Origin of the sequence: Streptomyces sp. NPDC059852, from assembly GCF_042731455.1 — a bacterium.
Lineage (GTDB): Bacteria > Actinomycetota > Actinomycetes > Streptomycetales > Streptomycetaceae > Streptomyces.
This window is the reverse complement of sequence record NZ_JBHWJK010000015.1, coordinates 1-114,554: the sequence shown is the minus strand read 5'-3', so window position 1 is coordinate 114,554 and position 114,554 is coordinate 1. Positions and strand designations below refer to the sequence as shown.

97 protein-coding genes, 3 tRNA genes and 1 pseudogene (1 of these 101 running past the window's edge) are annotated in these 114,554 nt (G+C 70.6%); 39 read left to right on the top strand and 62 right to left on the bottom strand.

Features of this window, described 5'->3' with window-relative positions; translation table 11 throughout:
- On the bottom strand, positions 1-1,258 hold the 5' portion of the coding sequence (aspS, locus tag ACFV46_RS20480; RefSeq protein WP_361929342.1) for an aspartate--tRNA ligase. It extends 506 nt beyond the left edge of the window; only the first 1,258 of its 1,764 coding nucleotides appear in the window; the start codon lies at positions 1,256-1,258; its stop codon lies off the left edge, out of view.
- Positions 1,259-1,460: 202 nt separating this feature from the next.
- Between aspS and ACFV46_RS20475 the strand changes: the two genes are divergently transcribed.
- Positions 1,461-3,644 carry a SpoIIE family protein phosphatase gene (locus ACFV46_RS20475; RefSeq protein ID WP_361929345.1) on the top strand — a complete coding sequence of 728 codons (2,184 nt, stop codon included), beginning with the start codon at positions 1,461-1,463 and terminating at the stop codon, positions 3,642-3,644.
- On the opposite strand, the gene ACFV46_RS20470 is transcribed toward ACFV46_RS20475, so the two are convergent.
- From ACFV46_RS20470 to ACFV46_RS20460, 3 genes are all read right to left on the bottom strand, one after another.
- Complete coding sequence (locus ACFV46_RS20470; protein WP_361929348.1) at positions 3,578-4,672, bottom strand: AI-2E family transporter; 1,095 nt, start codon at positions 4,670-4,672, stop codon at positions 3,578-3,580. The two genes, ACFV46_RS20475 and ACFV46_RS20470, sit on opposite strands and share 67 nt — an antisense overlap.
- A gap of 121 nt (positions 4,673-4,793) precedes the next feature.
- Entirely contained in the window at positions 4,794-5,774 is a 981-nt protein-coding gene (locus ACFV46_RS20465) for a pirin family protein (protein WP_361929351.1), read from the bottom strand.
- Between the two features lie 225 nt (positions 5,775-5,999).
- Complete coding sequence (locus ACFV46_RS20460) at positions 6,000-6,482, bottom strand: SseB family protein (RefSeq protein ID WP_361929353.1); 483 nt, start codon at positions 6,480-6,482, stop codon at positions 6,000-6,002.
- A 194-nt stretch (positions 6,483-6,676) separates the two neighbouring features.
- Between ACFV46_RS20460 and ACFV46_RS20455 the strand changes: the two genes are divergently transcribed.
- The 3 genes from ACFV46_RS20455 (at position 6,677) to ACFV46_RS20445 (ending at position 10,262) form a co-directional block, all read left to right on the top strand.
- Positions 6,677-8,503 carry an acyl-CoA dehydrogenase gene (locus ACFV46_RS20455; RefSeq protein ID WP_361929356.1) on the top strand — a complete coding sequence of 609 codons (1,827 nt, stop codon included), beginning with the start codon at positions 6,677-6,679 and terminating at the stop codon, positions 8,501-8,503.
- Between the two features lie 131 nt (positions 8,504-8,634).
- Positions 8,635-9,930 carry a M18 family aminopeptidase gene (locus ACFV46_RS20450; protein WP_361929358.1) on the top strand — a complete coding sequence of 432 codons (1,296 nt, stop codon included), beginning with the start codon at positions 8,635-8,637 and terminating at the stop codon, positions 9,928-9,930.
- An 86-nt stretch (positions 9,931-10,016) separates the two neighbouring features.
- Positions 10,017-10,262 (top strand): DUF6458 family protein, encoded by a 246-nt coding sequence (locus tag ACFV46_RS20445; RefSeq protein WP_361929361.1) that lies wholly within the window; start codon positions 10,017-10,019, stop codon positions 10,260-10,262.
- Here the strand turns inward: ACFV46_RS20445 and ACFV46_RS20440 are convergent.
- Positions 10,250-12,076, bottom strand: a complete 1,827-nt coding sequence (locus ACFV46_RS20440) for an NHL domain-containing thioredoxin family protein (RefSeq protein ID WP_385499077.1) — start codon at positions 12,074-12,076, stop codon at positions 10,250-10,252. The genes ACFV46_RS20445 and ACFV46_RS20440 overlap by 13 nt on opposite strands.
- A gap of 92 nt (positions 12,077-12,168) precedes the next feature.
- Between ACFV46_RS20440 and ACFV46_RS20435 the strand changes: the two genes are divergently transcribed.
- Complete coding sequence (locus ACFV46_RS20435; RefSeq protein WP_361929366.1) at positions 12,169-12,666, top strand: LURP-one-related family protein; 498 nt, start codon at positions 12,169-12,171, stop codon at positions 12,664-12,666.
- Positions 12,667-12,711: 45 nt separating this feature from the next.
- Here ACFV46_RS20435 and ACFV46_RS20430 read toward each other — a convergent pair whose 3' ends face one another.
- Positions 12,712-13,506: a carbon-nitrogen family hydrolase gene (locus ACFV46_RS20430; protein ID WP_361929368.1), complete on the bottom strand. Its 795-nt coding sequence runs from the start codon at positions 13,504-13,506 to the stop codon at positions 12,712-12,714.
- 229 nt (positions 13,507-13,735) lie between these two features.
- Between ACFV46_RS20430 and ACFV46_RS20425 the strand changes: the two genes are divergently transcribed.
- Positions 13,736-14,560, top strand: coding sequence for a maleylpyruvate isomerase family mycothiol-dependent enzyme (locus ACFV46_RS20425; protein WP_361929371.1), 825 nt, complete (start codon positions 13,736-13,738; stop codon positions 14,558-14,560).
- A gap of 71 nt (positions 14,561-14,631) precedes the next feature.
- Positions 14,632-15,417, top strand: a complete 786-nt coding sequence (locus ACFV46_RS20420; RefSeq protein WP_385499075.1) for an SAM-dependent methyltransferase — start codon at positions 14,632-14,634, stop codon at positions 15,415-15,417.
- A 1-nt stretch (position 15,418) separates the two neighbouring features.
- On the opposite strand, the gene ACFV46_RS20415 is transcribed toward ACFV46_RS20420, so the two are convergent.
- Both ACFV46_RS20415 and ACFV46_RS20410 read right to left on the bottom strand, forming a co-directional pair.
- A complete protein-coding gene (locus ACFV46_RS20415) occupies positions 15,419-16,717 on the bottom strand; it encodes a nitrate/nitrite transporter (RefSeq protein ID WP_376727593.1) in 1,299 nt (432 codons plus the stop codon).
- On the bottom strand, positions 16,714-17,376 hold the full coding sequence (locus ACFV46_RS20410; protein ID WP_361929378.1) for a GntR family transcriptional regulator: 663 nt from the start codon (positions 17,374-17,376) through the stop codon (positions 16,714-16,716). Before ACFV46_RS20410 ends, ACFV46_RS20415 begins: the two co-directional genes overlap by 4 nt.
- A 232-nt stretch (positions 17,377-17,608) precedes the next feature.
- Between ACFV46_RS20410 and ACFV46_RS20405 the strand changes: the two genes are divergently transcribed.
- Entirely contained in the window at positions 17,609-18,487 is an 879-nt protein-coding gene (locus ACFV46_RS20405; RefSeq protein ID WP_283287698.1) for a D-alanyl-D-alanine carboxypeptidase family protein, read from the top strand.
- A gap of 82 nt (positions 18,488-18,569) precedes the next feature.
- On the opposite strand, the gene ACFV46_RS20400 is transcribed toward ACFV46_RS20405, so the two are convergent.
- From ACFV46_RS20400 to ACFV46_RS20385, 4 genes are all read right to left on the bottom strand, one after another.
- A complete protein-coding gene (locus ACFV46_RS20400) occupies positions 18,570-19,982 on the bottom strand; it encodes a dihydrolipoamide acetyltransferase family protein (protein WP_385499074.1) in 1,413 nt (470 codons plus the stop codon).
- Between the two features lie 10 nt (positions 19,983-19,992).
- Complete coding sequence (locus ACFV46_RS20395) at positions 19,993-20,973, bottom strand: alpha-ketoacid dehydrogenase subunit beta (protein ID WP_361929383.1); 981 nt, start codon at positions 20,971-20,973, stop codon at positions 19,993-19,995.
- A 1-nt stretch (position 20,974) separates the two neighbouring features.
- Positions 20,975-22,153 carry a pyruvate dehydrogenase (acetyl-transferring) E1 component subunit alpha gene (gene pdhA / locus ACFV46_RS20390; protein WP_385499073.1) on the bottom strand — a complete coding sequence of 393 codons (1,179 nt, stop codon included), beginning with the start codon at positions 22,151-22,153 and terminating at the stop codon, positions 20,975-20,977.
- 457 nt (positions 22,154-22,610) lie between these two features.
- Positions 22,611-24,167 (bottom strand): protein kinase, encoded by a 1,557-nt coding sequence (locus ACFV46_RS20385; protein WP_376727590.1) that lies wholly within the window; start codon positions 24,165-24,167, stop codon positions 22,611-22,613.
- A gap of 351 nt (positions 24,168-24,518) precedes the next feature.
- Between ACFV46_RS20385 and ACFV46_RS20380 the strand changes: the two genes are divergently transcribed.
- A complete protein-coding gene (locus tag ACFV46_RS20380) occupies positions 24,519-26,150 on the top strand; it encodes a protein kinase (RefSeq protein ID WP_361929389.1) in 1,632 nt (543 codons plus the stop codon).
- Positions 26,151-26,241: 91 nt separating this feature from the next.
- Here ACFV46_RS20380 and ACFV46_RS20375 read toward each other — a convergent pair whose 3' ends face one another.
- Positions 26,242-26,781, bottom strand: coding sequence for a bacterial proteasome activator family protein (locus ACFV46_RS20375; protein ID WP_361929392.1), 540 nt, complete (start codon positions 26,779-26,781; stop codon positions 26,242-26,244).
- 230 nt (positions 26,782-27,011) lie between these two features.
- On the opposite strand from ACFV46_RS20375, the gene ACFV46_RS20370 reads away from it, so the two are divergent.
- The gene (locus ACFV46_RS20370) at positions 27,012-27,749 is read left to right on the top strand and encodes a hypothetical protein (RefSeq protein WP_385499072.1); all 738 of its coding nucleotides are present in this window, start codon (positions 27,012-27,014) and stop codon (positions 27,747-27,749) included.
- A 20-nt stretch (positions 27,750-27,769) separates the two neighbouring features.
- Here ACFV46_RS20370 and ACFV46_RS20365 read toward each other — a convergent pair whose 3' ends face one another.
- Entirely contained in the window at positions 27,770-28,750 is a 981-nt protein-coding gene (locus ACFV46_RS20365; RefSeq protein ID WP_385499070.1) for an NAD(P)H-quinone oxidoreductase, read from the bottom strand.
- A 170-nt stretch (positions 28,751-28,920) separates the two neighbouring features.
- Between ACFV46_RS20365 and ACFV46_RS20360 the strand changes: the two genes are divergently transcribed.
- Together ACFV46_RS20360 and ACFV46_RS20355 are read left to right on the top strand one after the other, a co-directional pair.
- Positions 28,921-29,928: an ATP-binding cassette domain-containing protein gene (locus ACFV46_RS20360; protein ID WP_361929400.1), complete on the top strand. Its 1,008-nt coding sequence runs from the start codon at positions 28,921-28,923 to the stop codon at positions 29,926-29,928.
- Positions 29,925-30,773, top strand: a complete 849-nt coding sequence (locus ACFV46_RS20355) for an ABC transporter permease (protein WP_361929402.1) — start codon at positions 29,925-29,927, stop codon at positions 30,771-30,773. Before ACFV46_RS20360 ends, ACFV46_RS20355 begins: the two co-directional genes overlap by 4 nt.
- 14 nt (positions 30,774-30,787) lie before the next feature.
- Here the strand turns inward: ACFV46_RS20355 and ACFV46_RS20350 are convergent, their stop codons facing one another.
- The 6 genes from ACFV46_RS20350 to pdhA (ACFV46_RS20325) form a co-directional block, all read right to left on the bottom strand.
- Positions 30,788-31,894: a potassium channel family protein gene (locus ACFV46_RS20350; protein WP_385499067.1), complete on the bottom strand. Its 1,107-nt coding sequence runs from the start codon at positions 31,892-31,894 to the stop codon at positions 30,788-30,790.
- A complete protein-coding gene (locus ACFV46_RS20345) occupies positions 31,882-33,267 on the bottom strand; it encodes a molybdopterin molybdotransferase MoeA (protein ID WP_385499066.1) in 1,386 nt (461 codons plus the stop codon). Before ACFV46_RS20345 ends, ACFV46_RS20350 begins: the two co-directional genes overlap by 13 nt.
- Entirely contained in the window at positions 33,264-34,193 is a 930-nt protein-coding gene (locus tag ACFV46_RS20340) for an NTP transferase domain-containing protein (protein ID WP_385499065.1), read from the bottom strand. The genes ACFV46_RS20345 and ACFV46_RS20340 overlap by 4 nt, the downstream gene beginning before the upstream one ends.
- A 67-nt stretch (positions 34,194-34,260) precedes the next feature.
- Positions 34,261-35,664, bottom strand: a complete 1,404-nt coding sequence (locus ACFV46_RS20335; protein WP_385499063.1) for a dihydrolipoamide acetyltransferase family protein — start codon at positions 35,662-35,664, stop codon at positions 34,261-34,263.
- Entirely contained in the window at positions 35,664-36,668 is a 1,005-nt protein-coding gene (locus tag ACFV46_RS20330) for an alpha-ketoacid dehydrogenase subunit beta (RefSeq protein WP_283287725.1), read from the bottom strand. The genes ACFV46_RS20335 and ACFV46_RS20330 overlap by 1 nt, the downstream gene beginning before the upstream one ends.
- Positions 36,665-37,810: a pyruvate dehydrogenase (acetyl-transferring) E1 component subunit alpha gene (gene pdhA / locus ACFV46_RS20325; protein WP_385499061.1), complete on the bottom strand. Its 1,146-nt coding sequence runs from the start codon at positions 37,808-37,810 to the stop codon at positions 36,665-36,667. The genes ACFV46_RS20330 and pdhA (ACFV46_RS20325) overlap by 4 nt, the downstream gene beginning before the upstream one ends.
- Positions 37,811-38,000: 190 nt before the next feature.
- Between pdhA (ACFV46_RS20325) and ACFV46_RS20320 the strand changes: the two genes are divergently transcribed.
- Positions 38,001-38,486, top strand: coding sequence for an Lrp/AsnC family transcriptional regulator (locus ACFV46_RS20320; protein ID WP_086866169.1), 486 nt, complete (start codon positions 38,001-38,003; stop codon positions 38,484-38,486).
- Positions 38,487-38,516: 30 nt separating this feature from the next.
- On the opposite strand, the gene ACFV46_RS20315 is transcribed toward ACFV46_RS20320, so the two are convergent.
- Together ACFV46_RS20315 and ACFV46_RS20310 are read right to left on the bottom strand one after the other, a co-directional pair.
- Entirely contained in the window at positions 38,517-39,107 is a 591-nt protein-coding gene (locus ACFV46_RS20315) for a TetR/AcrR family transcriptional regulator (protein ID WP_283287728.1), read from the bottom strand.
- Positions 39,108-39,123: 16 nt separating this feature from the next.
- Entirely contained in the window at positions 39,124-40,650 is a 1,527-nt protein-coding gene (locus ACFV46_RS20310) for a 3-hydroxyacyl-CoA dehydrogenase (RefSeq protein ID WP_361929420.1), read from the bottom strand.
- 160 nt (positions 40,651-40,810) lie between these two features.
- Here ACFV46_RS20310 and paaN point away from each other — a divergent pair, with 160 nt between their 5' ends.
- Positions 40,811-42,517, top strand: coding sequence for a phenylacetic acid degradation protein PaaN (gene paaN / locus ACFV46_RS20305; protein ID WP_361929423.1), 1,707 nt, complete (start codon positions 40,811-40,813; stop codon positions 42,515-42,517).
- Here the strand turns inward: paaN and ACFV46_RS20300 are convergent.
- The 3 genes from ACFV46_RS20300 to ACFV46_RS20290 are packed head-to-tail and all read right to left on the bottom strand — an operon-like array spanning position 42,502 to position 45,256.
- Positions 42,502-43,278, bottom strand: a complete 777-nt coding sequence (locus ACFV46_RS20300; RefSeq protein ID WP_385499060.1) for a TrmH family RNA methyltransferase — start codon at positions 43,276-43,278, stop codon at positions 42,502-42,504. The two genes, paaN and ACFV46_RS20300, sit on opposite strands and share 16 nt — an antisense overlap.
- Positions 43,275-44,501, bottom strand: a complete 1,227-nt coding sequence (locus ACFV46_RS20295) for an HTTM domain-containing protein (RefSeq protein ID WP_385499059.1) — start codon at positions 44,499-44,501, stop codon at positions 43,275-43,277. Before ACFV46_RS20295 ends, ACFV46_RS20300 begins: the two co-directional genes overlap by 4 nt.
- Positions 44,498-45,256 carry a DUF5819 family protein gene (locus ACFV46_RS20290; RefSeq protein ID WP_361929432.1) on the bottom strand — a complete coding sequence of 253 codons (759 nt, stop codon included), beginning with the start codon at positions 45,254-45,256 and terminating at the stop codon, positions 44,498-44,500. Before ACFV46_RS20290 ends, ACFV46_RS20295 begins: the two co-directional genes overlap by 4 nt.
- Before the next feature lie 158 nt (positions 45,257-45,414).
- Between ACFV46_RS20290 and ACFV46_RS20285 the strand changes: the two are divergent.
- A pseudogene (locus ACFV46_RS20285) lies at positions 45,415-45,865 on the top strand (acyl-CoA dehydrogenase); the annotation flags it as partial.
- A 13-nt stretch (positions 45,866-45,878) separates the two neighbouring features.
- Here ACFV46_RS20285 and ACFV46_RS20280 read toward each other — a convergent pair.
- The 4 genes from ACFV46_RS20280 to ACFV46_RS20265 all read right to left on the bottom strand — a co-directional run bounded on the left by ACFV46_RS20280 (position 45,879) and on the right by ACFV46_RS20265 (position 49,363).
- A complete protein-coding gene (locus tag ACFV46_RS20280; protein WP_361929435.1) occupies positions 45,879-46,226 on the bottom strand; it encodes a rhodanese-like domain-containing protein in 348 nt (115 codons plus the stop codon).
- Positions 46,227-46,324: 98 nt separating this feature from the next.
- Entirely contained in the window at positions 46,325-47,224 is a 900-nt protein-coding gene (locus ACFV46_RS20275; protein WP_376727578.1) for a hypothetical protein, read from the bottom strand.
- A gap of 67 nt (positions 47,225-47,291) precedes the next feature.
- Positions 47,292-48,761, bottom strand: coding sequence for a DUF2252 domain-containing protein (locus ACFV46_RS20270; protein WP_385499058.1), 1,470 nt, complete (start codon positions 48,759-48,761; stop codon positions 47,292-47,294).
- 239 nt (positions 48,762-49,000) lie between these two features.
- Positions 49,001-49,363 (bottom strand): helix-turn-helix domain-containing protein, encoded by a 363-nt coding sequence (locus ACFV46_RS20265; RefSeq protein WP_361929441.1) that lies wholly within the window; start codon positions 49,361-49,363, stop codon positions 49,001-49,003.
- A gap of 157 nt (positions 49,364-49,520) precedes the next feature.
- Here ACFV46_RS20265 and ACFV46_RS20260 point away from each other — a divergent pair, with 157 nt between their 5' ends.
- Entirely contained in the window at positions 49,521-50,171 is a 651-nt protein-coding gene (locus ACFV46_RS20260) for an NAD(P)H-dependent oxidoreductase (protein WP_361929443.1), read from the top strand.
- A 138-nt stretch (positions 50,172-50,309) separates the two neighbouring features.
- Here ACFV46_RS20260 and ACFV46_RS20255 read toward each other — a convergent pair.
- Positions 50,310-50,393 (bottom strand) — tRNA-Leu (locus ACFV46_RS20255).
- A gap of 569 nt (positions 50,394-50,962) precedes the next feature.
- On the opposite strand from ACFV46_RS20255, the gene ACFV46_RS20250 reads away from it, so the two are divergent.
- From ACFV46_RS20250 to pknB, 6 genes are all read left to right on the top strand, one after another.
- A complete protein-coding gene (locus ACFV46_RS20250) occupies positions 50,963-51,814 on the top strand; it encodes an FhaA domain-containing protein (RefSeq protein WP_385499057.1) in 852 nt (283 codons plus the stop codon).
- A gap of 10 nt (positions 51,815-51,824) precedes the next feature.
- A complete protein-coding gene (locus tag ACFV46_RS20245; RefSeq protein WP_361929447.1) occupies positions 51,825-52,340 on the top strand; it encodes an FHA domain-containing protein in 516 nt (171 codons plus the stop codon).
- A gap of 90 nt (positions 52,341-52,430) precedes the next feature.
- Entirely contained in the window at positions 52,431-54,002 is a 1,572-nt protein-coding gene (locus ACFV46_RS20240; RefSeq protein WP_385499137.1) for a Stp1/IreP family PP2C-type Ser/Thr phosphatase, read from the top strand.
- Positions 54,003-54,029: 27 nt separating this feature from the next.
- Positions 54,030-55,472, top strand: a complete 1,443-nt coding sequence (locus ACFV46_RS20235) for an FtsW/RodA/SpoVE family cell cycle protein (protein ID WP_361929450.1) — start codon at positions 54,030-54,032, stop codon at positions 55,470-55,472.
- Complete coding sequence (locus ACFV46_RS20230) at positions 55,469-56,944, top strand: peptidoglycan D,D-transpeptidase FtsI family protein (RefSeq protein WP_385499055.1); 1,476 nt, start codon at positions 55,469-55,471, stop codon at positions 56,942-56,944. The genes ACFV46_RS20235 and ACFV46_RS20230 overlap by 4 nt, the downstream gene beginning before the upstream one ends.
- A 169-nt stretch (positions 56,945-57,113) precedes the next feature.
- Positions 57,114-59,102 (top strand): Stk1 family PASTA domain-containing Ser/Thr kinase, encoded by a 1,989-nt coding sequence (gene pknB / locus ACFV46_RS20225; RefSeq protein WP_385499053.1) that lies wholly within the window; start codon positions 57,114-57,116, stop codon positions 59,100-59,102.
- 101 nt (positions 59,103-59,203) lie between these two features.
- On the opposite strand, the gene ACFV46_RS20220 is transcribed toward pknB, so the two are convergent.
- Genes ACFV46_RS20220 through ACFV46_RS20195 form a run of 6 tightly spaced genes read right to left on the bottom strand, consistent with a single transcriptional unit; the run spans position 59,204 to position 63,586 of the window.
- A complete protein-coding gene (locus ACFV46_RS20220; RefSeq protein ID WP_361929457.1) occupies positions 59,204-59,977 on the bottom strand; it encodes a class E sortase in 774 nt (257 codons plus the stop codon).
- A gap of 6 nt (positions 59,978-59,983) precedes the next feature.
- Positions 59,984-61,228 carry a class E sortase gene (locus ACFV46_RS20215; RefSeq protein WP_385499052.1) on the bottom strand — a complete coding sequence of 415 codons (1,245 nt, stop codon included), beginning with the start codon at positions 61,226-61,228 and terminating at the stop codon, positions 59,984-59,986.
- Positions 61,225-61,863, bottom strand: coding sequence for an aminodeoxychorismate/anthranilate synthase component II (locus tag ACFV46_RS20210; RefSeq protein WP_385499051.1), 639 nt, complete (start codon positions 61,861-61,863; stop codon positions 61,225-61,227). Before ACFV46_RS20210 ends, ACFV46_RS20215 begins: the two co-directional genes overlap by 4 nt.
- Entirely contained in the window at positions 61,860-62,021 is a 162-nt protein-coding gene (locus tag ACFV46_RS20205; protein WP_086866155.1) for a hypothetical protein, read from the bottom strand. Before ACFV46_RS20205 ends, ACFV46_RS20210 begins: the two co-directional genes overlap by 4 nt.
- 53 nt (positions 62,022-62,074) lie before the next feature.
- On the bottom strand, positions 62,075-62,791 hold the full coding sequence (locus ACFV46_RS20200; protein ID WP_385499050.1) for a class E sortase: 717 nt from the start codon (positions 62,789-62,791) through the stop codon (positions 62,075-62,077).
- 18 nt (positions 62,792-62,809) lie between these two features.
- Complete coding sequence (locus ACFV46_RS20195) at positions 62,810-63,586, bottom strand: DUF881 domain-containing protein (protein ID WP_361929468.1); 777 nt, start codon at positions 63,584-63,586, stop codon at positions 62,810-62,812.
- Positions 63,587-63,727: 141 nt separating this feature from the next.
- Between ACFV46_RS20195 and crgA the strand changes: the two genes are divergently transcribed.
- Entirely contained in the window at positions 63,728-63,982 is a 255-nt protein-coding gene (crgA, locus tag ACFV46_RS20190; protein WP_062665968.1) for a cell division protein CrgA, read from the top strand.
- A 280-nt stretch (positions 63,983-64,262) separates the two neighbouring features.
- Here crgA and ACFV46_RS20185 read toward each other — a convergent pair whose 3' ends face one another.
- The gene (locus ACFV46_RS20185) at positions 64,263-65,147 is read right to left on the bottom strand and encodes a rhomboid family intramembrane serine protease (RefSeq protein WP_361929470.1); all 885 of its coding nucleotides are present in this window, start codon (positions 65,145-65,147) and stop codon (positions 64,263-64,265) included.
- Between the two features lie 125 nt (positions 65,148-65,272).
- Positions 65,273-65,806: a peptidylprolyl isomerase gene (locus tag ACFV46_RS20180; protein WP_361929472.1), complete on the bottom strand. Its 534-nt coding sequence runs from the start codon at positions 65,804-65,806 to the stop codon at positions 65,273-65,275.
- A 326-nt stretch (positions 65,807-66,132) separates the two neighbouring features.
- On the opposite strand from ACFV46_RS20180, the gene ACFV46_RS20175 reads away from it, so the two are divergent.
- Entirely contained in the window at positions 66,133-66,831 is a 699-nt protein-coding gene (locus tag ACFV46_RS20175) for a DUF5324 family protein (RefSeq protein ID WP_361929474.1), read from the top strand.
- A gap of 504 nt (positions 66,832-67,335) precedes the next feature.
- Here ACFV46_RS20175 and ACFV46_RS20170 read toward each other — a convergent pair.
- Positions 67,336-67,408 (bottom strand) — tRNA-Ala (locus ACFV46_RS20170).
- Positions 67,409-67,590: 182 nt separating this feature from the next.
- On the opposite strand from ACFV46_RS20170, the gene ACFV46_RS20165 reads away from it, so the two are divergent.
- Positions 67,591-68,139, top strand: a complete 549-nt coding sequence (locus ACFV46_RS20165; RefSeq protein WP_361929477.1) for a DNA-binding protein — start codon at positions 67,591-67,593, stop codon at positions 68,137-68,139.
- 179 nt (positions 68,140-68,318) lie between these two features.
- Positions 68,319-69,899, top strand: coding sequence for a serine/threonine-protein kinase (locus ACFV46_RS20160; RefSeq protein WP_385499049.1), 1,581 nt, complete (start codon positions 68,319-68,321; stop codon positions 69,897-69,899).
- 40 nt (positions 69,900-69,939) lie between these two features.
- On the opposite strand, the gene ACFV46_RS20155 is transcribed toward ACFV46_RS20160, so the two are convergent.
- Positions 69,940-71,250, bottom strand: a complete 1,311-nt coding sequence (locus ACFV46_RS20155) for a hypothetical protein (protein WP_385499048.1) — start codon at positions 71,248-71,250, stop codon at positions 69,940-69,942.
- A 257-nt stretch (positions 71,251-71,507) separates the two neighbouring features.
- On the bottom strand, positions 71,508-71,636 hold the full coding sequence (locus ACFV46_RS20150) for a DLW-39 family protein (protein WP_003999697.1): 129 nt from the start codon (positions 71,634-71,636) through the stop codon (positions 71,508-71,510).
- A gap of 336 nt (positions 71,637-71,972) precedes the next feature.
- Between ACFV46_RS20150 and ACFV46_RS20145 the strand changes: the two genes are divergently transcribed.
- The gene (locus tag ACFV46_RS20145; protein WP_361929484.1) at positions 71,973-72,353 is read left to right on the top strand and encodes a DUF6344 domain-containing protein; all 381 of its coding nucleotides are present in this window, start codon (positions 71,973-71,975) and stop codon (positions 72,351-72,353) included.
- 140 nt (positions 72,354-72,493) lie between these two features.
- Here ACFV46_RS20145 and ACFV46_RS20140 read toward each other — a convergent pair whose 3' ends face one another.
- Positions 72,494-73,234 carry an AAA family ATPase gene (locus ACFV46_RS20140; RefSeq protein ID WP_376727567.1) on the bottom strand — a complete coding sequence of 247 codons (741 nt, stop codon included), beginning with the start codon at positions 73,232-73,234 and terminating at the stop codon, positions 72,494-72,496.
- A 217-nt stretch (positions 73,235-73,451) separates the two neighbouring features.
- Between ACFV46_RS20140 and ACFV46_RS20135 the strand changes: the two genes are divergently transcribed.
- Positions 73,452-75,443, top strand: a complete 1,992-nt coding sequence (locus ACFV46_RS20135; protein WP_376727566.1) for a hypothetical protein — start codon at positions 73,452-73,454, stop codon at positions 75,441-75,443.
- Positions 75,444-75,523: 80 nt separating this feature from the next.
- Here ACFV46_RS20135 and ACFV46_RS20130 read toward each other — a convergent pair.
- From ACFV46_RS20130 to dnaA, 9 genes are all read right to left on the bottom strand, one after another.
- Positions 75,524-75,600: transfer RNA gene (locus ACFV46_RS20130), tRNA-Ile, on the bottom strand.
- A gap of 112 nt (positions 75,601-75,712) precedes the next feature.
- Positions 75,713-76,474: a DUF3566 domain-containing protein gene (locus ACFV46_RS20125; protein ID WP_361929493.1), complete on the bottom strand. Its 762-nt coding sequence runs from the start codon at positions 76,472-76,474 to the stop codon at positions 75,713-75,715.
- 18 nt (positions 76,475-76,492) lie between these two features.
- A complete protein-coding gene (gene gyrA / locus ACFV46_RS20120) occupies positions 76,493-79,087 on the bottom strand; it encodes a DNA gyrase subunit A (protein WP_361929496.1) in 2,595 nt (864 codons plus the stop codon).
- A 42-nt stretch (positions 79,088-79,129) separates the two neighbouring features.
- Positions 79,130-81,190, bottom strand: coding sequence for a DNA topoisomerase (ATP-hydrolyzing) subunit B (gene gyrB, locus ACFV46_RS20115; protein WP_361929499.1), 2,061 nt, complete (start codon positions 81,188-81,190; stop codon positions 79,130-79,132).
- Positions 81,191-81,710: 520 nt separating this feature from the next.
- Complete coding sequence (locus tag ACFV46_RS20110; protein ID WP_376727565.1) at positions 81,711-82,274, bottom strand: DUF721 domain-containing protein; 564 nt, start codon at positions 82,272-82,274, stop codon at positions 81,711-81,713.
- The gene (recF, locus tag ACFV46_RS20105; protein ID WP_385499046.1) at positions 82,271-83,392 is read right to left on the bottom strand and encodes a DNA replication/repair protein RecF; all 1,122 of its coding nucleotides are present in this window, start codon (positions 83,390-83,392) and stop codon (positions 82,271-82,273) included. Before recF ends, ACFV46_RS20110 begins: the two co-directional genes overlap by 4 nt.
- 132 nt (positions 83,393-83,524) lie before the next feature.
- Positions 83,525-84,400, bottom strand: coding sequence for a phosphogluconate dehydrogenase (NAD(+)-dependent, decarboxylating) (gene gnd / locus ACFV46_RS20100; protein WP_376727563.1), 876 nt, complete (start codon positions 84,398-84,400; stop codon positions 83,525-83,527).
- A gap of 187 nt (positions 84,401-84,587) precedes the next feature.
- On the bottom strand, positions 84,588-85,718 hold the full coding sequence (gene dnaN, locus ACFV46_RS20095) for a DNA polymerase III subunit beta (RefSeq protein ID WP_062665940.1): 1,131 nt from the start codon (positions 85,716-85,718) through the stop codon (positions 84,588-84,590).
- A 947-nt stretch (positions 85,719-86,665) separates the two neighbouring features.
- Entirely contained in the window at positions 86,666-88,591 is a 1,926-nt protein-coding gene (gene dnaA, locus ACFV46_RS20090; protein ID WP_385499044.1) for a chromosomal replication initiator protein DnaA, read from the bottom strand.
- Positions 88,592-88,974: 383 nt separating this feature from the next.
- Between dnaA and rpmH the strand changes: the two genes are divergently transcribed.
- The 9 genes from rpmH to ACFV46_RS20045 all read left to right on the top strand — a co-directional run bounded on the left by rpmH (position 88,975) and on the right by ACFV46_RS20045 (position 95,929).
- Positions 88,975-89,112, top strand: coding sequence for a 50S ribosomal protein L34 (rpmH, locus tag ACFV46_RS20085; RefSeq protein ID WP_003956500.1), 138 nt, complete (start codon positions 88,975-88,977; stop codon positions 89,110-89,112).
- A gap of 21 nt (positions 89,113-89,133) precedes the next feature.
- Positions 89,134-89,505, top strand: a complete 372-nt coding sequence (rnpA, locus tag ACFV46_RS20080; protein ID WP_079033564.1) for a ribonuclease P protein component — start codon at positions 89,134-89,136, stop codon at positions 89,503-89,505.
- Positions 89,502-89,855 (top strand): membrane protein insertion efficiency factor YidD, encoded by a 354-nt coding sequence (gene yidD / locus ACFV46_RS20075; protein WP_055621059.1) that lies wholly within the window; start codon positions 89,502-89,504, stop codon positions 89,853-89,855. The genes rnpA and yidD overlap by 4 nt, the downstream gene beginning before the upstream one ends.
- Before the next feature lie 3 nt (positions 89,856-89,858).
- Entirely contained in the window at positions 89,859-91,124 is a 1,266-nt protein-coding gene (gene yidC / locus ACFV46_RS20070; RefSeq protein WP_361929515.1) for a membrane protein insertase YidC, read from the top strand.
- 15 nt (positions 91,125-91,139) lie between these two features.
- On the top strand, positions 91,140-91,652 hold the full coding sequence (locus ACFV46_RS20065) for a R3H domain-containing nucleic acid-binding protein (protein ID WP_283287794.1): 513 nt from the start codon (positions 91,140-91,142) through the stop codon (positions 91,650-91,652).
- A 121-nt stretch (positions 91,653-91,773) separates the two neighbouring features.
- A complete protein-coding gene (gene rsmG, locus ACFV46_RS20060) occupies positions 91,774-92,490 on the top strand; it encodes a 16S rRNA (guanine(527)-N(7))-methyltransferase RsmG (protein WP_055621056.1) in 717 nt (238 codons plus the stop codon).
- 298 nt (positions 92,491-92,788) lie between these two features.
- Positions 92,789-93,862 (top strand): ParA family protein, encoded by a 1,074-nt coding sequence (locus tag ACFV46_RS20055; RefSeq protein WP_361929586.1) that lies wholly within the window; start codon positions 92,789-92,791, stop codon positions 93,860-93,862.
- Positions 93,859-94,956, top strand: a complete 1,098-nt coding sequence (locus ACFV46_RS20050; RefSeq protein ID WP_361929519.1) for a ParB/RepB/Spo0J family partition protein — start codon at positions 93,859-93,861, stop codon at positions 94,954-94,956. Before ACFV46_RS20055 ends, ACFV46_RS20050 begins: the two co-directional genes overlap by 4 nt.
- 355 nt (positions 94,957-95,311) lie before the next feature.
- Complete coding sequence (locus ACFV46_RS20045; RefSeq protein WP_361929522.1) at positions 95,312-95,929, top strand: GNAT family N-acetyltransferase; 618 nt, start codon at positions 95,312-95,314, stop codon at positions 95,927-95,929.
- Positions 95,930-96,022: 93 nt separating this feature from the next.
- Here the strand turns inward: ACFV46_RS20045 and trxA are convergent, their stop codons facing one another.
- The 7 genes from trxA to ACFV46_RS20010 form a co-directional block, all read right to left on the bottom strand.
- Entirely contained in the window at positions 96,023-96,355 is a 333-nt protein-coding gene (gene trxA, locus ACFV46_RS20040; RefSeq protein ID WP_062665925.1) for a thioredoxin, read from the bottom strand.
- Positions 96,356-96,394: 39 nt separating this feature from the next.
- Positions 96,395-97,363 carry a thioredoxin-disulfide reductase gene (gene trxB / locus ACFV46_RS20035; protein ID WP_361929525.1) on the bottom strand — a complete coding sequence of 323 codons (969 nt, stop codon included), beginning with the start codon at positions 97,361-97,363 and terminating at the stop codon, positions 96,395-96,397.
- A gap of 170 nt (positions 97,364-97,533) precedes the next feature.
- Positions 97,534-98,445 carry an anti-sigma factor family protein gene (locus tag ACFV46_RS20030; protein ID WP_385499043.1) on the bottom strand — a complete coding sequence of 304 codons (912 nt, stop codon included), beginning with the start codon at positions 98,443-98,445 and terminating at the stop codon, positions 97,534-97,536.
- Positions 98,442-99,173, bottom strand: a complete 732-nt coding sequence (sigM, locus tag ACFV46_RS20025) for an RNA polymerase sigma factor SigM (RefSeq protein ID WP_385499042.1) — start codon at positions 99,171-99,173, stop codon at positions 98,442-98,444. The genes ACFV46_RS20030 and sigM overlap by 4 nt, the downstream gene beginning before the upstream one ends.
- A gap of 25 nt (positions 99,174-99,198) precedes the next feature.
- Complete coding sequence (locus ACFV46_RS20020; RefSeq protein ID WP_385499040.1) at positions 99,199-100,923, bottom strand: protein kinase family protein; 1,725 nt, start codon at positions 100,921-100,923, stop codon at positions 99,199-99,201.
- Between the two features lie 136 nt (positions 100,924-101,059).
- Positions 101,060-103,300, bottom strand: a complete 2,241-nt coding sequence (gene murJ / locus ACFV46_RS20015; RefSeq protein WP_385499039.1) for a murein biosynthesis integral membrane protein MurJ — start codon at positions 103,298-103,300, stop codon at positions 101,060-101,062.
- A gap of 45 nt (positions 103,301-103,345) precedes the next feature.
- Positions 103,346-105,754: a DUF6049 family protein gene (locus ACFV46_RS20010; protein WP_385499038.1), complete on the bottom strand. Its 2,409-nt coding sequence runs from the start codon at positions 105,752-105,754 to the stop codon at positions 103,346-103,348.
- Positions 105,755-106,022: 268 nt separating this feature from the next.
- On the opposite strand from ACFV46_RS20010, the gene ACFV46_RS20005 reads away from it, so the two are divergent.
- A complete protein-coding gene (locus ACFV46_RS20005; protein ID WP_385499036.1) occupies positions 106,023-107,465 on the top strand; it encodes a CCA tRNA nucleotidyltransferase in 1,443 nt (480 codons plus the stop codon).
- Between the two features lie 112 nt (positions 107,466-107,577).
- Here the strand turns inward: ACFV46_RS20005 and ACFV46_RS20000 are convergent, their stop codons facing one another.
- The 4 genes from ACFV46_RS20000 to ACFV46_RS19985 all read right to left on the bottom strand — a co-directional run bounded on the left by ACFV46_RS20000 (position 107,578) and on the right by ACFV46_RS19985 (position 111,429).
- Positions 107,578-107,925, bottom strand: a complete 348-nt coding sequence (locus ACFV46_RS20000) for a hypothetical protein (RefSeq protein WP_376727554.1) — start codon at positions 107,923-107,925, stop codon at positions 107,578-107,580.
- 250 nt (positions 107,926-108,175) lie between these two features.
- The gene (locus ACFV46_RS19995) at positions 108,176-109,453 is read right to left on the bottom strand and encodes an MFS transporter (RefSeq protein ID WP_385499035.1); all 1,278 of its coding nucleotides are present in this window, start codon (positions 109,451-109,453) and stop codon (positions 108,176-108,178) included.
- 166 nt (positions 109,454-109,619) lie between these two features.
- Positions 109,620-110,702 (bottom strand): inositol-3-phosphate synthase, encoded by a 1,083-nt coding sequence (locus ACFV46_RS19990; RefSeq protein ID WP_283287812.1) that lies wholly within the window; start codon positions 110,700-110,702, stop codon positions 109,620-109,622.
- A 43-nt stretch (positions 110,703-110,745) separates the two neighbouring features.
- On the bottom strand, positions 110,746-111,429 hold the full coding sequence (locus ACFV46_RS19985) for a PadR family transcriptional regulator (protein WP_361929549.1): 684 nt from the start codon (positions 111,427-111,429) through the stop codon (positions 110,746-110,748).
- 352 nt (positions 111,430-111,781) lie between these two features.
- Between ACFV46_RS19985 and ACFV46_RS19980 the strand changes: the two genes are divergently transcribed.
- Positions 111,782-114,394 carry a transglycosylase domain-containing protein gene (locus tag ACFV46_RS19980; protein WP_385499034.1) on the top strand — a complete coding sequence of 871 codons (2,613 nt, stop codon included), beginning with the start codon at positions 111,782-111,784 and terminating at the stop codon, positions 114,392-114,394.
- Positions 114,395-114,554 lie beyond the last annotated feature (160 nt).

The window sequence follows — 114,554 nt, the reverse complement described above, 5'->3', positions numbered from 1 at the left end:
CCTCCTCGAAGTGGCCGGCGCGCTTGGCGGCCTCGACGCGGACCGCGCCCATGATCTTCGAGACCTCGTCGAACTCGCCCGCGCCGAAGAACACCGCGTGGCCGGGGGCCAGCGCGAGGCGCTTGGTCAGCTCGGCGACGTTCTCCTCGGTGAGGAACTTCGCGATCGGGCCGGTCAGCGAGCCGTCCTCGCCGACGCGCACCCAGGCCAGGCCCTTGGCGCCCTGCGAGACCGCGTAGTCACCGAGCTGGTCGAAGAACTTGCGGGGCTGGCCGGAGACGTCCGGCACCGGCAGCGCGCGTACGTGCTTGCCGGCGAACGCCTTGAACTCCGAGCCCTCGAAGATGTCGGTGATGTCGACGAGCTCCAGCTGGGCGCGCAGGTCCGGCTTGTCGGAGCCGTACTTCAGCATCGCCTCGCGGAACGGGATGCGCGGGAACGGCGACGTCACGTGGCGGCCGTTGCCGAACTCCTCGAACAGCTCGGTCATGAGCTTCTCGATCGGCTGGAAGACGTCCTCCTGCTCGACGAAGCTCATCTCGACGTCGAGCTGGTAGAACTCGCCCGGCGAGCGGTCGGCGCGGGCGTCCTCGTCGCGGAAGCAGGGCGCGATCTGGAAGTAGCGGTCGAAGCCCGAGATCATCAGCAGCTGCTTGAACTGCTGCGGCGCCTGCGGCAGGGCGTAGAACTTGCCCGGGTTCAGCCGGGACGGGACGACGAAGTCACGGGCGCCCTCGGGGGAGGTCGCGGACAGGATCGGCGTCGCCATCTCGTTGAAGCCGAGGGCGACCATCTTCGAGCGGATCGAGGCGATGACCGACGACCGCAGCATGATGTTCTTGTGCATGCGCTCGCGGCGCAGGTCGAGGAAGCGGTACTCCAGACGCCGCTCCTCGTTGACCCCGTCCTCGGCGTTGATCGTGAACGGCAGCGGGGCGGCGGCGCCGAGCAGCTCGACCTCACCGACCTCGACCTCGATCTCACCGGTGGGCAGGTCGGGGTTGACGTTCTCGGCGCCGCGGGAGACGACCTTGCCGTCGACGCGGACCGTGGACTCCTTGGAGACCTTGTCCAGGGCCTCGTAGGCGGGGGTGCCGGGGCGGGCCACGAGCTGCGTGATGCCGTAGTGGTCGCGCAGATCGATGAAGAGGATGCCGCCCAGGTCTCGCCGATTGTGCAGCCAGCCACTCAGCCGGACGTCGGTGCCGACGTCAGAGGAGCGGAGCTCGCCGCAGGTGTGGGACCTGTACCGATGCATCGTCGTTCATCCAGTCTTCGCGGATCGGGGGCGTGGTTCCCGTGAAGGAGAGGCTTTGTTTCACGTGAAACTCCCCCCAAGCCTACCGGGCAGCCCATGATCGCCTCCCCACCGTTTTCCCGCGCCCCGGGCCCCGGCCGGCGGACGGGAGCCCGCACGGCTTCGGTGGCACGGTCCGATCGGCTCTTCTTACAGTGGGGCCATGCATACGGGTGAGGCCCTGCCCGCCGTGGAGGAGGTCCTCACCGTCCTCGCGACGGGGCTGTGGCACTGGGACACGGACACCGGGCTGGTCACGGTCGACGCGGAGGCGGCACGCCTGCTCGCGCTGCCCGCCGAGACCCGCACGCTCAGCCAGGCCCAGGTCCGGGCACGTCTGCATCCGGTGGACTGGAACGAGATCACGTCCGTGATCCAGCTGGCGGTGGCCGAGGGCACGCTCGGCGAGGTGCGCGTACGGATCATGGACGACCGGGGACGGGTCGTCCGGGTCGCGCGCAGCCGCTTCCACGCCGCCTTCGACCGGGAGAAGCACGCCTACGAGGTGACCGGCTCCCTCCAGGAGGTCACCGAACCGGCGCCGGGCACCTCCTCGCAGCGCACCGCCGTCACCGGTGACTGGCGGCGCTCCCGGGAGGCGTTCCTGCTGGACGCGGGCCGGGCGCTGGCGGAGGCACGCTCGACGTCGGAGGTGCTGCGGGTCGCGGCGGGCCTGGCCATGCCGGGCTTCTCCCCGGACGGGCTCGCGGTGTTCGGCGTCACGGGCGACCGGCTGACGGTCATCGGCCACCACGGCCACGAGCCCGGCGACGAGGACCCCTTCAAGGGGCTGACGCTGGACTCCGACTACCCCGCCGCCGATGTCGTCCGCACCGGCCGCGCCGTCTATCTGTCCTCCCCCGAGCAGTACAAGGAGCGCTATCCGGCGACCTGGCCGCTGGCCGCGCACTTCGACCGCCGGTCCTGGGCGTTCCTGCCGTTGATCGTGGCCGGCCGCACGATGGGCGCCTGGATGGCCGCCTTCACCTATCCGGTCGCCTTCACCCCGGACGAGCGCTCGGTGCTCACGACGGTCGCCCGTATGCTCGCCCAGGCCCTGTCCCGGGCCGAGGCCGCCGAGTCCGCGCGCGAGCTGACGGACGGTCTCCAGCGGTCGATGCTGCCCCGGCTGGGCCCCGAGATACCGGGCATGGCCGTCGCCGCGCGCTATGTCCCGACCGGCGGCGGGCTCCAGGTCGGCGGCGACTGGTACGACATGATCCCGCTGCCTGGCGGGCCGGCGACCGGCGGTGGCCGCTTCGCCCTGGTCATCGGTGATGTGCAGGGCCACGACGTCCGGGCGGCCGGGCTGATGGGCCAGCTGCGGATCGCCCTGCGCGCCTACGCCTCCGAGGGCCACCGCCCCGACGCGGTGCTGTCCCGCGCCTCCCGCTTCCTGCACGGCATGACGTTCGGCTCCCCCGGTGAGGACCCCGCCGCACTGCGCTTCGCGACCTGCCTGTACGTGGAGGTCGATCCGGCGACCGGGCTGCTGGAGATCGCGCGGGCCGGGCACCCCGACCCGGCCATCCGGATGGCCGACGGCACGGTGCTGCACCGCCCGACGGCCGGCGGTCTGCCGCTCGGCATCGACCCGGACGCCGACTACCCGACCACCACGATCGCCCTGGGCCACGGCGAGACCATGCTGATCTGCACGGACGGCCTGATCGAGACCGGCGGCCACGACCTGGACACCGGCTGGAGCCGTATCCGTACGGTCCTGGAGGGCCACGACGGCGATCTGGAGGGACTCGCCGACGCGCTCGTGCAGGCCGTGCACGGCCCGTCCTCGCACCACACGACCGGGCCGCTCGCCGACCGGCGCGAGGACGACATCGCGGTGCTGCTGCTGCGCCGGACGTGCCAGGGGACGGCCGGCACCCGGGCCGCCGCACGGGACGCGGTCCGCCGCACGATGATGTCGGTGGCCCAGGCGGAGCCGGAGCGTGTGGCGGTGGCGCGCCAGCAGTTGCGGGAGCTGCTGCACGACTGGCCGGTCCCCGACCACGTCGACTCGGCGGTGCTGCTGCTGTCGGAGACGCTGACCAACGTCCTCGTGCACACGGACGCGGACGCCCTGTTCCTGGCCGAGGTGGGGGACGGGCCGGAGGGCCGCCGGCTGCGGGTGGAGGTGTCCGACACCAGTGACGACCTGCCGCACATGCGCCGGCCCGGGGAACTGGCGTCGTCCGGGCGGGGCCTGGTCCTGATCGAGCTGCTGGCGCACGCCTGGGGGGTGGACCCCCGGGGCGAGGGCAAGAGCATCTGGTTCGAGCTCTACGAGTCCGGCGGCGGCGACGGCTCCGGTACGGCGGTGGCGCCGGGCGGGTCGGGGCGGGCGTAACGCTCCCTCAGCTCGTGGGCGACGCCGGTGGCGGCGGCCGTCAGGGGCACGGCGAGCAGCATGCCGAGGATGCCGGCCACGGAGGCGCCCGCGGTGATCGTCACCATGACGACGGCCGGGTGCATCTGGACCGTACGGCTCTGGATCATCGGGGTCAGCACATGCCCCTCCAGTTGCTGCACGGCGAGCACGATGCCGAGGACCCACAGCGCGATGACGAACCCCCGGTCGGCGAGCGCGACGAGGACGGCGACGGCCCCGGAGATGAAGGCCCCCAGATAGGGGATGTACGCCCCGATGAAGACGAGCGCGCCCAGCCCGACCGCGCCCGGCACATCGAGGATCAGCAGTCCGACGGTGATGCACACGGCGTCGATGAGGGCGATGAAGGTGGTCCCGCGCATGAATCCCTCGACGGCCCGGAAGGCCCGCCGGGCCATGGCCTCGGTGAGGTCGCCGCTGTGCCGGGGCACCAGGGAGCGCAGCGCGCCGGCGGCCCGGTCGGAGTCGCGCAGGAAGAAGAACACGAGCAGCAGCGCGAGCACGCCGATCGCGATGCTCTCGCCGACCACGCTGACCCCGCTGATGACACCGGAGGCGGCGGTCTCGCCGAACCGGGACAGCAGTTGGCGGGAGTTGCCGGCGAGGTCGTCGAGCGAGGTCCCGGCCGGTCCGAAGCGCCCGGTGAGGTCGCGCCCGGCCTGCTTGAGCGAGGCGACGATCTCGTCGCCGCTCTCCACGATGGCGGCGGCGACGATGTAGACGGCCCCGCCGACCACGGCCACCACGGCGACACAGGTGAGCCCGGCGGCCAGGGACCGGTTCACGCCCGCCTTGACCAGCCGCCGGTGCAGCGGGCCGAGCAGGGCCGTCCCGAGCAGGGCGAGCAGCACCGGCACGACCGCGGTGCTCAGCTCCACCGTCAACCGGATGCCGACGTAGACGACTCCGGCGACGAGCAGGACGACGGCGCACCAGGCGGCGAGCCGCCGGACGGGCTCGGGCAGCAACGGGGTGGGAGCCTGCACGCCTCCAGCGGACCATGCCCGGGGCCGGGTGTCGTGCGCGGGCGATCCGGGCGGGTGACGGACGGCGAAAGGCCCGCGGCCGCACCCTGTCGGTGCGGCCGCGGGCCTCGTGACGTGCCGGTCAGTCCTGCGCGGGACCGGCGGCGCTCATGCCGTGCACCGCGGGGACGGTGCCCAGGCGGCCCTTCTGGAAGTCCTCGAAGGCCTGCATCAGCTCGTCCTTCGTGTTCATCACGAACGGGCCGTAGTGGGCCATCGGCTCCCGGATGGGCTGTCCGCCGAGGAGGACGACCTCCAGGTCCGGCGTGTGGGAGTCCTGCTTCTCGTCGGCGCGGACGGTCAGCGAGCCACCGGCGCCGAAGACCGCGGTCTGGCCCAGGTGGATCGGACGGCGCTCGGCACCGACCGAGCCCTTGCCCGCGAGCACGTACGCCAGCCCGTTGAAGTCCTCGCGCCAGGGCAGGGTCACCTCGGCGCCCGGCGCCACCGTCGCGTGGATCATCGTGATCGGCGTGTGCGTGATGCCGGGTCCGGCGTGCCCGTCCAGCTCACCGGCGATCACGCGCAGCAGCGCGCCGCCGTCGGGGGTGCTGAGCAGCTGGACGCTGCCGCCGCGGATGTCCTGGTAGCGCGGGGCCATCATCTTGTCCTTGGCCGGGAGGTTCACCCACAGCTGCAGGCCGTGGAAGAGGCCGCCGGACATGACGAGGGACTCCGGCGGGGCCTCGATGTGCAGGAGGCCCGAGCCCGCGGTCATCCACTGGGTGTCGCCGTTGGTGATCGTGCCACCGCCGCCGTTGCTGTCCTGGTGGTCGAAGATCCCGTCGATGATGTAGGTGACGGTCTCGAAGCCGCGGTGCGGATGCCAGGGGGTGCCCTTCGGCTCGCCCGGCGCGTACTCCACCTCACCCATCTGGTCCATCATGATGAACGGGTCCAGATGGCGGTAGTTGATCCCGGCGAACGCGCGGCGCACCGGGAAGCCCTCACCCTCGAAACCGCTCGGCGCGGTCGTGACGGCGAGCACGGGACGGGCCACGGCCTCCGCGGGCGCGGCGACACGGGGCAGCGTCAGCGGGTTCTCGACGGTCACTGCAGGCATGTCGGTACCTCCTTGTGCGGCCAGTTTAGTTGAGCGTTGAACTTTCTGCCACCCCGAACGCACAAAGCCCGGAGGGCATTCCCTCCGGGCGCTTGATCCGGGAAAGCGGCTCAGTGTGACAGCACGGGCCGGGTGGCCGCTCCCGGGCCCCCGGCTACGGACCACCTGGTCCGGTGCGTTCGAGACACGGCCCGGCCGCACACGCGACCAGGCCGTACACGCGGCCTAGCCGTACATGCGGCGCATGGCGAACTCGACCATCTGCTCCACGGCCTTCGCGTCGAAGACCATGCGGTGCTCGCCCTCCATGTCCAGGACGAAGCCGTAGCCGGTCGGCAGCAGGTCGATCACCTCGGCGCCGGTGATGACGAAGTACTTGGACTCCTTGCCCGCGTACCGGCGCAGCTCCTTGAGCGAGGTGAACATCGGGATCACCGGCTGCTGGGTGTTGTGCAGGGCGAGGAAGCCGGGGTTGTCGCCGCGCGGGCAGTAGACCTTCGAGGTCGCGAAGACCTGCTGGAAGTCCTCGGCCGTCAGCTGACCCGTGGTGAAGGCGCGCACCGCGTCCGCGAGCGAGGGCGGGGACGGCTCGGGGTAGAGCGGCGGCTGCTGGCCGTACCCGCCGGCGCCACCGGCCATGGGCTGCTGCGGCGGCGCGTACTGCTGCTGTGCGGCCCCACCGTCCATGGGCTGGCCGTATCCATACATGCGCGCAAGCGTACCCAGCCCCGCCGGACCCGTGGACCGGTACGGCCGTCAAGGTCGATCCGGTGGGACCTGTCACAGATCGGGGGTCGGGGTTGCGTCTTATTACTGGCGGGTAGCATCATCGTAGCTACTTGTCGGTACGTGAACCAGCGCGAGGATCCAGTGCCTCGCCGACCCGCTACGGAGCCGTAACCATGGGGCACTACAAGTCGAACCTCCGCGACATCGAGTTCAACCTCTTCGAAGTACTCGGACGCGACAAGCTGTACGGCACGGGTCCGTTCGAGGAGATGGACGTCGAGACCGCGAAGAGCATCCTGGAGGAGCTGACCCGCCTCTCCGAGAACGAGCTCGCGGAGTCCTTCGCCGACGCCGACCGCAACCCGCCGGTCTTCGACCCGGAGACCAACACCGCGCCCGTCCCGGCGTCCTTCAAGAAGAGCTACCAGGCGTTCATGGACTCCGAGTACTGGCGTCTCGGCCTGCCCGAGGAGATCGGCGGCACCACGGCGCCCCGCTCCCTCATCTGGGCCTACGCCGAGCTGATCCTGGGCGCCAACCCGGCCGTGTGGATGTACTCCTCGGGCCCCGCGTTCGCGGGCATCCTCTTCGAGGAGGGCAACGAGGTCCAGAAGCACATCGCGAAGATCGCCACCGAGAAGCAGTGGGGTTCGACGATGGTGCTCACCGAGCCGGACGCCGGCTCGGACGTCGGCGCCGGCCGCACCAAGGCCGTGCAGCAGGAGGACGGCTCCTGGCACATCGAGGGCGTCAAGCGCTTCATCACGTCCGGCGAGCACGACATGTCGGAGAACATCATCCACTACGTGCTGGCCCGCCCCGAGGGCGCCGGACCCGGCACCAAGGGCCTGTCCCTGTTCATGGTCCCGAAGTACAACTTCGACTTCGAGACCGGCGAGCTGGGCGAGCGCAACGGCGTCTACGCCACGAACGTCGAGCACAAGATGGGCCTCAAGGCGTCCAACACCTGCGAGATGACGTTCGGCGACAAGCACCCCGCCAAGGGCTGGCTGATCGGCGACCGGCACGACGGCATCCGCCAGATGTTCCGCATCATCGAGTTCGCCCGCATGATGGTCGGCACGAAGGCGATCTCCACGCTGTCGACGGGCTACCTCAACGCGCTGGAGTACGCCAAGGAGCGCGTCCAGGGCCCCGACCTGGCGAACTTCATGGACAAGACCGCCCCCAAGGTCACCATCACCCACCACCCCGACGTGCGCCGCGCCCTCATGACGCAGAAGGCGTACGCGGAGGGCATGCGCGCCCTGGTGATGTACACCGCCTCCGTCCAGGACGCCATCCAGGTCAAGGAGGCGAACGGCGAGGACGCCAAGGCCGAGCACGCGCTGAACGACCTGCTCCTGCCGATCGTCAAGGGCTACGGCTCCGAGAAGGCCTACGAGCAGCTCGCCCAGTCGCTGCAGACCTTCGGCGGCTCCGGCTTCCTCCAGGAATACCCGATCGAGCAGTACATCCGGGACTCCAAGATCGACACCCTGTACGAGGGCACCACCGCCATCCAGGGCCAGGACTTCTTCTTCCGGAAGATCGTCCGCAACCAGGGCGCGGCCCTGAACTCGCTCGCCGAGGACATCAAGAAGTTCCTCGCGGTCGGCGAGGGCGGCGAGGAGCTGGCGGGCGCCCGCGAGCACCTGGCCAAGGCCGCCGTCGAGCTGGAGGCCATCGTCGGCCTCATGCTCACCGACCTCGCGGCGACCGAGCAGGACGTCAAGAACATCTACAAGGTCGGCCTGAACACCACGCGTCTGCTGATGGCCTCCGGTGACGTCGTCGTCGGCTACCTGCTGCTGAAGGGTGCCGCGGTCGCCGCCGAGAAGCTTCCGACGGCCTCCGCCAAGGACAAGGCGTTCTACACCGGCAAGATCGCGGCGGCGAAGTTCTTCGCGGCCAACGTCCTGCCCGGCGTGACCGGCGCGCGCAAGCTCGCCGAGGGCGTCGAGCTGGACCTGATGGAGCTGGACGAGGCGGCCTTCTAGGACCCGCTCGCGCGGGAACGGCTCAGCGGCAAAGGGCCGTTCCCGTCACTCACGGACAATCCACATCGCCCGCACGAGGGCCCGCTCCCCTTCCCCGGGAGCGGGCCCTCGCACGTCGTTAAGGTGAACCCATGAGCGCACCCCCCCGCTTCGACCGCGGCCACACCGACGACCTGATGTCCTTCCTCGCGGCGAGCCCGTCGCCGTACCACGCCGTGGCGAACACCGCCGAACGGCTCGAGAAGGCCGGCTTCCGCCAGGTCGCCGAGACGGACGCCTGGGACGGTTCGAGCGGCGGCAAGTACGTGCTGCGCGGCGGCGCCGTCGTCGCCTGGTACGTCCCCGAGGGCGCGGCGCCCCACACGCCGTTCCGGATCATCGGCGCCCACACCGACTCCCCCAACCTGCGCGTCAAGCCGCTGCCCGACACCGGCGCGCACGGCTGGCGCCAGGTCGCCGTCGAGATCTACGGCGGACCGCTGCTCAACTCCTGGCTCGACCGCGACCTCGGCCTGGCCGGCCGGCTCACCCTGCGGGACGGCTCGACCCGGCTGGTCAACGTGGACCGGCCCCTGCTGCGCGTCCCCCAGCTCGCCATCCACCTCGACCGCGCGGTCTCCTCGGACGGCCTCAAGCTCGACAAGCAGCGGCATCTTCAGCCCGTGTGGGGCCTCGGCGACGTCCGCGACGGCGACCTCATCGCCTTCCTGGAGGAGACCGCCGGCATCGGCCCCGGCGAGGTCACCGGCTGGGACCTCATGGTCCACTCCGTCGAGCCCCCGGCCTACCTGGGCCGCGACAAGGAACTCCTCGCCGGCCCCCGGATGGACAACCTGCTCTCCGTCCACGCCGGCACCGCCGCGCTGACCGCCGTGGCCGGCTCCGGCGCCGGGCTGCCCTGCATCCCGGTGCTCGCCGCCTTCGACCACGAGGAGAACGGCTCCCAGAGCGACACCGGCGCCGACGGCCCGCTGCTCGGCGGCGTCCTGGAGCGCTCGGTGTTCGCCCGCGGCGGCTCCTACGAGGACAAGGCCCGCGCCTTCGCCGGCACCGTCTGCCTCTCCTCCGACACCGGCCACGCCGTCCACCCCAACTACGCCGAGCGGCACGACCCGACGCACCACCCGCGCGTCAACGGCGGCCCCATCCTCAAGGTCAACGTCAACAACCGCTACGCCACGGACGGTTCGGGCCGTGCCGTGTGGGCGGCGGCCTGCGAGAAGGCGGACGTCCCCTTCCAGTCCTTCGTCTCCAACAACTCCATGCCGTGCGGCACCACCATCGGTCCCATCACGGCCGCCCGGCACGGCATCCGCACGGTCGACATCGGCGTCGCGATCCTTTCCATGCACAGCGCACGGGAGTTGTGCGGCGTCGACGACCCGTGGCTGCTCGCCACCTCCCTGGCGGCCTTCCTGGAGGGCTAGTTGGGGCGGGCCTCGCATGAGCGCCCGGAGCCGGGGTACCCGGACGTCCGGACCGGAACGTCCGGACCGGACAGGAGGCGACACTCATGGGCCTCGGCGGGTGCATCATCCTCATCGCCGCGGGAGCCATCCTCACGTTTGCGACCGACTGGGACATGGACGGCGTGAACCTCGACCTGGTCGGGGTCATCCTGATGATCGTGGGCCTCATCGGCGTCACGACCTTCAGTAGCATCGCCCGGCGCAAGCGCGTGGTGGTGCCGCCCGCGTCCCCGGTCGTCACCGAGGACCCGCACCGGCGGGACGGCTACAACGACGGCTACGGCGTCTGACCGTCCGCACCGGCGAACACCAGCGGCAGCCGCCCGGCACCCCCGCCGGCCGGCCGGACGGGGACGTCCCAGTCCCGCTGGTGCAGCCGGCACGCCGGATACGGGACCGAGGGATCGTCGTCGCAGGACGCCACCCTCGCCGAGACGTGCAGGACGCCGGACCCGGCGGACGGGTCGAACACGAGGGTGCGGGAGAGCGACGTCCCCGCACCCTCGCCCGTGCGCAGCAGCTCCGGCGGCGTCGCGGACACCAGCAGCCGGGCCGGCGGCCCGTACCGGTCGTCCGGGCGCTGTCCCACCGGCGCCTCGAACAGCACGTCCAGCACCACCTCGCCGGGGGCCACGTCCGTCACCGCCGACGGCGTGGGGCGCCCGGCCCGCCGTACGGCCTCCTCGGGCAGCCGCAGCCGGGTCAGCCGGTGCCGGGCCGACTCCACGACCACGACGTCCCCGCCCACCGCCACCGCGCCCGACGGCTCCCGCAGATCGCGGGCCAGTGTGGAGAGCTCACCGGTCGCCGGGTCGTAGCGGCGCAGCGCGTCGTTGTAGGTGTCGCTGACGGCGACCGAGCCGTCCGCGAGGGCCGTGACCCCCAGCGGATGCTGGAGCAGCGCCTGCCCGGCCGGGCCGTCGCGGTGCCCGAAGTCGAACAGACCGGTGCCGACGGCCGTGCGCACCACGCCCCGCCGGTCCACCCAGCGCAGCGCGCTCGTCTCCGCGTCCGCCACCCACAGCCGCTCCCCGTCCGGTGACACGGCGAGCCCCGACGGCTGCGCGAACCACGCCTCGTGCGCCGGGCCGTCGACCAGCCCCTCGTCCCTCGTCCCCGCCGCCACCCGGACGGTCCCCGCCACCGGGTCGTACGTCCACAGCTGGTGGATCCCGGCCATGGCGATCCACACCCGCCCGGCGAACAGCGCCAGGTCCCAGGGCGAGGACAGGTCCACCTCCCGCGCCGGTCCCGCCGTGGCCGCCCCGGGCCACCACTGCCGTCCGGTGCCCGCCACCGTCGTCACCGCGCCGGTCGTGAGGTCGACGCGGCGCAGCGCGTGGTTGACCGTGTCGGCGACCAGCACCGCCCCGTCGTCCAGGAGCAGCAGCCCCTGCGGCTCGCTGAACGACGCCGAGTCCGCCGGGCCGTCGGCGAACCCGCGCACCCCGGAGCCGATCCGCCGTACGACGCTCTCGCCGTCCCGCGCGAACTCCACCAGCCGGTGCCGGGAGGTGTCGCTCACCAGGAACCCTCCGCCGGGCAGCGCCACGATCTTCCCCGGGAAGCGCAGCTCCGTCGGCTCCGGCTCCGGCGGCACGTACGGCCCGTCGCCGCGCCGCAGCGTGCCCTTCGCCGCGTGCTCGGCCTCCAGCTCCGTCACCAGCCGGTCGATCTCCCGCACATGCCCCTCGCCCGAGTGCTGCGCGACGACGTACCCCTCCGGGTCGATCACGGCGAGCGTCGGCCAGGCCCGCACCGCGTACTGCTTCCAGGTCTCGAGCCCGGGATCGTCCAGCACCGGGTGCTCCACGCCGTACCGCTCCACGGCGTCGGCGACGGCCGTGTGCTCGGTCTCGTGCGCGAACTTCGGCGAGTGCACCCCGACCACGACGAGGGTGTCCGGATGCCCGGCCTCCAGCGCGCGCAGCTCGTCGATCACGTGCTGGCAGTTGACGCAGCCCGCCGTCCAGAAGTCGAGCAGCACGATCCGTCCGCGCAGGTCGGCCAGGCGGTACGCGCGTCCGCCCGTGTTGAGCCAGCCGCCCGCCCCGGTCAGCTCGGGGGCGCGGACGCGGGGGTGCCGGGGTGCGGGGTCGGTCATGTCCCCAGAGTGCCACCGGCGGCCCCACCCGGCTCAGCCCGTCGGCCTACACGCGGGGGTTCCGGGGCGGGTGGCGGGGAAGCCCTCGTGTCATGAGATTTCTCGTGCGGGACCGGCTGCTCGGCTTCGGGGACGACTACTGGATCGAGGACGACCGGGGGGAGAAGGTGTTCCTCGTCGACGGCAAGGCCATGCGGCTGCGGGACACCTTCGAGCTGAAGGACGTCCAGGGACGCGTCCTCATCGACATCCGCCAGAAGATGTTCGCGCTGCGCGACACCATGGTGATCGAGCGGGACGGCCGGCCGCTGGCGACGATCCGGCGCAAACGGCTGTCGCTGCTGCGCAACCACTACCGGGTCGCGCTCGCGGACGGCAGCACCGAGCTGGACGTCAGCGGCAAGATCCTCGACCGGGAGTTCGCCGTCGAGTACGACGGGGAGCTGCTGGCCGTCGTCTCGCGCCGCTGGCTGCACGTCCGGGAGACGTACGGCGTGGACGTGGTGCGCGAGGACGCCGACCCGGCGCTGCTGATCGCGGTGGCGGTGTGTGTGATCCACCTGGCGGAGAAGGAGCGCGGGGACGACTGAGACGGGGCTCGGCGCCGGGGCGGGGCTCAGCGACCGCAGCGGGGCTCAGCGCCGGGGCGGGGCGAGCCCGAGCACACGGTCCTTCAGCGCCGGGAACTGATCCCGCGTCACCGCGACCCGGCCGGGGTCGAACTCCACGGTGAGGACCTCCTCGCCGGGCCCGGCCTGGGCCAGGACCTCGCCCCAGGGGTCCACCACGATCGAGTGACCGGCCTGCGGAACTCCCGCGTGCGTCCCGGCCGTTCCGCAGGCGAGCACATACGCCTGGTTCTCCACGGCCCGGGCCTGGGCGAGCAGCGTCCAGTGCGCCCGGCGGCGTTCCGGCCACCCGGCGGGGACCACGAGCGTCTCGGCGCCGGCGTCGGCGAGGCCCCGGAAGAGTTCGGGGAAGCGCAGGTCGTAACAGGTGGCGAGGCCCAGCGTGGTGCCGGGCAGCCGGACCGTCACGAGGTCCCGGCCCGCGCCCATCAGCACGGCCTCGCCCTTGTCGAAGCCGAACCGATGGATCTTGCGGTAGGCGGCGGCCAGGTCCCCGGAGGGGGAGAACACCAGAGAGGTGTTGTAGAGCGGCCCGTCGGGGTCGCGTTCGGGGATCGACCCCGCGTGCAGCCAGACACCGGCGTCGCTCGCCGCCTTGGCCATCGTCTCGTACGTGGGCCCCTCGAGCGGTTCGGCCTCCGTGCCGAACTCCTCGTAGGCGAAGGCGCCGGTGGTCCACAACTCGGGCAGGACGACGAGATCCGCTCCGGCTTGTTCTCGTACCAGGGAGGCGACCCTCGCCCGGCGCGATTCCACCGATTCGTCCTCGTTCACGTCGATCTGGAGCAAAGAGGCGCGCACACTACCACCGTCCTGGCATTCGAGCCGTCCACACGGGCCTACGATCGTCACACGAAAGCACTGCCGGGGTGCCTCACAGCAGCGTAACTTTGGGGGTCCCCCCTGTTCGAGCGCAGCCGAGAACGTGGGGGACCGCCGAGACACCCGCCGACAGCCGCCGCCGCCCACTGGCACCGCCGCCAGAACCTGCCCGCGAACCGACGTACCAACCGCCGAGGGGTCCCGTTCCGTGAGTCTGCATCCCACCCTCCAGCCCTACGCCGACGCCTGGACCCACTCCATCGAAGCGATATCCGAGCTGGTCACACCGCTCGTCGAAGGGGAGTGGAACCGGCGCACCCCCTGCCCCGGCTGGTCGGTGCGCGACGTCGTCTCCCATGTCATCGGGCTGGACTGCGAGATGCTGGGCGACCCGCGCCCCATCCACACGCTGCCACGCGACCTCTTCCACGTCACCAACGACCACCAGCGCTACATGGAGATGCAGGTCGACGTCCGCCGCCACCACACGGCGCCGGAGATGACGTCGGAGCTGGAGTACACGATCATCCGCCGCAACCGCCAGCTGCGGAACGAGAGCCGTGACCCCGGCACCAAGGTGCGCGGCCCGCTGGGCGCGGAGCTGACCCTGGAGGAGGCGATGCGCACGCACGCCTTCGACGTGTGGGCGCACGAGCAGGACCTGCGCGCCGCGCTGGGCCGCCCCGGCAACCTGGACTCCCCCGGCGCGCTCGTCGCCCGGGACGTGCTGCTCGGCCGGATGCCGGAGGTCATGGCCACCAAGGTGGACGCGCCCCGCAGCTCGGCGATCGTCCTCGACGTGCACGGCCCGGTCGAGTTCCTGCGCACGATCCGGATCGACATCCAGGGCCGCGGCACCCTGGAGACGGCCCCCGCGCTGGGTCCGGCCGCCGCACTGACCCTGGACTGGGAGACGTTCGTCCGGCTGGCCTGCGGCCGGGTCACGCCGGAGGCGGTGGCGGACCGGGTGAAGACCGAGGGCGACCCCGATCTGACGGCGGCCATCCTGCGCAACTTCACCGTCACCCAGTAGCCCGCCGCGGGCGCGGCGGCGGGCCGAAAACCGGTGTCGCCGCCGCCCGGGTCCCGGCTACCGTCCCCGCCGTGACCGACACAGACACGCATCCCCCGCAGCTTTCCGACGGGCCGCCGCGGCTGACCCGGCTGACCTTCCACGGCCCCCTGTCCGAGCAGCGCGCCGGCCGGCTGGTCGAGCGGCTGGCCCGGACGGAGCCCGCCACCGTCCTCGACATCGGCTGCGGCTGGGGCGAGTTGATGCTGCGGGTCCTCGAGGCGGTGCCGGGGGCCACCGGGGTCGGGATCGACCTCAACACCGAGGACCTGGCCCGGGGCCGGCGCATCGCCCAGGAGCGCGGGCTGGCCGGACGGGTGCGGTTCGTGGAGGAGTCGGCGACGGGGACGTCCCACGGCCCGGCCGACCTGGTGCTGTGCGTCGGGTCCAGCCAGGCCCTCACCACGCTGGAGCCGCCCGGGCTCATCACCGACGCGCTGCGGGCGCTGCGCGGCCTGGTCGCCGACGGGGGCCGGGTGCTGCTCGGGGAGGGCTTCTGGCAGCGGCCGCCCACCGAGGCCGAGCTCGCGGGCATGTGGCCGGGCGCGAGCGCCACCGACCACCACGACCTGGGCACCCTTCTCGACCTGGCGGTGGAGGCCGGTTTCCGTCCGGAGTGGACGGAGACGGCGGACGCCGGCGAGTGGGAGGAGTTCGAGTCGGCGTACCAGGCGGACGCCGAGGTGTGGCTGGCGGAACACCCCGGCCACCCCCGGGCGGCCGAGACGCGGGAGCGTCTCGACCGGCACCGCGCCCAGTGGATGAGCTACCGCGGCGTCCTCGGGCTCGCCTATCTCACGCTGGTGCCCGTGCGGTGAGTCAGGCGGGGACGTGCACGGTCTCCACCCGGCTGGCGACCAGGCGTTCCCGCTCGCGGCGGGCGGCGCGTCCGCGCAGGCGCAGGATCTGGCTGACGCCGAGGGCCTGCAGGACGAAGACCGCCGAGAAGGCGATCCGGTAGTCGTCGCCGGTGGCGTCGAGCAGCACCCCGACCGCGAACAGCGTCGTCATGGAGGCGATGAAGCCCCCCATGTTGGTGATGCCGGAGGCGGTGCCCTGCCGCTCGGGCGGGTTGGCCGGGCGGGCGAAGTCGAAGCCGAGCATGGAGGCCGGTCCGCAGGCGCCGAGCACCACGCACAGCACGACGAGCAGGCCCATCGGCGCCGTCTCGCCCGGCCAGGCCAGGGTCGTCGCCCACAGGACGGCAGTGGCCGCGACCGTGCCGAGGGCGAGCGGCAGCCTCGCGCCGTGGTGCCGGGCGACGACCTGTCCGTAGACGAGGCCGACGGCCATGTTGGACAGGACGACCAGGGTGAGCAGCTCCCCGGCCGTGGCGCGGGTCAGGCCCTGCGCCTCGACCAGGAAGGGCAGCCCCCACAGCAGCAGGAACACCATCGCCGGGAACTGCGTCGTGAAGTGCACCCACATGCCCAGCCGGGTGCCGGGCTCCCGCCAGGACGCGGCGATCTGGCGGCGGACGTAGGCGGCGCCCTGGTGCGGGACCGGCTGCGGTTCGTGGCCCTCCGGGTGGTCCTTGAGGAACAGCAGGGTCAGCACGAGCACCACGACACCCGCGCCCGCGCTGCCCGCGAACGCCGCGGTCCAGCCGACGCCGTGCAGCACCCGGGCCAGGACCAGGGTGGAGACGAGGTTGCCCGCCATGCCCGCGAGCCCGGCGAGCTGGGCGACCAGCGGGCCGCGCCGGGCCGGGAACCAGCGGGTGCCCAGCCTCAGGACGCTGATGAACGTCAGCGCGTCTCCGCAGCCCAGCAGGGCCCGGGAGGCGAGGGCCATGCCGTACGACGGGGAGAAGGCGAAGGCGAGCTGTCCCGCCGTGAACAGCACGGCGCCCATGGCGAGCACCTTCTTGGTGCCGAGCCGGTCGACGAGCAGGCCGACGGGTATCTGCATGCCCGCGTACACGAGCAGCTGGAGGATCGAGAACGTCGACAGGGCGGAGGCGTTCACGCCGAAGCGGTCGGCCGCGTCGAGTCCGGCGACCCCGAGCGAGGTGCGGAAGATGACGGCGACGAAGTAGACGGAGACGCCGATGCCCCAGACGGCGATCGCGCGCCGTCCGCCCGGAGGGTCGCCGGGCAGGGTGGTGGCCGGCCTCATCGCTCCTCACCCCGCGCGAGGTGGGAGAACCAGTCGATGTGCCGGTGGACCAGTGCGACGGCCGCCTGCGGGTCGCCGGCGCGCAGGGCGGTGAGGATCTCCTCGTGCTCGCTGAGCGTCTTGGCGATCCGGTCGGGGTGGGAGTGCATCACGGCGGCGCCCATGCGCAGCTGCCGGTCGCGGAGCTGGTCGTAGAGGCGGGAGAGGATCTCGTTGCCGCCGCTGCGGACGATCTCGGCGTGGAAGCAGCGGTCGGTGACGGCGGCCGCGGCGAAGTCTCCGGCGGCGGCCTGGGCCTTCTGCCGGTCGAGCAGTTCCTCCAGACGGTCGAGGAGCCCGGGGGGCGCGGGGACGGCCTTGCGCGCCGCGTGCTCCTCGACGAGCATGCGCGTCTCCACGACGTCCTTGATCTCCTGCGCGGAGACCGGCAGGACCAGGGCGCCCTTCTTCGGATAGAGCTTGATCAGCCCCTCGGCCTCCAGCCGCAGCAGCGCCTCGCGGACCGGGGTGCGGGAGACGCCCACGGCCTCGGCGAGCTCGCCCTCGGTGAGGAGCGTGCCACCCTCGTAGCGGCGCTCCAGGACGCCCTGTTTCACATGGCTGTAGACGCGGTCGGCGGCGGGCGGCTGCTTCACGGGGGCGGGTGGGGCGGTAGACATGCCCACAGCATAGATACAACACGTACGCAAGGGCGGACCGGTCCACGATGCGGACCCGTCCGATGGAATCTCCCGGCAAAGAAGCACCGTCCGGGCCAGCGGCGGCACAACCTTGTGTGCTACTTACGTGTCACACACGTGCGGCCCCACTTTCTTCCCCTCCCAACTCGGCCGCACCGCAGGGGCATAAGACGTAATCGGGGTAAATCAGTTGATAACTGCACACAAGGGCATGCGTGTTCGCAGAGCCGCCGCCGTCGTCCTCACGACCGGCGCCGTTCTCGCCTCCGGCGCCCTCACGGCGGCGCCCGCGCAGGCCGTCACCACGCCCTCGATCAATGCCAAGGGCGGGTTCCTGATGAACAGCGCCAACGGCAAGACGCTGTTCTCGAAGTCGGCGGACACGAAGCGGCTGACCGCCTCGACGACGAAGGTCATGACCGCGAAGGTCGTCCTCTCGCAGTCGAACCTCAACCTCGACACGAAGGTGACCATAAAGAAGGAGGTCAGCAACTACATCGTCTCCAAGGGGGCGTCCTCGGCGAACCTGATCGTCGGTGACAAGGTCACCGTCCGTCAGCTGCTGTACGGGATGATGCTCAAGTCCGGCTGCGACGCCGCGATGACGCTCGCCGACAAGTACGGCACCGGCTCCACGGTCAACGCCCGCGTGAAGTCGTTCATCGGCAAGATGAACACCATGGCGAAGAGCCTGGGCATGACGAACACGCACTTCGACTCGTTCGACGGCATCAGCAACGGCTCGAACTACTCGACCCCGCGCGACCTGACCAAGCTGGCCCGCAGCGCGATGAAGTCCTCGACGTTCAAGACCGTCGTCAAGACGAAGTCCTACACGGCGAAGACCATCACCAAGACCGGCTCCACCCGCACGATGGCGGCGTGGAAGAACACCAACACCCTGCTCGGCTGGAACGGCACGCTCGGCGTGAAGACCGGCTCGGGCAGCGAGGCGAAGTACTGCCTCGTCTTCGCGGCCACCCTGAACGGCGAGTCCGTGATCGGCACCGTGCTCACCGCCTCCTCGGAGGCCAACCGCACGGCGGACGTGAAGAAGCTCATCACCTACGGCTACGCCAAGATCAGCTGACCTTCGGCGAGCGGTGAAAGGGGCGGCCACCTCACGGTGACCGCCCCTTTCGGCGTCCTGCGGGCTCAGGCCCGCGTCAGGCTCACGCCCAGGTGATCAGCCGCTTGGGCTGCTCCAGGATGGCCGCCACGTCCGCGAGCACCTTGGAGCCCAGTTCGCCGTCCACCAGGCGGTGGTCGAAGCTCAGCGCCAGCGTGGTGACCTGACGCGGCTTCACCTTGCCCTTGTGCACCCACGGCTGGAGCTTGATGGCGCCGACCGCGAGGATCGCCGACTCGCCCGGGTTGAGGATCGGGGTGCCGGCGTCGACGCCGAAGACGCCGACGTTGGTGATGGTGACCGTGCCACCCTGCATCGCGCCCGGTGACGTCCTGCCCTCGCGGGCCGTGGACACCAGCTCGCCCAGTGCCTCCGCCAGCTGCGGCAGCGTCTTGGCGTGGGCGTCCTTGATGTTCGGCACGATCAGGCCGCGCGGGGTGGCCGCCGCGATGCCCAGGTTCACATAGTGCTTGCGCACGATCTCCTGGTGGGCCTCGTCCCAGGACGCGTTGATGTCCGGGTTGCGCTTGATCGCGACCAGCAGGGCCTTGGAGATCAGCAGCAGCGGGTTCACCCGCAGCCCCGCGAACTCCTTGTCCGCCTTCAGCTCCTCGACCAGCTTCAGGGTCCGCGTCACGTCCACGGTCACGAACTCCGTGACATGCGGGGCCGTGAACGCCGAGCCCACCATCGCCGCCGCCGTGGCCTTGCGGACGCCCTTGACCGGGATCCGGGTCTCCCGGGCGCCGTCGTACGAGGCGGCGGGCGCCGGGACCGCCGCCGGGGCGGGCGGGGCCACCTGGGGGGCCGTGGGCGCCTGCTCGGCGGCCGGGGCCTGCGCCGCCACCGCCGCGTGCACGTCCTCGCGGGTGATGATCCCGTCGGGGCCGGTCGGGGTGACCGTCGCCAGGTCGACGCCGAGGTCCTTCGCCAGCTTGCGCACCGGCGGCTTGGCCAGCGGACGGCCCAGGGCCGGCGCGGCGGCGGGGCCGTGGCCGTTCAGCTCGGCCTGGAGGGCCTGCGTCGCCGGCTCGGGCTCCTGGCGCGGCGCCTCGGCACCCTTGCGGGGGCGGCGCTTGGTGGACGAGGCGGAGACGCCGTAGCCGACGAGCACCGGCTGACGGCCCTGCGGCTCGGTCTCCTCCTCCTGCGCCGGCGTGGGCGCGGCCGGCTCCTCGGCGGCCGGGGCCGCCCCGCCGGAGACGTCGACCGCGATGATCGACGTGCCGACGTCGACCGTGGTGCCCTCGGGGAAGTGCAGGGCGCGGACCACACCGTCGTACGGGATGGGCAGCTCGACGGCCGCCTTGGCGGTCTCGACCTCGCAGACCACCTGCCCGTCGGTGACGGTGTCGCCCGGCTGGACGTACCACTTGAGGATCTCGGCCTCGGTGAGTCCCTCACCGACGTCGGGCATCTTGAACTCGCGCACGGACGCGTCTGTCATCGTCGTCACGACCCTCTCCTCAGTACGCCAGGGCACGGTCGACGGCGTCGAGCACCCGGTCCAGACCCGGCAGGTACTCCTCCTCCAGACGCGCCGGCGGGTACGGGGCGTGGTAGCCGCCGACCCGGAGCACCGGGGCCTCCAGGTGGTAGAAGCAGCGCTCGGTGATCCGGGCGGCGATCTCCGCGCCGGAACCGAAGAACACCGGGGCCTCGTGGACCACGACCAGCCGGCGGGTCTTCTCCACCGAGGTCTGGATGGTGTCGAAGTCGAGCGGGGAGACCGACCGCAGGTCCAGGACCTCCAGGTCGCGCCCCTCCTCGGCGGCCGCGGCGGCGACCTCCAGGCAGGTCTTCACCATCGGGCCGTAGGCGGCGAGCGTCAGGTCGCGGCCCTCGCGGACCACCTGCGCCTTGTGCAGCGGGCCGGGGATCGCGTCGGTGACGACCTCGCCCTTGTCCCAGTAGCGGCGCTTGGGCTCGAAGAAGATCACCGGGTCGTCGCTCTGGATGGCCTGCTGCATCATCCAGTACGCGTCGGACGCGTTCGACGGGGAGACGATCTTCAGACCGGCGACGTGCGCGAACAGCGACTCCGGCGACTCCGAGTGGTGCTCGACCGCGCCGATGCCGCCGCCGTAGGGGATGCGCACGACGACGGGGAGCTTGACCTTGCCCAGCGAGCGGGCGTGCATCTTCGCGAGCTGCGTGACGATCTGGTCGTACGCCGGGAAGACGAAGCCGTCGAACTGGATCTCCACGACCGGGCGGTAGCCGCGCAGGGCGAGACCGATCGCGGTGCCCACGATGCCCGACTCGGCGAGGGGGGTGTCGATGACCCGGCTCTCGCCGAAGTCCTTCTGCAGGCCGTCGGTGACACGGAAGACACCGCCGAGCTTGCCGACGTCCTCACCCATCACGAGGACCTTCGGGTCCGTCTCCAGGGCGCGGCGCAGCGACTCGTTGATCGCCTTGGCCAGAGCCATCTTCTCCGCTGCCATGTCAGGCCCCCTCTACGTCCGCGAACGACGCCTGGTAGGCGGCGAACTGGGCGCGCTCCTCGTCGACGAGCGCGTGCCCGTCCGCGTACACGTTCTCGAAGATGGCGAAACGGTCCGGGTCCGGCATGGCGCGGACCGCTTCGCGCACTCGTTTGCCCAACGCCTCGCTCTCGGTCTCCAGTTCCGCGAAGAATCCCTCGTCCGCGTGGTTTGCGGACTCCAGGTACGCGCGAAGGCGCAGAATCGGGTCCTTCGCCTCCCAGGACTGGCGCTCCTCGTCCCCGCGGTAGCGGGTCGGGTCGTCGGAGGTGGTGTGGGCGCCCATGCGGTACGTGAAGGCCTCGACCAGCGTCGGGCCCTCGCCGTTGCGGGCGCGCTCCAGCGCCCACTTCGTCACGGCGAGGCAGGCGAGGACGTCGTTGCCGTCGACGCGGACGCCGGGGAAGCCGTAGCCCTGCGCGCGCTGGTACAGCGGCACCCGGGTCTGCTTCTCGGTCGGCTCGGAGATCGCCCACTGGTTGTTCTGGCAGAAGAACACCACGGGGGCGTTGTAGACCGCGGAGAACGTGAAGGACTCGGCCACGTCGCCCTGGCTGGAGGCGCCGTCGCCGAAGTAGGCGATGACCGCGCTGTCCGCGCCGTCCTTGGCGACGCCCATCGCGTAGCCGGTGGCGTGCAGCGTCTGGGAGCCGATGACGATCGTGTACAGCTGGAAGTTGTTGCTGTTCGGGTCCCAGCCGCCGTTGTTCACGCCGCGGAACATGCCGAGCAGGTTGGTGGGGTCGACGCCCCGGCACCAGGCGACGCCGTGCTCGCGGTACGTCGGGAAGACGTAGTCGTCCTCGCGGGTGGCGCGGCCGGAGCCGATCTGGGCGGCCTCCTGGCCGAGCAGCGACGCCCACAGGCCCAGCTCGCCCTGGCGCTGCAGTGCGGTGGCCTCGGCGTCGAAGCGGCGGGTGAGCACCATGTCGCGGTAGAGGCCGCGGAGCTCTTCGGGGGTGATGCCGGCGACGTACTTGTCGAACTCGGCGTTCTTGACGCGCCTGCCCTCGGGCGTCAGCAGCTGGACGAGCTCGGGCTCGGCGCTCGCCGTCTTCCTCGCGGATGCGGTCTTGCCGGCCGTGCTCTTGGTACCGGCGCTGCGTCGCGGCTTTCGCGCGGCAGTGCTCTCCACGGTCACGTGTGCTCCTCCGTCGGTCCGGCTACCCGGGTTCGCCGGGTGCTGGGGTTACCCCCTGTTCCGCGGTGGGAACGTGGGGGCGCGGCTCACCTGCGGCCCTCGGACGCACGGGGTGGGTGCGGCTCGTTGGGGACAGGCGTGACAGGTGCCCCGGCGAGCGCCCTGCAAAAGGCACGTTACCCAGTGCTCCACATTTCTGTGAAACCCCTCCTGACCTGGGATTTTGCTTGGAAATCCAAGTAAATCTCGAAAGTCGGGAACGGTCCTGGTCACAGCCTTGCAGGGGGCCGGAACAACGGCACGTTATATCGGTGAGCCAGGTCACGGGAAGGGTCGTCGTGTCACGGTCCGTGTCCGGCGGCCACGCGCAGCGACAAAGCGCAGCTCAGGGGTGTGAAAAGCGCGCGTGAGCCCGTTCGGGGGCGCACGCGCGCGGGGGTGGAGGGGTTCCGGCCGGCTATGTGTTGGGCTGCGCGGTCCCCGTCGGGGGCGGATCCACCGGCGGTGTGGACGGGTCTTCCGTCTCGGGATCCGTCGGGTCCTCCGTCGGGTCCTGCGTCGGCTCCTGAGTCGTCGGGTCCTGGGTCGGCTTCTGCGGCTGCTCCCGCGTCGGCTCCTGGGTCGGCTCCTGGGTCGGCGACCAGTCCGGGTCGGTTCCGGTGTCCGTGCCGCCGTTCTCGAAGCCGCCGGTCTGGTCCTCGGTCACCTCGTCCGTGGGCTCCTCGGACGGCTTGTCCCGGTCCTCGCTCTGGGTCGCCGTGGGCTTGGTCGGCGTGTTGTCGTCGCCGCCGCCCTTGCCGTTGTTGACGGCGAGCGCGACGCCGGCCGCGATCGCGATGACCGCGAGGACGGCGAGGATCCACAGCTTGCCGCGGCCGCTGCCCCGGTTGCCGTGCCCCTCGAAGCCGCCGTCGTCCCCGCCGCCGTAGCCGCCGGGCAGGATCGGCTGCGGGATCTGGGTCGTACCGGAGGCGGGGTCTCCCGGGTGTCCCATGACGGCCGTGTGCGCGAAGCCGCCGGCCGGGGTGTGCCGGCCCTCGTGCGTGGTCACCGGGCCGGTGTTCCAGGTGCCGGTGTGGCCGCCCTGGTCGTACAGCATCTGGAGCGCGTACTGGACGAGGCCGCGCATCTCCTCGGCCGTCTGGAACCGGTCGTCCGGCTCCTTGGCGAGCGAGCGCATGACGAGGCCGTCGAGCTCCGGCGGCGCGGCGTCGGACGCCTCGGACGGCGGGGTCGGGATGTCCTGGACGTGCTGGTAGACCACCGACAGCGGGGTCTCGCCGGTGAAGGGCGGGCGCAGCGCGAGGAGCTCGTAGAGGAGGCAGCCGGTCGCGTACAGGTCGGAGCGGTGGTCGACCGCCTTGCCGAGCGCCTGCTCGGGCGAGAGGTACTGCGGGGTGCCCATGACCATGCCGGTCTGGGTCATCGTCGACTGCGCGCCGTGCAGGGCGCGCGCGATGCCGAAGTCCATCACCTTCACGGCGCCGTTGTTGGTGATGATGACGTTGGCGGGCTTGATGTCGCGGTGCACGATGCCGTGCTGGTGCGAGTAGGCGAGCGCCTCCAGCACACCGGAGACGATGATGAGCGCCTGCTCGGGTCCGGGCGCCTCGGCGTTGATCAGGAGGTCGCGGATGGTGCGGCCCTCGACGATCTCCATGACGATGTACGGCACGGAGTGGCCGCCGACGACGTCCTCGCCGGAGTCGTACACGGCGACGATCGCGTGGTGGTTGAGGCCGGCCACGGACTGGGCCTCGCGCGTGAAGCGGGCCTTGGACACCGGGTCCTCGGCGAGGTCGGAGCGCAGCAGCTTGACCGCCACGGTGCGTCCCAGCCGGACGTCCTCGGCCGCGAACACCTCGGCCATGCCGCCCCGGCCGAGTCTGCGGGTCAGCCGGTACCGGCCGTCCCCGACCAGCCCGCCGTTACCCCACATCTCCGGCGCGTCTGACATACCGCCGCCAGCCGCCTCGGGGTCGGACGGGCCCTGAGCGCGCTGCTGCTGTGCCATCGGTCCTCGCCGTCGTTTCTGCCCGCGGTGCGCGCGGTGTTGTTACGGTCTCCGTCGGCCACGCTACAGCCTCGGCGCAAGCCGCCGGTCCGGGACGGCCGCCCCGATCTGGCGAAGACGGACCGGTCATGAAACCTTCACCCGGCCCCCACGTGCAAATTGTGTGCACCGACGGTACGACCCCTGTAACGCTTGGGCGACGCGGCCTTCGCGTACGGTCACGGAACGGGCACCTCGCTTGACCTGTCGGTGCCGTGGGGCAGACTTGGCCGGGAATAGCACATTGGATCAACCGGGATCAGCGGATCCCGGGCAGCCGCAGGCGCCCAAGGGGCACGGGGGACGCAGAACATGAGCCAGGACGGCGCACAGAACGCGCACGCGGGACGGTCGCTGGCCGGTGGCCGCTACCAGTTGCGCGACCTGCTCGGCCAGGGCGGCATGGCCTCCGTCCACCTCGCCTACGACTCCGTGCTCGACCGTCAGGTGGCGGTCAAGACGCTGCACACCGAGCTGGGCCGCGAGCCGGCGTTCCGCGAGCGGTTCCGCCGCGAGGCCCAGGCAGTGGCCAAGCTCACGCACACCAACATCGTCTCCGTCTTCGACACCGGCGAGGACGAGATGGACGGCATGACGACGCCGTACATCGTCATGGAGTACATCGAGGGCCGCCCGCTCAGCTCGGTCTTCGACGAGGCGGTGCGGCAGGCCGGGGCGATGCCCGCCGACCAGGCGCTGAAGATCACCGCGGATGTGCTCGCCGCGCTGGAGATCAGCCACGAGATGGGCCTGGTCCACCGGGACATCAAGCCGGGCAACGTGATGCTGAACAAGCGCGGCGTCGTCAAGGTCATGGACTTCGGCATCGCGCGCGCCATGCAGTCCGGCGTGACGTCGATGACGCAGACCGGCATGGTGGTCGGCACCCCGCAGTACCTCTCGCCGGAGCAGGCCCTCGGCCGGGGTGTGGACGCCCGCTCCGACCTGTACTCGGTCGGCATCATGCTGTTCCAGCTCGTCACCGGGCGGCTGCCGTTCGACGCGGACTCGCCGCTGGCCATCGCGTACGCGCACGTCCAGGAGGAGCCGGTCGCCCCGTCCTCCATCAACCGCTCGCTGCCGCCCGCGGTGGACGCGCTGGTGGCCCGCGCGCTGAAGAAGAACCCGAACGAACGCTTCCCCAGCGCCGAGTCCATGCGCGACGAGTGCCTGCGGATCGCGCAGTCCTTCCAGGCGGCGCCGCCGAGCATCGTGCCGGGCGCGCAGACGCAGAGCGGCCAGGGCGTCGGAGCCTCGGTGTTCCCGCCGGTCGGGCAGACGCCGCCGAGCACGGGCCCCGTCCAGACGCCCTACCAGCCGACGCCGCCCTCTCCGTACGGCACCCCGCCGCCGTCCGGGCCGACCCCGGCGTACGGCTATCCGCAGCAGTCCGGCTTCACGACTCCGGCGCCCGCCTCCTACTCCCCGCAGCCCGGCCACGCGACGCCTCCGCCGTACACGATCGCGCCGCAGGGGCAGGGCGCGCCGGGCGGCGGGAAGCGGAACCGGTCCGTGATCATCGGCTCGATCGTCGTGGCCCTGGTCGCCGTGGGCGGTCTGATCGCCGCGCTGTCGATGAACGGCGGCGGGGGCGACGAGGGCAAGGGGGGCGGCGGCTCGCCCACGGCCACCGAGATCTCCAAGGCGCCCGGCTGGCGGCAGGGCGACACCTCGCGGACCGTCGAGACGAGCGAGTGCACCGAGCCGCGTGAGTCCTACCTCGACCCGGACAAGGTGACGATGCCGGATCTGACCTTCCGGTACTGGCCGTCGGTCGAGGAGTGCCTGAAGGCCGCCGGCTGGGAGTACGAGAAGATCGACACCAACGAGAACACGTACGGCCAGGGCACCGTCATGGAACAGGACCCCCAGATCCGCAAGGACTTCGACCCCGACAACCCGCCGGTGATGAAGTTCAAGGTGTCCACCGGCAATCCCGAGTGACGGACCGGTCCGGTCCGTCAGTGACGGGCCGACACGGAAGGGCCCGGCGGCATCGGCCGCCGGGCCCTCGTCGTCCCTGGCTGAGGACGTCCTACAGGTACGGGCCGCCCGTCCGGCCGGCCTGCGGGTGGTCGCCGTCGTCGCCGCCCACACCGGGCGGGAGGGCGCGGCGCATCTGCTCCAGCTGGGCGCGCGCCGCCATCTGCTGGGCGAACAGGGTGGTCTGGATGCCGTGGAAGAGGCCCTCCAGCCAGCCGACCAACTGAGCCTGCGCGATGCGCAGTTCCGCGTCGGACGGCGTCCCCTCGTCCGTGAACGGCAGCGACAGCCGCTCCAGCTCCTCGACGAGCTCGGGGGCCAGGCCGTCCTCCAGTTCCTTGACCGAACTGGCGTGGATCTCCTTCAGCCGGGCCCGGCTCGCCTCGTCGAGGGGAGCGGCGCGCACCTCTTCGAGCAGCTGCTTGATCATGCTGCCGATGCGCATGACCTTGGCGGGCTGCTCCACCTGCTCCGTCACCGGGATCTCGCGGGAGTCGTCGTCCCCGCCGCCGCCACCGAGCGCCATCCCGTCCTGGCCCACGACCAGGATCTGGGGGTTCTCGGGTTGCCTGTCGTTCCTCGGCATCTCCATGCCGCCATTCTCTCGCACCTGGACAGCTCATCGTCGGGGTGCCCCCCGCGGGGGCTGATCCACCGTTCACGCCGCCGGAGATTCCGCACGCCCACCTGGGCGGGTCGGCCGGGTGGCGGCGCCCGGAATGCCGGGTGCGCCCAGTGCTGTGAGGCTTGTCCCCTGGGGGTGGGCTGGCTCGGGGTGCCGCGGACTCTTGGGTGGTGAAGGCAGTGGGAGCGATGGGGGTCATGCGCACGACCGGACTGCTCGGTGTGCTGGTCATGGGACTGGTCGCGGGCGGTGGCACCGGCGTGGCCCACGGCGCCGAGACGGCGCGCGCCGCTCAGGGCCCTACGGCGGGTTTCCGGGAGTCGCCGTCCACGGGCCCGTCCGCCGACGAGCAGGAGGGCCGGGGCTCCGGGCGCCCCTCGCACCCGGCCGCCTCCGCCTCCGCCTCCGAAGGGCCCTCCGCCATGCCGTCGCGGCACGGGGAGCACCGCGAGCACCGCGGGCCGGACGGGCGCGAGGAGGCCGGTGACCGGGAATGGGTGCGGGAGTCCTGGCACTCCGCCCGGCACGAGCCGTCGCCCAGCGCCAGCGCCCACGGCCCCTCCGCCGGCCGGACCAGGCCCTCCGACGAACCGTCCCGGGCCGGAAGCCGGCCCGGTGAGGGCCGTGAGCGGCCCGGGAGGCAGAAGGCACCCCTGGAGGAGTCGGAGGCGGCGGTGCGCCCGGCCGGCGACCGGGACGCCACGGCACCCCCGGCCGACGAGGACACCGCCGCCGTACCGGACGACGAGGACACGGCCGACGCCGACGCCACCGCGCAGCCGTCCTCCCGGGCGGCCGACGACGCACAGGGCGCCGGCACCCGTCAGCGGGCACAGCAGCCCGTCCTGCAGGTCCTGCCTCTCGGCATGGGCCTGGTCCTCGTCGGCCTCGGCCTGGGCCTGGCCTTCGTCGGACTGCGCCTGCGCCGCGGCTAGGGGGTGTCTTGGCCGGCCTTCTACGGCACGACCAGCACCACCTTGCCGACGTGCCCGCTCTCCTCGACCACCCGATGCGCCTCGGCGGCGTCGTTCATCGGGATCTCGCGGTCGACGACCGGACGGACGTGGCCGGCCTTCAGCAACGGCCACACATGCTCGCGTACGGCCGCGACGATCGCCGCCTTCTCCTCCAGCGGGCGGGACCGCAGGGAGGTCGCGGTGATGGCGGCACGCTTGGCCAGCAGGGCACCCAGGTTGAGCTCGCCCTTCACCCCGCCCTGCAATCCGATGATCGCGAGGCGGCCGTTCACGGCGAGGGCCCGGATGTTGCGGTCGAGGTACTTCGCGCCCATGATGTCGAGGATCACGTCCGCCCCGGCACCGCCCGTGGCCTCCTTGATCTCCTCGACGAAGTCCTGCTCCCGGTAGTCGATCAGGATGTCGGCGCCCAGCTCGGCACACCGCTCTAGCTTCTCCTTGCTGCCCGCCGTGACGGCGACCTTCGCGCCGACCGCCTTGGCCAGCTGGATCGCGAGGGTGCCGATGCCGCTGGAGCCGCCGTGCACGAGCAGGGTCTCGCCGGGGCGCAGATGGGCGATCATGAAGACGTTCGACCAGACCGTGCACACCACCTCGGGCAGCGCCGCTGCCTGCGTCAGGCTCACGCCCTCCGGCACCGGCAGCAGCTGCCCGGCCGGCACGGCCACCTTCTCGGCGTAGCCGCCGCCCGCGAGCAGCGCGCAGACCTCGTCGCCGACGGCCCAGCCGGAGACGCCGGGGCCCACCTCGGCGATCCGGCCGGAGCACTCCAGACCGGGGTACGGGGAGGAGCCGGGCGGCGGGTCGTAGAAGCCTTGCCGTTGCAGCAGGTCGGCCCGGTTGACGGCGCCCGCCGCCACCTCGACCAGCACTTCGCCCTCGCCCGGCACGGGGTCGGGGACCTCGTCCCACACCAGCGCCTCGGGCCCGCCCGGTTCCGTAATCGTGATCGCATGCATGTCACGGACGCTACCCCCGGGGCGCGCGTCCACCACCGTCCGCCGTCCCGTGCGCGGCACCGGTCCCGGTGAAAATCCTGTGCGGCACCGATGAGTTTGCGAGACCGTAAAGGTCTCCCCATGCGTAGCCCAAGACCGCGGAAGGACCCTTCCGGAAGGACCCCGACAGCATGAGCACGCAGACGACCGGTCTCGCCATCGAGACCGCGGGCCTGGTGAAGACATTCGGTGAGACACGGGCCGTCGACGGCGTGGACCTCGCGGTTCCGGCCGGCACGGTCTACGGCGTCCTCGGACCGAACGGCGCTGGCAAGACGACCACGGTGAAGATGCTCGCCACCCTGCTGCGCCCGGACGGCGGCGAGGCGCATGTCTTCGGGCACGACGTGGTGCGCGAGGCCGACGCGGTACGCGGCCGGGTCAGCCTCACCGGCCAGTACGCCTCGGTCGACGAGGACCTCACCGGCACGGAGAACCTGGTCCTGCTGGCCCGCCTCCTCGGCCACCGCAAGCCGGCCGCACGCGAGCGCGCGGCACAGCTGCTGGAGGCCTTCGGGCTGACGGACGCGGCGGGCAAGCAGGTCAAGAACTACTCGGGCGGCATGCGCCGCCGTATCGACATCGCCGCGTCGATCCTGAACACCCCCGACCTGCTCTTCCTCGACGAGCCGACGACCGGCCTGGACCCGCGCAGCCGCAACCAGGTGTGGGACATCGTCCGGGCGGTCGTCGCCCAGGGCACCACCGTCCTGCTGACCACGCAGTATCTGGACGAGGCGGACCAGCTGGCGTCCCGGATCGCCGTGATCGACCAGGGCCGGGTGATCGCGGAGGGCACCAAGGGCGAGCTGAAGGCGTCCGTCGGCGCCGGCACCGTCCATCTGCGGCTGCGCGACCCGGCGCAGCGACCGGAGGCCGCGCGCATCCTGCGGCTGGCCCTGGACGCCGAGGTGCAGTCCGAGCCCGACCCCGTGGCCCTCACCGCCCGCGTCGGCGGCGCCGCCAACGGGCAGGGCGCGGCGGAGCAGGCCGGCCGCGCGCTCGCCGAGCTGGCCCGCGGCGGCATCACCGTCGACAACTTCTCGCTGGGCCAGCCCAGCCTGGACGAGGTGTTCCTCGCCCTGACCGGACACGACACCCATGAGGCCGAGGGCGACCAGGACGAGGTGGCGGCATGAGCACCGTGACACAGACCGAGGGCAGGGACCTCGCCCCCGTCAGCACCGAGTCGCTCGCCGCGCTGCTGATCGCCAAGGAGCGTCCGGCGCGGCCCAGCGCCTGGTCGGCGTCGATGACGTTCGGCTGGCGGGCGATTCTGAAGATCAAGCATGTGCCGGAACAGCTCTTCGACGTCACCGCGTTCCCGATCATGCTGGTGCTGATGTACACGTACCTGTTCGGGGGCGCCCTGGCCGGGTCCCCGACGGCGTACATCCAGTTCCTGCTGCCGGGCATCCTGGTGATGTCGGTCGTGATGATCACCATGTACACCGGTGTCTCGGTGAACACGGACATCGAGAAGGGCGTCTTCGACCGGTTCCGGACGCTGCCGATCTGGCGCCCGTCCACGATGGTCGGCTATCTGCTGGGCGACGCCCTGCGCTACACGATCGCGTCCGTCGTGATGCTCACCGTCGGCATGATCCTCGGCTTCCGCCCGGACGGCGGGGTGGGCGGCGTCGTGGCGGGCATCGCGCTGCTGGTCGCCTTCTCGTTCGCGTTCTCGTGGATCTGGACGATGTTCGGTCTGCTGCTGCGCTCCGAGAAGTCGGTGATGGGCGTCAGCATGATGGTGATCTTCCCGCTGACCTTCCTGTCCAACGTCTTCGTCGACCCGAAAACCATGCCGGGCTGGCTCCAGGCGTTCGTCAACAACAGCCCGATCACCCACCTGGCCACGGCGGTGCGCGGACTGATGGCGGGCGACTGGCCCGCGGCCGACGTCGCCTGGTCGCTGGGCTGGACGTGCCTCTTCGTGCTGGTCTTCGGGCCGGTCACGATGCGGCTGTACAACCGCAAGTAGAACCGGGCGGGGCGTCAGTCCTGGGGCAGCGGCCGGGCGTCGAGTGCCACATGTGCGCCCGGCGTCATCCGCACGATGGTGATGAGCCGGTCCGTCAGCTCCAGGGTGCCGACGGCCGGGTCGTCGTAGCCGAGCACCCTGTGCCCGCGCAGGACGCTGATCACCAGGTCGTCCAGCTCCCGGGGCTTCTTGCCCACCTCGGCCTTTATGACCGGCCGTTCGATGATGTCGAGCCCCGTGCCCTGGTGGATCAGGTCCTCCAGCACCATGCCGGCCGCGGGACTGAGCACGGACAGGCCGAGCAGCCGTCCGGCCGCGCTGGCGCTGGTGATGACGGCGTCCGCCCCGGACTGCTTCAGCAGCGGAGCGTTCTCCTCCTCACGGACGGCGGCCACGATCTTCGCGCCCCGGTTGAGCTGGCGGGCCGTGAGGGTCACCAGCACGGCCGTGTCGTCGCGCTGGGTCGCGATGATGATCTTCCGCGCCTTGTGCACCTCGGCCCGCTTCAGGACCTCGCTGCGTGTCGCGTCCCCGGTGACACCGGCGTAGCCCTCGGCGACGGCCGCCTCGATCACCTTGGAGCTGGGGTCGACCACGACGACCTGGTTCTTGCTCAGTCCGGTCGCACAGACGGTCTGGATCGCCGAACGGCCCTTGGTGCCGAAGCCGACGACGACGGTGTGGTCACGCAAGGTGGACCTCCAGCGGTTCAGGCGCCATTCCTCGCGGGTCCGTTCGGTCAGGACCTCGAGCGTGGTGCCGACCAGGATGATCAGGAACAGCACCCGCATGGGCGTGATGACGAAGATATTCGTGAACCGGGCGGCGTCGCTGACCGGGGTGATGTCCCCGTACCCGGTGGTCGACAGCGTGACGGTCGAGTAGTAGAAGGCGTCGAGAAGATCGACCGAGCCGTCGGAGCTGTCGTTGTATCCCCCGTGGTCGGCGTAGACGATCAGCGCCGTGAGCACCAGCAGGGCGAGGGCCAGCGACACCCGCTTGGCGACCTGCCGGAAGGGGTGCTCCACGATCTTCTTCGGGAGCGTGACCCGATAGGTCTCGATCCGCTCCTCCGCCTGACGGGCGATCGCGTCCTGACCCGGAAGTTTCACGTGAAACACACCTCGATACCGGCGGCCGCCCACGGCAGATCCAGCAGTGCGGTCTCCTGACCGGCCCGGGCACCGCCGGGCGGTACGACGGCCAGGGCGTCGGCCGCCGCCATGCCGCGCAGCATGGCCGGGCCGTGGTAGTGCAGCGGCACGGCGTGATCGCCGCGCAGGACGACCGGCACCAGCCTGGTGTCCTGCGGATGCCCGTGCACGGCCTCCTTCAGCGGAAGGGTGTAGGACTCCGGCGCGGGACGTGCCGCGAGCGTCCGCAGCAGCGGCTCGGCGAGCGTGAGCAGCCCGGACACGGCGGCCAGGGGGTTGCCGGGCAGGCCGACGAGGTGCTGGTCCTCCTTGAGACGGGCCAGCAGCATGGGGTGCCCGGGGCGCACCTGGACGCCGTCCACCAGCAGTTCGGCGCCCATGCGCTCCAGCGTGGGGTGGACATGGTCGACGGGGCCGGCGGCCGTGCCGCCCGTGGTGACGACCAGGTCCGCGCGGGAGGCGGTGAGCGCCTTGCGCAGGGCCGCGGCGGAGTCGCCGAGCCGGCGCACGGCGAGGACCTCGGCCCCGAGCGCGCGCAGCCAGGGCGGCAGCATCGGCCCGAGGGCGTCACGGATCAGACCGTCGTGGGGGAGCCCCTCCGTCAGCAACTCGTCGCCGAGGACGAGGACTTCCACCCGGGGGCGGGGCACGGCCGTGAGCGTGTCGTACCCGGCGGCAGCGGCCAGGCCGAGCACGGCCGGGGTCACGATGGTGCCGGTCGCGAGCAGATGGTCGCCGGTACGGCACTCCTGGCCGCGCGGGCGGATGTCCTGGCCCGGCTCGATGTCCCGGCCCGCGTGGAGCCGGCCCTTGGCGTCCATGGTGCCGTGCTCGGAGCGCAGCACGGCGGTGGTGTCCGGCGGGATACGGGCGCCGGTCGCGATCCGCACGGCCTCCCCGTCGGTCAGCGCGACGGCCTCGGCGTGCCCGGCCAGGACGCCCTCCTCGCGCACCGCCCAGGGGCCCGGACCGGCGATCGCCCAGCCGTCCATCGCGGAGGTGTCGAAGGAGGGCAGGTCGGTCAGCGCGGTGAGCGGGGCGGCCAGGGTGAGGCCGAGGGCGGCGTCCAGCGGCACCGAGACGGGGGCGCGGCGCGCGGCCTTCACCGCCGCGCGGGCCGCCCGGGCGGCGGTCTCGCGCGCGTCGGGCCAGGGCGTGGCCCGGTGGTGACCGCCCTCCGTGGGCCCGCCGGACCGCCCGGAGCCGTGGGGGCGCGGGGCGGGGGCGGGCACGGAGTCGCCGTGCGCGGACGGGCCGTGGCCTTCGTTCACGAGGGCGAGCACCTCCTCGATGTCGAGGTCCTCGGCGTCCTGGCCGGCCCGCGTGCCGCCGGGGGTCATCCGGCGTCCGGGCGGGTGTCGGGGGTGGCGTCGGGGGCCGCGTCGGCCTTGGCGGCGGCGGCCTCGTCCGCCCAGCGCCGGGCGAGCGCGGCGGCCTTGCGGGACGCCTCGGCGACGGCCTCGGGGCCTCCCTGGGCCCGGCCCGCCGCGTAGCCGACGAGGAAGGTGGTCAGGGGTGCCGCGGGCCGCGCGACGCCGTGGGCCGCGTCCCGGGCGAGGTCCAGCAGGACCTTGATGTCGACGTCGAGGTCGATGCCCAGTTCGTCCTTGGCTGCGGAAATCCATTCATCCAACACGTGCCCATGCTCCCTGATGCGTGCCCTGGCGGTGGCGATGTCGTCCCAGGTGTCGCAGTCGAAGGACGCGACGGGGTCGGGGACGCGGGTGAGGTCGAGGGCGCCGGTCAGCCGGCGCAGGGGGAGCCCGGTCAGCGCGCCGTGTTCCCCGGCGAGCGCGGCCAGTTCACGGCGCAGGACCGGGGCACGGTAGGCGGCGACGAGCGGCTGGTCGCGGCCGTCGGCGTCGGTGAGCAGCGCGCCCGCCGTGTCCGGGGCGCCGCTCAGGGCGGCCAGCAGGGTGCGCACCGTGTCCTCGTGGAGGAACGGCAGATCGGCGGAGAGGACGACGACCACATCGGCGGTGGTGTGCCGGAGCCCGGCGTCCAGGGCGGCGAGCGGGCCGCCGCCGGGCGGGTCCTCCCGCGCCCAGCGCACCGGACGGGCGGTGGGACGCGGGCCGGCGACGACGACGGTCGCCCGCGCGTCGGCGCAGGCGCCGAGGACCCGGTCGAGCAGGGCCCGGCCGCCCACGCGCACCGCGGGTTTGTCCACGCCGCCCAGCCGCCGGGCCGCGCCGCCGGCGAGCACGACGGCGTCGTACGCGGCGGGGGGTGCGCCCGGCGGGGGCGTGGGTCGGTACGCGGTCACCCCCCGAGTATGCGTGTCCCCGCGATCACAGGGAACGCACGGGGGGCGGCCCGTCGCGACGGGTGCGTCACAGGGTGCGCAGCAGCACCGCCGGGTTCTCGACGCAGTCCGCCACATGGCGCAGGAAGCCGCCCGCCGTACCGCCGTCGCAGACCCGGTGGTCGAAGGTCAGCGAGAGCTCGACGATCTGGCGGACCGCCAGCTCCCCTTCGTGCACCCAGGGCTTGGGGATGATGCGGCCGACGCCGAGCATCGCGGCTTCCGGGTGGTTGATGATCGGTGTGGAGCCGTCGACGCCGAACACGCCGTAGTTGTTCAGCGTGAAGGTGCCGCCGGTCAGTTCGGCCGGGGTGAGGGTGCCCGCGCGGGCCGCCTCGGTCAGCCGGGCGAACTCGGCGGTCAGGGACTCCGCGTCCCGCGCGTGGGCGTCCCGGACCACGGGGACGACGAGGCCCCGCTCGGTCTGTGCGGCGAAGCCCAGGTGCACCTGCTCCAGCTGGACGACCTCCCTGGCCTCCATGTCGACCGTGGAGTTCAGCTCGGGGAACCGGGCGAGGGCGGCCGTGCAGATCCGGGCCAGCAGGGCGAGCAGGGAGATCTTCGGCCCGCCCACGGCGTTCATCGCCGCGCGCGCCCGCATCAGCTCGGTCGCGTCGGCGTCCACCCAGCAGGTCGCGTCCGGGATCTCGCGCCGGCTGCGGGACAGCTTGTCGGCGACGGCACCGCGCACGCCCTTGAGGGGCACACGGACACCGGCGGCGGGCGCGGAGGAACGGATGGGGCTCCGCGCGGGCGCCGGCGCCTCATGGGGTGCGGGTGCGGCGGGCTGCGCGGTGCGGCGGGACGCGGCGGCCCGCAGGGCGTACTCGACGTCGGCCCGCAGGATGAGCCCGTCCGGTCCGGAGCCGTGGAGCTCTCGCAGGTCCAGCCCGTTCTCCCGGGCGAGACGGCGGACGAGGGGGGAGATCACGGGCACGGGTCCGTCGTGACGGACCGGCTCGGCGGCCGCCGGGGTGTCCGTGCCGTGGCCGGCGGCGGTGCCGACGGGCCGCGCCACACGCTCGGCGGACGGGGTGCCCGCGCGCGGGGCGCCGTTCGCCGCGCTGTCCCGGGCGGGCGCCGCCGGGCTGGCCGGCCGGACGCGGCGGCGGCGCGCGGGCGCCTCGGAGGTGCCGTAGCCCACGAGCACGTTGCCCGAACCCTCGGGCTCCTCACCGGTGGCCGGCGCGCCGACGGCGACCGTCAGCAACGGGGCGCCGACGGGCAGTTCGGTGCCCTCCTCGCCGAAGCGGGCGGTCACGACACCGCCGTAGGGGCAGGGCACCTCGACCATCGCCTTGGCCGTCTCGACCTCGACGACCGGCTGGTCGATCGCGACGACGTCGCCGACCTGGACCAGCCAGCGCACGATCTCCGCCTCGGTCAGCCCCTCCCCGAGGTCGGGGAGCTTGAACTCCAGCACCTGTGCCATCAGCTCTCGGCCTCCCACTGCAGACGCCCGACGGCGTCCAGGATGCGGTCCACGCCGGGCAGATGGTGGCGCTCCAGCATCGGCGGCGGGTAGGGGATGTCGAACCCGGCCACGCGCAGCACCGGCGCCTCCAGGTGGTGGAAGCAGCGCTCCGTGACACGGGCGGCGATCTCCCCGCCCGGGCCGCCGAACCCGCCCGACTCGTGCACGACGACCGCGCGTCCGGTCCGCCGGACCGAGGCGGCCACCGTCTCGTCGTCGAACGGCACCAGCGAGCGCAGGTCGACGACCTCCAGGTCCCAGCCCTCCTCGCGGGCCGCCTCGGCGGCTTCGAGGCAGACCGGCACGGACGGTCCGTAGGTGATGAGCGTCGCACTGCGGCCGGGACGGCGCACCACCGCGCGGCCGATGGGCTCGACGGACTGCGGCTCGTCCGGGTTCCAGTCGGCCTTCGACCAGTACAGCCGCTTGGGCTCCAGGAAGACGACCGGGTCGTCGGAGGCGATGGACGCGCGCAGCAGGCCGTAGGCGTCGGCGACGGTCGCGGGCGTGACGACGTGCAGCCCGGGGGTCGCCATGTAGTACGCCTCGGACGCGTCGCTGTGGTGCTCGACGCCGCCGATGCCGCCGCCGTAGGGGATGCGGATCGTCAGGGGCAGGGGCATCCTGCCGCGGGTGCGGTTGCGCATCTTCGCCACGTGCGAGACGAGCTGCTCGAACGCGGGGTAGGCGAAGGCGTCGAACTGCATCTCCACGACCGGGCGCAGGCCGTACATGGCCATGCCGATCGCGGTGCCGAGGATGCCCGCCTCGGCCAGCGGGGTGTCCGTGCAGCGGTCCTCGCCGAACTCGGCGGCGAGTCCGTCGGTGACGCGGAAGACACCGCCGAGGGTGCCGACGTCCTCGCCCATGACGTGCACGGACGGGTCGGCGGCCATGGCGTCGCGCATCGCGCGCGTGAGGGCCTGCGCCATGGTGGCCGGCTTGACGGCGACGGTGGTCATCGGTGGGCACCCCCGTGGGAGTCGTGCTCGGCGTCGAGCTCGGCCTGCAACTGCGCCTGCTGCTCCCGCAGTTGCGGGGTGGGCTCGGCGTACACATGGGCGAACAGGTCCGCCGGGTCGAGCGCCGCGTCCTGGTTCATGCGCTCGCGCAGGTCGGCGGCCATGGCCTCGGCGGCGTCCCGGGCGGCCTGCCGGCCGGCGTCGTCGAGCAGGCCGCGCTCGGTCAGCTCGTGCTCCAGGAGCGCGATCGGGTCGTGGTCGCGCCAGGCGTCCACCTCGGCGTCCCCGCGGTAGCGGGTGGCGTCGTCGGCGTTGGTGTGGGCGTCGATCCGGTAGGTGATCGCCTCGATCAGCGTGGGGCCGCCGCCCTCGCGGGCGCGGCGCACGGCCTCGCCCAGCACCTCGTGCACGGCGACCGCGTCGTTGCCGTCGACCAGGCGGCCGGGCATCCCGTAGCCGACGGCCTTGTGGGCCAGCGACGGGGCCGCGGTCTGCTTGGCGAGCGGGACGGAGATCGCGAAGCCGTTGTTCTGCACGAGGAAGACGACCGGCGCCTGCCAGACGGCCGCGAAGTTCAGCGCCTCGTGGAAGTCGCCCTCGCTGGTGCCGCCGTCGCCGACCATGGCGAGCGCGACGACGTCGTCGCCCTTGAGGCGGGCGGCGTGCGCGAGGCCCACGGCGTGCGGGAGCTGCGTCGCGAGCGGCGTGCACAGGGGGGCCACGCGGTGCTCGCGGGGGTCGTAGCCGGTGTGCCAGTCGCCGCGGAGCAGCGTCAGCGCCTCGACGGGGTCCACACCGCGGGCGACGGCGGCGAGGGTGTCCCGGTAGCTCGGGAAGAGCCAGTCGCGCTCCTCCAGGGCCAGCGCGGCGGCGACCTCGCAGGCCTCCTGGCCGGTGCTGGACGGGTAGACCGCGAGACGGCCCTGCTTGGTGAGCGCGGTCGCCTGCGCGTTGTACCGGCGGCCGCGCACCAGCTCGGCGTACAGCCGGCGCAGCAGGTCCGGGTCGGCCTTCGCGGCGGCCTCGGTGCCGAGAACGCGGTGGGGCTCCGCGTCGGGCAGCAGGGGCGCGGGGTCCATGCGGGGCTGCCAGGCGGGCGGCGGCGATGGCCGGTACGCGCCTCGCTGCTCCATGACCGTCATGACGGCACCTCCTCGTGGGAGCGGCTACGGGAGGCGCGGCGTCCGTGACGCGCCTCACCTACCGATTGTTCGGTCGCCGGCACATTTTGGCTACAGGCACCCCCAGGCTGTGGACAAACGGTTCTCCACAGCCTCCAATGAACGCAGGAAGTCCACGCGAGGAGGGTGGGGGGACATGGACGCTGAACAAATGGCCGAAGACGACGGGGGCGGCCCTCTCCGGCCGCCCGCCCGTCCGCTGGACGCCATAGATCAGGACATCCTCCAGATGCTCCAGGCGGACGGCCGCGCCTCGATCCGGTCGGTCGCCGAGCGGGTGCACGTCTCGCGGGCCAACGCCTACGCGCGCATCAACCGTCTCGTCGAGGACGGCGTCATCCGCGGCTTCGGCGCCCGCGTCGACCATGAGCGGGCGGGCCACGGCACCTCGGCCTACATCACCCTGAAGATCGTCCAGAACTCCTGGCGCACGGTCCGCGAGGAGCTGCGCCGGCTGCCCGGCGCCTCCCACATCGCCCTGGTCGGCGGCGACTTCGACGTCCTGCTGCTGGTGCACACCCCCGACAACCGGGCCCTGCGCGAGCTGGTCCTCACCCGGCTCCAGGCGATCCCCGAGGTGCTCAGCACCCGCACCCTGCTGGTCTTCGAGGAGGAGGACCTGGAGCCCCAGGGCTGACCCACGCGCGCGTACGGCCCCGCCGGCCGGTCAGCCGGCCTTGCGCAGCCCGTCGAAGACCAGGCGGACGACCGTCTCGGCGACCTCGCGCTCGCTCGTGCCGCGGCCGTCCGGCCGGTACCACTCGACGATCGAGTTGATCATGCCGAAGACGAGCCGGGTGGCCAGCCGCACCTCCACGTCGGCCCGCACCTCGCCGTCCGCGGCGGCCGCCTTCAGCAGCGCGGCGACCCGGTGGTCGAAGTCGCGGCGGCGCTCCAGCGCCCACCGCTCGGTGTCGGTGTTGCCCCGCACCCGCAGCAGCAGCGTCACGTACGGCAGCTCGGTTATCAGCACCTCGACCATGCGCCGGACGACGTACTCCAGCCGGTCGGCGGCGTGCCCCGTGCGCGCGTGCTCCTCGTCGAGGATGCCGAACAGCCCGTCCAGGGCCCGGCTGACGGCACGCTGCAGCAGCTCCTCCTTGCCGGTCACATGGTGGTAGATCGACGACTTGGAGATGCCGGCCGCCTTGGACAGGTGCTCCATGGAGGTGCCGTCGTAGCCGCGCTCGTTGAAGACCTGGACGGCGACGGAGAGCAGGGTCTCCGGCGTGTACGTGTCGCGCTTGGCAGTGGTCATGGGGTGCCCTCCCGGGTCATGAGGAGCCGCCCTGGCGCTTGTCGGAGGCGTAGGCGTGGCGGTACAGCGCGAGGGACGGGGCGTAGCGGCCCGACGGATCGCGCAGGTGCAGGTCGTCGAGGAGGGCGTAGGCCCAGTTGCGGCCCAGCCTGCGGCTCCACTCGAAGGGGCCGAGGGGGTAGTTGACGCCCAGGCGCATCGCGGTGTCGATGTCCTCCTCGGTGGCGACGCCCTTGGCGACGGCGTCGTGCGCCAGGTCGACGATCCGCGCGACGGTCCGGGCGACGATCATGCCCGGGACGTCGCCGATGACACTGACGTCCTTGCCGAGCGCCTGGAAGAGCCCGGTGGCCTCCGCGAGGGTCCCCGGCGAGGTGTCCTGGGACGCGGACAGCGCGATCCGGGTGGCCCGCCGGTAGTCGAGGGCGAGGTCGAAGTACACGACGTCGCGGAACTCCACCGAGGTCTGCCCGTCGGCGAGCGCGAGCTGGCCGCCGCTCGGCAGCACCAGGCGCGTGCCGTGGTCCTCGTCCTCCTCGCGCACCTGGATGCCGGCCTCCCGGATCAGCGCCAGCAGCTCGGAGGCCGGGCCCAGGTCGCCCTCCGCGACGACGTACGCCGGGGTGCGGCCGGGCTCGGCCGTGTGCGGCTCGGGCCGCTCGGCGGCGCCGGTCCCGTCGGCGTAGTCGTACCATCCGCGGCCGGTCTTGCGGCCGAGCCGGCCGGACTCGACCAGGCGCCGCTGGGCGAGCGAGGGCGTGAAGCGCACGTCCTGGAAGAAGGACTCCCACACCGAGTGCGTCACCGACTCGTTGACGTCCTGCCCGATCAGGTCGGTCAGCTCGAAGGCGCCCATCCTGAAGCCGCCGCACTCGCGCAGCACCGCGTCGATGGTGGCCGGATCGGCGCCCTGCGCCTCGTACACCGCGAACGCCTCGGCGTAGAAGGGCCGCGCGATCCGGTTGACGATGAACCCGGGGGTGTCCGCGCAGGCGACCGGCGTCTTGCCCCACGCGCGGGCCGTCTCGTACGCGCGCGTGGCCGACGTGACGTCGGTGGCGAACCCGGAGACGACCTCGACCAGCGGCAGCAGCGGGGCGGGGTTGAAGAAGTGCAGGCCCACGAACCGGCCCGGGTTGGCCAGCGCGCCGCCGATGGCCGTCACCGACAGGGACGAGGTGTTGGTGGCGAGCAGGCAGTCCTCGCCGACGATGCCCTCCAACTCGCGGAACAGCTCCTGCTTGACGTCGAGACGCTCCAGGACGGCCTCGACGACCAGGGCGCAGTCGGCGAGGTCGCCGAGCGCGTCGGCGGGCACGAGCCGGTCCCGCGCCGCGTCACGGTCGGCGCCGGTCAGCCGCTCCTTCTCCACCAGCCGGTCCAGCCGGGCGACGATGGCGTCGGCGGCGGCCCGCGCCCTCCCGGGGGCGGCGTCGTACAGCCGTACGGGATGCCCAGCGACCAGTGCGACCTGGGCGATGCCCTGGCCCATGGTGCCGGTGCCGACGACGGCCACGGGGCTGCTGAGGTCGAGTGCTGTCATGGGCGCGATCCTCCCGCACGGGGTTTTCCACAGATGCGGCGGACCCCCTTGAACCGACCGATCGTTCGGTTACTCTAACTCTGACCGCCTGTTCCTGCCCATGTTTCTGCCCAGGTCATGAGCTCGACGGAGAGCTCAGGAAACGAGGAGTTGGTCCCGCATGGCCACCGCCGAACTCACCGCCCACGAGCTGATCGCCAAGCACCGGCCCACTCTCGACCAGGCCCTGGAGGCGATCCGTACCCGCGCCTACTGGTCTCCGCACCCGGAGCACCCCAAGGCCTACGGGGAGAACGGCAGCCTGGACGCGGCAGCGGGCAAGGCCGCCTTCGACGCCCTCCTCGGCAGCCGCCTCGACCTCGGCCAGCCCGGCACGGACGGCTGGGTCGGCGGCGAGGTCTCCCCCTACGGCGTCGAGCTGGGCGTGGAGTACCCGCACGCGGACCTCGACGAGCTGCTGCCGGCCATGCGCGCCGGCATGCGGCGGTGGCGGGACGCGGGCGCCGAGACGCGCGCGGTGGTCTGTCTGGAGATCCTCAAGCGGATCAGCGACCGGACGCACGAGTTCGCCCACGCGGTCATGCACACCTCCGGCCAGGCGTTCATGATGGCGCTCCAGGCGGGCGGCCCCCACGCGCAGGACCGCGGCCTGGAGGCGGTGGCCTACGCCTACGTCGAGCAGGTCCGCACCCCCGACCACGCGGAGTGGACCAAGCCCCAGGGCAAGCGCGACCCCCTGGCGCTGAGCAAGGCGTTCACGCCCGTCCCGCGCGGCATCGCCCTGCTCATCGGCTGCAACACCTTCCCGACGTGGAACGGCTACCCGGGCCTCTTCGCCTCCCTCGCCACCGGCAACCCCGTGCTGGTCAAGCCGCACCCGCGCGCGGTGCTGCCGCTCGCGCTCACCGTCCAGGTCGCGCGGCAGGTGCTCACCGAGGCCGGGTTCGACCCGAACCTGGTGGCGCTGGCCGCCGAGCGGCCCGGCGAGGGCATCGCCAAGACCCTGGCGACCCGTCCCGAGATCCGGATCATCGACTACACCGGCTCCACCGAGTTCGGCGACTGGCTGGAGGCCAACGCCCGCCAGGCGCAGGTCTACACCGAGAAGGCCGGCGTCAACACGGTCGTCGTGGACTCCACGGACGACTACAAGGGGATGCTGTCCAACCTGGCGTTCTCGCTGTCCCTGTACAGCGGCCAGATGTGCACCACCCCGCAGAACCTGCTCATCCCGCGCGACGGCATCCGCACCGACCAGGGCCCCAGGACCTACGACGAGGTCGTCGCCGACCTCGCGCGCGCGGTCGACGGCCTCCTCGGCGACGACGCCCGCGCGAACGCGCTCCTCGGCGCCCTGGTCAACCCGGACGTGAAGGCCCGCCTGGAGGCCGCCCCCGGACTCGGCGAGGTCGCCCTCGCCTCACGGGAGGTCGCCCACCCGGACTTCCCGGGCGCGGTCGTGCGCACCCCGGTCATCGTGAAGCTCGACGGCGCCAAGCCCGACGACGAGGCCGCCTACATGAGCGAGTGCTTCGGGCCGGTGTCGTTCGCCGTCGCCGTCGACTCGTCGGCCGACGCGGTCGAGCTGCTGCGGCGCACGGTGCGCGAGAAGGGCGCGATGACCGTCGGGGCGTACACCACCGACGAGGAGGTCGAGGAGGCCGTGCGGGAGGTGTGCCTGGAGGAGGCGGCCCAGCTGTCGCTGAACCTCACGGGCGGCGTCTACGTCAACCAGACGGCCGCGTTCTCCGACTTCCACGGCTCCGGCGGCAACCCGGCGGCCAACGCGGCGCTGTGCGACGGCGCGTTCGTCGCCAACCGCTTCCGTGTCGTCGAGGTGCGCCGCGAGGCTCAGGGCCTGTCCTGAACCGGGAGGGCGCCCCGGGTCAGACTCCAGTGGTACAGGGTCATCGCCACGCTGGTGGCCAGGTTGTAGCTGGAGACCTGGGGGCGCATCGGCAGCGCCACCGACCGGTCGGCCCGCGCGCGTAGCCCGGCCGACAGGCCGCTGCGCTCGGACCCGAAGGCGAGGACGGCGTCGTCCGGGATCTCCACACCCCGGATGTCGTCGCCCTCGGGGTCCAGCGCGAACAGCGGGCCCGGCGGCAGTTCCGCCACGGTCAGCCGCTCCACGGCCGTGGCGAAGTGCAGGCCCGCCCCGCCGCGCACGACCGTCGGATGCCAGGGGTCCAGGGTGCCGGTGGTGACCACGCCGGTCGCGCCGAACCCGGCGGCCAGCCGGATCACCGCGCCCGCGTTGCCGAGGTGGCGCGGGTCGTCGAGGACCACGACCGGGGCGGGCCGCCCGGCCCGCGCCAGCCTCGCCAGGTTGGCCTCCCGGGACGGGCGTACGGCCAGCGCGGCCACCGCGGTGGGGTGCGGACGCGGCACGAGCGCGGCGTACTCCGCCTCCGTGACCCCGGTCAGCAGCGCGTCCAGGGCGTCCCGCACGTCCGGGGCCAGCTCCTCGGCGAGGGCGAGCGCCGCCTTGCGGTCGACGGCCACCGCCACCGGGATCTCGGCGCCGAAGCGGAGGGCGTGCTTGAGGGCGTGGAAGCCGTCGAGCAGGACGGACGTGCCGGAGAGGCGGTGCCAGACGCGCACGGCACCGGGGGCGGGGTCGGTCATGCCGTGAAGCCTACGTGCGCGGGCTCCGGGTCCTCCGGGGTGCGCGGCTCCGGTACCGCCGTCCCGCCGTCGCGGCGCCGGACCGCAGGTGCCAGCCGGACCCGGGCACGCTCCGCCGCGTCACCGACCCGGCGCAGGAACGGCGTCGGCAGGAACACCGCGTCCGCCGCGATCATCGCCAGCGAGAAGAACGGCAGCCCGAGGACGACCGCGATCACGGCGTGCTCCGTCATCATCGCGGCGAGCAGGACGTTCTTCACCCTGCGGTGGAACAGGGTGAACGGGAAGGCGACCTGGACGAGGACCGTGCCGTACGTGATGAGCATGACCATCGTGCCGCTGGCGGACAGCAGGTCGGCGAGGCCCGGCCAGGGCGAGAAGTACTCCAGGTGCAGCGGGTAGTAGACGGCGGTGCCGTCCTGCCAGCGGGAGCCCTGGATCTTGTACCAGCCGGCGGTCGCGTAGATCAGGCACGCCTCCGCCATGATCACGAGCAGCGCGCCGTTGTGCGCGATGTTCCCGACGACGTCGAGCAGGATGCGCGGCTGGTCGGTGCGCGCCCGGCGGTCCACCACCCACCACAGGGCGGTGCCGAGCCACACCGTCCACAGGATCACCGGGACCGTCGGGTCCCCGTCGAGCCGGCCCACGGCGGTGACCGCGCCCAGCACCAGACCGAGCACCGCCCACAGCGCCGGGCCCACCCGGTCCGGCCCGACGTGCTCCCCGCGCGCGCGGGCCTCGCCGGCGCGCCGGGCCCGGCGGCGGTCCAGCGACCAGACCTGGCCGCAGCGCGTGAACACCAGGTACACGCACATCAGGTGCAGCACGTTGTCGCCGCCGTCGCCCACGAACACCGAGCGGTTCTGCAACGAGAGGACGCCGACCATGAACAGCACGGACATCGTGCGGGTGCGCCAGCCGAGCAGGAGCAGCACCGACGTCAGCACGGCGAAGGCGTAGACGGTCTCGAACCAGACCTGGCTCCCCGACCACATCAGGGCGGTGAAGGCCCCGTTCGTCCCGACGAGCTGCTGGGCGAGGCCGAAGTCCCAGGGGCCGTCCGGCCCGTACAGCTCCTGGCGGTGCGGGAACTCCCGCAGCAGGAACAGCAGCCAGGTCGCGGTGAACCCGATCCTGATCACGGCCGTCTGGTACGGGCCGAGGGCGGACTCCGTCACCCGGGCGATCGCGGCGGAGACGGCGAGGGAGACGCGGTTCACCGGGCGTCCTCCCGCTCACGCGTCTGCGGAACCCGCCACCAGGGCAGGACGCGGTAGGTGGGACGGTCGGAGACCCGCTCGTCGCTCCACTTCGGGGGGCGCACATTGGTGGTGCGGGAGCGCACCTGGACGCGTTCCACGACGCCGCCCTCACCGGCCGCGTCCTCCCGGTCCAGCCGCAGTTCGACGGTCCGCCGCAGATACGACTCGGAGAGCGCCCCGCGCAGGCCGACCGGGCGGTTCTCGGCGTCGTGCGTGGCGACGAAGAAGTCCCATGCCCGGCGCAGCGCGTTCTGCTGGGTGTGGCTGGGGAGCGGATTGCCGTCGATGGCCCGGCCGTCCTCGGCGGACAGGTCGTACCAGCGGGTGGTGCGGATGCGGCCGTCGGCGGTCGCCACGGTGGCGCGGGCCTGGACGGCGATGTTCTGCTGGAGCGGGTTGGGCGCGAACAGCTTCCAGTTCTGCTCGAACTCCGGATATATCCAGTCGTCTATCGCCTGGCCGTGCTGTTTGGTGACCGTGTTCGACGGCGCGACGTGCAGGAAGACCATCCCGGTGTGCACGCAGACGGTGATGGCCACGACCGCGAGGGCGAGGGCCGCGGCGATCTGGTACCGCAGGGAGAGGGCGGCCACCCCTGTGCGGGGTTCCGCATCCGGCTCCGGGGCGGGCGGGAGCACGTCGGCGGCCGGAGCGTCATGCGGCTCCCCGCCGGGCCCGTGCCGCACGGCCGAACCGGCCTCCTGCGCGTCCATCCTGCCCCGTCTCCCGATTCCGGTCCGTCTTTCCCAGGCGTCGCACGGGAACGGTACTCAGGCTTGCCCGCCGGGCACAGCCCCTGCCGGGCCGTCGTTGCCCACACCCTACGGGGGTCCGGGCGGGAGACCATGGCCTTCACCTTCACTGAGGAGCAGCAGGCGGCGGGCGAGGCGGCGTCACCGCCCGGCAGGACGGCCGGAACCGGCTGCTCGACGGGACCCAGACGGCGGTCGCCTGGGGGGAACTGCGCCTGGACGCGGCGCGCATCGCCGGGCCCGACGTGATCGACGCGCCGGACGCCTGGGAGTGGCTACGGCAGCTGCTGGCCACCGGGACGTGCGCGCTCGCCCTCGGCCTGGGCGAAAAGGTCCTGCGCATGACCTCCGCCTACACGGCGAAGCGCGAGCAGTTCGGGCATCCCGGGCGGATCGGCTCGGGCTCGCCGGGCGCCCTGCCCGCCGCCGGGGACGTCGCCGTGGCCTCCCCGACGAGGACGTCAAGAACCTCAAGACCGTCGGCGACGCGACCTGGAGCTCTCGCTCGGCCCGGCCGCGGCCCGCGAGGAGACCCTCGGCGACCTGCTGGCCGCCCATCCCCTGGGGTGAGAGCGGCGACGCCTCAGAGCACGTGCCCCGGCCGGCCCTCGTCGGTCACCACGGGGCGCCCCGACGCGGCCCATCCCTGCATGCCACCCTCGACGTTCACCGCGTCGAGGCCCTGCTGGGCGAGATACATCGTGACCTGCGCCGAACGCCCGCCGGAGCGGCAGATCACATGCACCCGCCCGTCCTGCGGCGCGGCCTCGGTCAGCTCGCCGTAGCGCGCCACGAACTCACTCATGGGAATGTGCAGCGCGCCCTCGGCGTGACCCGCCTGCCACTCGTCGTCCTCGCGGACGTCCAGCAGGAAGTCGTCGTCCTTGAGGTCCGTGACCTCGACCGCCGGTACGCCAGATCCGAAATGCATACTCCGACGCTACCCGACCCGCACCCCACGCCGCGGGCGCACGGGCCACCGCGCTCCCAGGCCCCTCTCAGCCACCGGCCCTCAGGCTCCGGCCCTACTCAGGCCCCGGTGCCGTCCGCCTGCGCGAGCAGCGACGCCAGCTCCGACTCCCGCTCGGCGACCTGCGCCAGCAACTGCTCGGCGATCTCGTCGAGGAGGCGGTCGGGGTCGTCGGGAGCCAGCCGGAGCATCGCCCCGATCGCGCTCTCCTCCAGCTCCTTCGCGACCAGGGTGAGCATCTCCTTGCGCTGGGCCAGCCACTCCAGTCGGGCGTACAGCTCCTCCGCCGGGGTCGGACCCTGCTCCTCGGGCTTGGGCCCGGCCGCCCACTCCTCCGCCAGCTCCCGCAGCAACGCCTCGTCGCCCCGGGCGTAGGCCGCGTTGACGCGGGTGATGAACTCCTCGCGCCGGGCCCGCTCACCGGCCTCCTGGGCCAGGTCCGGATGCGCCTTGCGGGCCAGCTCACGGTAGAGCTTGCGGGCCTCGTCGCTGGGACGCACCCGCTGCGGCGGCCGCACCGGCTGGTCCGTGAGCATCGCCACGGCCTCCGGGAACAGCCCCGAGTCGTCCATCCAGCCGTGGAACAGCTCCTCGACGCCCGGCATCGGCATCACCCGGGCCCGTGCCTCGTCGGCCTTGCGGATGTCCTCGGGGTCGCCGGTGCGCGCGGCGACCGCCTCGGCGATCCGGGCGTCCAGCTCGTCGAGCCGGGCGTACATCGGGCCGAGCTTCTGGTGGTGCAGTCGCGAGAAGTTGTCGATCTCGACGCGGAAGGTCTCCACCGCGATCTCGTACTCGATCAACGCCTGCTCTGCGGCCCGTACGGCCTTCTCCAGCCGCTCCTCGGGCCGTGCCCCACCGTCCTGCCCGGTGGCGCCGCCGGCGGGCACCTCGGCACCGCCGGGCGCCGCCGCGTCGGCGGTCTCGGCCTGGGACTGCTCAGCTTCCGGCGTAGTCACCCGCCCAGCGTAGGCCACCCGGCCGCCGGCTGTTCGAACACCGCCGCTCCGCCCGCCGCCGGTCCGCTCACACCCCCGGCTCCGCCGCGACCCGCCCCGCCCGCACGGCCGCCACCAGGTCGGCGTGATCCGCCTCGGTCCGGTCGGCGTAGGCGACGGAGAAGGCGGCTATCGCCTCGTCCAGCTCCTCGTTCTTGCCGCAGTAGCCGGAGATCAGACGCGGGTCGGCGCTGTGCGCGTGGGCACGGGCCAGCAGGGCACCGGTCATCCGGGCGTAGTCGTCGATCTGGTCGGCGGCCAGCGCCGCGGGGTCGACGCTGCCCTTCCGGTTGCGGAACTGGCGCACCTGGAAGGGCCGCCCCTCCACCGTCGTCCACCCCAGCAGCACGTCGCTGACCACCTGGATGCGCTTCTGCCCGAGCACCACACGCCGCCCCTCGTGCTCCGGCTCCGGCGTCTCGAAACCGGCCGTCGCCAGATGCGGGACCAGGGCCGACGGGCGTGCCTCCTTCACCTGGAGGACCAGCGGCTCACCGCGGTGGTCCAGGAGCAGGACGACATAGGACCGCGTGCCCACGCTGCCGGTGCCCACGACCCGGAAGGCCACGTCGTGCACCGCGTACCGCGCCAGCAGGGGGTGCCGGTCCTCGGGGAGCGTCGTGACATAGCTGTCCAGCGCCGCCACGACCGCCGCCGCCTCCGCGTCCCCGACCCGGCGCAGCACCGGCGGCGCGTCCACGAACCGGCGCCCGCCGTCCTCGGTCCGCTCCGTCGACCTCGCCGCGAAACGGCCGCTGGTGTTGGCCCGCGCCTTCTCCGCGACCCGCTCCAGGGTGCCGAGCAGATCATGGGCGTCGGCGTGGGAGACGAGCTCCTCGTCCGCGATGGCGTTCCACGCGTCCAGCACCGGGAGCCGGGCCAGCAGGCGCATGGTGCGCCGGTAGGCGCCGACCGCGTCCCGCGCGGCCAGGCGGCACACGTCCTCGTCCGCGCCGGCCTCCCGGCCCGCGAGCACCAGCGAGGTCGCGAGCCGCTTCAGGTCCCACTCCCAGGGACCCCACAGCGTCTCGTCGAAGTCGTTCAGGTCGATGATCAGGCCGCCCCGCGCGTCGCCGTACAGACCGAAGTTCGCCGCGTGCGCGTCCCCGCATATCTGCGCGCCGATCCCGGTCACCGGGGTGCGGGCCAGGTCGTACGCCATCAGCCCGGCCGAACCGCGCAGGAAGGCGAACGGCGTCGCCGCCATCCGGCCCACCCGTATCGGCGTCAGCCCGGCGATCCGGCCGAGGTTCGACTCCTCGACTGCGGTCACGGCGTCCGGGCGGGCACCGTCCACGTCGAAGCGGGCGTGCTCCGCTCGCGGCAACCGCGCGCGCAGCGCCTTCCCCTCCGCCTTGGGCGCGCCCCCGGCGTCCCGGTCGGCGAACCCGCGCACCCGCGGCAGCCGGCGAACCCCCGAGCCCGGCTCCGCGCCCGGGCCCGCCGCCGACCCCGGCTCGACCGCGCCCGCCGCGCGCTCGGCAACGACCTCGGTCATGACGACCGCCTCCCCCACATCCCGCGCTTCCGCACTTCCGCGTTCCCGCACGAACATCAACTCGTGCCGACCGTACAGCGGGTGGCCGAAACGCGTCAGGGCCTGTGGACAACCCCGGTCCTGTGGAAAAGAGGAGGGAAAGGAACCCGGGGAGACCCCGAGCCGGGTGGCCGTCATCAGTACGGCACGCCGTCAGCAGTACGGCACGCGTCAGCAGTACGGCACCCCGAGGCCCGCCGTCAGCAGTTCCCGGGCCGGTCCTTGTCCGGCAGATGCTTCATCGCCCAGCCTCCCAGCTCCGCCAGCGCCGGCTCCAGCGCGGCACCGGCCTCCGTGAGGCGGTACACCACCCGCAGCGGCGGCCCCTCGTACACCTCGCGCACCACGAGCCCCGCGGCCGTGAGCTCCGTGAGCCGGTCGGAGAGCATGCGCTCGCTGATCCCGGGGATGGCCCGGCGCAGGGCGACGAAGTAGGCGGGGCCGGCGGTCAGCACCGACACGATCGGTCCGGTCCAGCGCTTGCCGAGCAGCTGGAAGACGCGGGTGATGCCCTCGTCCACCCGCTTGCAGCTCGCTACGTCGTGACTCTCCTCACCCGCCATGCCTTCAAGAGTACTGGCCTTCCGTGTGGGGATGAAAAAAAGTAAGTGACTGTGCTATCCATAGTTAGGTACGAAATTAGAGCCCCTGAGGAAAGTTCGACCCTCATGGTGGCAGCTCACCCCTATACGCCCTTTTGATCCCCTGCTTGGAGACGTCATGGCCACCCTTCTGCACATCGACTCCTCGGTCTTCCCGGCCGGTGCCTCTTCGTCCCGCACCGTCACCGAGGCCTTCCGGCGGACCTGGGAGGAGCAGCACCCCGACGGCACGGTGATCCACCGCGACCTCGCCGCCCGCCCGGTGCCGCACATCTCCGCGCCCGCCCACACCGCCGCTTTCGCCGACCCGGCCACGCACACCCCCGAGCAGACCGCCGCCTTCGCGGAGCGTGTGAAGCTGATCGAGGAGCTGGAGTCCGCGGACGCCGTCCTGGTCGGCGCGCCGATGTACAACCTCGCGATCCCGTCGACGCTCAAGGCGTGGCTCGACAACGTGATCCTCATGGGCCGCACCGTCGGCGAGGTCCAGCCCCTGAAGGGCACCCCGGTCACCGTCGTCGCCAGCCGTGGCGGCGCGTACGGCCCGGGCAGCCCGCGTGAGGGGTACGAGTACGTGCAGAACTACCTGTCGGCGATCTTCAAGGACTTCTTCGGCGCCGATCTCACGTTCATCGTGCCGGAGCTCACCATGGCCCCGGCCGACCCGAAGATGGCCGACCTGGTCCCCCTCTTCGAGGCCTCGCGCGAGCGCGCCCTCGACGAGGCCGCCACGACGGCCAAGTCGCTCGTGCAGCGCCTCGCGGCCTGACGCCGGCGGGCTTCTGACCTGAGAGGTTCATCACAGGGCGGGTCATCGGAGTCAGCTGCCGGCCCGCCCGCGCGGCGGCCACGTGGTGAACACAACAGAAGAGGCGGCACCGTGTGAACGGTGCCGCCTCTTCGTCTGTGCGCGAGGGGGGAGTTGAACCCCCACGCCCTTGCGGGCACTGGAACCTGAATCCAGCGCGTCTGCCTATTCCGCCACCCGCGCATTGGGTGTGTCCTCAGGGCCTTTCCGTGCGGTCCGGCGCCTTCCGACACCCAGAACATTAGCACGCTCGCCAGGGTGGATTCACATCCCTTATCCGCAGGCAGCCGCCGTGCGACCGGCGTACGGACGACAGGCGCGCGCCCACCAGCGCAGTCGCGTCCTGACCCGTGGCCGCCGCACACACGTGCGTGGCGTGGGCCACGTCCGCCGGCGTCCGCCGCCCGGACACGGCGAGGCCACGGCCCCGTCCGCTCCGTATCGGCGAGAACTTGTTCACGTATCAACCTCGTACCGGTACGCGCATCTCCCCACGACGGGACCGGGGTCCGCGGTCAGGTGCGGGACACTGGTCTGCGGCCCCCTCTACGATCCATGGCAGGACACCGCCCATGAGGAGTTCGAAGGGGAGCTCCCAGGGGAACTTCGAGGGCGTCGACACCCGTCGACCGGGCCGACAGGGGGAACCAGCCGATCGACCGGCGCGTGGATACGATCAGTAAGCAGTACCAGGTAAGGCAGTACCCGCCCCGCGGGATGCAGGACGTAGGCAACGACGGAGGAGGTGCCCCATGGGAGTCCTGAAGAAGTTCGAGCAGCGTCTCGAAGGTCTGGTCAACGGCACCTTCGCCAAGGTGTTCAAGTCCGAGGTGCAGCCCGTGGAGATCGCCGGAGCGCTGCAGCGCGAGTGCGACAACAACGCCACGATCTGGAACCGCGACCGCACGGTCGTCCCCAACGACTTCATCGTGGAGCTGAGCGCGCCGGACTACGAGCGGCTGAGCCCCTACTCGGGTCAGCTCGGCGACGAGCTCGCGGGCATGGTCCGCGACTACGCCAAGCAGCAGCGCTACACCTTCATGGGCCCGATCAAGGTCCACCTGGAGAAGGCCGACGACCTCGACACCGGCCTGTACCGGGTGCGCAGCCGCACCCTCGCCGGCTCCACCGACCAGCAGGCCGGCGGTCCCCAGCGGCCCGCCCCGGCCGGACGCCCCGGCGCCCCGGGCGGCTACGGCTACCCGCCGGCCGCCGCGCCCAGCGGCGCCCCGCCGATGCCGGCCGCGCCGCCCCCCGGCGGCTACGGCTACCCGCAGCCCGCCGGCGGCGCGCGTCCTCCCGCCGCCCCGGCGCCCGGCGGACGCACCCGCTACTGGATCGAGATCAACGGCACCCGCCACCAGATCTCCCGCGCCACGCTCGTGCTGGGCCGCAGCACCGACGCCGACGTGCGGATCGACGACCCCGGCGTCTCCCGCCGGCACTGCGAGATCCGGACCGGAACGCCCTCGACGATCCAGGATCTCGGGTCCACCAACGGCATCGTGGTGGACGGGCAGCACACCACCCGCGCTACGCTCCGCGACGGCTCGCGGATCGTCGTGGGCAGCACCACCATCATTTACCGGCAAGCCGAAGGGTGAAGCGGGGGCAATGTCAGAGCTGACCCTCACGGTCATGCGGCTGGGTTTCCTGGCCGTACTGTGGCTGTTCGTGATCGTGGCCGTGCAGGTCATCCGCAGCGACCTGTTCGGTACGCGTGTCACCCAGCGCGGGTCGAGGCGAGAGGCCGGACGGCAGCCGCAGGCCGCCCGCCAGGCCGCCGCGCCGCCGCAGCAGCGCGGCCAGCAGGCGGGCGGCCGCCAGCGCCGCAACGCCCCCACCAAGCTGGTCGTGTCCGAGGGCACCCTCACCGGCACCACCGTCGCCCTCCAGGGCCAGACGATCACGCTGGGCCGGGCGCACGACAGCACGATCGTGCTGGACGACGACTACGCCTCCAGCCGGCATGCCAGGATCTACCCGGACCGCGACGGCCAGTGGATCGTCGAGGACCTTGGCTCCACCAACGGCACGTACCTCGACCGAACGCGGCTGACGACCCCCACGCCTGTTCCGCTGGGCGCGCCGATCCGCATCGGCAAGACCGTCATCGAGCTGCGGAAGTAGTACGAACATGAGCGAGCGGAGCGAGCACGCAGCGGTGGCCCCCACCCAGGGCCCCGGCGCGCTCCCGACCGGAGGGTGGGCACCGTGCGGATGTACCCGGAGCCGACGGGCGAGGTGCGCATGAGTCTGTCACTGCGCTTCGCCGCCGGATCGCACAAAGGCATGATCCGGGAGGGCAACGAGGACTCCGGATACGCCGGACCCCGCCTGCTCGCCATCGCCGACGGCATGGGCGGCGCGGCCGCCGGCGAGGTCGCCTCCTCCGAGGCCATCTCCACCATCGTGGCGCTCGACGACGACGTCCCGGGCTCCGACCTGCTCACCTCGCTCGGCACCGCCGTGCAGCGCGCCAACGACCAGCTGCGCTCGATGGTCGAGGAGGACCCGCAGCTGGAGGGCATGGGCACGACGCTCACGGCCCTGCTGTGGACCGGGCAGCGCCTCGGCCTCGTCCACGTCGGCGACTCGCGCGCGTACCTGCTGCGCGACGGCGTCCTCACCCAGATCACGCAGGACCACACCTGGGTGCAGCGCCTGGTCGACGAGGGCCGGATCACCGAGGAAGAGGCCACGACCCACCCGCAGCGCTCCCTGCTGATGCGCGCTTTGGGCAGCGGCGACCATGTGGACCCGGATCTGTCGATCCGCGAGGTCCGCGCCGGCGACCGGTACCTGATCTGCTCCGACGGCCTGTCCGGCGTCGTGTCCCACCAGACCCTGGAGGACACCCTCGCCAGCTACCAGGGCCCGCAGGAGACGGTCCAGGAGCTGATCCAGCTCGCCCTGCGCGGCGGCGGCCCCGACAACATCACGGTGATCGTCGCGGACGTCCTCGACCTGGACACCGGCGACACCCTCGCCGGGCAGCTCTCCGACACCCCGGTCGTGGTCGGCGCGGTCGCCGAGAACCAGCAGCACCACCCGCACGACAACGGCATCATGCAGACGCCCGCGGGCCGCGCCGCCGGGCTCGGCCGCCAGGTGCCCGGCCAGGGCGGAGGCGAGTTCGGCCCGCCCGGCTCCGGCGACACCACCAGCTATGCCCCGACGAGCGGCTTCGGCGCCTACACCGACGACGACTTCGTCAAGCCCGGCAAGGGCCGCAAGTGGCTGAAGAGATCCCTCTACACGGCCCTGGCTCTCGCCGTCGTCGGCGGCGGCATGTACGGCGGCTACCGCTGGACGCAGACGCAGTACTACGTCGGCACGAACGACGAGCACGTCGCGCTGTACCGCGGGATCAGCCAGGACCTGGCCTGGGTGTCGTTGTCGAAGGTGGAGACGGACCACCCCGAGATCGAACTCAAGTACCTGCCGCCCTACCAGCAGAAGCTGGTGGAGGCGACCATCGCCGAAGGCGGCCTGAAGGACGCTCAGGCGAAGATCGACGAACTGGCGCTGCAGGCGTCCGCGTGCAAGAAGCGGGCCGAACGCCAGGCCGCCGAGAGCGAGAAGAACGCGAAGACGGGCGAGGGCGAGGCCGGAGGCACCACGGGAACCACCCGTACCTCCCTCACGTCCAAGGCGACATCGACGCCGACGACCAGCCCTTCGACCCCACCTCCCTCGTCCACCTCCCCGACACCGACTGCGACGCCGACCCCCGGCCCGACCCTCTCGGAGGAAGAGCAGAAGGTCGTCTCGAACTGCGGTACGCAGTAGGCAAGCCGTGAGAGGCCCCGTCACACGATGAGCAGTACTACGAACTCGCCGACGCACCACACGTCCACGATCGGCGCCATCGGAGCGCCGAGCCGCCGCAACACCGAACTCGGGTTGCTGGTCTTCGCGGTCGTGATCCCGGTGTTCGCCTACGCCAACGTGGGTCTGGCGATCAACGACGAAGTGCCGGCCGGCCTGCTCGCCTACGGCATCGGCCTGGGCCTGCTGGCAGGCATAGGCCATCTCGCCGTACGCAAGTTCGCGCCGTACGCGGACCCGCTGATGCTCCCGCTGGCGACGCTCCTCAACGGGCTCGGACTGGTCATCATCTGGCGGCTGGACCAGTCGAAGCGTCTTCAGGCGAGCAAGACGTTCGTCGAGGCGGCGCCGCGCCAGCTGCTGTACTCGGCCATGGGCGTGGCCCTGCTGGTGGCCGTACTGATCTTCCTCAAGGACCACCGCGTCCTGCAGCGCTACACCTACATCTCCATGGCCGGAGCGCTGTTCCTGCTCGTCCTCCCGCTGATCCCGGGACTCGGTGCCAACGTCTACGGCGCCAAGATCTGGATCAAGATCCCCGGCCTCGGCACGCTCCAGCCCGGCGAGTTCGCGAAGATCGTCCTCGCGGTGTTCTTCGCCGGCTACCTCATGGTCAAGAGAGACGCCCTGGCACTGGCCAGCCGTCGCTTCATGGGCCTGTACCTGCCCCGCGGCCGTGACCTCGGACCGATCATCGTCGTCTGGATGATCTCGATCCTCATCCTGGTCTTCGAGACCGACCTCGGTACGTCCCTGCTGTTCTTCGGGATGTTCGTCATCATGCTGTACGTCGCCACCGAGCGGACCAGCTGGATCGTCTTCGGTCTGCTGATGTCCGCAGTCGGCGCCGTGGGTGTGGCGAGCTTCGAGCCCCACATCCAGACGCGTGTGAACGCCTGGCTCGACCCGGCGAACGAGTTCAAGCTGAGTCGGTCGGGAGCGCTCGGTCACACCGAGCAGGCCATGCAGGCCCTCTGGGCCTTCGGCTCCGGCGGCACCCTCGGCACCGGGCTCGGCCAGGGCAACTCCGACCTCATCGGCTTCGCCGCCAACTCCGACTTCATCCTCGCCACCTTCGGCGAGGAGCTCGGCCTGGCCGGCGTCATGGCGATCCTGCTGCTCTACGGCCTGATCGTCGAACGCGGTGTCCGCACGGCCCTCGCGGCCCGCGACCCCTTCGGCAAGCTGCTGGCCGTCGGCCTGTCCGGCGCCTTCGCCCTCCAGGTCTTCGTCGTCGCCGGCGGTGTCATGGGTCTCATCCCGCTGACCGGTATGACGCTGCCCTTCGTGGCGTACGGCGGTTCCTCCGTGATCGCCAACTGGGCCCTGATCGGCATCCTGCTGAGGATCAGCGATACGGCCCGCCGTCCCGCGCCGGCCCCGGCGCCCAACCCCGACGCCGAGATGACCCAGGTGGTCCGCCCGTCATGAACAAGCCCCTGCGCCGGATCGCGATCTTCTGCGGACTCCTCGTACTGGCCCTGCTGATCCGCGACAACTGGATCCAGTACGTCCAGGCCGACGAGCTGAGGACCGACAAGAACAACCGTCGCGTCATCATCGAGCGCTACAGCACCCCGCGCGGCAACATCATCGTCGACGGCAAGGCCATCACCGGCTTCAAGGAGACGACGGGCAGCGACTTCAAGTACAAGCGGACGTACACCAACGGCCCCATGTGGGCGCCGGTCACCGGGTACGCCTCGCAGGCCTTCGGGGCCACGCAGCTGGAGTCCATCGAGGACGGCATCCTCACCGGCAACGACGACCGCCTGTTCTTCCGCAACACCCTGGACATGATCACGGGCAAGGAGAACAAGGGCGGCAACGTCGTCACCACGCTCAACGCCGCCGCGCAGAAGGCCGCGTACAACGGCCTGAAGGCGCGGGGCGGCAAGGGTGCCGTCGCGGCCATCGAGCCGTCCACCGGCAAGATCCTGGCGCTGGCGTCCTACCCGTCGTACGACCCGTCGTCCTTCGCGGGCAACTCCACGACCACCGACTCCAAGGCGTGGACGGGTCTGCAGAAGAAGAACAACCCCGCCGACCCGATGCTCAACCGGGCGCTGCGCGAGGTCTACCCGCCCGGCTCGACCTTCAAGGTCGTCACCGCGGCCGCCGCCCTGCAGCACGGCCTCTACAAGGACGCGGACGAGAAGACGGACTCCCCCGACCCGTGGGTCATGACGGGGACGAACACCAAGCTGCCCAACGAGGGCAACATCCCCTGCAAGAACGCGACGCTGCGGGTCGCCCTGCAGTACTCCTGCAACACCGTCTTCGGCAAGGTCGGGGCGGACCTCGGCAACGAGAAGATGCTGGAGACCGCGAAGGCGTTCGGCTTCACCGAGGAGCAGTTCACCCCGGTCCGCGCCACCGCCTCCATCTTCTCCGACGACATGAACCCCTCGCAGACCGCGCTGTCCTCCATCGGCCAGTTCAACACCGCCGCGACGCCGCTGCAGATGGCCATGGTCGCCTCCGCCGTCGCCAACGGCGGCACGCTGATGAAGCCGTACATGGTCGACGAGCTCCAGACGCACAACCTGGACGCCATCGAGAAGACGGACCCGGAGGAGCTGGGCAAGCCGCTGTCGGCGGCGAACGCCCAGATCCTGCAGTCGATGATGGAGACGGTCGTCGAGAAGGGCACCGGCCAAAACGCGCGAATCCCGAACGCCACCGTCGGCGGCAAGACCGGTACCGCGCAGCACGGTGTGGACAACAGCGAGAACCCCTACGCGTGGTTCATCTCCTACGCCAAGGTCGGCGACAGCGCCCCGGTGGCCGTGGCCGTGGTGGTCGAGGACGAGAACGCCGTCCGTGACGACATCTCCGGCGGCGGTCTGGCGGCGCCCATCGCGAAGAGCGTCATGGAGGCGGTCATCAACAGCAAGAAGTGACCCCGCTCACGTCCCCTTCACATCGGTGCACGTTGCGATACCGGTCCTGTATCGGGTTACGGGCTTGGCCAGGTCACGCAGGATGAGCCGGGTACGGTATGCCCGGACGGACCACCGCCACACCCACAAGGGTGAGGGCGGGACCGACGGAGAGGGCTGGTAGGTAGCTATGGAAGAGCCGCGTCGCCTCGGCGGCCGGTACGAACTGGGCCAGGTGCTCGGTCGTGGTGGCATGGCGGAGGTCTACCTCGCGCATGACACCCGGCTCGGCCGCACCGTGGCGGTGAAGACGCTGCGGGCGGACCTCGCGCGCGACCCGTCCTTCCAGGCCCGGTTCCGCCGGGAGGCCCAGTCGGCCGCCTCGCTCAACCATCCCGCGATCGTGGCGGTCTACGACACGGGCGAGGACTACATCGACAACGTGTCGATCCCGTACATCGTCATGGAGTACGTCGACGGGTCCACGCTGCGTGAGCTCCTGCACAGCGGCCGCAAACTGCTGCCCGAGCGGGCCATGGAGATGACCATCGGCATCCTCCAGGGCCTGGAGTACGCCCACCGCAACGGCATCGTCCACCGCGACATCAAGCCGGCGAACGTCATGCTGACGCGCAACGGCCAGGTCAAGGTCATGGACTTCGGCATCGCCCGCGCCATGGGCGACTCCGGGATGACGATGACGCAGACCGCGGCCGTCATCGGCACCGCCCAGTACCTCTCGCCGGAGCAGGCCAAGGGCGAGCAGGTCGACGCCCGCTCCGACCTGTACTCCACCGGCTGTCTGCTGTACGAGCTCCTGACGGTCCGTCCGCCGTTCGTCGGCGACTCACCGGTCGCGGTCGCGTACCAGCACGTGCGCGAGGAGGCCCAGGCCCCGTCGGTCTTCGACCCCGAGATCACGCCCGAGATGGACGCGATCGTGCTGAAGGCCCTGACGAAGGACCCCAACTACCGCTACCAGTCGGCCGACGAGATGCGCACCGACATCGAGGCCTGCCTCGACGGCCAGCCCGTCGCCGCCACGGCCGCGATGGGGTCCGTGGGCTACGGCGGCTACCCCGACGACCAGCCGACGACGGCCCTGCGCCAGCAGGACGCCGGCGCCACGTCGATGCTGCCGCCCATGAACCCGGACGACGGCGGCTTCGGCTACGACGACCGCGTCGACCGGCGCCGGCAGAAGAAGTCCAACACCTCCACGATCCTGCTGGCCGTCGCGGCCGTGCTGGTCCTCGTGGGCGCGATCCTCATCGGCAAGTGGGTCTTCGACGGAGGCACGGCGAGCAACAGCCAGGTAGCCGTGCCGAACGTCGTCGGCGAGACGGAGAGCAGCGCGAGGGATCTGCTCAGCAACGTCGACCTCGAACTGGGACAGGTCACGAAGAAGGAGTGCGAGAACCAGCCCAAGGGCAAGATCTGCTCGCAGAGCCCCGATTCGAAGACCAAGGTCGACAAGGGCTCGACGGTCGACGTCGTGGTGTCCACCGGCGCCCCGAAGGTCACCGTGCCGAGCGTGATCGGGATCAGTCTGGAGGACGCCCGCAAGAAGCTCGAGGGCGACGACTTCCAGTTCACGATCAAGACCGAGACGCGTGAGGTCTCCTCCGAGGAGCCCGGCACCGTCCTCGACCAGGACCCGGCGCGCGGCGAAGAGGTCGAGAAGGGCTCCACGATCACCCTGACCGTCGCCAAGGAGCAGGAGCAGTCGACCGTCCCGGACGTCGTCGGCCGTACCTGTGACGAGGCGAAGGCGCAGATGGAGGACAACGACCTCACCGGCAACTGCACCGAGGTCGAGACCCAGGACCCGAACCAGGTCGGCAAGGTCATCTCCACGTCCCCGGGGGCCGGCAACAAGGTCGACAAGAACTCCACGGTGACCATCCAGATCGGCAAGCAGGCCGAGCAGAAGGCGCAGGTGCCCAACGTCGTCGGTCAGACGGTCGGCCAGGCCAAGCAGACCCTGCAGCAGGCCGGGTTCACTAACATCCAGTTCGAGAACGGCAGCGACCAGGGCGACAACGCCCTCGTCGTCCGGCAGGACCCCAACGCCGGCCAGCAGGTCGACCCCGCGAAGACCACGATCAAGCTGACCACGGTCGGCTTCAACGGCGGCGGGAACAACGGAGGCGGCAACAACGGCGGCCCCTTCGGTTGATCGAACCGCACGAAGGAGCCCCGGTGTCCTGGAGAGGGCACCGGGGCTCCTTCGCGTGCGGGGATCGCGTCCGTGTTTCCTGAGTCGCCGGCGTCAGTGGGTCAGCGCAGTTCCTTCGGCGGCGTGCGCTGCTCGTCCACCTTCTCGACGCGCTGCAGCTCGCCCCACACGACGTACCGGTAGCGGCTCGTGTAGACCGGCGTGCAGGTCGTCAGGGTGATGTAGTGGCCCGCCTTGGTCTTCCCCGACTCCTTCGGGACGTCCCCGAGGACCTGGACGTTGTACTTCGAGGTCTCCGGAAGGACGGAGTAGACCTTGTAGACGTACCACTTGTCCTTCGTCTCGAAGACGATCGGATCGCCCTCGGCGAGCTTGTGGATGTTGTGGAACTTCGCGCCGTGCCCGTCCCGGTGCGCCGCGAGGGAGAAGTTGCCCTTCTTGTCCGACGTCGGCAGCGTCGCCTTGACCGGGTCCGTGTAGTACCCGGCGACACCGTCGTTGAGGATCTTCGACGATGTGCCCTTCTCGACGAGGATCTCGCTCTTGCTCATCGCGGGGACGTGGAGGAAGCCGATGCCGGCCCCGGAGTCGAACTCCGGGGGACGGCCGGAGCCGTCGTCCTGGTGGGCCCAGCCGTCGCGGACCTTGTCGGCCTCTTTGTCGGCCGCCCGGTCGGCGAGGACGTTCGTCCACCACAGGGAGTAGACGACGAACAGGCCCATCACCAGGCCCGCCGTGATGAGGAGTTCGCCGAAGACGCTGATCACCGCCGCCACGGGACCAAGACGGCGGCGGCGTTCCGGCCGGCGCGGGGACTGACGCGTCGCGGAGCGGTCCGCGTACTCGGTGTCGTCGGTGGTCGATGCCACGTTCATCTGCCCTTAACTGACGAGCGCATCCGGCTTGCCCTTGCTGCGCGGCCGTTCCTCGACCATCTTGCCCCAGACGATCAACCGGTACTTACTCGTGAACTCCGGCGTGCACGTGGTGAGCGTGATGTAGCGGCCCGGCTTGGTGAATCCCGATCCCCGCGGGACCGGCTCCAGCACGGTGACGTTGCTCGGCGACGTCACCGGCAGGACCGACGCCATCTTGTACACGAAGAACTTGTCCTGCGTCTCCACGACGATGTCGTCCCCGGGGGTGAGCCGGTTGATGTACCGGAACGGCTCGCCATGGGTGTTGCGGTGCCCGGCCAGCCCGAAGTTGCCGGTCTTGGCGTCCGGCATCGCCGTCTTCAGCTTGCCCTCGCCGTAGTGGCCGACCATGCCCCGGTCCAGCACCTGCTTGTTGCTGATGCCCTCGGCGATCGGCACGACGACGTCCAGCTTGGGGATGTGCAGCAGGGCGAAGCCCTGGCCCGGTTCGAAGCTGCCCGGGTTGCGTTTGCCGCTCGCCCAGTCGTTCTGGAGGCTGCTGGCCTCCTTGTCCGCCTGCGCGTGCGCCCGGACGTTCGTCCACCACAGCTGGTAGCTCACGAACAGCAGCATCAGCACGCCGGTGGTGATGAACACCTCGCCGAGGGCCCGGCTCACCAGCGTCGCGGCGCTGGGTCTGCGGGCGCGAGCCTGCCGCCGGGCCTCCAGGCGTGAGCGGGGGGCCGTGGGAGCGTCCGACTCCGTCTCCGTGGTCTCCGGGTCCGGCCGTCCGGCGCCACGGCGCCCATGACGCCGCTTGGCGGCCTTCCTGCGGGCCGCACGGCCGCCCACGGGGGATTCGTCGGGGCTGTCCGCCGAACGCCCGCCAGAGCGCGCTCCGACGGCGGCAGCGGTGTCGGCTATCCGCAGGGCGACGGTCTCGTCGTCCGGGGGCGGTATGTACGTCTGCTGCGGCTGGGCGTGCTCCGGCCGGCTGGGCTGCGGCTGCTGCTGGGCGTACGGCTCCTGGTACGCGTCCGTGCCGTACGTCTGCGCCCCGTACCGCTCGCTGCCGTAGCCCTCGGTGCCGTAGCCGCCCTGGGCCGGGGTGGCGGCCGTGCTGGCGCCGTACCAGTCCCCGTGCGCACCGGGGTCCCCGTACGGCTGCTGCCCGTACGGGGTGCCCTGGTCGCCGGCGCCGCCGTAGGAGTCCCCGGAGGACTGCCCGTAGGCGGTGCCGGACTCGCGCTCGGGGCGCAGCGCGGTCACGCCGTGGCCCTGCCCACCACCGGGGCGAGCCCCGCCGACCTCGCCACCGCGCCCTCGTCGCCGCACTCGGCCAGCCAGTTGGCCAGCATCCGGTGCCCGTGCTCGGTCAGCACGGACTCGGGGTGGAACTGCACCCCTTCGACCGGGAGTTCTCGGTGCCGCAGCCCCATCACGATGCCGTCGTGGGTGCGGGCCGTCACCTGCAGCTCGGCGGGCACGGTCGCCGGCTCCGCGGCCAGCGAGTGGTAGCGGGTCGCCGTGAACGGGGTGGGCAGCCCGGCGAAGACGCCCTCGCCCTCGTGCTCGACCAGCGAGGTCTTGCCGTGCAGCAGCTCCGGGGCCCGGTCCACCACACCGCCGTACGCCACCTGCATCGACTGCATGCCGAGGCAGACCCCGAAGACCGGGACGCCGGTCGCGGCGCAGTGCCGCACCATGTCGACGCAGACCCCGGCCTCCTCGGGGGTGCCCGGGCCCGGCGAGAGCAGCACGCCGTCGAAGCCGTCCTGGGCGTGGGCCATGGAGACCTCGTCGTTGCGCAGGACCTCGCACTCGGCGCCCAGCTGGTAGAGGTACTGGACCAGGTTGAAGACGAAGCTGTCGTAGTTGTCCACGACGAGGATGCGCGCGCTCACTGGTTGTCCACCGTCACATCGTTGAAGGGCAGCAGAGGTTCGGCCCACGGGAAGACGTAGTTGAAGAGGACGTAGACCACGGCCATGACCAGCACGAGGGAGATCAACGCCTTCAGCCATGCGTTCCCCGGCAGATGCCGCCAGATCCAGCCGTACATGCCGTCCCTTCCGTCGCATCACGGCACCAGAATCACGCCGTACCGTCACCAGACTAACGGCGCAGGGCCTTCGGTTTCCCGGCCTCCACAGGCTGCGTGGAGTCCAGGTGGGCCCACACGATCAGCCGATGACTGTGCCCCCACTCGGGATCGCACGTGGTCAGCGTCAGATAGCGGCCCTCACGCGTATACCCCGACTTACGGGGCACAGGGTCGATCACCTCAATGTCGGAGGGCACTGTTTTGTAGGGGCCTTTGTCGATCCTGTACGTGAACCATGAGGTCCCGTCGGTCAGCACCACCGCGTCGCCCGGCCGCAGCCTGGGGAAGTCCTTGAAGGGGTCCCCGTAGGTCCGCCGGTGACCGGCGACCGAGAAGTTGCCCCTCTGCCCCAGCTGGGCGGTGTTCGCGTAGTGGCCGAGCCCCTTCTTCAGGGTCTTGGTGGCCGTGCCTTCGAGCACCGGCTTGTTCCACGTGAAACCAAGGCGCGGGATGTACATGATCGCGAAGGGCTTGTCCGCCGTGTACGGGGCGGGTGCCGGCGGGCGCGCGGGCGCCTGCGGAGCGCCGGACGGCAGCGGAGTGCCTGGCGTCCCGGGCGAGGGCCGCGTCGCGCTCCGGGCCCACTGTTCCTGTAACTGGTCGATCTGGTCGTCCATGACGCTGTCGGCCCGTACGCCGGTCCAGAACAGCACGTAGACGACGAAGAGGACGATCACCGTGCCCACAGTGACGCACAGCTCGCTGACGGTCCTGACGACGACGCGCACCGGCAGCTCCAGTGAGGATCACTCCACGGGCTTGGCGTACTGCAGATCCACTGTGCCCGAGTAGCCCGGCAGAGTCACCGTCCCGTCCTCCGTGACTTTCCAGCCCAGCCCGTAGACGTTGACGTAGACCATGTAGTTCTGGATCGCCCGGGAGGCCGCGAGGGCCTGCTGCATCTTCTCCGGATCCCCGACCGCCGTGATCTTGTACGGCGGTGAGTACACCCGGCCCTGGAGGATCAGGGTGTTGCCCACACAGCGCACGGCACTGGTGGAGATCAGCCGCTGGTCCATGACCTTGATCCCCTTGGCGCCGCTCTCCCACAGGGCGTTCACCACGGCCTGGAGGTCCTGCTGGTGGATGACCAGGTAGTCCGGCTGGGGCTCGGGATAGCCGGGGAGCTTGGCGGTGGCGTCCGGCGGCGCGTCGTTCAGCGTGACGGTGATCGCCTCACCGGTCAGCTTCTGCGTCCCCGCCCTCGTCTCCAGCGCGGACAGCTTGGCGTCCTCGGCCTTCGTGCTGCCGTCGTCCCGTTCGGCGAGCGCCTCCACGTCGTTGCGCAGAGCGGCGTTCGTCTCGTCGAGCCGGCCGTTCTCGTGACTGCGCTCCTGGATGAGGTCGGACAGTTTCAGCAGCGAGGCGTCCGTACGGATGTCGGTGCCCTTGGCGGTGTTGAAACTGGTGAAGAAGATGAGCCCGGCCAGGGCGAAGACGGCGGCGGTGAGCACCCGTACGGGCCGGAATCGGCCACGGACAGGGCTGGATCCCGTACCGGGGGAGTCGGCAGAATTGCTCAACGTACCCTTATCTCCTTCGGCGCCACGGAAGCACTACGCTAACGGACGCCCGGGGGAGCCCACAGTGTCCCCTTGTACGCTGCCCCGAGCCCGACCCAGTTCCCTGCGCGGCCACGCAGCGCATCGACAGGAGAGACCCTCGTGCCGAAGTCACGTATCCGCAAGAAGGCCGATTACACGCCGCCGCCGTCCAAGCAGGCGACCGCCATCAAGCTGACCAGCCGCACCTGGGTCGCACCGGTCATGCTGGCCATGTTCGTCATCGGTCTCGCCTGGATCGTCGTCTTCTATGTGACCGACGGTTCCCTGCCCATCGAGGCTCTGGGCAACTGGAACATCGTGGTCGGTTTTGGATTCATCGCCGCCGGATTCGGTGTCTCCACACAGTGGAAGTGACGGCCCGCCCGGCAGCTCTGCCCACGGCTATCCACTGAGTTATCCACAGCGGTTTTCCACAGTGTTGAAAAAGAACGACGATCTGTGGATAACCACCGGGACATTGACGCCGGTGTGACGGAACTACCGGTGATCATGGACAGTCGAAAACTTGTTCGCCCCTTGTCCGACCTGCGGAAACGCTGGTCCGTGACAGGGGGCGTTCGGCTGTCTGCACACTGTGCACAAGATCCGCCACCCGCTGTGGACAACTGTGCGTCTCAGGGGCAGAACCCGCTGCTCAGGTGAGCTGAAGGGTTCTGAGCGCGGTCACCAGGACGACCACCGCCAGGACCGCGGCCGTGGTGCCGTACTGGATCAGCGCACGGTGCTCACGCGGTGCGTGGACCATGGCGTAACCGATGACGACGCCGGCCACCAGACCGCCGATATGGGCCTGCCAGGCGATGTTGCTCCACCCGAAGGTGAAGATCAGGTTGATCACCAGCAGGGCGATGATCGGGCGCATGTCGTACTGGAGACGGCGCATCAGGACGGCCGTCGCGCCGAACAGACCGAAGATCGCGCCGGACGCCCCGAGGGAGGCCGTGGTCGGTGCGGCCAGCAGATAGGTGAGGGCGCTGCCCGCCAGCCCTGAGCCGAAGTAGAGCGCGAGATAGCGCGCCCGGCCCAGCGCCGCTTCGAGCGGGCCGCCCAGCCACCACAGACCGAGCATGTTGAAGGCGAAGTGCCAGATCGCCTCGTGCGTGAACATCGAGGTCACCAGGCGGTACCACTCCCCGTCCGCGACCCCCGAGGTCGTCTGGAAGGGGGCGGGCGGCCAGGCGCCGATCAGCCAGAGGTCGGACAGCAGCGCCTTGTCGGCCCGCACGGCGATGAACACCGCGAGGTTGATCCCGATGAGGATCTTGGTGACCAGACGGGGATCGGCCGCGACGCTGCCGCCCGCGATCGTGCGGGGCCGGGCGGCCTCCGGGGCGTGGCCGGTGCCGGAGCCGGTGCGGACGCACTCCGGGCACTGGAAGCCGACAGAGGCGCTGATCATGCACTCCGGACAGATGGGACGGTCGCAGCGGGTGCAGCGGACACCCGTCTCGCGGTCCGGGTGGCGGTAGCAGACGGGCACGCTCTGGGCGTCCTGCGGGCTACCCACCGGCTGGTCCATCGGATCCCCTAGGTCGTCGTCCGCGGCGCACAGGCTCATACACCGCCCCCGCCCATCCTTACGGACGAGCGGGGCGATTGGTTCCCTGCGGGAGGTGTCGGACGTCCCGGTGGACGCCTGTGGCCTCAGCTCTGACGCGTCTCGATCACGACGGACTCGATGACGACATCGTTCACCGGGCGGTCGGTGCGCGGGTTGGTCTGCAACGAGGCGATCGTGTCGACGACCTTCTGGCCGGCCGCGTCGGCGACCTCGCCGAAGATCGTGTGCTTGCGGTTCAGCCAGGTCGTCGGGGCGACGGTGATGAAGAACTGCGAGCCGTTGGTGCCCGGACCGGCGTTCGCCATGGCCAGCAGGTACGGCTTGTCGAAGGCCAGGTCGGGGTGGAACTCGTCCTGGAACTGGTAGCCGGGGCCGCCGGTGCCGTTGCCCAGCGGGTCACCGCCCTGGATCATGAAGCCACTGATGACCCGGTGGAAGACGGTGCCGTCATAAAGCCTGGCCGTGGACTTCTCACCGGTGGCGGGGTTGGTCCACTCACGCTCGCCCTGGGCGAGTTCGACGAAGTTCCTGACCGTGACCGGCGCGTGGTTGGGGAGAAGCCGCACCGCGATGTCGCCGTGGTTGGTCTTCAGGGTGGCGTAGAGCTGCTCGGCCACGATCTGCCTTCCGTTGTCGTCCTGTGATCCCTCGATCCTCGCACGGACGGTCCCGGAGGGTGCCCGGCGCTCGTGAACCGGCACCCAACCGGGCAGATCGCTTGCGGAAAACGCGTCGAGTCCTCCCGTGGCGGGGGCGCGACACGGCGAACCGTGGCATTGTCGACGACAAGCCACCGTTGCCCCATATTGATCCTTTATTCCATTCGATCACTTTCACCGGCACCCGAATGCCCGCCCACACATGCCCCGCCGCGTTCCGGGAGGCATGATCCGTAAAAGGGTGGAAAGTCGAATTACCGTACGCCACCGAGGAGGAGGAACCCGTGACCCGCATCGACAGCGTGCGCGCCGCGACCGGCTCGGCGAAGGACAGCGTGCTGCACGCCGCGGAAGTGGTGGCGCCCTACGCCGACACCGCCAAGGACAGGGCCGCCCACTACGCACACGAGGCACGCGTACGGCTCGCGCCCAAGGTGTCGCTGGCCACCGAGCAGGCCCGCGCCCAGTACGGCGTCCACGTCGCCCCGCGTCTGGAGCAGGCACGCGCCCATGTGCCGCCGAAGGTCGACCAGGCCGCCCAGGAGGCGGCGCTCCGCACCCGCAAGGCGGCTCTGCAGGCCGCCGAGTACTCCCGGCCCAAGCTCGAGCAGGCGGTTGCCGCGGCCGGACCCGTCAAGGACGAGGCGGCCGCCCGTGGGGTCGCCGCACTGGCCGCCCTGCGCGGTCAGGTCTCGCCGAAGGACGTGCAGAAGCTGGTGCGCAAGCACCAGCGGCGTGCCAAGGCAGGCCGTCTGGCGAAGGCCCTGGCCGTCGTCGGCCTTCTCGCGGGCGGTGCGTTCGCCGCCTGGAAGTGGTGGGACAAGCAGGCCAACCCGGACTGGCTGGTCGAGCCTCCCGCCGCGACGGAGGTCCCGGAGTCCAACCGTCTGGCGTCGGTCGACGGCACGGACCAGAGCGTGCTCGACCCCGAGGTCCAGGCGAAGGAAGCCGAGGAGGCCGCCCAGCGCGACGAGGGCAAGTGACCTGAGGATGTGACCTGAGGGCCGGTCATATCGGCTCGTTCCAACACCGCCAGGGGGCGGGAGACTTGAGGTCTCCCGCCCCCTGGCGGTGTTTCACGTGGAACATCGGCTGCCGCCGAAGATCGGCTGTCTTCGAGCGTCATCGGCCTCCGCTCGAAGCTGTGAGGCAGTTGTGTTCACGCCTTCGCCCACGATGACGTTTGCAACGACGTGTGCGCGCGAGCTCCACATAAGCTCCCCTAACGGAACGCGTCCTTCTGATTACCTGATCACCCGAAGACCAGCTCACACAGGGGTTCGGGCGCGGCACGAAGGCATCGACGGACCGTCGACCGAGGACTTCCCCACGGGGGCCGGTGCCATCGAGAATGTTTGCGCAAATATGCGCAACGTCACCGCGGTCTCCCCGCCGGTGACACACGTCACGGCTGTGCGGGCAGGAGAAAGGCGGCCGGACAGACGAAACCGGCCAGCACCCGCGAGGGTGCCAGCCGGTCCGGAGAGTGGAGCCTAGGGGAGTCGAACCCCTGACATCTGCCATGCAAAGACAGCGCTCTACCAACTGAGCTAAGGCCCCGGAAGAGGAGCATCCGACCGGAACGAGCACGTCCCGGCGGCTGCCGCAGTCCAGACTACCGGGTCGCGCCCCGTATCTCGCAAAAAAGATGGGGGGTCCCGATGCACAACCACTCTCCGTAAGATGCTCGACGTGGTTCGCTACAGCGAACCACGGTTTTGGGGAAGCGATGGGGAGACGCAATGGACGCCGCACAGCAGGAAGCCACCGCAAGAGCGCGGGATCTGCAGCGGAACTGGTACGGGGAGCCGCTGGGGACGCTCTTCCGTAGGCTCATCGACGATCTTGGTCTCAACCAGGCTCGTCTCGCGGGGGTTCTGGGACTGTCCGCGCCGATGCTGTCGCAGCTGATGAGCGGCCAGCGGGCGAAGATCGGCAATCCCGCCGTGGTCCAGCGGGTGCAGCTGCTGCAGGACTTGGCGGGGCAGGTCGCGGACGGCAGCGTGAGCGCGGCCGAGGCCACCGAGCGCATGGAGGAGATCAAGAAGTCGCAGGGGGGCTCGGTGCTCAGCAACACCACACAGACGACGAGCAGTTCGGGCGCGCCCACCGTGAAGCGGGTGGTCCGCGAGATCCAGTCACTGCTGCGCTCGGTCGCGGCCGCGGGAGACATCATCGAGGCCGCCGACAGTCTCGCCGGAAGCCACCCGGAACTGGCAGAGTTCCTCCGGGTGTACGGCGCCGGCCGGACGTCCGACGCGGTCGCGCACTACCAGTCGCACCAGAGCTGAGCCGATCCCCGGGCCCGGTCGCCGAAGGGGGTCGGTGACCGGGCCTGCGGCTGAGCGGACGCCGGTCCAGCAATGCTTCCGGGGGCCGCGACCCGAGGGGAGCCGGGCAGGAGGAGTCGTGTCGCCCGTCGTGGGGGAAACAAGGGGGATGACCACAGGGGGAGGAGCGACGCACAGCCATGGGTGAGGTCTTCGCCGGCCGGTACGAACTGGTCGACCCGATCGGGCGCGGAGGCGTCGGTGCCGTCTGGCGCGCCTGGGACCACCGCCGCCGCCGGTACGTGGCGGCCAAGGTGCTCCAGCAGAGCGACGCGCACTCGCTGCTGCGCTTCGTCCGGGAGCAGGCCCTGCGGATCGACCACCCCCATGTGCTCGCCCCGGCCAGCTGGGCCGCCGACGACGACAAGGTCCTGTTCACCATGGACCTGGTGGGCGGCGGGTCGCTCGTCCATCTCGTCGGGGACTACGGGCCCCTGCCGCCGGCGTTCGTGTGCACGCTGCTCGACCAGTTGCTGTCCGGCCTGGCGGCCGTGCACGCCGAGGGCGTGGTCCACCGGGACGTCAAACCCGCCAACGTGCTTCTGGAGGCCACCGGGACGGCCCGGCCTCGACTGCGGCTGTCCGACTTCGGCATCGCCATGCGGCTGGGCGAGCCGCGGCTGACCGAGACCAACCTCGTGGTCGGGACGCCCGGTTACCTCGCGCCCGAGCAACTCCTCGGCTCCGACCCGGACTTCCCGGCGGATCTGTTCGCCGTGGGACTGGTGGCGCTGTATCTCCTGGAGGGCGCCAAGCCGGACGCCAAGGCGCTCGTGCAGTACTTCACCGAGCACGGCACGCCCGGTCCGCCCAAGGGCATTCCCGAGCCGCTGTGGCAGATCGTGGCGACGCTGCTCCAGCCCGATCCGCACGCGCGGTTCCGCACCGCCACGGGCGCGCGCAAGGCCCTCGCGTCGGCCGCCGAGCTCCTGCCGGAACCCGGCCCCGACGACGAACTCATCGAGATATTCGACCAACTCGGGCCACTGCCCGCGGGATTCGGGCCGGACGGTCCCCAGCAGCGCGCGGCCGGGGTCATCGACGGGACGGGCACCACGTCCGGCGCCCTGCGGCTGGACAGGACCGGACCGGCCGGAGTCGGCTCCTCCGCGTCCCTGACCGGCACTCAACCGCCGCCCGCGCCGCCGCGCCCCGCCCCCATGCCACCCGCGCCCTCCATACCGGCCCCACCGGCCGTGGCGCCCCCCGTGCCGTCCGCCTCCCCTCCACCTCCCCCGCACCACCCCGAGGAGCCGCTCCACGGCACCCGGACACCCACGGACTCCTCGCCGACCGGCGGCGCCCAGCGGCCGCCCACCATGTCGGACACCGGCAGCTTCCCGCTCCCCCCGCCCGACAGCACCGCGTCCACCGCCCGCGCCACGGCGCCCCCACCGCCGTACGACCGCACCCGCGACCTCGCCGCCCATCGATCCCCCGTCCCGTGGTACCCGTACGGGCCGCCGGCCCCCGCGGAGCCCCCGACGCCCACTCCCACGCCCACACCGACGCCGTATCACCGCGTCGATGCCTCCACTGCCTCATACACCGCTCAGAGCCCGCAGGTTCCCTTTTCGCCGCCGTCCGGCGCGCAGCCGCGCCCGCGCGCCGGTCACCGTGCCGTGCGCCGGGCAGGTCCCCCCGCCAAGGTGGCCATCCCGCTCCTGCTGCTGGCGCTGGTCTGCTACGCCGTGGGGTTCTGGGCGCTCACCCGCGTCTGAGCGCCGGCGCACGCGGGCCACGTACCTCCAGGCGGCGCTTCTACGAGCGCCCGAGCCTGCGGAGCGCGACCACCCTCCACACCCCGAGCACCGCCAGCAGCGCCGTCCCCGTACCGATGCCGCTCACCGCCAGCACGGTCATCGTGGCGTTGCCGTGCCCGTCTCCGCCCGCCGTACCGCCTGTGGCCGGCCCCCCGGTGACCCCGCCCAGGTCCAGGTCCACCGGCGCGGCCTCGAAGAGGTCGTCCGGCCTGGGCTGCCCCGCGTAGTCCGGAGAGGCCGTCTCCGAGCCGTCCAGCCGCACCCGCAGGGCCACGTCGAAGGGCCCGTCCCCGAAGGTGTCGGCCACCTCGGAGGCGAGGTGCACGACCAGGTAGTAGGAACCGGCGAACCGCATGGCGCCGATCCGGTCCGGTCCCGCGTACCGGTTCCCGTAGGCGACCGGAGGCAGGGGCGGCAGTGCGGCGGACTCCTGGCGGCCGGCGTAGTTGGCGCTCACGTCGTCGACGAACCCGCGCGCGGGGTTGTAGAGCGTGAGGCTCAGCGCGCCGGTCGTGTAGCCGCCCCGGCCGTCCGCGGCGGCCAGTTCGGCGGTCGCGGAGAGCTGCCCGCCCCAGCCGACGGGCACCTTGTAGAAGAGCGTGCCGCCGGGCTCGACACCCGCGCCCCACACGCCCGGGCCGACGGCTACCGCCGAGGCGAAGCCCGAGCCGCCCTCGCGCGCGACGGGCTCGCCGGTGGCGGGCGCCGGGGTCCGTGAGTTCCAGGCCTCCGGCACCTCGGCGGCGACGGGCTCGCGCAACGCCGGCTCGGAGACGACGAACAGCTCCAGGTCCCAGTCGTCCGGCGCCGACACGGGCGTACCGACGCGCTCGACGGCCACGTCATAGAGGCCCGCCGTCTTGCAGCGGGGCCGGTCGGCGGAGATCTCCCGGGCACCCCAGGCGGCGATCGGACGGGCGCTGCGGACGACGCCGAAGGTCTCGGTGTCCAAGGAGCAGGAACGGCCGGCGGCGTCCCGCACGGTCACCTTGATGCCCTCGCCCGCGGACACGGTGCTGCCGGGGGCGGGAGCCGCGGTGGCGGAGACGTAGGTGTCGGTGGTGGCGTCGAGTTCGAGGGAGTAGTGCACGGCCGCGTCGCCGGGCAGCGAACTGCGGTACGTCGTCCCGGCGGAGAGGCGCTTCGCACCGGCGGTGGCGGGGGAGCCGGTGACACTCGTGGCGTCGGGGGCGAAGCCGTACGGCCCCGGCGTCCCGGCGGCGAGCGCCGAGGGCACCGGCAGGGCGGCCGTCGCGCACAGCAGCAGCGCACCTACGGCGGCCGACCGCGCACGGCCCGCGTGACGCACCGGACGCGCCCCCTGCCGTGCCCCCGAACGCCGCCTCATCCCGCGCCACCCCTCGTCGCCGCTTCCGGACCGTCGCCCATCCTGCCCAGCGCGGCGCCCCGGCACCCCCGCATTCCGTACGCCCGTCCGAAACCGAGGCGTGTAGACGCTCTGGCCGGCTTCCGCAACTCGAGGAACGGCCGGCGTGCGTTGCTCCGAACACACGAAACCCCGGCCGCGTCGGCGGCCGGGGTCGGTGTCGAATCCGTCGTGACGGCTCACGAACCCGTGGGCACGGAGTCAGTCGCCTCCGTCCACAGATCCTGCTCGGCGCGATCCGCCTGGATCTGGCGGTACACGAGGAGCCCGCCGATGGCGGCCAGTGCGACCAGGAGAAGCTTCTTCACCGCGCGACCTCGTCTTTCCTTGACGTAGGGGACCTCTGGCGCCCGACTATACACACCGGCCGATACCGATCGGTGACCTGCGTGGGGGCTCAACTGCCGCCCGGCACACCCCAGTAGATGGGGACGAACCGGCTCCGGACCGGAGAGTGATCACCCACGGACGCAGAGCGACTTTGCCGTGTGCTGCAACTTTTGCCCCTCTTCGCGGCTCTTGCACCCATCCGAGTGTTGTTCATCTGAAGATCGACGCGCCACGGGCGTCGGTCCATGACTTCGCGGCCCACATACACATCATGAGGAAAGTACGCAAATCGCCCAACCTGAAAGTGAGGGGCCATGACCAGGAACAAGGTCATGAACCTGTGGACCGCCATCGTCACCGCCTTCCTCGCGCTGTTCACCGCGCTCGGCTTCGTCTCCAACACCGCGGCCGCGGCCTCGCCGGGAACCGAGACCTCCTCCCGCAACACCGGCCGCGACGAGAGCGAGCGCAGCGCGGAGCTCGCGGTGCCGGCGCCGCCCCACTGGGCCTGGTCCTACGCCAGGGCCCTGCCGCCGACGATGAAGCAGCGCATCCGGGCGGAGGCCCACGGAAAGACCCCCAGCTGCCGGCACCGTCCGCTCTCGGACACGGAAGCGACCGCATCGGTCCCGGCGACCCGCGAGTGCGCCACAGCGGCCTCCCCGGCCCAGCCCCTGGTGCCCCACCAACGCTGACCCCTCGGGCCCGCCCGAGCGACAGCCACCCGCAGTAACGGACGTAACGCGGTAAACAGCAGTACACGCGGCACGCAGCACGCAGCACGCAGCAGTGAACGCCGACGTCGCAGAACGACGCCCTCCGCTACGGCGAGACGTCATTCCGCCTCGACGATGTGCCGTAGATAGGCCCAGGGGTCATTGAGATAACGACGCCAGTGGTCGACGAGCTCCAGATCCCGCCAGCCGGCGGGACGCATTCCGTGGTCACCCACCTCGATGATCTCGGCGCCGGGTAGCGCCGTGAGCACGGGTGAGTGCGTGGCGCAGACGATCTGCGCACCGGAACGCCCCAGGTGATGCAGCAGCCCCACGAGTTGAAGACAGGAAGCGAACGACAGCGCGGCCTCGGGTTCGTCCATGACGTACAGCCCGGGCCCCTCGAAACGCTCGCGGAAGGCCATCAGAAAGCCTTCGCCGTGGCTCATCTCGTCCACGGCCCCCGAGAGCCTTCCCGTCGTCTGCTCCCGGCCCAGCGCGTCCAGCGCCGTCTCCGCCCGCAGGAAGAACCCTCTGCGGCGCGTCCGAGACCCGCGCAGCATGCGCCGCCCGGCCGCCGTCGCCTCGAACCGCACCCGCGCGCCCAGCTCCGAGGGCTCGCGGGCACTGGCGTACCGGTATCCCGCGGACCCGCCCCAGGAGTCCAGCCCGAACCCCTCCGCCAGCGCCTCGACCAGCGTCGACTTCCCGGAGCCGTTCTCCCCCACCAGGAACGTGACGGGCGCGGAGAACCGCAGCCCCTCCTCCACGAGCTGCCGCACGCACGGCACGGCCCACGGCCACCGCCCCTCGGCCGCTTCCCCCTCGCTGACATGCGCATAGGCCCGCTCGACGATCACCCCACCAGCCTCCCACCCACCACTGACAACGGCCTGCTCCCCCTTCTGGGTCTGCGGTGATGCCGTCTCCCGCGGCGCGTGGTGGGGTGGCCACTGGTGCTGTCCCGGTCCAGCTGCACGAGGCCGTTGACGGGATGTACGGCTCGGAGGTGGTGCGGGGATGGGAACGCCGGTGGCTGACGCCGGGGCGTCGCCCCCTGGGACAACGCGCGGCGGCATGGTCAAGAAGATCGTGGTCTCGCTGGTGGCCGTGCTCGTGCTGCAAGCCGTCTTCGAGATCTGCCTGGTCAGCGCGAACCAGCTGCTGGTGCCCCGGAACATGCCCTTCGGCGTGACCGGTCCGCCGTCGCCGGTGGTCGCTGCGGTGGCCCCGGCGGGACTGGACCTGACCTCCTACCAGGATGACGCGGCGGCGACGACCGCGGTCGAGAAAGGCGAGCAATACGGCGCGTACATCACCGGCAAGTCCGGCGACACGCTGATCGTGGCCCCGGCGAAGAGCTTCTTCGGCTCCATCGACATCAAGGCGGCGTTCCTGGACGCCGCGCACAAGATGGGCCGGCCGGTGACCGTCAAGACGGTCAAGCCGCTGCCGTCCAGCGATCCGATCGGCGCGGTGACCGGCCTGCTGCTGGTGCCGCTGCTCATCGGCGGCCTTCTGGCCGCCGTCTTCGTCTTCAAGGCGGCCCGTGGGAAGGCGGCGGCGCCATGGCGCGTGGCCATCCTGGTCGGGTACTCGCTGGTCGGTGCCCTGCTGACCGACCTGATCTGCGGCCCGGGCATCGGCGCGTACTCCAGCAGCCGTTTCTGGCCCCTGCTGCCATGCTTCTGGCTGATCACCTCGGCGGTGACGCTGACGGCCGCGGCGATCCAGGCAGTGGCGGGGAAAGCGGGCACCGTCATCGTCCTGATCCTGCTGGTCGTGGTCGGTCTGGCGAGTTCCGGCGGATTCGGCGCCTATCTGCTGCCGGTCTACTGGCGCAACATCGGAACGCTCCTGCCGCCGCAGAACGCGATCGACCTGATCAACAGCGTGCTCTATTTCGGCGCCAACGACATCACCACCCCACTGATCGTCCTGTTCCTATGGGCACTGGCCGGGGCTGCCGTGATCGGCTACCTGGGCAGGATCCGCCCGGCCCGGACGGCTGCCGCCGCTGCGCACGCACCTGCGGACGCGCCCCGGAACCCGTCGGCGGGCCGTCGGCGGGGGGTGAACGCGATCCTGGTCGCGCTGGGGATCTGCGCCGTCATGCAGTGCCTGTTCGCGGCCAACTACACGAGCGCCCAGCACGCCCCCAAGGCGGTCGACCTGCCGTTCGGCGTCACCGGGTCCTCCCCGGTGCTGGCCGCGGCCCGGAAAGACATCTCCCTGAAGGTCACCCATTACCCGGACGAAGCGGCGGTCAAGGGCGCGATCGACAAGGCCAAGATCTGGGGCGGGCTGGTCGCCTCGGGCACCTCGAACACCCTGCTCGTGGTTCCGAGCATCAGCGACTACGCCGCGCTGCCCCTGACGGAAGCCTTCGAGAAGGCGGCCAAGGGCACCGGGCAGCAGTTCACGGTCAAGGCGTACATGCCGGTTCCGCTCGCGCCCAAGGACCCGATCGGCCTGGTTCCGGGAATCATGCTGGCGCCCCTGCTCATCGGCGGCTACATGTCCTCGACCCTTCTGATCGCCGCGACGGGGAAGGCGGCGGGCCGCTGGCGGGCCGCCACGCTCCTGGGGTTCGGCATCGTCGCGGGCCTGGTGGTCGACCTGATCGTGTGCCTGTGGCTGGAGGGGTTCTCCAGCCACAAGTTCTGGATCGTGTGGCCGATCTGCTCGCTGATCATCACCGCGGTCGCCTTCTTCGCCGCCATCCTGCAGAAACTGATCGGAGCCGCGGGCACGCTCCTGACCGTCATCGTGATCATCCTGTTCGGCAACCCCTCCAGCGGCGGGTCCACCGGATACCCGTTCCTGCCGACGTTCTGGCGCGACATCGGACCGTTTCTCCCACCACGCAACGGCTACGTCCTGCTGCACAACACCATCTACTTCAACGGCCACGGCACCACCCAGGCGCTGACCGTACTGCTCCTCTACTTCGGCATCGGCGCGGTGATCCTCGGCCTGCTCGACTGGTTCCGCTCCGAGGCGCCGATGCCCACCGACGTCACCGAAGGCGCCGCGATGACCTCCGCCGCCGCCGGCGGACTGCCCTAGGAGAAGCTGTCCGCTCATCGGCTGATGTCAGCCGTGCATGTCAAAGACCCCCAGCCGGTATCGACTGGGGGTCTTCTCGCTGGTGGGGCTAACAGGATTTGAACCTGTGGCCTCATCCTTATCAGGGATGCGCTCTAACCAACTGAGCTATAGCCCCGCCGCGCTCTGCGGTGTGTCTCCCGCGCGCTGACTCCTGAACATTAGCGCACGACACGGGCAGTCCCAAAATCGGTTCCCGGAGGGGCGGAGGACGGGGCCTGAGCCCTGCCTCACTCGTCCTCCGCGAGGGTCAGCTCGACGCCGCCCACGAAGCCCGCGGAGAGGTTGTAGATGAACGCGCCGAGGGTCGCCAGCGCCGTCGCGAGGACGACGTCGATGACCGCGATGATCGACGTGAACAGCAGGACGTTCGGCAGCGACAGGAAGGACTGCAGGTCGAAGCCGTTCGACTCGTTCGAGCCGGTGGCCTCGGAGATCGTGCCGCCGACCGTGGAGAAGACGCCCATGGCGTCCATGACCATCCACAGCACCGCGGCCGCGACGATCGTGCAGATGCCCAGCGCGATGGACAGCAGGAAGCTGACCTTCATCACCGACCACGGGTCCGCCTTGGCGACCCGCAGCCGGGCCTTGCGGGTGCGCGGCGTCGTACGCGCCCCGGTGCGCGGCTTGCGGACCGCGCCCGCCGGAGTGCCCCCGCCGGCCGTCTGGTAGGCCTGCGGCGGGTGGTACGGACCGCCGGCCTGCTGAGGCTGGCGCTCACCCGGCAGGGGCGACGCCTGCTGCTGGGCGCCCCCCGGAGCGGCCGGGCCCCCACCGGCCGCGTAGGTGTCCGTCACGGTTCCCCCCTGGGATCCAGTCGCGTCGGGCGTGGACGCGCCCTTCGCCGGCGACGACTTGATCGCCTTCAGCTGCGTGGTGTGGGTGTCCGCCGCCTGCGCGGCGGAGCCACGACCGCCGCCGCCCGTCTCCGAACCAGCCGGAGAACCGGCCGGGATACCGGACGATCCGGTGCCCGTGGCTCCGCTCACGATGACTCACTCCTCGTGCTACTCGGCAGAGGGCGCGTCACCCTCGTCCGTGCCGGTGGTCGCGTCCCCCTCGGCGGTCTCGTCGACGGCCACGTCGCCGTCGACCTCCTCCGCCTCGCGTCCCGCCTCGGCGTTGCGTGCGATACCTACGACGGCATCGCGCTTGCCCAGGTTGATCAGTTGGACGCCCATGGTGTCACGGCCCGTCTCCCTGACCTCGTTGACTCGCGTACGAATCACACCGCCGCCGAGCGTGATGGCGAGGATCTCGTCGGTCTCCTCGACCACCAGCGCGCCGACGAGCGAACCGCGGTCCTCGACGATCTTGGCGGCCTTGATGCCCAGGCCGCCGCGACCCTGGACGCGGTACTCGTCGACCGCGGTGCGCTTCGCGTACCCGCCGTCGGTGGCAGTGAACACGAACGTACCGGGTCGAACAACATTCATCGAGAGGAGCTCGTCCCCTTCGCGGAAGCTCATGCCCTTGACACCCGAGGTGGCACGGCCCATGGGCCGCAGCGACTCGTCCGTGGCGGTGAACCTGATCGACTGGGCCTTCTTGCTGATCAGAAGCAGATCATCGTCCGCGGAGACCAGTTCGGCACCGATCAGTTCGTCGTCGGATCCGTCCGCCGTCTCGCGAAGGTTGATCGCGATGACACCGCCGGAGCGCGGCGAATCGTAATCCTTCAGAGGCGTCTTCTTGACCAGGCCCGCCTTGGTGGCGAGCACGAGGTACGGCGCCGCCTCGTAGTCCCGGATCGCGAGGATCTCGGCGATCGCCTCGTCCGGCTGGAAGGCCAGCAGGTTCGCCACGTGCTGCCCGCGCGCGTCCCGGCCGGCGTCCGGGAGCTCGTACGCCTTGGCGCGGTAGACACGGCCCTTGTTGGTGAAGAACAGCAGCCAGTGGTGCGTGGTCGAGACGAAGAAGTGGTCGACGATGTCGTCTTCCTTCAGCTTCGTGCCGCGCACGCCCTTGCCGCCGCGCTTCTGCGCCCGGTAGTCGTCCGTCTTGGTGCGCTTGACGTAGCCGCCCCGGCTGACGGTGACCACGATGTCCTCTTCGGCGATGAGGTCCTCGATGGACATGTCGCCGTCGTAGGGCACCAGCATGGTCTTGCGGTCGTCGCCGTACTTCTCGACGATCGCGGCGAGCTCCTCGCTCACGATGCCGCGCTGGCGGACCGGGGAGGACAGGATCTCGTTGTACTCGGTGATCTTCGCCTGGAGCTCGTCGTGCTCCTGGACGATCTTCTGGCGCTCCAGGGCGGCCAGCCGGCGCAGCTGCATCTCGAGGATGGCGTTGGCCTGGATCTCGTCGATCTCCAGGAGCTCCATCAGGCCGCCGCGCGCGATCTCGACGGTGTCGCTGCGCCGGATCAGCGCGATGACCTCGTCGATGGCGTCCAGGGCCTTCAGCAGGCCGCGCAGGATGTGCGCCCGCTCCTCGGCCTTGCGCAGCCGGAAGCGCGTACGGCGGACGATGACCTCGATCTGGTGCGTCACCCAGTGGCGGATGAACGCGTCCAGGGAGAGCGTGCGCGGGACGCCGTCGACGAGCGCCAGCATGTTGGCGCCGAAGTTCGTCTGCAGGTCCGTGTGCTTGTACAGGTTGTTCAGGACGACCTTGGCGACCGCGTCGCGCTTGAGGACGATCACCAGGCGCTGGCCCGTACGGGACGACGTCTCGTCGCGGACGTCCGCGATGCCGCCGATCTTGCCGTCCTTCACCAGGTCGGCGATCTTCTGCGCGAGGTTGTCCGGGTTGACCTGGTAGGGCAGCTCCGTGACCACCAGGCACTGGCGGTTCTGGATCTCCTCGACCGCGACGACCGCGCGCATCGTGATGGAGCCGCGGCCCGTGCGGTACGCCTCCTCGATGCCCTTGCGGCCGACGACGAGCGCGCCGGTCGGGAAGTCGGGGCCCTTGATGCGCTCGATCAGCGCGTCCAGCAGCTCCTCGTGCGAGGCCTCGGGGTTCTCCAGGTACCACTGGGCGCCGGCGGCGACCTCGCGCAGGTTGTGCGGCGGGATGTTGGTCGCCATGCCGACCGCGATACCGGCCGAGCCGTTGATCAGCAGGTTCGGGAAGCGGGACGGCAGGACCGTCGGCTCCTGGGAACGGCCGTCGTAGTTGTCCGTGAAGTCGACGGTCTCCTCGTCGATGTCACGGACCATCTCCATCGACAGCGGCGCCATCTTGCACTCGGTGTAGCGCATGGCCGCCGCCGGGTCGTTGCCCGGAGAGCCGAAGTTGCCGTTGGAGTCGACGAGCGGCATGCGCATCGACCAGGGCTGGGCGAGGCGCACCAGGGCGTCGTAGATCGAGGAGTCGCCGTGGGGGTGGTAGTTGCCCATGACGTCGCCGACCACGCGCGCGCACTTGTAGAAGCCGCGCTCGGGGCGGTAGCCGCCGTCGTACATGGCGTACAGGACGCGGCGGTGGACGGGCTTGAGACCGTCCCGGACGTCGGGCAGCGCACGCGAGACGATGACGGACATCGCGTAGTCGAGGTACGAGCGCTGCATCTCCGTCTCGAGCCCGACGGGCTCGACACGCTGGGCGATGACGCCGCCCTCTTCAGGAGTGACGGGAGTGTTCTCGTCGGCCATTGCTGGTGAAGATCCTTCCTGGTGCGGTCAGCTGAGACCGACTCAGATGTCGAGGAAGCGGACGTCCTTGGCGTTGCGCTGGATGAACTGGCGGCGCGCCTCGACGTCCTCGCCCATCAGGACCGAGAACAGGTCGTCGGCCTGGGCGGCGTCGTCGAGCGTGACCTGGCCGAGGACGCGGTGCTCCTGGTCCATCGTCGTCACGCGCAGCTCCTCGGCGTTCATCTCACCGAGACCCTTGAAGCGCTGGATCGAGTCCTCCTTGATGCGCTTGCCGCGCTGGCGGCCCATCTCGATCAGCGCGTCGCGCTCGCGGTCGGAGTAGGCGTACTCCACCTCGTCCCGGCCCCACTTGATCTTGTAGAGCGGCGGACGCGACAGGAAGACGTGCCCGGCCTCGACCAGCGGACGCATGAAGCGGAACAGGAACGTCAGCAGCAGGGTGTTGATGTGCTGGCCGTCGACGTCGGCGTCCGCCATCAGGATGATCTTGTGATAGCGGAGCTTCTCGATGTCGAAGTCCTCGTGCACTCCCGTGCCGAAGGCCGAGATCAGCGCCTGGATCTCCTGGTTCTGCAGGATCTTGTCGATCCGCGCCTTCTCGACGTTGAGGATCTTGCCGCGGATCGGGAGGATCGCCTGGTACTCGGGGTTGCGGCCGGACTTGGCCGAGCCGCCGGCGGAGTCACCCTCGACGATGAAGATCTCGCACTTGGTGGGGTCGTTCGACTGGCAGTCGGAGAGCTTGCCCGGCAGGGACGCGGTCTCCAGCAGGCCCTTGCGGCGGGTCAGGTCGCGCGCCTTGCGGGCGGCCACGCGCGCGGTGGCGGCCTGGATACCCTTGCGGATGATGTCCGCGGCCTCGTTCGGGTTGCGGTCCAGCCAGTCCGCCAGGTGCTCGTAGACGACCTTCTGGACGAAGGTCTTCACCTCGGTGTTGCCCAGCTTCGTCTTGGTCTGGCCCTCGAACTGAGGCTCGCTCAGCTTGACCGAGATGATCGCCGTCAGACCCTCGCGGATGTCGTCGCCCGTGAGGTTGTCGTCCTTGTCGCGCAGCAGCTTCTTGTCGCGCGCGTACTTGTTGATCAGCGAGGTCAGCGCGGCGCGGAAGCCCTCTTCGTGGGTACCGCCCTCGTGCGTGTGGATGATGTTGGCGAAGGAGTAGACGCCCTCGGTGTAGCTGCTGTTCCACTGCATCGCGACCTCGAGGGACAGGAGCTTGTCCTTGTCCTCGGCCTCCAAGTCGATGACGGTGGGGTGCACCACGTCCCCCTTGCGGGAGTTGAGGTACTTCACGAAGTCGACGATGCCGCCCTCGTAGTGGTAGTCGACCGACTTGACCTCGGCCTTCTCGTCCGCGCCCGCCTCGTCCGCGCCGGAGGTCGCCTTCGCCGACTCACGCTCGTCGGTGAGCCGGATCCGCAGGCCCTTGTTGAGGAACGCCATCTCCTGGAAGCGCCGCGACAGCGTCTCGAAGGAGTACTCGGTGGTCTCGAAGATGTCCGGGTCGGCCCAGAAGGTGACCGAGGTGCCGTGCTCCTCCGTCGCCTCGTGCTTGGCGAGCGGGGCGGTCGGGACGCCGAGCTTGTAGTCCTGCGTCCAGCGGTGGCCGTCCGTCTTGACCTCGACGGCGACCTTCGTGGACAGGGCGTTCACGACGGACACGCCGACGCCGTGCAGACCGCCGGAGACCGCGTAGCCACCGCCGCCGAACTTGCCGCCCGCGTGCAGCACCGTCAGGACGACCTCGACGGCCGGCTTGCCCTCGGACGGGACGATGCCCACCGGGATGCCACGGCCGTTGTCGACGACGCGGACGCCGCCGTCGGGGAGGATCGTCACGTCGATCGTGTCCGCGTACCCGGCCAGGGCCTCGTCGACGGAGTTGTCGACGACCTCCTGCACGAGGTGGTGCAGTCCGCGCTCGCCGGTCGAACCGATGTACATACCGGGTCGCTTGCGAACCGCGTCCAGGCCCTCGAGGACGGTGATGGCGCTGGCGTCGTACGAGGAGGTGACCTCGACGCTCGACGAAGCGCCCGCGCCCTCGGCGCCGGCGTCGGTGGACGGAATGTTCTCGTTGGGGTTGCCGGAATCGGCCACGAAGCGCCCTTTCTGGCACAGCACGAGCCAAGCTCGTCGGCGGGTTGCCGGAGCGGCTGCGGCATGTTGCGTTGGTAAGCCTTGATCAGCGTTGCTCAGCGTGTCCCGGACGGTCCCCACGACTGGGGCGGGATTGTCTTCCAGTCTACCGGTAGCGCTGACAGTGATGGGGGTTTGGCGGTACCTGAGTCCGCATGTGCCGCCCTGAACCCGGCTCGGAGGACTCCCGATATGCGGAAGGGGGCTCCAAGAGGCTCACAGCGGCACTCAGCGCTTCGAGCCGTCAACCCTTGGCTACTTCGGAGTCAGCTCCCGATTCGCAACCGCGTGCGGTTGTACGACGAACGGCTCGCGGACGTCGTTTCGAGGCCCCGGAGAGGCAATGATGTGATGTCTGTCACCTGAGCCTGATGAGGCTTCGGAGACGCCTGTGACGGCTGTTTCGGACGCTTCTTCGGCCGGAGCGAGGCCGTGGAGACGGCACCCAGGACCGCTGCCGACGCGCTCCCGCCGAACGCGCTCAGCCGTACGTGTCGCCCGGGCCCGTGCTGCCGGGGGCGCGCAGGGGGCCGTAGCGGCGGGCGGGGCCACCGGGACCCTGCACCTTGATCTGCCGGACGGACCCGTGACCCAGGTCCTCGTTGAGCCGGGCGACCAGCGTCGGCGCGAGCAGCCGCAGGTTCGTGGCCCAGGCCGTGGAGTCGCAGCGCACGACCAGGACCCGCTCGTCCTCGTCGTACCGCTCAGGTACACAGTGCTTGGCGACGTCCTCGCCGACGATCTCCGGCCAGCGGCCCATCACGCCGCCCACGGCCGCCGGGGTCTCCCAACCGCGTTCGGTGATGAGGCGGTTGATGGCCGCGCCGAGCGCCAGGGGGTCGCGTCCGTCGGCCCGCGCGCCGGAGCGCAGGCCGCCGCCGCGCCGCGCCTGCTTCTTCTGGTGTGCCGCGTCCCCCCGCGCGCGTGCCTGCTCCTTGGCCGCGCGCAGCGCCACGCGCGCGAGGTCGACCCCGGAGGGCTCGGGGGCCCGGGCGGCCTCCCCGGAGGAACCGGCGGAAGGGTTCTCGGACGGCTGGTCGCTCATACGCGCTCCACCGCCCCCTCGGACACGGCGTACCGCGCCCCCGCCAGGACGTGCGGTACGTCGTCGTCGACCGCGGCGGTCACCAGGACCTGCTCGCCGGGCGCGACCAGCTCGGCCAGGCGCTCGCGGCGCCGGCTGTCCAGCTCGGCGAAGACGTCGTCGAGGACCAGCACCGGCTCGTTGCCCTCGGCGCGCAGCAGGTCGTAGGACGCCAGGCGCAGGGCCAGCGCGTACGACCAGGACTCGCCGTGCGAGGCGTACCCCTTGGCGGGTAGCTGGCCCAGCTTGAGCAGCAGATCGTCGCGGTGCGGGCCGACGAGGGTGACGCCGCGCTCGATCTCCTGCTTGCGGGCCTCGGCGAGCGCCGCCATCAGCTGTTCGAACAGGTCGTCACGGGAGTGCGCCTCGCCGGGCGCGGACGGCTTGTAGTCCAGGGCGACGGGGCCGCCGCCGGGAGCCAGCTGCTCGTACGCCTTGTCGGCCAGCGGCTGGATCGCGGCGATCAGGTCGAGGCGCTGGGCGAGCAGCTCCGCGCCCGCGCGCGCGAGGTGCTGGTCCCAGACGTCGAGGGTGGACAGGTCCATGGACCGGCCGCCGTGCCGGCGGGCCAGCGCGGCGGACTTCAGCAGGGTGTTGCGCTGCTTCAGCACGCGCTCGTAGTCGGAGCGCACGCCCGCCATACGCGGGGAGCGCGCGGTGATCAGCTCGTCGAGGAACCGCCGGCGCTCGCCGGGGTCGCCCTTGACCAGCGCCAGGTCCTCCGGGGCGAACAGCACGGTCCGTACGATGCCGAGCACGTCACGCGGTCTGACCTGCGACGATCTATTGATGCGGGCGCGGTTGGCCTTCCCCGGGTTCAGCTCCAGCTCGACCAGCTGGGTGCGCTCGCCCTGCCGTACCTGCGCACGGACGATCGCGCGGTCGGCGCCCATGCGCACCAGCGGGGCGTCGGAGGCGACGCGGTGGCTGCCGAGGGTGGCGAGATAGCCGACGGCCTCGACGAGGTTCGTCTTGCCCTGCCCGTTGGGGCCGACGAACGCGGTGACGCCCGGGTCGAGCGGGACCTCGACCCGGGCGTACGAGCGGAAGTCGGCCAGCGAAAGATGCGTGACGTGCATGGTCGTTCGCCGACCTCCCCCAACGTGTGGTTCAACCGTCCCCAGCTGTGGACAACCGGGGTGTCCAGGGTGCCAGATCGGCTCCCCCGGACGGCGGACCGCCTCCGGCCGCGACCGCGACCGGAGTGCGGACTACTTCTTCTCGACCGCGTGCCCGCCGAACTGGTTCCGCAGGGCCGCGATCATCTTCATCTGCGGCGAGTCGTCCTGCCGCGAGGCGAAGCGCGCGAACAGCGAGGCCGTGATCGCGGGCAGCGGCACGGCGTGGTCGATCGCGGCCTCCACAGTCCAGCGTCCCTCGCCGGAGTCCTGTGCATAACCCCGCAGGCCCTCCAGGTGCTCGTCCTCGTCGAGGGCGTTCACCGCGAGGTCCAGCAGCCAGGAGCGGATGACCGTGCCCTCCTGCCAGGAGCGGAAGACCTCCCGGACGTCGGTCACGGAGTCGACCTTCTCCAGCAGCTCCCAGCCCTCGGCGTAGGCCTGCATCATGGCGTACTCGATGCCGTTGTGGACCATCTTCGCGAAGTGGCCCGCGCCGACCTTGCCGGCGTGCACCGAGCCGAAGTCGCCCTCCGGCTTCAGGGCGTCGAAGATCGGCTGCACCTTGGCGACGTCCTCCTCGGAGCCGCCGTACATCAGCGCGTAGCCGTTCTCCAGGCCCCAGACGCCGCCGGAGACACCGCAGTCGACGAAACCTATGCCCTTGGCCGCCAGCTGCTCGGCGTGCTTCTCGTCGTCCGTCCAGCGGGAGTTGCCGCCGTCCACCACGACGTCACCGGGCTGCAGCAGCTCGGCCAGCTCGTCGATGGTCGACTGGGTCGGGGCGCCCGCCGGGACCATCACCCAGACGACGCGCGGGCCGGGGAGCTTGCCCACAAGCTCTTCCAGGCTGTGGACGTCCGCGAGGTCAGCGTTGCGGTCGTATCCGACGACGGTGTGGCCCGCGCGGCGGATCCGCTCGCGCATGTTGCCGCCCATCTTGCCGAGGCCGACGAGACCGAGCTCCATCAGTTGTGTTCCTTCGGTTGCTGTGGCGTGTCAGGCACCTTCGTACCCGCGTACGAGACTAAACCCGGACGTCCGCGCACAGCTGTGGGCATACGCGCTCATACGTACACCCTCACCTGGGGTTTCCCCACAGGCCGGGCGGCTTTCGTCCCCGGCCTGTGGACAACCCGCGGTGACCGTCGGCGGCTCAGCCGCTCAGGCGCACCGGCATGATCAGGTACTTGTAGGCCTCGTCCGCCTCCGCGTCCAGGGCCGGCTTGCCGCTGAGCAGCGCGGGCTTGGTGGACGTGGTGAACGACAGCTGCGCCACCGGGGAGTCGATCGCGCTCAGGCCGTCCAGCAGGAAGGTCGGGTTGAAGGCGATCGAGATGTCGTCGCCCTCCAGCTGGGCGTCGACCCTTTCCACAGCCTGTGCGTCGTCGCTGGAGCCGGCCTCCAGGATGAGCACGCCCTGCTCGAAGCTGAGCCGCACCGGGGTGTTCCGCTCGGCGACCAGGGCCACACGCTTGACGGCCTCGACGAAGGGCGCCGTCTCGATCACGGCGACCGAGTTGAACTCCGTCGGGAACAGCGTGCGGTACTTCGGGAGGTCGCCCTCCAGCAGCCGCGTCGTCGTCCGGCGCCCGGCGCCCTCGAAACCGATCAGGCCCTCGCCCGCACCGGAGCCGGAGAGCGCCAGGGTGACGCTGTCACCGCTGGTGAGCGCCTTGGCGGTGTCCAGGAGGGTCTTGGCGGGCACCAGGGCGACCGCGGACGCCTCGGGGTTCTCCGGCTTCCACAGGAACTCGCGGACCGCGAAGCGGTAGCGGTCGGTGGAGGCCAGCGTGACGGTGTCGCCCTCGATCTCGATGCGCACACCGGTGAGGACGGGCAGCGTGTCGTCGCGGCCGGCCGCGATGGCCACCTGGGCGGCGGCGGAGGCGAAGACCTCACCGGGCACGGTGCCGGTGGCCGTGGGCATCTGCGGCAGCGCCGGGTACTCCTCCACCGGCAGGGTGTGGAGGGTGAAGCGCGAGGAGCCGCAGACCACGGTCGCCCGTACACCGTCTGTGGAAATCTCCACCGGCCGGTTGGGGAGGGCGCGGCAGATGTCGGCGAGGAGACGGCCGGACACCAGGACGGTGCCCTCCTCCTCGACCTCGGCCTCCACACCCACCCGGGCGGAGACCTCGTAGTCGAAGCTGGACAGGCTCAGCTGACCGTCCTCGGCCTTCAGGAGGAGGCCGGCGAGGACAGGCGCCGGCGGACGGGCCGGGAGGCTGCGCGCCGCCCAGGCCACGGCCTCCGCGAGTACGTCGCGTTCCACCCGGATCTTCACTGTTGCCGCCTCCTGCTGTTGCCGGCGCTTCTCGGCCTGCCTGGCTTCGTCGTCTGTCTCGGTGTCGTCGGCCCCAGTGAGGGGAAGGACACCGGGAACAGTCTGACGCACCCCACTGACAGTAGGTGCCTCTCGGGGTCAAGTCGTGACGTGGGGCAGCCGGGAGCCGGACAGCGAGTTGTGCACAGGACCCTCTTCGAAACGAATTCCCAGCTCTCTCTAGTTGGGAGTAGTAGTAGGGCCTGTGGATACCGTGGATAACCTCGTTTGCCCAGCTCAGCGCCGAGATTTTGTCCACCGGGGCTGTGGGTGGAGGCCGTGGACAACCGGCCGCTTCTGTGGAGAACGGAAAGTTCTGCACACCCCGTGCACAGGACAGGGCGACTTCTCCCCAGCGCCGTCCCCAGCTTTACCCGCCTTTCCCACAGGGCAACCCGGCACCTTCGTGTGACGCCTTTCACTCGCCCCGGTGAGGAGCCGCGTCGGGTTGCCGAACAGTGGACAGCGGTGTGGAGAAGCTGGGGATCACTGGGGACAACCGGCTCCAGCCTGTGGGTTGCCCGTGGACAACTCCGTGCACAGGCTGTGGATCTCCGCGTCGTCCACAGTCTGTGGAGATCGTTCGTCCACGAATCCACAACCGGTTGACCTGGTCTGATGGTCCTTCAACAGACCGGCCTGTGGACGCAGTCTGGACAACTTCGCGGTCCCCAGGGTGTGGACGCGAGAAAGTCGCCGAATCTGTGGAGGAAGACCGTAACCCGGCAGGTAATCGAACAGGTGCTGTCGCGCGGCGCCGGGCGGGAGATGGCGCCGGACGTGCCGCGGACCCTCTCCAGGCGGTGTCCGGACCGTCTCCGGACATGAAGAGGGCGCCTGCGGATCTCTCCGGAGGCGCCCTCGACGGTGTGCGGCCGGCCCTCGGCGAGCCGGTGGCGGGTGGCCCGTCAGCCGTTCTTGATGCGGTTGGTGAGCTCGGTGACCTGGTTGTAGATCGAGCGCCGCTCGGCCATCAGATTGCGGATCTTGCGGTCGGCGTGCATCACCGTGGTGTGGTCGCGGCCGCCGAACAGCGCGCCGATCTTCGGCAGCGACAGGTCCGTCAGCTCACGGCACAGGTACATGGCGATCTGGCGGGCCGTGACGAGCGCCCGTCCGCGCGACGTACCGCACAGGTCCTCGACCGTGAGGCCGAAGTAGTCGGCGGTGGCACCCATGATCGCCGTGGAGGTGATCTCCGGGGCCGAGTCCTCACCGCCGGGGATGAGGTCCTTCAGGACGATCTCCGTCAGGCCCAGGTCGACCGGCTGCCGGTTGAGCGACGCGAACGCCGTCACCCGGATCAGCGCGCCCTCCAGCTCACGGATGTTCCGCGAGATACGGGAGGCGATGAACTCCAGGACCTCCGGCGGGGCGTTGAGCTGCTCCTGGACCGCCTTCTTGCGCAGGATCGCGATCCGCGTCTCGAGTTCGGGCGGCTGCACGTCGGTGATCAGACCCCACTCGAAACGGTTCCGCAGCCGGTCCTCCAGGGTGACCAGCTGCTTGGGCGGCCGGTCGCTGGACAGCACGATCTGCTTGTTCGCGTTGTGGAGCGTGTTGAAGGTGTGGAAGAACTCCTCCTGCGTCGACTCCTTGTCCGCGAGGAACTGGATGTCGTCGACGAGCAGGATGTCCATCTCGCGGTAGCGCTTGCGGAAGCTGTCGCCCTTGCCGTCACGGATCGAGTTGATGAACTCGTTGGTGAACTCCTCGGAGCTCACGTACCGCACGCGCGTGCCCGGGTAGAGGCTGCGCGCGTAGTGCCCGATCGCGTGCAGCAGGTGCGTCTTGCCGAGGCCCGACTCCCCATAGATGAACAGGGGGTTGTACGCCTTCGCGGGCGCCTCGGCGACGGCCACCGCGGCCGCGTGCGCGAAGCGGTTGGACGCGCCGATGACGAACGTGTCGAAGAGGTACTTCGGGTTCAACCGCGCGGTGGGCTCACCCGGGCCGGACGCCGGCGCGGGCTGCGCGGCGAGCGGCCCCGGGGCGCCGGAGGCCGGGAGGCTCGAGCCGACCGGCCCACCGCGGTGCACATGACCGGAGCCGGGCGGCGGATCGGGCAGCTCCCGGCGCGGACCGCGGTCGTACTCCGAGCGCGGCTGGTCGTAGTCGGGGCGCTGCTGCTCGTACTCGGGCCGCGGCTTGTCGTAGTCCGGCCGCTGCTGCTCGTAGTCGGAGCGGCGCTGGTCGTGATCGGGGCGCTTCCCGTCGTAGGACGACCGGTCGACCGGCTGCGGGCGGTAGTCCTGCGCCGGGGAGCCGTAGGAGTCCTGGCCGTACGACTCCTGCGGCGAGGCGTACGGGTCCCGCTCGGGGAAGCCGAGGCGCTGCTGCTGCCAGCCGTAGTCGTCCTGTGACGGGCGCGGCCAGCTGTCCGGCGCGGGCTCCGGGCGCTGGTACTCGCCGGGGTAGGCCGGGCGCGCGGTCGGCAGCGGGTCGGACATGTGGTCGTCGGCGCGGTGCCGGCCGTAGCCCTCGTACGACGGGAGCTCCGGCTCCTCGTAGCGGGGCTGGGACTGGTGCTGGGGCGACGGAGGGGCCGGGGGCTCGCCCGCCGAGTCGTCGACGGTGATCGCGATACGGATGGGGCGCCCGCACTCACGGGTCAGGGTCTCGCTGACGACCGGGGCCAGCCGGCCCTCCAGTACGCCCTTCGCGAATTCGTTCGGTACGGCGAGCAGCGCGGTGTCGGCGACCAGCGCGAGGGGCTGGCAGCGCCGGATCCAGTGCTCGTCCTTCGCCTCCACACCCTGCCCGCGGCCCTCACCGAGGAGCTGCTCGAGTACTCGTGGCCACACTGCGGCAAGATCGGCAGGTACGTCAGCCACAGGGCACGCTCTCTCACAGGTCCCACGAACGTGTGATTGTGGGACGGGTCGGGATTCAATCGGGTGGAGTCAGAATCTGGGGGGACAAGGGAACGAATCGGAGTTCCGTCACGGTAGTCAGCGCGACGGCTACGGTTCAAGTCGTTGTCCCCAGCCTGTGGATAGTGTCCCCCAGTCGCGGCTGGTTTGACCGGATGGCGTAGCCGCGCGTACCGTAACCAGGTCGAGTTGTCGATGGCTGCTGCCGCCTGCCTCCGATGGGCACAGGTCACGTCAGGTGATCGGATAGCGGTGCACTCGGGCGTAACTGCGAGCTACTCGTGGGCGCACGGTGACAGCCAGGACGGCACCCGCCACCACCGATTTATTACTGGAGCCCCCGAGTGAGCAAGCGCACCTTCCAGCCGAACAACCGTCGTCGCGCGAAGACCCACGGCTTCCGGCTGCGTATGCGCACCCGTGCCGGCCGCGCGATCCTCGCGTCCCGCCGTAGCAAGGGTCGCGCCCGTCTGTCCGCCTGATCCCGGTCAGGTCATGCCGTCGTGCTGCCCACCGAGAACCGGCTGAGGCGGCGCGAGGACTTCGCGACCGCGGTACGACGAGGGCGCCGGGCAGGACGCCCGCACCTCGTCGTCCATCTTCGTAGCGGTGCCACGGACCCGCATGCGCCTGGGGAGAGCGCTCCCCCGACGCGTGCGGGTTTCGTCGTGAGCAAGGCCGTGGGTGGTGCAGTCGTGCGGAACAAGGTGAAGCGCAGGCTTCGCCATCTCATGCGCGATCGAGTCGACCAGCTGCCCCCCGGTAGCCTGGTAGTCGTACGAGCGCTACCCGGTTCGGGTGACGCCGACCATGCACAGCTGGCCCGAGACCTGGACGCCGCTCTGCAGCGGCTCCTGGGAGGGGGCGCGCGATGAAGTACCCACTGCTGGCTCTGATCAAGCTGTACCAGTGGACGATCAGTCCACTGCTGGGACCGGTGTGCAAGTACTACCCGTCGTGCTCCCACTACGGGTACACGGCCATCGACCGGCACGGTGCGATCAAGGGCACGGCGCTCACCGCCTGGCGCATCCTGCGATGCAACCCGTGGTCACTGGGCGGTGTGGACCATGTCCCGCCGCGCAAGCGTCCGCGGTGGCACGAGCTGCTGCGCAACGCATGGCGCGCACGCAAGGGCGGGCCCTCCGCCGCCGAAACGGCCATTGAAGAGAATGTTCCTTCGAGCCCGGCCGCAGAGACCTCGCCCCATGCCCAAGGAGCATGATTAGTGGACACGATTGCCAGCCTCTTCAGCTTCATCACGACACCCGTCTCATGGGTCATCGTCCAGTTCCACAAGGTGTACGGCGCCATCTTCGGCGAGGACACCGGGTGGGCCTGGGGCCTGTCCATCGTGTCCCTGGTGATCCTGATCCGTATCTGCCTGATCCCGCTCTTCGTGAAGCAGATCAAGGCGACCCGGGCCATGCAGACGCTCCAGCCCGAGATGAAGAAGATCCAGGAGCGCTACAAGAACGACAAGCAGCGTCAGTCCGAAGAGATGATGAAGCTGTACAAGGAGACGGGCACCAACCCGCTCTCCTCGTGCCTTCCCATCCTGGCGCAGTCGCCGTTCTTCTTCGCCCTGTACCACGTGCTCAACGGCATCGCGACGGGCAAGACGATCGGCGTCATCGACGATCAGCTGCTCGAGAGCGCCCGTAAGGCACACATCTTCGGTGCCCCGCTCGCCGCCAAGTTCACGGACAGCGCCGACAAGGTCGCCCAGCTCGGCGCGACGCTGATGGACGTCCGGGTCGTCACCGCGGTCATGATCGTCCTGATGTCGGCGTCGCAGTTCTACACGCAGCGCCAGCTGATGACGAAGAACGTCGACACCTCGGTGAAGACGCCGTTCATGCAGCAGCAGAAGATGCTCATGTACATCTTCCCGGTCATGTTCGCCGTCTTCGGCATCAACTTCCCGGTCGGTGTCCTCGTCTACTGGCTGACCACCAACGTGTGGACCATGGGCCAGCAGATGTACGTCATCCGCAACAACCCGACCCCGGGTTCCAAGGCCCAGGCCGCCTACCTGGAGCGCCTCACCAACCGTGTCACGCAGCACGGCAAGGTCCGCGGGCGCGGCGAGAAGGCCATCATCAAGGCGATCGTCGCCAAGGGCCGCGACCGCAACGAGTACGAGCGCAAGTTCATCAACGGTCTCTCCAAGGCGAGCCTCGCGGCGCAGCCCGACGGCACCGTGATCAAGAGCGAGGGCGCCGTCGCCACCGTGACCGAGGACGGCACCCCGGCCGGCGGTGCTCCCCGGCGCCAGCAGCCGAAGCGGCAGAGCAAGTCGCAGCGGCAGTCGGGCACCCAGAAGCACGCCGACGAGCCGACGTCCCTGGAGAAGTCCGAGACGCCCGAGGACACCAAGCCCGCGGCGGCCAAGAAGCCCGCGCCGAAGTCCGCGGGACAGGGCCGCAGCAAGGCCCAGTCCGGGCAGCGCAAGGGCGGTCCGCAGCGCCCCAAGTCCCCGTCCAAGAAGTAAGAAGGAGCCCATCCCGTGACGGAAGGCACCACCTCCGCCGCCGCCGAGGGTGCAGACACCCTGACCCGCCTGGAACAGGAGGGCGAGATCGCGGCGGACTACCTCGAGGGTCTGCTGGACATCGCCGATCTCGACGGCGACATCGACATGGACGTCGAGGCCGACCGCGCCGCTGTGTCGATCATCAGCGACGCCGGCGGCCGCGACCTGCAGAAGCTGGTCGGGCGTGACGGCGAGGTGCTGGAGGCGCTGCAGGAGCTGACGCGTCTCGCCGTGCACCGGGAGACCGGGGACCGCAGCCGGCTGATGCTGGACATCGCGGGCTACCGCGCCAAGAAGCGTGCCGAGCTCTCCGAGCTGGGCGCCAAGGCCGCCGCCGAGGTCAAGAACACCGGCGAGCCGGTCAAGCTGAAGCCGATGACGCCGTTCGAGCGCAAGGTCGTGCACGACGCGGTCAAGTCGGCGGGGCTGCGCAGCGAGTCCGAGGGCGAGGAGCCGCAGCGCTTCGTCGTCGTTCTGCCCGCCTGATCGGCCTTACGTTTCTCCCGGCCCCGTCTGCCCGCAGGCGGGGCCGAACTTTGTCAGCGATAGTTCTCGTGGTTCTGGTGCCGGCGCCTGGTGCGCCGCGCCGTACGGAAGGACGGTCCCCGTGACGGAGGCAGCGGAGCTTCCCCCCGCGCCCGAGCAGGCACGTGAGGTGTTCGGCGATCGCTTCGCGGACGCGGTCCGCTACGCCGAACTGCTCGCCGAGGCGGGTGTGCAGCGTGGTCTGATCGGGCCACGGGAGGTGCCTCGTCTGTGGGAGCGGCATCTCCTGAACTGCGCGGTGCTCTCCGAGGTCGTACCCGAGAACGTGACGGTGTGCGATGTGGGCTCGGGCGCCGGTCTTCCCGGTATCCCCCTGGCCCTGGTCCGGGAGGACCTGAAGATCACCCTGCTGGAGCCACTACTGCGGCGCACGACCTTTCTGACGGAGGTCGTGGAGCTGCTGGGGCTGGACCATGTGACGGTGGTGCGCGGTCGCGCCGAAGAGGTCATGGGGAAGCTGCAGCCGGTCCATGTCGTCACCGCGCGGGCCGTCGCCCCGCTGGACCGGCTGGCGACCTGGGGCATCCCTCTGCTGAGGCCCTACGGCGAGATGCTGGCCCTCAAGGGAGACACCGCCGAGGAGGAGCTCAAGAGCGCGGCCACCGCGTTGAGCAAGCTCGGTGCCGTGGGGACGTCCATCCTCCATGTGGGTGAGGGCGTTGTGGATCCGCTGTCCACGGTCGTACGGGTCGAGGTCGGGGAGAGCCCGGGCGGCGTGCGTTTCGCGGCCAAGCGCGCCAAGGCGGCCAGGACGGGGCGCACGCGCCGGCGCCGCTGATCCGCCCTGACGGCCAGACGTACTCCACACAAGCTGGCAAACCTACCCATGTCGGAGTGTCGCGACAGTTCGGCCTCGGCTGCTGTGCATCGTGTTTCACGTGAAACGTCGCTCACTGTTGCACGGCATCATCAGCCGCGGCCGCGCTGCTGCCGAACCTCGAGATCGGAAGCCTCTCGGTTCTCTCGGAGAGGGTGTTCCTGACAGGACTCCGTCCCCCGCGAGGGGCACGGAGTTGTCCACAGAGGTGGATTTCTCCACAGAACACCAGGCCTCACTGGTTCACGACCCCGAAGACATGGGAGGCTCTGTTCATTGCGAGCCTGAAGTCGAGGAGAGTGAATCCTTGCGGTCCGACGCCAACATCGCGGGACCGATGACCGATCCGGTCCCCGGTCCCCGTACCGAGTCGATGGGGGAGGATGTTTCACGTGAAACACCGCCCCCGATGGACGACACTCCCATCGGTCGTGCTGCCCAATTGGCGGTGGAAGCTCTGGGCCGCGCCGGCGAGGGCCTGCCACGGCCCGAGCAGACCCGTGTCATGGTTGTCGCCAACCAGAAGGGCGGCGTAGGCAAGACGACCACCACGGTCAACCTTGCCGCGTCCCTGGCTCTGCATGGTGGCCGTGTGCTGGTCATCGACCTCGACCCGCAGGGCAACGCCTCCACGGCTCTGGGGATCGACCATCACGCCGAGGTTCCCTCGATCTACGACGTTCTGGTGGAGAGCAAGCCGCTGGCCGAGGTCGTCCAGCCGGTCCCCGATGTCGAGGGACTCTTCTGCGCCCCGGCCACGATCGATCTCGCCGGTGCCGAGATCGAGCTGGTCTCGCTGGTCGCGCGGGAGAGCCGACTGGAGCGGGCCATCCAGGCGTACGAGCAGCCGCTGGACTACATCCTCATCGACTGCCCGCCCTCGCTCGGCCTGCTGACGGTCAACGCCCTGGTGGCGGGACAGGAAGTCCTCATCCCGATCCAGTGCGAGTACTACGCGCTGGAGGGCCTGGGACAGCTCCTGCGCAACGTCGACCTGGTGCGGGGACACCTCAACCCCGCCCTGCATGTCTCCACGATCCTGCTCACCATGTACGACGGCCGCACCCGGCTGGCCTCGCAGGTGGCGGACGAGGTGCGCAGCCACTTCGGCGACGAGGTGCTGCGGACGAGCATTCCCCGCTCGGTCCGTATCTCCGAGGCGCCGAGCTATGGGCAGACGGTCCTGACCTACGATCCAGGATCGAGTGGTGCCCTGTCTTATCTTGAGGCGGCACGAGAAATCGCTCTGAGGGGCGTCGGTGTGAACTACGACCCGACGCAGGCCCATATCGGAGCCCAGAGCAACCCGAACATGGTGGAGGGGATCCAGTGAGCGAGCGACGGAGGGGGTTGGGCCGTGGTCTCGGCGCACTGATCCCTGCTGCACCGACGGAGAGGACCGTGCCCCCGCCGGCACTGGGCGGTACTGCCGGTACGTCTACGGCGACTGCTCCGGCGTTGAGTGACCGCGGAGTGGCCGCGGCCAAGGTGGCGACACTGCCGCCTGTTTCACGTGAAACAGAGGAGCCGTCGGCGAACAACGCCGCCGAGGTTCCCGCGGCTCCCATGGGCGCCCACTTTGCGGAGATCCCCCTCGACGAGATCACGCCGAACCCGCGCCAGCCGCGTGAGATCTTCGACGAGGACGCTCTGCAGGAGCTCGTCACCTCCATCCAGGAGGTCGGCCTCCTCCAGCCGATCGTCGTACGTCAGCTCGCGCCGTCCCGCTACGAGCTCATCATGGGCGAGCGGCGTTGGCGGGCCTGCCGTGAGGCCGGACTCGAAGCGATCCCGGCGATCGTGCGGGCCACCGACGACGAGAAGCTTCTCCTGGACGCCCTCCTGGAGAACCTGCACCGCGCCCAGCTGAACCCGATCGAAGAGGCAGCGGCCTACGACCAGCTGCTGAAGGACTTCAACTGCACGCACGACCAGCTGGCGGACCGCATCGGCCGGTCCCGCCCTCAGGTCTCCAACACCTTGCGTCTGCTCAAGCTGTCCCCCAAGGTCCAGAATCGGGTCGCGGCCGGCGTCCTCTCCGCCGGGCACGCTCGGGCGCTGCTCTCGGTGGACGACCCGGAGGAGCAGGAGCGCCTCGCGTACCGTGTGGTGGCCGAGGGGCTTTCCGTCCGGTCCGTCGAGGAGATCGTGACGCTGATGGGCTCGCGCCCGCAGAAGGCACCGCGGTCCAAGGGGCCGCGTGCCGGATCGGTGCCCTCGCCGGCGCTGTCCGACCTCGCCACTCGGCTCTCGGATCGTTTCGAGACGCGGGTGAAGGTCGAGCTGGGGCAGAAGAAGGGCAAGATCACCGTCGAGTTCGCCTCGCCCGAGGACCTGGAGCGGATCCTCAGCACGCTGGCTCCGGGGGAGAAGCTCGCGCTCCAGAAGAGTCTGCTCGGCGACGACGCCGAGGACGCCGAGAGCTGAGAGCAGGGCGGCTCTGATCAGGCTTCTGATCGGTGGCTGATCGGTGTTTGATCGCGTTCTCCGGTTGTGAGTGCGGGTCGTGTCCGGTGTGTACCGGAACACGACCCGCACTTTGCTTTTATGCGGTATCGATGGAATCGCATCGTGGATACGATGCCGTCGGGTATGGCGCATCCACTGGGCAAGACCTCTAAGGGGAGGCGGGGTCCATGCGAACGGTGAGCCGCACCGGATTGGTGAGCGCGGCCCTGGGCCTGGGGGCGGTCGGCGGGTTCGTCGGCAGCCTGCTCAAGGAGCGGAGCGCCTTGACAGCCGCTCGCGATGCCGCGGGCGAAGGAAGCGAGGAACAGGCTTCATGGGGCGTCGGCTCGTACCGCTCACGCTGGACAACCTCCCGGACCTTCCCAAGCGCTGCCGGTCGTGCGTCTTCTGGGAGCTCGACCCGGTCAGCGGTGAAGCAGCGGTAAGGGAGGGCACCGCCGCACTGGAAAAGGAGGCTTGGATCTCCGCCGTCCTCCTGGACTGGGGATCCTGCGGCCGCGTCGTCTACGTCGACGAGGTACCGGTGGGGTACGTGCTGTACGCGCCGCCAGCGTATGTCCCCCGCTCGACCGCGTTCCCCACGAGCCCGGTGTCCCCGGATGCGGTGCAGCTGATCACCGCGTTCATCCTGCCCGGTTACCAGGGACAGGGGCTGGGCCGGGTCATGGTCCAGACGGTCGCGAAGGATCTGCTGCGGCGGGGCTTCAAGGCGATCGAGGCGTTCGGGGATGCGCGGTGGAAAGAGCCCGCCTGTGTGCTGCCCGCGGATCATCTCCTGGCCGTGGGTTTCAAGACGGTCCGCCCGCATCCCACGACGCCCCGTCTGCGGCTGGAGCTGAGGACGACTCTGTCCTGGAAGGAAGACGTCGAGATGGCGCTCGACCGGCTTCTGGGAGCAGTACAGAAGGAACCGGCGCTGAGGCCTCTCTAGGACGTGTCTGGCTCTGCTGGATGCTGTCGAACTACGCGACACGAAAATGGGCCAGCCCAAGAGGGCTGGCCCATTCGTGTTTCACGTGAAACATCACTCAGCGATGAAGTCCTCGAGGTCGCGGACGATCGCGGCCTTCGGCTTCGCGCCGACGATGGTCTTGGCGACCTCGCCGTTGTGGTAGACGTTCAGCGTCGGGATCGACATGACGCCGTACTTGGCGGCCGTACCCGGGTTCTCGTCGATGTTCAGCTTGACGATCTCGATCTTGTCGCCGTGCTCGGCGGCGATGGCCTCGAGGGACGGAGCGATCTGGCGGCACGGACCGCACCAGGCGGCCCAGAAGTCCACCAGGACGGGCTTGTCGCTCTTCAGGACGTCCTGCTCGAAGGTCTCGTCGGTCACGTTCTTCAGGGTGCCGGCCACTGCGGGCTCCTTAACTAAGTGGTGCGGGGGCGGTGGGGTTCAGACTGCGGTCTTCTCGGGCTCGGCGTTCTCCTCGTCCGCCAGGGCGGCGAGGAAGCGCTCGGCGTCCAGAGCGGCGGAACAACCGGTACCGGCGGCGGTGATGGCCTGGCGGTAGGTGTGGTCCACCACGTCACCGGCGGCGAAGACGCCGGTCACGTTGGTACGCGTCGAGGGGGCGTCGACCTTGAGGTAGCCCTCCTCGTCGAGCTCCAGCTGACCCTTGAACAGCTCCGTGCGCGGGTCGTGGCCGATCGCGATGAACAGGCCGGTGACCGCCAGGTCGGAGAGTTCGCCGGTCTTGACGTTGCGCAGCTTGAGGCCGGCGAGCTTCTGCTCACCCTGGACCTCGGCCACTTCGCTGTCCCAGACGAACTTGATCTTCGGGTCGGCGAAGGCGCGGTCCTGCATGGCCTTGGAGGCGCGCAGCGTGTCACGGCGGTGCACGATCGTCACGGACTTGGCGAAGCGCGAGAGGAAGGTCGCCTCCTCCATGGCCGTGTCGCCACCACCGATGACGGCGATATCCTGGTCCTTGAAGAAGAAGCCGTCACAGGTGGCACACCAGGAGACGCCGCGGCCCGACAGGGCGTCCTCGTTCGGCAGACCGAGCTTGCGGTGCTGCGAGCCGGTGGTGACGATGACGGCCTTCGCGCGGTGCACAGTGCCGGCGGTGTCCGTGACGGTCTTGATCTCACCGGTCAGATCGACGTTGACGATGTCGTCCGGGACCAGCTCGGCACCGAAGCGCTCGGCCTGGGCGCGCATGTTGTCCATGAGCTCGGGGCCCATGATGCCGTCCTGGAAGCCGGGGAAGTTCTCCACCTCGGTGGTGTTCATGAGCGCACCACCGGCAGTGACGGCGCCCTCGAACACCAGCGGCTTCAGCGACGCGCGCGCGGTGTAGAGCGCCGCCGTGTAGCCGGCGGGCCCGGAGCCGATGATGATCACGTTTCGGACGTCGCTCACGGCTTGATTCCTCGTCTCTGGAATACGTCGTCGGACCGGTGGGAGCTCTCTTTCCGAGCTCTCACCCCACCCAACGGATCCTAAGGGGCGCGCATTCCCGCTGTGTCAGGGCACACGGTGATGCCCCCTCTACGGGTTGCCACGCCGGAGGACGGCCAATCGCAAGGGCCTCAGGAACGCGCGTAGGACTCCGTCAGAAGGATCTTGGCCGCGCTCTCCGTCGGGTGCTGCACACAGCTCGCGTCCATCAGATACGCGGTGACCCGGGTGACATCGGAGGCGTCCGGCAGGACGACGAGCAGGGCGTCCTTGCCCTGGAAGACGCCTTCCTCGGCGGCGAGCGCATTCTCGTCGCGGCCGATCCCTTTACGGACACAGTCCGGAACGTTGACCTCGCGCAGGATCTTCGGCCTCTGGGGGTCGACGCCGCCTTCCACGCCCATGCTGCGGTTGGGGCCCCGGGAGGACGGTGCGGCCGGCGCGTTCTTGTCGAGGAGGTCGGCGACCTTGCTCTCCAGCTTCGCTGCGGAGAAGGTGTCGGAAGCCGTTTGATTCCCTTCGGCCGTAGGGCTGGACCCGCCGCCGTTCATCGCGAAGACCAGAAGCACCGAGCCGAGACCCAGTCCGACGGCCGTGAAGGCGGCTCCCAGGACCACCCTGCGGTTCCCTGTCCTCTTCTTGCCCTTGCGGCCGGGGCCGGTGGTCGACGGGCGCGCACGTCCCGCGGGCCGGTCGGCGGCGGGCGATGTTTCACGTGAAACATGAGAACCGGTGGAGGTGCGGTCGTCCTCGTTGACAGCCGGCGAGGTGGAATCACCAGGGGCCGTGGATCGAGCCGACGACTCCGCCGCCAGGGCGGCATCGATACGTTCGGCGACGTCGTCCGGCATCCGCGAGGGGACCGGCACCGAGCCGAGCAGCCCTCGGATCTCCTCCAGCGAGTCATGGACGTCCGCGCACAGCTCGCAGTCCTCGAGGTGCCGCTGTATGTCGGCGGCCCGGGATGGTGACAGCAGGCCCTCGGTGAGGTCGGAGATCTCGGTGACGTCCGGGTGCCCGGCCTTGCCCGTCGTGGATGTCACGCTCGCCCACCTCCGCCCTTCACTGCCGCTGAATCACTCGGACCGTTGTCGCGTGGCTCCGTGTCCTGACCCGCGGCACGTGGACCCGCTGCCGGTGGGACGGATGTCCCCTGCGTCCGGTTCCGCCTCTCACTGGAATCCTTGCCCGTGCGCTCGGGCCGCAGATGGGTGAGGAGAGGCAGCAGCCGGGCTCTGCCTCTCGCGCACCGGCTCTTCACGGTGCCCGTGGGGACGTCCAGGACCCGGGCCGCCTCCGCGACCGGGTAGCCCTGCATGTCCACCAGGACGAGGGCAGCCCGCTGGTCGGGTGGCAGCGTGCCGAGCGCTTCCAGCAGCTGGCGGTGCAGATCGTTGCGTTCCGCGGGCGCCGAAGCCGACTCGTGCGGCTCGAGAAGCTGCTCGAGGCGCTCGGTGTCGTCGACAGGTGAGGTCTTCCGGGAGGCGGCCTTGCGGGCGCGGTCCAGGCAGGCGTTCACCGTGATCCGGTGCAGCCAGGTGGTGACGGCCGACTGGCCGCGGAAGGTGTGGGCGGCGCGGTAGGCGGAGACGAGGGCGTCCTGGACGGCGTCGGCGGCCTCTTCGCGGTCCCCGAGCGTGCGCAGGGCCACCGCCCAGAGACGGTCCCGGTGGCGTCGCACGATCTCGCCGAAGGCTTCGGGGTCCCCGGCCACATGCAGGGCGAGGAGGTCCTGATCGCTCGCGTCGCCGTGAGCGGTGCGATCTGTCACGCGGACCCCCTCCCCTGGGACGCAGTCAGCCGGCGAACTTCACTTCGGTGATGGCCTGCTTGTATCCAGGCTGACTGTAGTTGGCGGAGTCGGCGCCGGAGTACGGCATCGCGGTCAGCCACACCAGTACGTAGCGGGTCTTCACCGGCTTGTCGACGCTCACCTTGGCGGAGGTGCCGCTCGTCGTCGCCTGCCCCAGCTCCTTCATCGAGCTCAGCGGCGTGGACGAGTCGAGCGTGTCGGTGGAGTAGAGCTGGACGGTGGTGTGATCGCCACCGTACCGGAGGGACAGCGTGGCGGCCGAGACCTCCTGCTCGGAGCCGAGGTCGTAGACGATGCCGACGCCGGGCTTGATCACTATCTTCGGACCGTCCTTGTAGCTGTTGGTCCGCCATCCCGTCGTCGCGTCGTTGTCATACGTCAGGCCGACGTCTTTCGGGTGCTGCGCGTCTCCCTCGGCCACGTACTCCTGGGAGCCAGTGATCTTGAGCGGCTTGGCCGGCTTGTTCTTGCCACCGTTCTTCTCGCCGCCGTCGTTCGTCTGCGTCTGGTTGGGGTCGTCGGACTGCTTGCCCCGGTCCATGAGGGCGTCGGCGAGCTGCCAGCTGCCCAGCCCGAGGGCGGCGATCAGGAGGGCCGAGACGGCCCACTTCAGGGCCTTGCCGGTGCGGCTCTGCAGCGGGGGCGGCGGGGCTGCCACCGGCTGCGTGGTGCCCGGATGGGGCGCCGGTCGCCCATAGGTGCCCTGCTGGTAGGTCGTGCGCTGGTAGTCCGGCGGGGCGGTGAACGCGGGCTCCGGCGGCCGGATGCGGGGCATCTCGCCGATGGCCTTCACCAGCTCCTCGGGAGTGGTGCAGGCGGCCTCGTGGCGGGAGGCGGTCGCGCCGTCGTTGGCGAGCGCGCGCATGGCGAGCTCGGACAGCCCGCGGTGGACGCCGGCCCGCACCTGGTCCGGGGCGATCAGCCCCACGTCCTTGGGGAGCCCGGACAGGCCGTAGGCGTCGCTCTCGTAGGGCCAGCGCTGGGTGAGCGAGGCGTACAGCAGGGCGCCGATGGCCTCCGTGTCGGCCCGCTGGGGGGTGTCGGAGCTGATGCCCCGCAGGGCGGCGTTCACCGCGAGGCCGCGGATGCGCCACTGCCCGGTGGACGTACGCAGCACGGCGTTCGGGTTGAGGCGCAGATGGGCCAGGCCCTCACGGTGCGCGGCGGCCATGGCGGCGGACACCTGCGTGACCATCTGGTAGGCGTCGTACACCTCCAGCGGGCCGGCGGCGAGGAGAGTCGTCAGTTCGGTGGCGTCGGGAAGCCACTCGTGGACGACGTAGACGACGTCGTCCTCCTCGACGGCGTCGAGGACCTGGACGAAGCGGGGATCGCCGAGCAGCGCGGAGGAGCGGGCCGCGGCCAGCACGGCCCGGGCCCGCGCGTGATCCGCGGGCAGGATGTGGACGCCGACGGCGCGGCGCAGTTTCTCGTCGACGGCGCGCCAGCTGCTGAAACCGTCCAGACGGGTGACGCACTCCTCCAGGCGGTAGCGTTCGGCGAGCTTGTGACCGCTGTGCAGCTCGGGCGCCGAGGCCTTCCCGGGACCCTCCGTCCCGCCACTCCCCTGTGCCTCGTCGATGTCCGTGCCCCGCTCCCGATTCGTGGCCACCCCGTCGGCCGTGGACGACTCGTCCGCCTGAGCGGTCAGCGGCTCGTCACCGCTGTTGTCTGCCACGTCGACGGCAGCCGTGCTCCGTTCCGCCACCGTCGTTCCTGCCTCCCCATTCAATGCGCGCCGCCACACCTCGTGCGCGCCGTCCGACGCCGAACCAATTGTGCCCACAGTCCGCCGCTATGCACGACACACGATGACGGACGATGGTTGTGCGCCTACCCCCACCTCAGCGACCCAGGCGCCCGCGGACCATGCCGACGAGCGAGTTCAGTTCCTCGATGCGCATCCGCCGGGCGGCCACGAAGAAGACGCCGAGCAGCACGGCCCCGCCGGCCAGGAGGGCGGCGAGCGAGCCGGCCGCGCCCTGGCCGAGGACCTGGCTGACGCCGTAGCAGGCCGCCCCGCCGACCAGCGCGGCCGGGACCGACGCGATGCAGAGCCGCGCGTAGGTCCGCGTCACGCGGGCGCCGTCCAGATCGCCGCCCAGCTTCGCGCGCAGTCGTCGCCAGGCCACCCCGACGCCGATCGCGTAGGCCAGGCCGTAGGAGGCCGCCATGCCCACCACGGCCCAGCGGGCGGGCAGGACGAGGTAGCAGAGCCCGGAGGCCGCCGCGTTGCCGGCCGCCACGATGACCGTGTTGTAGAAGGGGGTGCGGGTGTCCTCGTACGCGTAGAAGGCGCGCAGGACGACGTACTGCACCGAGTAGGGGATCAGGCCTAGGCCGAAGGCCATCAGCATGTAGCCCATGTTGGTGGCCTGGCTGGTGCCGGACGAGCCGAACATCAGGGTGCACATCGGGATGCCGAGCGCCACGAATCCGAAGGCGAGCGGCACGATCGCCACCGCGGTGGTGCGCAGGCCCTGCGAGATGTCGTCGCGGACCGCACCGGCGTCGTTCTCGGCGGCCGAGCGGGAGATCCGGGGCAGCAGGGCGGCCATCAGGGAGACGGTGATGATGGCCTGCGGCAGACCCCAGATCAGCTGGGCGTTGGCGTAGGCGGCGAAGCCGGTGCCCTCGTCGCCCGACGCGACACCGGCCGCGGTGGACAGCTGGGTGACGACGAGGGCTCCGGCCTGGTTGGCCAGGACGAACAGGATCGTCCACTTGGCGAGCATGGCGGCCTTGCCGAGGCCATGTCCCCGCCAGTCGAAGCGCAGCCGCATCCGGAAGCCCGTTTCCCGCAGGTACGGGATCATGGCGAGGGACTGGACCACCAGGCCGAGCAGGATGCCGATGCCGAGGAGTCGCTGCCCTTCCGGCGGGATGCTCGTGACCGACATCCCGGAGCGCTCGGAGGTGCCGTACACCCAGATGAACATGCCCAGCGTCACGATGATGACGACGTTGTTCAGGACCGGGGTCCACATCATGGCGCCGAAGCGGCCGCGGGCGTTGAGGATCTGGCCCATCACGACGTGGACGCCCATGAAGAAGATCGAGGGCAGGAAGTAGCGCGTGAAGGTGACCGCCACCTCGTTGGCGGCGGGGTCGCTGGCGACCTTCGTCGACAGGGCGCTGACCAGGAACGGTGCCGCGAACATCGCGAGTGCCGTGAGGGCGGCGAGCGCGACCATGACCAGCGTCAGCAGACGGTTGGCGTAGGCCTCGCCGCCGTCCTCGTCGTCCTTCATGGCGCGCACGAGCTGCGGCACGAAGACGGAGTTGAGGCCACCGCCGACGGTCAGGATGTAGATCATCGTCGGTAGCTGGTAGGCGACCTGGAAGGAGTCGCCGAGCAGGCCGAGGCCGAGGGCCGAGACGATCAGCATCGACCGGACGAACCCGGTGAGGCGGGACACCATCGTGCCGGCCGCCATGACGGCGCTGGACTTCAGCAGACCGCCGACCTTGCCGCCCTTCTTCGCGACGGGCGCGGGGGCCGGAGCGGGCGCCGGCTCGTCGCTCTCGGGCGCGGCGACCGGCGCGACCGCCTGCTGCGGGCCGGGGACGGGCGCGGGGGACGGGCCGGGGACCGACGTCGGCTGGTACTGCTGCTGGCCGCCGCCCTGCTGCTGGTCCCGGAAGAGGTGCGCGAAGGCGTCGTGCCCCGGGCGCTCCTCCGACGAGTGCGAGACGAGGTCGTCGACGCCGACGTACTGGGTCGTCCTGGGGTCGTCCCCGTACGGCAGGTACTGGGTCGGGCCCTCCGGCTCTGGCGCCGGCGTCTGCGCCCACACGTTCGGGTCGGGGGCGTACGGCGACTGCGGCGGCTGGGAGTAGAGCGGCTGCTGGGGCTGGTAGGCGCCCGGCGGGGGCGGGGGGTGCGCGGCACGGTCGTACAGCGCCTCGGCGACCGGGTCCTGGGCGGTGATGTCCTGCCCCTGGTACGGGTCCTGGTCGTAGGCGTCCTGGAGGTACATGTCCGCCGGGTGCTGCGGCGGTACCTGGCCCTCGGGCGGCGGGCCCTCGGGGTGCCCCGAGCTGCCCGCGGCCTGGCCGCGGTCACCGTCGTACGGCGCGTTCATGGCTACCCCACCTCATCGTCCCGGGCCCACCGGCCACGACTTCGCTCAACGGTCCACTCTCTCACCCGTGCCGGACGGGTCGGCGCTTTCCGCTGCGGTGTCCGGGATCGGGTCACTCGGCTGCTCGGAGGCGCCTGCCCGGGCGTCGGCGCCCGACTCCTCATCGGCCGGTCCCTCGTCCGTCAGACGTTCCGCAGAGCCTTCCGGGTTCTCCGGATCGCCCTCGGATTCGTTCGTCTGCTCGGGACCGTCCTCCTCGGCCGCCCGCGCCGCCGCGCGCTTGCGCTGCGTGTACATACGGAATCCGGCGAGGACGAGCAGCAGGAAGCCGCCGCCGATGACCAGCATCACGGTGGCCGTGAACTCGGTGACCTTCACGTCGAACTTGACGGGGTCGCCGTACGCCCGGCCGTCCTCGGTGTACAGCTGGGCGATCACGGTCGCCTTGCCGTTGGCCTGCGCGGACGCCGTGAACTTCACCGTCTGGCTGTGACCGCCGGACACGGCGACCTGCTGCTCCTCGTACGCATCGCCACCGATCTCGAGGCGCCTCGGAGCGGTCGACCTCAGCCGCAGCACCAGGTGGTCGACCCCCTGCACCAGGTTGTTCTTCACCGTCACCGGGATCGTGGCGCTGCGGCCGGACAGCTTGGTCTCGGACTTGTCGATCAGCGTGACCTGGCCGGCGAGGGAGTCGACGTACGCCTCCACCCCGTTGCGGAAGTCTGCCGCCGCGCCCGCACGGCCACGCCACGACGTCGACATCGTCCGGTTCATGGCCCGCCCGAACGGAGTCACGACCCGTGACTGGTTGGTCAGGACGACCTTGAACCGGTCGAGCTTGTCCTGGGTGGTGGCGATCTGCGAGAAGGCACCCCGGGGCAGTTCCTGCTTGCGCAGGGCGGAGGGGTACTTGGAGGCCGCCGGGACGCGTGTGGTGGCGGACGGGTCGGGCTTGGCCGAGGCGGCCGCCGTGAGGTCCTGCGCCTGCGACCAGGAGCCGTCCTGCAGCGCCCGCACGGCCGCGGCCATGGTCTGGGCCTGGCTCGCGGTCGGCATGCGCTGCGAGGCGACGACGATGTTGCGCTGCTTGCTCGTCTGCAGGTTCAGGGTCAGGCTCTGCGCGAGGAACCGCTGCACGGCGAGCGTCGAGGTCGACGCCCGGGTCAGATTGCCCTGGAACAGCGTCGACAGACGGGCGTCGGCGACGACTGCGCTGGTGCCACCGCCGATCGGACGGGCGGCGGAGGGGGTGTACGGGAGGCTGTTGTCCTCCGCCAGGCTGTCGCTGCGGGCGATCACCTTGTCCGCGCCGGCGGAGGTGGCGACCTTGACGATCGACGGGTCCACGGCGCCCTCGACGGGCCAGGCGAAGTCGGTGGCCGGTTCCACGTGGAGGATCGACTCGACGGTGTCCCCGGCGACGTCGGTCGCCTCCTTGAAGTGGTTCAGGGACCCGGTGACGTTTGTGCCGTTGTGCGCGAGGGAGGCCAGGTCGGGGTCGCCGAAGGGCAGCGCGACGACCTCCTTGTCCTCGACCGCGTCCTGCAGGTCGGAGAGCCACTGCTTGGCGACGCCCTGGTGGGTGCCCGGCGTCGTCGTGTCGCCCTCGCCCTGGATGCTGTAGCGCTCCGTCATCGCGTCCACGGAGGCGAGCAGGTCCGGGTCGATCACCCAGGTGACGTCCAGCTCCTTGCCGAGCGCCACCATCTGCTGGAGGCGGCCGCCGGGGGCGATCTCCTTGGCGAGGTCGTCGTCGTGGAACACGGGTGTCTGCGACTCGTCCGAGCCGGTCTCGGCCGTCATGTGCGAGGTCGAGATCAGCGGCCACAGGACGGTCGTCCGCGTCTTGGTCTCGGCCCCGTCGGGCTGCCACGGCAGGAAGGTGCGCTGGATGCCGAGCACCTGGGGCCAGGGCTGGGCCGTCGTCTCCCCGGACAGGGAGACGGAGAACTGGTACACGCCGTCCTGGTCGAGGTTCAGCTTGTCGACCGGCACCGCGATGCTGAAGCGCTGGGAGATGCCGGGGGCCAGCTTGGCGAACTCCTTGACGTACTTCCCGCCCACCGGGTCGCCGTCGAGGCCGGGCTGGAAGGTGGTGCGGCGGGAGATCGTGTCGATGGCGGAGCGGGTGTTCACCGGCCGGCCCAGGAGCAGGTCCACCTTGGCGTCGGTGACCGTCCGCTTCCCCTTGTTGGTCACCGTGCCGGTGACCGTGACGGTGTCACCCTCTCCGGGGACGCCGGGGGTGAGGGAATCCACAGCCACATCGACCGAGCCGGGGCCCGATACGACGCTCGGGGAGTCCTGTACGGCCGCCTGCGCGGCCGGGGAGGCGGGCAGCTGGAGCACACCGGCCAGCAGGGGCGCGCCGGCGAGCAGTGCCCCGGTGCGCCGCAGCCACCGGCGGGCAGGTGAGGGACTGGTCCCCTGGAAGTCTGCCGCCTCGGCCACGCGCTCGTCCGTCCCTCGTCGTCGTCAGTGGTCGTCGGAATGTGCGTCCAGGCATGGTAACGATGCGCGCTGGGGGGAAGTGCCACGGTCTCCCCCAGCAAGATCGCTTCAGGCGACCGTCCTGCCCTTTATGTTCCCGTATAAAGGGGAGGGCTTCCGTACGAGGCAAGAACAGATTGTGTGCCCGTATCGGTGGAGGTGTCCGCGCTCGTGGGGGCGCGCCCCGCAGGGAGCGGGCGGTCGCCCCGGCCACGTACCCTCTTCTGTTGTGCCGAACGCCAACGAAGACAAGCCCAGCGCCCTGAGCGAGGCGCAGCACCGCGCGGTCAGTGAACTGCTGCGGGTCGCGCCCGTCGCCGATGATCTCGCCCGCCGTTTCCAGGAGGCCGGGTTCTCCCTCGCCCTGGTCGGCGGATCGGTACGGGACGCGCTGCTCGGCCGGCTCGGCAACGACCTCGACTTCACGACCGACGCCCGTCCCGACGACGTGCTGAAGATCGTGCGCCCGTGGGCGGACGCGGTGTGGGAGGTCGGGATCGCGTTCGGCACGGTCGGGGCGCAGAAGGACGGCTACCAGATCGAGGTGACGACGTACCGCTCGGAGGCGTACGACCGGACCTCGCGCAAGCCCGAGGTGTCGTACGGCGACTCCATCGAGCAGGATCTGGTCCGCCGCGACTTCACCGTGAACGCGATGGCCGTCGCTCTCCCCGAGAAGGAGTTCATCGACCCGCACGGAGGGCTCGAAGACCTCGCCGAGCGGGTCCTGCGGACGCCCGGTACGCCCGAGGAGTCGTTCTCTGACGATCCGCTGCGCATGATGCGCGCGGCGCGCTTCGCCGCCCAGCTGGACTTCGAGGTGGCGCCCGAGGTCGTGACGGCCATGACGGACATGGCCGGGCGCATCGAGATCGTCTCCGCGGAGCGGGTACGGGACGAGCTGAACAAGCTGATCCTCTCCGACCACCCCCGCAAGGGCCTGACGCTGCTGGTCGACACCGGGCTCGCCGCACACGTCCTGCCCGAGCTTCCCGCCCTGCGGCTGGAGAGCGACGAGCACCACCGGCACAAGGACGTCTACGAGCACACGCTGATCGTGCTGGAGCAGGCGATGGACCTCGAGGAGAACGGTCCCGACCTGACGCTGCGGCTGGCGGCGCTGCTGCACGACATCGGCAAGCCGCGGACGCGCCGCTTCGAGAAGGACGGCCGCGTCTCGTTCCACCACCACGAGGTGGTCGGCGCGAAGATGACGAAGAAGCGCATGACGGCGCTGAAGTACTCCAACGAGCTCGTCAAGGACGTCTCGCGCCTCGTCGAGCTGCACCTGCGCTTCCACGGCTACGGCACCGGGGAGTGGACGGACTCGGCGGTGCGCCGCTACGTCCGGGACGCCGGCCCGCTCCTCGATCGGCTGCACAAGCTGACCCGCTCGGACTGCACGACGCGTAACAAGCGCAAGGCGGCCGCGCTCTCCCGCGCTTACGACGGCCTGGAGGCGCGCATCGCCGAGCTCCAGGAGCAGGAGGAGCTCGACGCCATCCGCCCGGACCTCGACGGCAACCAGATCATGGAGATCCTGGGCGTCGGACCGGGCCCCGTCATCGGCAAGGCGTACCAGCACCTTCTGGAGCTTCGGCTGGAGAACGGGCCGATGGAGCATGACACGGCGGTGGCGGCGCTCAAGGAGTGGTGGGCCACGCAGGACTGAGATCTGAGGAGTGGCTGTGTTTCACGTGAAACACGGCTACGGACACACCGAGGGGCGATGTTTCACGTGAAACATCGCCCCTCGGTGTGGAAGCTCAGAGCACAAGCTCGGATCAGGCGTCCTTCAGGCACAGCAGGAAGTTGTCGCCGTCGCCGGTCTGCGCGTAGAAGCTCGTCGCGCCGCTGACCTTGCGGCACTCCGTCTCGGCGGTGAACGAGGTGTAGGTGCCGTCGATCTTCTTCAGAACCTTGGCCTCGGCCTCCGAGGAGGTGCAGTCGACGACCTCCATCTCGTCACTCGAGGAGGAGGCGGACTTCAGGCAGTCGCCCACCTTCGCCTGGTCCGCGTCGTCCAGGCTCGTTATGTAGCCGACGACGATGGCCGTGACGATGCCGACGCCCACCAGGATGTTCTTGACCGTCTTGAAGCTGACCTTGCGACGGGGCTGCTCGGGCGGCATGGGAGCGAACGGTGCGGCGCCCTGCGGGGGGACACCCGGCGCGCCCGGCTGCTGAGGGTACGGAGCCTGGCCCTGCGGAGCCTGGGCGTACGGGTTCTGGCCCTGGGCGAATGGATTGCCCTGGGGCGGCGGAGTCGACACTTGGGGGTCCCCCTAGAACATGGGTGCTGATCGCGAGCTATGCGCGATGTAAGACGCACGTAAGTTACCGGTCCCCACTGACAATTCCCCACCCGGGAGTGGCTCTGTGTCATTGCCGTGACACGGACCGCCTCTCAAACTGGGCCATAGCAACCGCAACCGCCGAATAGATAACGGCGACCGTGACAATGAGCGGAGCCGAGCGGCCGTCCGGAGGCAGGATCAGGGCTGCCACGGCCGCGGCTCCGACGAACGCGACGTTGAACAGGACGTCGTAGACGGAGAAGGTCCGGCCCCGGAAGCCGTCGTCGACCGAGGACTGCACCACGGTGTCCGTGGCGATCTTCGCTCCCTGTGTCGTCACGCCCAGCACGAAGGCCGCCACCAGCAGGGGAACGGTGGCGAAGGGCAGCCCGAGAGCGGGCACCAGCACGGCGGCGGCGCCCGCACAGACGGCGATCCAGCGCGCCGGCCCGAGCCTCCCCGCGGCAGCCGGCGTCACCACGGCCGCCGTGAAGAAGCCGGCGCCGGACAGGCCCAACGCCACGCCCAGCAGGGCGAGTCCGTCCTCCGTGTCGGAGGTGAAGGCGTACCGGCACAGCATCAGCAGCATGACCAGCAGGGCGCCGTAGCAGAAGCGCATCAGGGTCATCGCCAGCAGCGCCCAGGCGGCCTCCCGGCGTGGCGGGGAGGCGAGATGCCGTACGGCTGCCCCGAGGTCGCGTGCGGTGCCGGACAGGGCCTCCGCGAGACGAGGCCGGACCAACTCGGAATCCGGCCCCAGCAGTTGCGGCGCCATCCGCAGGGAGGCCAGACCCGCGCACAGATACAGGGCGGCCCCGAAGAGCACCACGGCGGCGTCCGAGTCCCACACCACGAGCCGGACGACGAAGGCGAGACCGGCGCCCAGGGTCGCGGCGAGCGTCCCGGCGGTCGGGGACAGGGAGTTGGCGAGGACGAGCCGATCACCGTCCACCACGCGCGGCAGCGCGGCGGACAGCCCGGACAGCACGAAGCGGTTGACCGCGGTGACGCACAGGGCGGAGACGTAGAAGAGCCAGTCGGGCACGTCGGCGACGATGAGCACCGCCGTGGCCGACGCCAGCACGGTGCGCAGCACGCTGCCGTACAGCAGGACCTGGCGGCGGCGCCAACGGTCCAGCAGGACACCGGAGAAGGGGCCCACCAGCGAGTACGGCAGCAGCAGCACCGCCATCGCGGCGGCGATCGCGCCGGCGGAGCTCTGCTTCTCGGGTGAGAAGACGACGTACGTGGCGAGGGCGGTCTGGTAGACGCCGTCGGCGCCCTGCGAGAACAGGCGTACGGCGAGGAGGCGCCGGAAGTCCCGGAAACGCCACAGGACCCGCAGGTCACGTACGACGGACATGGGGCACAGCCTCACATACGGCGAGGGCCCCCGGGACGACCCAGGGACCCTCGGCAGCTCTGGCAGGAGCGTTCTGGCGCGGCACCGCGCGCTCGGGGCGCGGTGCCGCGATGTCGCACCGGAGCGCGGACCGCTGTCCGGACCGGTGGACGGGGTGCCGTCGCGCTTAGCGCTCGACCTCGCCCTTGATGAACTTCTCGACGTTCTCCCGGGCCTGGTCGTCGAAGTACTGGACCGGCGGGGACTTCATGAAGTAGCTCGACGCCGACAGGATCGGGCCGCCGATGCCGCGGTCCTTCGCGATCTTCGCGGCGCGCAGGGCGTCGATGATGACACCGGCCGAGTTCGGGGAGTCCCAGACCTCGAGCTTGTACTCCAGGTTCAGCGGGACGTCACCGAAGGCGCGGCCCTCGAGGCGGACGTAGGCCCACTTGCGGTCGTCGAGCCAGGCCACGTAGTCGGACGGGCCGATGTGGACGTTCTTCTCGCCGAGCTCGCGGTCGGGGATCTGCGAGGTGACGGCCTGGGTCTTCGAGATCTTCTTCGACTCGAGGCGGTCGCGCTCGAGCATGTTCTTGAAGTCCATGTTGCCGCCGACGTTCAGCTGCATCGTGCGGTCCAGGATGACACCGCGGTCCTCGAACAGCTTCGCCATGACGCGGTGCGTGATGGTGGCGCCGACCTGCGACTTGATGTCGTCACCGACGATCGGGACGCCCGCCTCGGTGAACTTGTCCGCCCACTCCTTGGTGCCGGCGATGAAGACCGGGAGGGCGTTGACGAAGGCGACCTTGGCGTCGATGGCGCACTGGGCGTAGAACTTCGCCGCGTCCTCGGAACCCACGGGCAGGTAGCAGACCAGGACGTCGACCTGCTTGTCCTTGAGGACCTGGACGATGTCGACCGGGGCCTCGGCGGACTCCTCGATGGTCTCGCGGTAGTACTTGCCGAGACCGTCGAGGGTGTGGCCGCGCTGGACGGTCACGCCGGAACGCGGCACGTCGCAAATCTTGATCGTGTTGTTCTCGCTGGCGCCGATGGCGTCGGCGAGGTCGAGGCCGACCTTCTTCGCGTCGACGTCGAACGCGGCGACGAACTCGATGTCGCTGACGTGGTAGTCGCCGAACTGCACGTGCATGAGGCCGGGGACCTTGGACGCCGGGTCGGCGTCCTTGTAGTACTCGACTCCCTGAACCAGCGACGCGGCGCAGTTGCCCACGCCGACGACGGCTACGCGAACCGAACCCATTCCGGTTGCTCCCTGTGTGTACGAGTGAGGTCCTGACTGGATCTCACGTGGCGGTGTCGTCGGGCGTATCCGGTCGGGAGGTGTCTCCCGCCCGGGGCAGGCCGCCCGGCGTTCCATGAGTGGTGTCCGGCGAGTCGGGCTCCCCGGAGGCGGAACCCTTCAGGTCCCGCCCGGCCCGCTCGCTCTCGATGAGCTCGTTCAGCCAGCGCACTTCGCGCTCCACGGACTCCATCCCGTGGCGCTGGAGCTCAAGCGTGTAGTCGTCGAGGCGCTCCCGGGTGCGAGCCAAGGAGGCGCTCATCTTCTCCAGACGCTCCTCCAGCCGGCTGCGGCGGCCCTCCAGTACGCGCATGCGTACGTCCTGCGGGGTGCGTCCGAAGAAGGCGAATCGGGCAGCGAAATGCTCGTCCTCGTACGCGTCGGGGCCGGTCTGCGAGAGCAGCTCCTCGAAGTGCTCCTTACCTTCTGCCGTCAACCGGTAGACGATTTTGGCGCGACGCCCCGCGAGTGGTGCGGCGAGGGCGTCCTCGGTGGTGCTCCCCGGCTCCTCGATCAACCAGCCGTTGGCGACCAGCGTCTTGAGGCAGGGGTAGAGCGTGCCGTAGCTGAAGGCACGGAACACACCCAGTGACGTATTGAGTCGTTTGCGCAGCTCATAGCCGTGCATGGGGGACTCGCGGAGCAGTCCGAGAACGGCGAACTCGAGGATCCCGGAACGCCGGCTCATCCGCTCGCCTCCTCGCCTTATCTCTCGCTGATGTATCGACTCGATACATCAGCACGATAGAACGGCCTCTCGGAAGCGACAAGTGGAGAGATGGTGAGCGGGATCACATCACCGTCTTGTGTCGAGCGACTTGCCTGATTTGGGGTGAAGTTCGGGGTCGCGAGGACTTTGACGGTGCGTAGTCTGTGCGCCATGCACAGCACCGGGAACCAAGTGACGCCAGAGGACGTCGTCGTCCTTGGTGCAGTACGGGTGAATGCGAAACCGCTCACATCCGTATGTCGGGGGGACCGGAAACCAGCCGCCGTTGCCAGGCGCCCAGGGGTGCGCCTGCCCGAGGAGTAGTCGTTCGATGAGCGAGCACCGTCGCAAACCGCCGCAGCCGCAGGGAGGCGGACGTGCCGCGGCCCGACGTGGCCAGTCCGGCTCGTCCACCGGCCGCCGTGCGGCACCGCGAGGCGCCACCGGATCTCCTTCCGACCCGTACGGGTCGGGTGCCACCGGATCAGGAGGCGAGGACCGTCTGTACGGCGGCCGCGCCGAGGCGCGACGCGCGGCCCAGAGAGGCAGTGGGAACCGCCGCAGGGCGGCCGAACCGGCAAGAGGGGGCCGCCGCGCGGCTCCGGGGAGAGGACGTTCGGCACCGCCGGCGGAGAAGCGGTTCATCGACTATCCGCGCGCCGGCAAGTACGGAGCGGCGCGCTGGATGCCGTCCTGGAAGCTCGTGACGGGTCTCTTCCTCACCTTCATGGGAGGTCTGATCGCGGCCGCGGGCATCGGGTACGCCATGGTGGGCATTCCGAAGGCCCAGGACACGGCCATGGCGCAGAACAACGTCTTCTACTGGTCGAACGGCAAGCAGATGGCCGCGACCGGTGGGCAGACGAACCGCCAGCTGGTGAGCAACGCGGAGATCCCGACGGAGATCAAGGCCGCAGTGGTCTCCGCCGAGAACGCGTCCTTCTACGAGGACAAGGGCATCGACCCGGCCGGTATCGGCCGGGCGCTGTTCAACATGGCCAAGGGTGGCGAGACGCAGGGTGGCTCGACCATCACCCAGCAGTACGTGAAGAACACGTACCTGAGCCAGGAGCAGACGCTCTCCCGGAAGTTCAAAGAGCTGTTCATCTCCATCAAGGTCAACCAGAAGATGTCGAAGGACGATATCCTCGCTGGTTACCTCAACACCGCCTACTACGGCCGCAACGCCTACGGCATCCAGGCGGCGGCCCAGGCGTACTTCGGCGTCGACGCCAAGAAGCTGACGCCGTCGCAGAGCATCTTCCTCGCCTCGGTCCTGAAGGGCCCGAACTTCTACAACCCCGACGGCGGTGTGGGCGCCAACGCCACGAAGGAACTGAACACCAAGCGGGTCAAGGATCGCTGGTCGTGGATCCAGGGCCGCATGGTCGAGGTGGGGCGCATGACCCCTGCCGAGCGGGCCAAGGTCGGTGCCTTCCCCAAGCTGAAGAAGCAGACGTCCAACCTCTCCGGTCAGACGGGTTACCTGATCGACATCGCCAAGGAGTACGTGGCCAAGAAGGCGGGTCTGTCCCCCGAGGATCTTGAAAAGGGCGGCTACCGCATCTACACGACCTTCAACAAGGACAAGGTCAACGAGCTGGCGGCGGCCGTCGAGAAGACGGAGAAGAGCTTCCTGGATCCCAAGAAGCGCGAGAAGGACAAGCACGTCCAGTTCGGTGGCGCTTCGGTCGACCCCAAGACCGGGGCCATCGTCGCGATCTACGGCGGCGCGGGCTACAACAAGGGTCACTACTCCAACAACGCCAACACCCTGGGTGTGCCGGTCGGATCGACCTGGAAGCCGATCGTGCTGGCGGCCGCGATGAAGTACGGGACGTACGAGACCGACGGCGAGCCGTTGTCACCGATGGCCCGGTACAACGGCAACGACCTCCTTGTCATCAAGGACAGGAACGGCGACCCGATCCCGGACGGCGACAAGCCGTTCCGTCAGAAGAACGAGGGCACCAAGGCCTGGGGCATGGTCACGCTCCGCAAGGCCATGGAGCAGTCGATCAACAGCCCGTTCGCCCAGCTCGGCATCGACGTCGGCCTGGCCAACACGCAGGAGCTCGCCCAAGACATGGGCATCCCGGCCAGCTCTTTCGACAAGGCCAACATCACGAACGTGTCCTTCTCGCTCGGTACCTCGACCCCGAGCGCGATCCGGATGGCGGACGCCTACGGCAGCTTCGCCAATTCCGGGGTCCACTACGAACCGTTCTCCGTCTCCAAGGTGATCAAGGACGGCGAGCCGCTCAAGGGCTTCGAGCCGCCCGAGAAGGAAACGGCCATGGACGCCAATGTCGCGAACAACGTGACCGACGTCCTGGAGAACGTGGTCAAGAACGGCACCGGTAAGAAGGTCGCGGACATCGGGTTCCCGGTGGCCGGCAAGACCGGTACGACCGACGAGAACAAGTCGGCGTGGTTCGTCGGCTACACCCGCGAACTGTCGACGGCCGTGACGCTGTTCCGGACGGATCCGGACAAGGGCAGGCTGCTCTCCATGAACGGCACCGGTGGCGTCTCCTCCATCCACGGTGGTGACATCCCGGCGCAGGTCTGGAAGGACTACATGGCCGAGGCCATGAAGAGCTACGGCACGCCGGAGCCCTTCCCCGAGGCCGAGCCCCTCGGCGAGATCATCAACGACACGCCCTCGCCGTCCGTGACGCCCACGCCCACGGAGACGGAGGAGGCGCCCCCGACCGAGTCGCCGACCCCGTCCAATACGCCGTCGCTGACGCCGCCCCCCACGGAGACGTGCAACCCGTTCGACTGGCGGTGCGAGAACGACAACGGTGGGCAGAACGGTGGCTCCGACGGGGGCCCGACCTCCTCGCCGACAGCCACCGAGACCGAGACCGCTGACGGCGGCGGAGGCAACAACGGCGGTGGCAATGGCGCCGGAGGCATCTTCGGCGGAGGAGGAGGCTGACCATAGGAGCCGAAGGGCTCTATGGCGACGAGAAGGCCGGGGGGGGGGCCCCCGGCGGTGGGGGGGGGGGCCCCCCGCCCCCGGGGCCCGGAGCGCCCCGCCGGGGCGGAAGGGGGGGGGGGTTTTAAGAGGGGGGTGCGCAGTGTCGGGGTTTTAAGGG

Coding starts and splice junctions, on each gene's coding strand:
- pdhA (WP_385499061.1), bottom strand. CDS start 37,810: ATGACGGTCATGGAGCAGCGAGGCGCGTACCGGCCATCGCCGCCGCCC.
- ACFV46_RS20465 (WP_361929351.1), bottom strand. CDS start 5,774: ATGCCTGCAGTGACCGTCGAGAACCCGCTGACGCTGCCCCGTGTCGCC.
- ACFV46_RS20360 (WP_361929400.1), top strand. CDS start 28,921: ATGAGCACGCAGACGACCGGTCTCGCCATCGAGACCGCGGGCCTGGTG.
- ACFV46_RS20410 (WP_361929378.1), bottom strand. CDS start 17,376: ATGTCTACCGCCCCACCCGCCCCCGTGAAGCAGCCGCCCGCCGCCGAC.
- ACFV46_RS19990 (WP_283287812.1), bottom strand. CDS start 110,702: ATGGGTTCGGTTCGCGTAGCCGTCGTCGGCGTGGGCAACTGCGCCGCG.
- ACFV46_RS20355 (WP_361929402.1), top strand. CDS start 29,925: ATGAGCACCGTGACACAGACCGAGGGCAGGGACCTCGCCCCCGTCAGC.
- ACFV46_RS20335 (WP_385499063.1), bottom strand. CDS start 35,664: ATGGCACAGGTGCTGGAGTTCAAGCTCCCCGACCTCGGGGAGGGGCTG.
- ACFV46_RS20315 (WP_283287728.1), bottom strand. CDS start 39,107: ATGACCACTGCCAAGCGCGACACGTACACGCCGGAGACCCTGCTCTCC.
- ACFV46_RS20220 (WP_361929457.1), bottom strand. CDS start 59,977: ATGAACGTGGCATCGACCACCGACGACACCGAGTACGCGGACCGCTCC.
- ACFV46_RS20375 (WP_361929392.1), bottom strand. CDS start 26,781: ATGGAGATGCCGAGGAACGACAGGCAACCCGAGAACCCCCAGATCCTG.
- yidD (WP_055621059.1), top strand. CDS start 89,502: ATGAAGTACCCACTGCTGGCTCTGATCAAGCTGTACCAGTGGACGATC.
- ACFV46_RS20205 (WP_086866155.1), bottom strand. CDS start 62,021: ATGTACGGCTGGATCTGGCGGCATCTGCCGGGGAACGCATGGCTGAAG.
- gnd (WP_376727563.1), bottom strand. CDS start 84,400: ATGGAGCTCGGTCTCGTCGGCCTCGGCAAGATGGGCGGCAACATGCGC.
- ACFV46_RS20460 (WP_361929353.1), bottom strand. CDS start 6,482: ATGTATGGATACGGCCAGCCCATGGACGGTGGGGCCGCACAGCAGCAG.
- ACFV46_RS20280 (WP_361929435.1), bottom strand. CDS start 46,226: ATGCATTTCGGATCTGGCGTACCGGCGGTCGAGGTCACGGACCTCAAG.
- ACFV46_RS19995 (WP_385499035.1), bottom strand. CDS start 109,453: ATGTCCGTCGTACGTGACCTGCGGGTCCTGTGGCGTTTCCGGGACTTC.
- ACFV46_RS20440 (WP_385499077.1), bottom strand. CDS start 12,076: ATGACCGACCCCGCACCCCGGCACCCCCGCGTCCGCGCCCCCGAGCTG.
- ACFV46_RS20135 (WP_376727566.1), top strand. CDS start 73,452: ATGGTCAAGAAGATCGTGGTCTCGCTGGTGGCCGTGCTCGTGCTGCAA.
- ACFV46_RS20250 (WP_385499057.1), top strand. CDS start 50,963: ATGGGAGTCCTGAAGAAGTTCGAGCAGCGTCTCGAAGGTCTGGTCAAC.
- ACFV46_RS19980 (WP_385499034.1), top strand. CDS start 111,782: ATGAGCGAGCACCGTCGCAAACCGCCGCAGCCGCAGGGAGGCGGACGT.
- ACFV46_RS20370 (WP_385499072.1), top strand. CDS start 27,012: ATGCGCACGACCGGACTGCTCGGTGTGCTGGTCATGGGACTGGTCGCG.
- ACFV46_RS20260 (WP_361929443.1), top strand. CDS start 49,521: ATGGCCACCCTTCTGCACATCGACTCCTCGGTCTTCCCGGCCGGTGCC.
- ACFV46_RS20405 (WP_283287698.1), top strand. CDS start 17,609: ATGCGTGTTCGCAGAGCCGCCGCCGTCGTCCTCACGACCGGCGCCGTT.
- ACFV46_RS20445 (WP_361929361.1), top strand. CDS start 10,017: ATGGGCCTCGGCGGGTGCATCATCCTCATCGCCGCGGGAGCCATCCTC.
- ACFV46_RS20270 (WP_385499058.1), bottom strand. CDS start 48,761: ATGACCGAGGTCGTTGCCGAGCGCGCGGCGGGCGCGGTCGAGCCGGGG.
- ACFV46_RS20165 (WP_361929477.1), top strand. CDS start 67,591: ATGGACGCCGCACAGCAGGAAGCCACCGCAAGAGCGCGGGATCTGCAG.
- pknB (WP_385499053.1), top strand. CDS start 57,114: ATGGAAGAGCCGCGTCGCCTCGGCGGCCGGTACGAACTGGGCCAGGTG.
- paaN (WP_361929423.1), top strand. CDS start 40,811: ATGGCCACCGCCGAACTCACCGCCCACGAGCTGATCGCCAAGCACCGG.
- ACFV46_RS20330 (WP_283287725.1), bottom strand. CDS start 36,668: ATGACCACCGTCGCCGTCAAGCCGGCCACCATGGCGCAGGCCCTCACG.
- gyrA (WP_361929496.1), bottom strand. CDS start 79,087: ATGGCCGACGAGAACACTCCCGTCACTCCTGAAGAGGGCGGCGTCATC.
- ACFV46_RS20365 (WP_385499070.1), bottom strand. CDS start 28,750: ATGCATGCGATCACGATTACGGAACCGGGCGGGCCCGAGGCGCTGGTG.
- ACFV46_RS20455 (WP_361929356.1), top strand. CDS start 6,677: ATGGGGCACTACAAGTCGAACCTCCGCGACATCGAGTTCAACCTCTTC.
- ACFV46_RS20475 (WP_361929345.1), top strand. CDS start 1,461: ATGCATACGGGTGAGGCCCTGCCCGCCGTGGAGGAGGTCCTCACCGTC.
- ACFV46_RS20185 (WP_361929470.1), bottom strand. CDS start 65,147: ATGGACCAGCCGGTGGGTAGCCCGCAGGACGCCCAGAGCGTGCCCGTC.
- ACFV46_RS20450 (WP_361929358.1), top strand. CDS start 8,635: ATGAGCGCACCCCCCCGCTTCGACCGCGGCCACACCGACGACCTGATG.
- ACFV46_RS20385 (WP_376727590.1), bottom strand. CDS start 24,167: ATGGCACAGCAGCAGCGCGCTCAGGGCCCGTCCGACCCCGAGGCGGCT.
- ACFV46_RS20415 (WP_376727593.1), bottom strand. CDS start 16,717: ATGAGGCCGGCCACCACCCTGCCCGGCGACCCTCCGGGCGGACGGCGC.
- murJ (WP_385499039.1), bottom strand. CDS start 103,300: ATGAACGCGCCGTACGACGGTGACCGCGGCCAGGCCGCGGGCAGCTCG.
- recF (WP_385499046.1), bottom strand. CDS start 83,392: ATGCACGTCACGCATCTTTCGCTGGCCGACTTCCGCTCGTACGCCCGG.
- ACFV46_RS20265 (WP_361929441.1), bottom strand. CDS start 49,363: ATGGCGGGTGAGGAGAGTCACGACGTAGCGAGCTGCAAGCGGGTGGAC.
- ACFV46_RS19985 (WP_361929549.1), bottom strand. CDS start 111,429: ATGAGCCGGCGTTCCGGGATCCTCGAGTTCGCCGTTCTCGGACTGCTC.
- ACFV46_RS20380 (WP_361929389.1), top strand. CDS start 24,519: ATGAGCCAGGACGGCGCACAGAACGCGCACGCGGGACGGTCGCTGGCC.
- ACFV46_RS20045 (WP_361929522.1), top strand. CDS start 95,312: ATGGGGCGTCGGCTCGTACCGCTCACGCTGGACAACCTCCCGGACCTT.
- ACFV46_RS20235 (WP_361929450.1), top strand. CDS start 54,030: ATGAGCAGTACTACGAACTCGCCGACGCACCACACGTCCACGATCGGC.
- ACFV46_RS20345 (WP_385499066.1), bottom strand. CDS start 33,267: ATGACCCCCGGCGGCACGCGGGCCGGCCAGGACGCCGAGGACCTCGAC.
- ACFV46_RS20055 (WP_361929586.1), top strand. CDS start 92,789: ATGGGAGGCTCTGTTCATTGCGAGCCTGAAGTCGAGGAGAGTGAATCC.
- ACFV46_RS20240 (WP_385499137.1), top strand. CDS start 52,431: ATGTACCCGGAGCCGACGGGCGAGGTGCGCATGAGTCTGTCACTGCGC.
- ACFV46_RS20320 (WP_086866169.1), top strand. CDS start 38,001: ATGGCCGAAGACGACGGGGGCGGCCCTCTCCGGCCGCCCGCCCGTCCG.
- ACFV46_RS20395 (WP_361929383.1), bottom strand. CDS start 20,973: ATGGCAGCGGAGAAGATGGCTCTGGCCAAGGCGATCAACGAGTCGCTG.
- ACFV46_RS20160 (WP_385499049.1), top strand. CDS start 68,319: ATGGGTGAGGTCTTCGCCGGCCGGTACGAACTGGTCGACCCGATCGGG.
- ACFV46_RS20230 (WP_385499055.1), top strand. CDS start 55,469: ATGAACAAGCCCCTGCGCCGGATCGCGATCTTCTGCGGACTCCTCGTA.
- ACFV46_RS20245 (WP_361929447.1), top strand. CDS start 51,825: ATGTCAGAGCTGACCCTCACGGTCATGCGGCTGGGTTTCCTGGCCGTA.
- ACFV46_RS20110 (WP_376727565.1), bottom strand. CDS start 82,274: ATGAGCGACCAGCCGTCCGAGAACCCTTCCGCCGGTTCCTCCGGGGAG.
- ACFV46_RS20145 (WP_361929484.1), top strand. CDS start 71,973: ATGACCAGGAACAAGGTCATGAACCTGTGGACCGCCATCGTCACCGCC.
- ACFV46_RS20300 (WP_385499060.1), bottom strand. CDS start 43,278: ATGACCGACCCCGCCCCCGGTGCCGTGCGCGTCTGGCACCGCCTCTCC.
- ACFV46_RS20290 (WP_361929432.1), bottom strand. CDS start 45,256: ATGGACGCGCAGGAGGCCGGTTCGGCCGTGCGGCACGGGCCCGGCGGG.
- ACFV46_RS20435 (WP_361929366.1), top strand. CDS start 12,169: ATGAGATTTCTCGTGCGGGACCGGCTGCTCGGCTTCGGGGACGACTAC.
- ACFV46_RS20000 (WP_376727554.1), bottom strand. CDS start 107,925: ATGCCGCCCGAGCAGCCCCGTCGCAAGGTCAGCTTCAAGACGGTCAAG.
- ACFV46_RS20310 (WP_361929420.1), bottom strand. CDS start 40,650: ATGACAGCACTCGACCTCAGCAGCCCCGTGGCCGTCGTCGGCACCGGC.